This is a genomic window from Serratia sp. UGAL515B_01, from assembly GCF_033095805.1.
Taxonomy (GTDB): domain Bacteria; phylum Pseudomonadota; class Gammaproteobacteria; order Enterobacterales; family Enterobacteriaceae; genus Chania.
In genome coordinates this window covers 748,170-861,172 of sequence record NZ_CP109901.1, presented here as the reverse complement: position 1 = coordinate 861,172, position 113,003 = coordinate 748,170, and the positions used below count along the sequence as shown (strand labels likewise).

Sequence of the window (113,003 nt, the reverse complement as noted above, 5' to 3'; positions counted from 1 at the left end):
GTGATGTGTCGCGGTATTGAGAACACCTGTTTAGAAGCCTGTGAGCCTCATCCTTGAGGCAGCATAAACACTGTTCAAATCACTTAACAACCATTTGTCTGTGCGTGCAGCCCCTTCCCCCGAAGTAACCGTAGATAATCAGGAACGTAAACCGCGACCACGTTCAATCAAGTACCAGGCCAACCAATAAAACACAACAATGAACGCTATCAGTACCGCCATAGTGAATACCAACGGCACATCAGCAATTCCCAGGAAACCGAAGCGAAAACCACTAATCATGTAAACAATAGGGTTGAGCTTAGATACTGCCTGCCAGAATGGGGGTAACAGCGTTAACGAGTAAAACACACCGCCCAAGTAAGTCAGCGGCGTCAATACAAACGTCGGGACTAAGCTGATATCGTCAAAAGTAGTGGCAAAAACAGCGTTGATCAGCCCCCCCAACGAGAAGAGTATCGCCGTCAGCAGCAACGTTAATGCAATTACCCACCAGGCATGTACCTGCAGCGGAACAAAGAACAGTGAAATGACTGTAACCAACATCCCTACGCAAATACCGCGCGCAACTCCACCACCAACATAACCGGCAATAACAACATGGGTTGGCACCGGGGCCACCAACAGCTCTTCAATGTTGCGCTGGAACTTGGCACTGAAGAACGACGCCGCTACGTTTGCATAAGAATTAGTGATCACGGCCATCATGATCAGGCCAGGGACGATAAACTGCATGTAATCAAAGCCATGCATTTCACCAATACGTGAACCAATCAGGTTACCGAAAATGATGAAATACAGCGTCATGGTGATCACTGGTGGAACCAAAGTCTGGATCCAGATGCGTGCAAAACGGTTAATCTCTTTTGCCCAGATGCTCTTCAAGGCGACCCAATACAAATGCGTCATTCTTGTTCTCCATTGCCATTCACCAGATTGACGAACAACTCTTCCAACCGGTTTGCCTTGTTACGCATGCTCAATACCTGGATCCCTTGGGCACTCAGTTGCGTGAACAGACCATTAAGCCCTTGTTCACGCATAACTTCCACTTCCAGGGTAGAAGTATCAGTCAAACGGCTATGGTAACCATCAAGTTTTGGCAACGGACTTTTCGTTGCTAGATCCAGAATGAAGGTTTCCGACTTAAGCTTCGCCAGCAATCCCTTCATTGAAGTATTTTCTACCAGTTCACCATGTTGAATGATGCCTATATTGCGGCATAGCATTTCTGCTTCTTCCAGATAGTGCGTGGTCAGAATGATGGTAGTGCCCTGAGCATTTAACTCTTTGAGGAATCCCCACATCGAACGGCGCAGCTCGATATCTACCCCGGCTGTAGGTTCATCAAGGATCAGCAACTTGGGTTGATGCATCAGAGCACGGGCAATCATCAGGCGGCGTTTCATCCCACCAGAGAGCATACGCGCCCGCTCATTACGTTTCTCCCAGAGATCGAGCTGAGAAAGATATTGCTCCGCACGCACCTGTGCCTCGCGACGTTCAACACCATAATAGCCTGCTTGATTGACGACTATCTGCATCACGGTTTCAAACGGATTAAAGTTGAACTCCTGCGGCACAAGCCCAAGCTGGCGTTTGGCATTAACAATATCCTTGTCGATATCATAACCAAACACCCGTACGTTACCAGAGGTCTTGTTGACCAGAGAACTGATAATACCGATGGTGGTTGATTTACCCGCACCATTTGGCCCTAGCAAGGCATAAAAATCCCCCGCTTCAACGTTCAGATTGATCCCACGCAATGCCTTCACACCACCGGCATAGGTTTTGGTCAACTGCGCAATTTCCAGTGCATAATTCATAAATGACTGAGTACCTTGTGAAGATGTGTATGCTGCTGTGCTGGATAATGAGAAAAGTTTATCATCAGCAGTTTCCTTACGGCGTCGGATCAGTACGCAAAAATTTGTCTCATTGTTCTGATTTCCAAATTGCGACGCTTGCCATATATTACATTAACGCAATTCGTTCATTACAGGCCAATAACTTCCATGAAAGAAATCGAAAGGCTCATCGCCAACAATCAGAACTGGTCCGCCACTATTAAACAGGAAGATCCCGGCTTTTTTGAACGTTTGTCCCAGGCACAAAAGCCAAGATTCTTATGGATTGGTTGCTCCGATAGCCGCGTTCCGGCCGAGCGTTTGACGGGCCTGGAGCCGGGCGAACTGTTCGTACACCGCAACGTGGCAAATCTGGTGATCCATACCGATCTGAATTGTCTATCCGTGGTGCAATATGCTGTCGACGTGCTCGAGGTTGAACATATTATCATCTGCGGCCACCTAGGGTGTGGTGGTGTGGAAGCTGCTGTAGAAAACCCGGAACTTGGGCTGATAAACAACTGGCTGCTGCACATTCGCGATCTATGGTATAAGCACAGTTCACTACTCGGGGAGTTGGAACCTGAGCAACGCCTGGATGTGTTATGTGAAATCAACGTCATTGAACAGGTTTACAATCTGGGGCACTCCACCATTATGCAATCTGCCTGGAAGCGTGGCCAGAAAGTGATGGTCCATGGTTGGGTTTACGGCATCCAGGATGGCAGGTTGCGCGATCTAGAAGTCACCGCCACCAGCCGCGAAAGCCTGGAGATGGGCTACCGCAAAGCCATGGCCACACTACAGCAGGAAAAGGAATGATCTGCTGACCGCTGCTTATTGAGCCGATTAAATTTCACGCTTGAACCTGCGCTAAAGTGACCGCAGCTAGCGCTCACGTTCCATTTAGCACAGCCTCACTGCCTTTCGGGGTCCAACAAAATTGCCCCCCGAAAGCATCATTCGTCCAGCAACACCACTTGGCCAATGTAGGGCAAATGGCGATAACGCTGAGCATAATCGATACCATAGCCCACGATGAACTTGTCCGGGATCGTGAACCCGACATATTCAACCGGCACATCCACTTCACGGCGTTCGGGTTTGTCCAACAGCGTACAGATCGCCAGGGATTTAGGGCCACGTAATGCCAAGATTTCGCGTACCTTGTTCAAGGTGTTACCAGAATCGATGATATCTTCAACGATCAAAACATCTTTACCACGGATATCTTCATCCAGGTCTTTAAGGATTTTTACGTCACGAGTGCTGGACATACCGCTACCGTAACTGGATGCGGTCATAAAATCGACTTCGTGCGAGACTTCGATGGTACGGCACAGATCCGCCATAAACATGAAAGAACCACGTAACAGCCCGACCAGCACCATATCACTGCCGCTATCGCGGTAATCTTCAGTGATTTGGTGGCCAAGCTCAGCAATGCGGGTCTTAACTTCCTGCTCAGAAATCATTACTTCTACGATATGTTTCATAATTTATATATCTATATGATTTGTAAAAATTAAATACCACACCAAATGATGTGAACCATCTAAAGTTGATACACCGATTGATATACGGATTAACGCACAAATACGAATGCACCAGAACAGGCAAGAACAAGGAAGAGGATTGTACTCGCATCAAGAGCTGATTTCATCTTGCTCTAAAAATGTACAACTCCAAGTTCCGCAGGGGACAATCCCTCACTTTGCGGATGTTGATATTGCCCTTTACGTATCATGTGGAGCAATTCGATGCCAGCCAGGAGCGCCTGTGCCCGCCGGAACAATTTGAATCCCAGCATCAGGCGTATCCGACGTTTGATATTTCGATAATCCTGCTCAATCAGGTTATTCAGATACCTGTTCTGCCTGATAGTCATTGTGTCTTCTTCTGCTTTGTCGGCGTTGAGTGCGTTCAACGCTGCCGTGTTAGCACCACTTTTATCAATGGTCACTATCTCAGGTTCATGGTGGTGTCGAATGGCTTTGCGAAAGAAGCGTAATGCCGCTGCAATGACGCCCATAGGAGTTTTGGCTGGCGCAGTACTTGTTGTCGATGGCCTGAATGGCGTATCCAGAGAAATCATCAATCATTCATCGGTTGGCGAATCATCGGAAGGGATTTTCGCTGATGGAGCCATAGAAACCGCTAAGTTTCTGGGATTCAGTCCAGAATCTGGCTTAGCCGTTTATAATGCGACAACCTTAACGGCCTGTGTCTACAGTATTCTAGGGCTTGCAAGAAAACCAGGAGCTTGGAGACTTTTCCGTTGGATGCCGAAAGATTACTACCGTCAGGTGGATACGATGAGTCGCCCCAAACTGACGATGAAGATCGTTGGCTATGGATTAAAGGGTAAAGTTATTTTCGACCTTATTACGACGAATAATGCAACCCGTTAACTGCGGTTTTGTTTCCAAAATCGCCAGGACTTGTAACAGAGCACTGGCGGTTGGGCAAACATCATGATCGCTACGCCAAAAACGATTGCAACCCCACCGGGGGTGATCTTTATGGCTGAACTGAATAAAACCAGAAGCGACGCGAGTGCATCGCCACCAGCGAGGTGTATTGCTCAAAATCAAGACTGATAAATATTTAATCGGTGACGGTAAAGCCCAACATCATCCCCGTATCCTCATGTTCCAGCAGGTGGCAGTGAGCCATGTAAGGGTGCTCCGCACTTGCCAAGTGATCGAAACGAACCAAAACCTCACTGCGCCAGCCGTCAACCAGCACCGTATCTTTCCATCCTGCACGATGCGCTGCCGGTGGCTTGCCATTTTCTGAGAGAATGCGGAACTGGGTGCCGTGGATGTGGAACGGATGCAGCATCATGTCGCCTTCCCCTGATATGGTCCATTTCTCATATTTACCACGTTTGCTCTCAAACGCTGGCTGAGTCATATCGAAAGCTTTGCCGTTGATCATGTTGGCGTGGCTAAAATCAAATGACGGTTCCCCATGATCCATGCCTGCCATCTTACTGTGGTCCATCGTCGTCATGCTGTTGCTTGCGTCAACTTTACCGTGACCCATACTCATGCCCGCCATTGCCTGATGACCATAACGCTCCATCAATCCCTGCATGCCAAGCGTATCAAGTTTAGGGTCCATCATCAGTTGTAGCCAGCGCTCCTGAAGCCCGGCTAGTGAAGGTAACACCGGTAACTTCACCAGGCTGTCGGGCATTGATTTTACCCCCTGTGCCAGCGAAGGCTGAATGCGCAATACCGGCAACGGCCGATCGAAAGGTGTCAACGTCATCCCCATCTGCTTTACCGGCAAGGTGACAAGATCGAACGGTTTGCCATCTGAGGCATCAACTAAAACCTCAAAGCGTTCACCCATCAGTATCGGTAATTCAGTCAGCTTTACCGGCTCAGCAAGGAAACCGCCGTCACTGGCAATCACATACAGGGGACGGTTGTCACTGGCAGCCAAATTCAGCATCCGTGCGTTGCAGCCATTAAGCAAACGCAGACGCAACCAGCCACGTGGAGCAATGTGTTGTGGGTAGACTGCCCCATTGGTAAACATCCGATCACCAAACCAGCCGACGGCTGCGCTCACTACGTCTAGCTGGTATTCAATCTGCCCGTCTTCACCCAAACGTTTATCTTGCAGGATCACGGGAAAATCGTCGTTACCCCAGGTTTTAGGTAGCGGCAATTGAGTACTTTCCTCATCTTCCAGCAGCACTAATCCCCCTAACCCCATCATCACCTGGTGCCCCGTTTTGCCGTGTGTATGAGGATGGAACCAACAAGTGGCGGCAGGTTGATCGAGGGTTAAACTCACCATTCGGGTCGTTCCTGGCTGAATCAAGGCATGTGGACCACCATCAACATCACCGGGGATAGCCAAACCATGCCAATGCAGCGTACTGGCTTGAGGTAAATGATTACTGACCTCTACCGTCACCGATTTACCACGCTGTAAGCGCACTGCGGGGCCAAGTAAAGCACCGTTAATCCCCCAAGTACGGGTGGCTATGTTGGGAAACCAGTTCATCTCCCCTGTTTGCAACGCCAGTGCAATCTTACCTTGCGCATTGGGTTCTAAAATAGGTGGGATAGGTAAAGTAGGTTTCTCAACTGCCCAGACATTTTGGTTCCATAAGGGGAAAGCACTGGCTGCTCCCAGCACTGCGGTTAATTTAATAAAATCGCGGCGTAACATTGCTGACTCCCTCTCAGTGAGCGATAGTTTAATATAAGCAGCCTAATCCCTTACCTAAGGGGAAGGTCAAGCATTAACCCACACATAATAAAATTTGGTGTATTTACAAACAAATGTGGTAACGTCTGCAGATATTTAACGGGTCTATTTTATGATGAAAAAAACAACGTTGTTAATGCTACTGCTGACTATGCTGGGTTTTTCCAATACCAGCCTAGCCCTAAACGATTTAGAAGCGGAAGAGCTGGCCGATCTGACCGCAGTTTTTGTTTATCTAAAAAATGAGTGTGGCTACAAAGATTTGCCTAATGCGCAAATCAAACGCGCCATCGTATATTTCGCCCAACAGAACCGCTGGGATCTGAGTAACTATAATAACTTCAACATGAAGGCTCTGGGTGAAGACAGTTATCGCGATCTCAGCGGCATTGCAATTCCTACCTCCAATAAATGCAAATATTTGGCGCGTGACTCCCTAAACCTGCTTGCCTACGCTAATTGAGATCGCCAGTGTCGTTTCACATTCAATCAATTAGCAGCGCCTACTCTCCTACTTTTTTTCGTTGACTCTCTCACTGTAAAATCAGCAGAGTCAGCCGCTTTCGTCGAGGCCTTGTGCGAATAATACTGTCACTTCCGGCAGACAGGGCTTACGACGTTTCGCCATTTCTCATTGGCTGTTATACGGAGTAACACGCATATGACGCAGAAAGACATTTGGTATGAAACACTGCATAGCCATTTTGGCCAGTACTTCTCTGTTGAAAATGTCCTTTATCGCGAAAAGACAGAGCATCAGGATCTAATGATCTTCGAGAATCCGGTATTGGGCCGTGTGATGGCACTTGACGGTGTAGTACAAACCACCGAGCGCGATGAGTTTATATACCATGAAATGATGACCCACGTTCCTTTGTTGGCACACGGAAAAGCCAAAAAGGTACTGATCATTGGTGGCGGCGACGGTGGTATGCTCCGAGAAGTGAGCCAGCATAAGGGGGTTGAGCAAATCACCATGGTGGAAATCGATGCGGGTGTAGTGACGTTTTGCCGGCAGTATCTTCCCAACCACAATGCCGGTTCTTATGACGATCCACGTTTCGCACTGATCATCGATGATGGCGTCAACTTCGTTAATCAGACCAATGAAAAATTTGATGTGATTATTTCCGATTGTACCGACCCGATTGGCCCTGGCGAAAGCCTATTTACTTCAGCTTTCTATGAAGGTTGCGCACACTGTCTCAATGAAGGGGGCATCTTTGTGGCACAGAACGGCGTCTGTTTCCTGCAACAGGATGAAGCCGTCAACAGCCATACCAGACTAAGCCCATACTTTAATGACGTCAGCTTCTATCAGGCAGCGGTTCCAACCTACTACGGTGGCATTATGACGTTTGCTTGGGCAAGCCAGAATCCAGGGTTACGCCAGCTTGATATCACTACTTTGCAACAACGTTTCAATCAAAGTGACTTAATCTGCCGCTACTACAACCCGGCAATTCACACTGGCAGTTTTGCACTGCCTCAGTATTTACTCGACGCTCTATACTCGAAATAATTCGAATGACGCGATGGCTCAGCCAACACGTATGTAATTTGAAGTATGAACGTTTCACGCGAAGCGAGACAAAGGAGGTGAATCTAATTGCATAAGCTCAAACTGCACGGCTTCAATAACCTGACCAAAAGCCTGAGTTTTTGTATTTACGATATTTGTTACGCCAAAACCGCAGACGATCGCGACGGCTATATCGCCTACATTGACGAACAATACAATGCCAACCGCCTGACCGAGATCCTCAGTGAAACCTGTGCGATCATTGGCGCTAATATTCTTAATATTGCACGCCAGGACTACGATCCGCAGGGGGCAAGCGTCACCATTCTGGTGAGTGAAGAGCCTGTAGATCCTCAATATGTGGATACCTCGGAACACCCTGGCCCACTCCCCAAGACAGTAGTTGCACATCTGGATAAAAGCCACATCTGCGTGCATACCTACCCGGAAAGCCACCCAGGAGGCGGCCTATGTACCTTCAGGGCAGATATTGAAGTATCTACCTGTGGGGTGATTTCACCGCTGAAGGCGTTAAACTATCTGATCCATCAACTGGAATCAGACATCGTCACCATGGATTATCGCGTACGCGGTTTTACCCGCGACGTGAACGGGGTGAAGCATTACATCGATCATGAGATCAATTCGATTCAGAACTTTATGTCTGAGGATATGAAGGCGCTATATCACATGGTGGATGTAAACGTATACCAAGAGAATATTTTCCACACCAAGATGCTACTGAAGGACTTTGATCTGAAGCATTACCTGTTCAATGCCAAGCCAGAAGAACTCACTGCGGCAGAACGGCAAAGGATCACCGACCTATTGTGGAAAGAGATGCAGGAAATCTACTACGGGCGAAATATTCCACATCTGTAATATTACCTACTGGGCAACTTAAGTTGCCCAGTTCTAGGCAGAAGCAGATCACTGGGTAAATTTGCAAGTTGTTGTGACACGCAGCCTAAATAGGTGTTCTTAATACCGCGACACATTACGCTTCTGGCAGGTGGGAATGATGAGGAACACCGACACGCCGTTACTCCCTCACTGGGGGTTCGTATCGCGTATCCCTGCGCTCAACGGTAGGCTAACCCGCATCACTCACACCTGTTGCACTATAAGCTATTTAGTAGTTAAGCATAAAAGAACGATAAGCCTTCAGCACCGCGAGGAAGTCTTCTACTCCACAGAAAGAGAGACTTTCCTCGTCGTAATAATTCATCCCCTCTTCCATTTCGTCACCCTCAAACGACAGTTGATTAGCCCGAATCATCACTTCTTCACCATCCATCAGCAAGGTGTATTCGTGACCTTCCAGTTGCCACTGGCGTTCGCTGCCTTTGACCTCTGCGGCTCCTGCCTCAACACGATCCAGCAAATTAAAATCACATTTAAGTTCTTCGTTGATCCAATGGCCAATCGCCTCATGCCCCATCGAAAATTTGACCACCACTTGTCCGGTGACGTCACGCAAAAATTCGTAATCCATCGCATGCCCTCCTGAGCCGTTTTTATTAGTTTAAGCCTTAATTCACGACTATCTCAGTGAAAGCTCGCAAAGTTAGTCATTATATCCGAGCAAACCGAAGTCATTTGAATGACAACCCGTTAACTCTGCAATATAGCGCTCAGCTTCCCTGCTTGAATACAATACAAAAAAGGGAGCCCATAGGCTCCCGTAGTAATGACAATTCTGTGCTGAATTACACCGCAGTCTGGAAAATCACACCATCAGCCTTTTCGGTGTACTGACTCAGTTGGTCAAAGTTCAGGTAGCGGTAAGTATCCGTTGCCGTCTTGTCTACCTGTGCCATGTAAGTCTGGTATTCATCCGGCGTTGGCAAACGTCCCAACAGGGAGGCCACTGCGGCCAGTTCTGCAGAGGCCAGATAAACATTAGCCCCGTTACCCAGACGATTAGGGAAGTTACGCGTAGAGGTGGAAACCACCGTCGCGCCGTCAGCCACACGAGCCTGGTTACCCATGCACAGTGAACAACCTGGGATCTCGATACGCGCGCCACTCTTGCCGAAGATGCTGTAATAGCCCTCTTCGGTTAACTGAGCCGCATCCATCTTGGTAGGCGGTGCCACCCACAGACGAGTTGGTAATTGGCCTTTATGTTGATCCAACAGCTTGCCTGCGGCGCGGAAGTGACCAATGTTGGTCATGCAGGAACCGATAAATACTTCATCGATCTTGCTGTTAGCCACATCGGATAACAGACGTGCGTCATCTGGATCATTCGGTGCGCACAGAATTGGCTGCTTGATATCAGCCAGATCGATTTCGATCACCGCTGCATATTCCGCATCGGCGTCACCTTCCAACAGTTGTGGGTCGGCCAGCCATTTCTCCATTCCCTGAATGCGGCGTTCCAACGTGCGGCGATCGCCATAGCCTTCAGCGATCATCCACTTCAGTAGCACAATGTTAGAGTTCAGGTACTCTTCGATAGGCGCTTTATCAAGCTTGATGGTGCAACCAGCAGCTGAACGCTCGGCAGATGCATCCGCCAGTTCGAATGCTTGTTCAACCTTCAGCTCAGGCAGGCCTTCAATCTCCAGAATACGGCCGGAGAAGATGTTTTTCTTACCTTTCTTCTCAACGGTCAACAGCCCCTGTTGGATCGCGTAGTAAGGGATAGCGTGTACCAAGTCGCGCAGGGTGATACCCGGCTGCATTTTACCTTTAAAACGCACCAGCACCGATTCAGGCATGTCCAGTGGCATAACGCCAGTTGCCGCAGCAAAAGCTACCAGGCCCGAACCCGCTGGGAAGGAAATGCCGATGGGGAAGCGAGTATGGGAGTCGCCCCCTGTACCCACAGTGTCTGGTAGCAGCATACGGTTCAACCAGGAGTGGATAATTCCGTCCCCTGGCCGCAACGAAACACCACCACGATTCATAATAAAGTCAGGCAAGGTGTGGTGAGTGGTCACATCAACCGGCTTAGGATAGGCTGCAGTATGGCAAAACGACTGCATCACCAGATCGGCAGAAAAGCCGAGGCAGGCCAGATCTTTCAACTCGTCACGTGTCATCGGGCCAGTGGTATCCTGTGAACCGACGGAAGTCATCTTCGGCTCACAATATTCACCTGGGCGAACACCAGCAACGCCACAGGCACGGCCAACCATTTTCTGCGCCAGCGAGAAGCCTTTGTTGCTAGCCGCTACCGGCTTGGCAATGCGGAATACATCACTGTGCGGCAGATCGAGCGCTTCACGCGCCTTGGTCGTCAGGCCACGGCCAATGATCAGTGGAATACGGCCTCCCGCACGCACCTCATCCAACAGCACGTCGGTTTTCAGCTCGAAATTAGCCAACAATTCACCGGTGGCATGATTACGCACCTCACCTTTGTACGGGAAGATGTCAATCACGTCACCCATGTTCAGTTTGGAGACGTCAACTTCGATAGGCAAAGCACCCGCATCTTCCATGGTATTGAAGAAGATAGGTGCGATCTTACCGCCCAAAACCACACCACCAGCACGCTTGTTCGGTACGTAAGGGATGTCGTCCCCCATAAACCACAGCACCGAGTTAGTGGCAGATTTGCGCGAGGAGCCGGTACCAACAACGTCACCCACATAGGCCAGTGGGAAACCTTTCTTATTCAGTTGTTCAATTTGTTTGATCGGACCAACGGTACCCGGCTGATCGGGGGTAATGCCTTCACGCTCGTTTTTCAGCATTGCCAAGGCGTGCAATGGGATATCTGGACGAGACCAGGCATCCTGTGCTGGAGAAAGATCATCGGTATTGGTTTCACCGGTGACTTTAAATACGGTAACGGTGATCTTTTCAGCCAACTCTGGGCGAGAAAGATACCACTCGGCATCAGCCCAGGATTGCAGGATCTGCTTGGCGTAAGGGTTACCCGCTTTGGCTTTCTCTTCTACGTCATAGAAGTTGTCGAACATCAGCAGCGTATGGGAGAGCGCCTTAGCGGCTATCGGGGCCAGCCGGTCGTTATCCAGCCCATCAATCAGGGGATGAATGTTATAACCACCCTGCATAGTGCCGAGCAGTTCAATGGCTTTTTCAGGGGTTATCAGGGGGGAAGTGGCCTCGCCTTTGGCGATAGCTGCCAGAAAACCTGCTTTCACATAGGCGGCTTCGTCGACACCTGGGGGTACACGGTTAATCAGCAGGTCTAATAGGAATTCTTCTTCGCCTTTTGGCGGATTCTTTAATGATTCAACCAGCGCTGCCATTTGTGTCGCATCTAATGGCTTAGGGACAATGCCCTCTGCAGCACGCTCGGCTACGTGCTTACGGTATTCTTCTAGCACGACGTTCTCCTCGCTCTCATTATCATTTATTGTGCCTGGCGCTGTATATTCAAACCGGGTTAATACCCTGTGAACCTCAAGTTGTAGTCAAGCAACCTAGTTCGTTCATCCCTTGGAGTTTAACTCCGTATGTCAAATGGGATAGACGAGTGCGGTCAGCAACGCTACGGCTTGAAATACGGTGGGTCGAGCGCACGGCGATATTCATGCCATTGGTCCTGACGGGGCACTGCTGTCGATATCCTGGCCTGTAAGGTACAGTGCCCGGTTCCGCCCAGCCAGCATATCAGGATTTAGATCGGTTGTTAATTCGTTCACATAAAAGCAACATTAAATCTTTGCTGAATCGTTGACCGTAGCGTAATCGGCTACAAAGCAGAGTGCATAGGTAGGAGAGCATTACCGGTCATCGGCATATTCAACCAAATGAGCAAAACATAACATCCCTTCTTTTACAATGGTTATTGAGTGCGACAGGATAAATTTATAAGTAATGAGTAACGAAAAAGCCCCTTTATTTGAGGCTAGGAGTTAGGCGGTGTTTCCTAAATAAACGGAGAGCTAAAAAAAACGGCCCCTTTATCAGGAGCCGCTTATCAAACGTTCAAACCGCAGGAGTTACTTCTTTTTAGCTTTCGGATTTGGCAAATCAGTAATGCTACCTTCGTAGATTTCTGCTGCCAAGCCGACGGATTCATGCAACGTTGGGTGAGCATGGATAGTCAACGCGATATCTTCTGCGTCACATCCCATCTCGATAGCCAGGCCGATTTCACCCAGCAATTCCCCGCCGTTGGTACCGACAATGGCGCCACCGATGATACGATGCGTTTCTTTGTCGAAAATCAGCTTGGTCATGCCGTCCGCACAGTCGGAAGCGATAGCTCGGCCAGAAGCTGCCCACGGGAAAGTGGACGTTTCGTAGCTGATGCCTTTCTCTTTAGCTTCTTTCTCGGTCAACCCTACCCATGCCACTTCTGGTTCAGTGTAAGCAATCGATGGGATCACTTTCGGATCGAAGTAGTGTTTCATTCCGGCAATCACTTCAGCAGCAACGTGGCCTTCATGGACACCTTTATGTGCCAGCATCGGTTGACCAACAATGTCACCAATCGCGAAGATATGTGGCACATTGGTGCGCAACTGTTTATCGACATGGATAAAACCACGCTCGTCGACCTCAACACCCGCTTTACCGGCATCCAGCAATTTACCATTCGGCACACGGCCAATCGCCACCAGCACCGCGTCGTAACGTTGTGGTTCTGCTGGCGTTTTTTTGCCTTCCATCGTCACGTAAATACCATCTGCTCTGGCTTCTACCGCCGTGACTTTGGTTTCCAACATCAGATTGAAATGCTTACTGATACGTTTGGTGAAAACTTTGATTACATCTTTGTCAGCCGCTGGGATGACCTGATCGGCCATTTCAACCACGTCGATCTTAGAACCCAGTGCATGGTATACGGTGCCCATTTCCAGACCAATGATACCGCCGCCCATGACCAGCATGCGCTCTGGAACAGTTTTTAGTGCCAGTGCATCAGTAGAGTCCCACACGCGGGGATCTTCATGAGGAATAAAAGGCAGTTGGATTGGGCGGGAACCTGCAGCGATGATAGCATTGTCGAAATTGATAGTGGTTGCGCCACCCTCGCCTTCAACTACCATGGTATTAGTACCGGTGAATTTACCTAGGCCATTGACTACTTTGACTTTACGGCCTTTAGCCATACCGGCCAGACCACCGGTCAACTGATTGATAACTTTTTCTTTCCAGATACGCACTTTATCGATGTCGGTTTTCGGCTCACCGAAAACGATGCCGTGTTCAGCCAGCGCTTTAGCTTCTTCGATCACTTTAGCAACGTGCAACAGTGCTTTTGACGGGATACAACCCACGTTCAGACAAACGCCACCCAGAGTGGAATAGCGCTCTACCAGAACGGTTTCAAGACCTAAGTCAGCACAACGAAAAGCAGCAGAGTAACCTGCCGGGCCAGCCCCAATTACCACGACCTGAGTTTTTATTTCAGTACTCATCATGACCTCTTAATTGTTTGTCCGGCGGGTCAGACGTCATTTTTATTACTAATCAATCTTATAACGTCCTTCATCCACCGGGACGCATACACCGCGAGCAGTTTACAGAATTGTTAATAGCCTGCAAAGCATGTTCAGGTGACCTATGTCGCAACAATCCTGTCGAGCTATGCAACAACCCGACAAAACCGGTAGTAGGGATAGGTAGGGGCGCAACAAAAGCGCCCCCACACAGTTACATTACCAGACGACGGATGTCAGCCAGCATATTGTTGATAATGGTGATAAAGCGCGCACCATCAGCACCATCAATCACACGGTGATCAAATGAAAGCGACATTGGCATCATCAGACGCGGCGTGAACTCTTTGCCGTTCCACACCGGCTCCATAGACGACTTGGAGACGCCCAGAATGGCCACTTCAGGCGCGTTAACAATCGGAGCAAAGTGGGTTGTCCCGATACCACCCAGGCTAGAAATGGTGAAGCATCCCCCCTGCATTTCGCCTGCGGTCAGCTTGCCGTCACGCGCTTTTTTGGAGATAGCCATCAGCTCACGAGAAAGTTCAACGATGCCTTTCTTGTTCACATCTTTGAATACGGGAACGACCAGACCATTTGGCGTATCTACCGCAACACCGATGTTGATGTATTTTTTCAGCGTCAGCTTCTGGCCATCTTCGGACAGAGAACTGTTGAAACGTGGCATCTGCTCCAGAGCGGCTGCAACGGCTTTCATGATGAACACCACAGGGGTGAACTTCACATCCAGCTTACGTTTTTCGGCTTCTGTGTTCTGCTGCTTACGGAACGCTTCCAGATCGGTGATATCTGTTTTATCGAAGTGAGTCACGTGTGGGATCATCACCCAGTTACGGCTCAGGTTGGCACCAGAAATTTTCTGGATGCGCCCCAATTCAACTTCTTCGATCTCACCAAACTTGCTGAAGTCGACTTTCGGCCACGGCAACATGCCCGGCAGACCACCGCCGGTAGCCGCAGCAGGAGCCGCTTCTGCACGTTTAACCGCGTCTTTAACGTAAGCCTGAACGTCTTCGCGCAGGATACGGCCTTTACGACCGGTTCCTTTCACTTTTGCCAGGTTTACGCCGAACTCACGAGCCAAACGGCGGATCACCGGCGTCGCATGAATGTAAGCATCGTTCTCAGCAAACTCACTTTTAACTGCAGTTGCAGCTGGCGCGGCGGGAGGCGCTTCCTGCTTGGCCGCAGCCGGTGCAGACTCTGCTTTTTGGGCAGGTGCCGCGGCAGGAGCTGCCCCTTCAACTTCGAATACCATAATCAGAGAACCGGTTTTTACTTTATCACCGGTACTGATTTTGATTTCTTTCACGGTGCCCGCAAACGGCGCTGGCACTTCCATGGACGCCTTATCACCTTCCACGGTGATCAGTGACTGTTCAGCGGCAACTTTATCGCCCACTTTCACCATCACTTCGGTCACTTCAACTTCGTCGCCACCAATGTCCGGTACTTCAACATTTTTTGCCGCGCTGGCTGCAGGAGCAACCGCTACCGGCATTGCCGCAGCAACAGGTGCAGTAGGCGCTGCACCGGCTACGCCGAACACCATGATCAGTGAGCCGGTTTTCACCTTGTCACCGGTGGTGATTTTGATCTCTTTTACGATACCAGCGAACGGCGCAGGCACTTCCATGGAAGCTTTGTCTCCTTCCACGGTGATCAGAGACTGCTCAGCAGAAACGGTATCCCCTACTTTCACCAGGATCTCGGTCACTTCAACTTCGTCAGCCCCGATATCTGGTACCGCAACGTCTTTGGCCGCACTGGCCACTGCCGCTACAGGAGCAGCCGCAGGTTTTTCTTCTGCTTTAACGGCAGATGCAGTTGCTGCTGCACCTTCTGCCTCAAAAATCATGATCAGTTTGCCTGTCTCGGTTTTATCACCGACAGAAACTTTGATCTCTTTCACCACACCTGCCTGTGGGGAAGGAACTTCCATAGAAGCCTTGTCACCTTCTACGGTGATCAGCGATTGTTCAGCCGCAACCTTGTCGCCAACCTTGACCAGGATCTCGGTGATTTCAACTTCGTCTGCACCAATGTCCGGTACTTTGATTTCGATAGCCATTGTTCTTTACCTCTTATGCCAGACGCGGGTTGACTTTATCTGCATCGATATTGAATTTAGTAATAGCATCAGCCACTACTTTTTTATCGATTTCGCCACGTTTGGCCAATTCACCCAGAGCAGCAACCACCACGTAGGAAGCATCTACTTCGAAGTGGTGGCGCAGATTCTCACGGCTGTCGGAACGGCCAAAACCGTCGGTGCCAAGAACACGATAGTCACTGGCCGGGATGAAGCTACGGATCTGCTCAGCGAACAGCTTCATGTAGTCGGTAGAGGCTACGGCTGGCGCATCGCTCAACACTTGAGCAACATAAGGTACGCGCGGTTGTTCGGTAGGGTGCAGCATATTCCAGCGTTCGCAATCCTGGCCATCACGCGCCAGTTCAGTGAACGACGTTACGCTGTAGACATCCGAACCCACGCCGTAATCTTTGGCCAAAATCTGCGCTGCTTCACGCACATGGCGCAAGATCGCACCGGAGCCCAGTAACTGCACTTTACCTTTGCTACCTTCCAGAGTTTCCAGCTTGTAGATACCCTTACGGATCCCCTCTTCTGCCCCCTTCGGCATCGCTGGCATGTGGTAGTTTTCGTTCAGCGTAGTCAGGTAGTAGTAGACGTTTTCTTGCGCGTCACCATACATACGAACCAGACCGTCGTGCATGATCACGGCGACTTCATACGCGTAAGCGGGATCGTAAGAGATACAGTTAGGAATGGTCAGGGACTGAATATGGCTATGCCCATCTTCGTGCTGCAGACCTTCACCGTTCAGGGTAGTACGGCCAGAAGTTCCGCCGATCAGGAAGCCACGAGCCTGTTGGTCACCCGCTAACCAGCACAAGTCACCGATACGCTGGAACCCGAACATCGAGTAGTAGATATAGAACGGGATCATTGGCAGATCGTTGGTGCTGTAGGAAGTCGCTGCAGCCAGCCATGAAGATGCTGCCCCCAGTTCGTTGATACCTTCCTGCAGGATCTGTCCTTTCTCGTCTTCTTTATAGTACGCCACCTGCTCACGGTCCTGCGGGGTGTACTGTTGGCCGTTCGGGCTATAAATACCGATCTGACGGAACAGACCTTCCATCCCGAAGGTACGTGCTTCGTCGGCAATGATTGGCACCAGGCGATCTTTGATCGAAGGGTTCTTCAGCATCACGTTCAAGGCACGCACGAAGGCGATCGTGGTAGAGATTTCTTTGTTCTGCTCTTCCAACAGGGAACTGAAGTCTTCCAGAGCTGGCAACGCCAACTTCTCGGTAAACGCAGGCAAACGGGTTGGTAAATAACCGTTCAGTGCCTGGCGGCGCTCGTGCAGATACTTGTATTCCTCAGAATTTTTATCAAAGGTAATGAACGGCAGTTTTTCGATATCAGCATCAGCAACTGGCACGTTGAAACGATCGCGGAAGTGGCGAACACCTTCCATGTTCATTTTCTTCACCTGATGAGCGATATTTTTACCTTCCGCCGTTTCACCCATACCGTAACCTTTGATGGTGTGGGCCAGGATCACAGTCGCTTTGCCTTTGGTTTCCTGCGCTTTTTTCAATGCTGCGTAGATTTTCTTCGGATCGTGACCGCCACGGTTCAGTGACCAGATCTCGTCGTCGGTCATGTCTTTCACTAACGCTGCGGTTTCGGGGTAGCGGCCAAAGAAGTGCTCACGCACGTAGGCACCATCTTTAGACTTGAAGGTCTGATAGTCGCCGTCCAAGGTCTCACCCATCAGCTGGATCAGTTTACCGCTGGTGTCTTTACGCAGTAGTTCATCCCAACGCCCGCCCCAGATCACTTTCAACACCTGCCAGCCAGCACCCGCAAAGATACCTTCAAGCTCGTTGATGATCTTGCCATTACCGGTAACCGGGCCATCAAGGCGCTGCAGGTTACAGTTGATAACGAACACCAGGTTATCCAGCTTCTCACGGGTTGCGATGGTGATCGCCCCTTTGGATTCTGGCTCGTCCATTTCACCGTCACCCAGGAAAGCATAAACGGTCTGACCCGAGGTGTCTTTCAGGCCACGGTGCTCTAGATATTTCAGGAATTTAGCCTGATAAATAGCACTGATTGGCCCCAATCCCATAGAAACGGTCGGGAACTGCCAGAATTCCGGCATTAATTTAGGATGTGGGTAGGAAGACAGCCCCTTACCATGAACTTCCTGACGGAAGTTATTCATTTGTTCTTCGGTCAGGCGTCCTTCAAGGAACGCACGTGCATAGACGCCTGGAGAGATATGCCCCTGGAAGTAAACCAGATCGCCGCCATCTTTCTCATTGCGTGCACGGAAAAAGTGGTTAAAGCAGACTTCATAGAAGGTTGCGGAAGACTGGAAGGAAGCCATGTGCCCACCCAGATCCAGATCTTTCTGCGATGCTCGCAGGACGGTCATCACAGCGTTCCAGCGGATAGCTGAACGGATGCGGCCTTCGAGATCCAGATTACCTGGATATGCCGGTTCGTCTTCTACCGCAATGGTGTTGACGTAATGATTAGCCCCTACACCTGCCGCAACGCTAACGCCCCCTTTACGGGCTTCCCCCAGTACCTGTTCAATCAGAAACTGAGCGCGCTCAACACCCTCTTCACGGATGACCGATTCGATCGCCTGCAGCCAGTCGCGGGTTTCGATCGGATCCACGTCATTGTTTAAACGTTCTGACATGGTGGTATTCCTTATCTGTCTAATGGTTTGTTTGGAGCCTGTCTTCCCGTGTTCTGAAACAAAACACACAAAGACAGGCTCATCAGTTTAGTTGCAGCTGAATCGAGTACTTAACCAAGCACCCACAAGCTTTATCTCGACAGGCTGGTGTGCCCTGAAGAGAACCACTCTTAATCTTTGCGTTGCTGAAGACGCCGTAGCGATCTCTCGCGCCGGGTCTGTTCTCTGCTGAGATCCAGCAAAACTTCCTCGATAAACGCCAAATGGCGGTGCGAGGCTTCACGAGCCTTTTCAGGTTCGCGTGCCACTATCGCCTCAAAAATCCTGGCGCGATGGCTGCTCACTGTTGCCAACATCTCACGGCGCGAGTAGAGCAATTCAAAGTTTTGACGAACGTTCTGTTCCATCATCGGCCCCATACAGCGCAGCAGATGAAGTAATACAACGTTATGAGCAGCTTCGGTTACCGCGATTTGGTAGTTCATAACCGCATCAGCTTCAGCATCAAGATCGCCACTATCCTGGGCCTGTTGGATCACATGGTGACAATCACGGATGCGCATCAGATCTTCGTCAGTCCCCCGCAGTGCCGCATAATAGGCTGCAATTCCTTCAAGCGCATGACGGGTTTCAAGCAGGTCGAATTGTGATTCTGGATGATCGGCTAATAATTCGGCCAATGGGTCGCTAAAGCTCTGCCAGAGATGAGTTTGTACAAAGGTGCCACCACCCTGACGGCGCAGGAGTAACCCTTTACCTTCCAAGCGTTGGATAGCCTCTCTCAGAGAAGGGCGGGAAACATCAAATTGTTTCGCCAGTTCGCGTTCTGGTGGCAGTTTTTCGCCAGGACGAAGCGTGCCCTCAAGGATCAGATGTTCAAGCTGCTGCTCAATGACATCTGACAACTTGGGTTGGCGGATTTTGCTGTAGGCCATGAGTGATTTCTTCTCTGCGAGTTGCGCGGAGTCAATTGGTAATACCAATTTAAAAAAAGTGACCGTAAAGTAACAAAGTATTCACCTGCTGTCCATATAGGGCTCAACCGAAATAATCTAACTCGCACATTTTAACACTTCACAGCACAACCTGCTGAAAACGGGTCACGTAGTGCTGCTGCCAGTGGCGCTTTAGCGTGTCCTCTCCGGGTTAGGATCATAGGGTCTGTTACAGGATGAGGGCGCGGCGGACAGACAGACAGACAGACAGACGGGGGCCCTGCACAAGTCTAGGCTAGGAGCGAATCTTAGGCACTCGTGCAATAAAGCAGGTGCAAACTTTCTTGCTTACCATTATTCTTTTGCAAACGGTAGTGCGTTTTAAAAATTCACAACCAGTAATCTGTAAAAAAATAATAACATGCAACGTAGTTTTTAATTTACACCAGCAGATATCCTGCACAACAGAGGGTTTTATTGATGGATGGTCAGCAAAATGGCGACCAGCTGAAACGCGGTCTGAAAAACCGCCATATTCAGCTCATCGCCTTAGGCGGTGCAATTGGTACCGGGTTATTCCTTGGTATCGCTCAAACGATAAAAATGGCAGGTCCATCAGTCATACTAGGTTATGCAATTGGGGGATTTATTGCCTTCCTGATCATGCGTCAGTTGGGTGAAATGGTGGTAGAAGAGCCAGTAGCAGGTTCTTTCAGCCACTTTGCCTATAAATATTGGGGAGACTTCGCTGGTTTCGCATCAGGCTGGAACTACTGGGTGCTGTATGTATTGGTAGCCATGGCAGAACTGACCGCTGTCGGTATCTATATTCAGTATTGGTGGCCCGATATTCCTACCTGGGTCTCCGCCGCGGTGTTCTTCTTGGTGATTAATGCTATCAACCTGTCGAACGTAAAGGTATATGGCGAAATGGAGTTCTGGTTTGCCATCATCAAAGTGGTCGCCATCATCGGTATGATCCTTTTTGGCGGTTATTTGCTCTTCAGCGGCATGGGGGGCCCGGAAGCCACCATCACTAACCTATGGGCACAGGGCGGATTCTTCCCTAACGGCTTCACTGGGCTGGTGATGGCATTAGCCGTGATCATGTTTTCTTTTGGCGGACTTGAACTGGTAGGTATTACCGCCGCAGAGGCAGATAACCCGGGGAAAAGCATCCCCAAAGCGACCAATCAGGTAATCTACCGTATCCTGATTTTCTACATCGGCTCGTTGGCTGTCCTACTATCACTCTACCCGTGGGGCAAAGTGGTTGAGGGCGGTAGCCCATTCGTCTTGATCTTTCATGCACTGAACAGCAATCTGGTTGCGACAGTGCTGAATATTGTGGTGCTGACGGCGGCACTCTCGGTGTACAACAGTTGTGTATATTGCAACAGCCGCATGCTATACGGCTTGGCAAAACAGGGAAATGGCCCTAAAGCTCTACTGAAAGTAGATGGTCGTGGTGTACCGATTATTGCTATCGGCTTCTCTGCTTTGGCAACAGCACTGTGCGTCTTGATTAACTATCTGATCCCTGGACGGGCTTTTGAGCTGCTGATGGCGCTGGTGGTTTCAGCACTGGTGATCAACTGGGCGATGATTAGCCTAGCACACTTGAAATTCCGCGCGGCTAAAAACCGCGAAGGCGTACAGACAAAATTCAGGGCATTCTGGTATCCGTTCAGTAACTATCTTTGCTTGGCCTTCCTAGCCGGCATATTGGTGATCATGTACCTAACACCGGGTATCCAGATTTCGGTTCTGTTGATCCCCGTATGGATTGTCGTTCTTGCTGTTGGTTACTTTATCAAGCTGCGTAGTCGACGCGTATTAAACACAACCAACCGTTAGTCCTCCTTTCTTACAGCGACAGGCCAGCAATACGCGCATGGCCTGTCGCTGTTCTGTTATCACCAATGTAATGGTTCACAAAATCAGGACACCTTCGTAGCCTTTTTCCACTGCTCTTCGTATTCACAGGGTTCCCCTCAAGGAGCCCTGACTGCTGGCAAAGCCAGATATTAGCAATACCCAACCATTACGGTGTCTTACGTAATGCCTTCACCTGCTCAGCGGTGATATCCGCTGGCAATCCCCCCAAGTCACACGTAGGTAATTCACCAGATCGGCTATTTGCGCATCATCAAGATGATCGGCAAAGCCAGGCATACTTTGCATGCTTTCGTTGCCAGGGAATTGTTGCGCCGGTAGGCCATCCAGTACCGAAACGATCAGATTCCTGCCATCTGGCTGACGCAAGGTGGCATTATCGCGCATCGCCACCGCTATATGTGGTTTACCTGCACCATCACGTTCATGGCAGCCCGCACACTGATCAAGATAAGTGATACGCCCAGCCTCGTTGCCCTGCCCGATTTCGACAGCAACCGCCTGCGGTGGCTTATCCCCCATCAAGTAGGTAACTAAAGCCCGATTATCTTTCGGCGTCAGATGACGTGTACTGAGGCCCACCACCGTGTGCATCTCGCTGAAAGCGGAGCCCTGTGGCGCTAGCCCAGTGCTGAGGAAACGGCTGAGATCTTCTGGTGTCCAGCCGCGTTCTGCCAACCCTTGTGGCGTAATATCCGGCGCGCTAAAACGCCCTAGATTGCCACCCTGCATAGGCTTAGTGAGATCCATCTGCCCCAACCTGCCACGCGGCGTATGGCATTCACCACAGTGCCCAAGCACATCAGCAACGTAACGGCCACGATACCAATCAGCAGAAGAACCCTGTGAACTTACAGGTAGCGGATCGTTATTACGGAACAACATGTTCCATCCGATCAGTGACATACGCTGATTAAACGGGAATGGCATTTCATTCTCAGGTATCGCAACGTCTACCGCCGGGCGGGACATCAGATAAGCGTAAATAGCATCCGAATCTTCACGCGACATTCCCTTGTAAGAAGTGTAAGGCATTGCCGGGTATAAATGACGCCCTCCTGGTGCAATTCCTTGAGTCAACGCCAGAAAGAAATCGTCTTTGCTCCAGCGACCAATGCCGTGATCCGCTGACGGCGTGAGATTACTGCCATAAATGATGCCGAATGGAGTTTCTAGCGGGTAACCGCCGGCCAATGGCGCTCCGTCAGAGGCGGTATGGCAAGCTGCACAATCGGCAGCCTGAGCCAAATAGCGCCCGCGGGCGATCTGTTCACTGCTAGCTGTCACTTGCTGGATCGGGCCGTTGTAGCTACGGTTTTCCCGCCACCACAACACAGCGAACACAATGACTGCTACCAATACAATAAACTGTAAGAAAGGTTTTTTCATTGAGCCGTCTCCTTGAGCAAGCCCGGCGTTTTCAATACCACGTCACGCACCGCTTCATAGTAACGAACATAACCGGTACAGCGGCAAATATGGTTATCCAGCGCCTGCTCAATCGCTTCTTCCAACTGCTCACGTGGGATCGGCTCGCGCTTGAGCTTCTCAACAAACACGGTAGCCGCATTGACAAATCCCGGTGTGCAATAGCCACACTGGAAGCTGAAATGATCAAGGAACGACTGCTGGAGTGGTGAAAGCTCAACCACTTCGCCCTTATTATCCACTACCGCATGGCCTTCGATGGTACGCACTTGCTTGCCATTGAAAAAATGTGCGCCTGTAATACAGGTACGGATCTCTTCGCTGGTTCCGCTAGGATGGTCAAGAATAGCCACGCAGGCATGGCAAATCCCTTGTCCGCAACCGAGACGTGAACCGGTCAGATCGAGATATTCATGCAGAAAGTCGATCATCATCAGCCCTTCAGGTACTTCTATAGGGCCATGTTGCTTGCCATTAATAGTCAGACTTAGGGGACGGGTTTTAATGCTCATGGTAATACCTCAAGAATATTCTCAGCACGGACAGGCAAATCACGGAAACGATGGCCGGTAGCATGGGCAATAGCGTTAACCAACGCGGCTACCACAGGGATCATCACTACTTCAGCCATTCCTTTTGGCGGATCGGTTTCCGACAACGCGGGCAGAATCTCGCCGGTCTGCTTCCAGACCGCAACATCGCTGGCACGCGGTAAGTGGTAACGGTTGAAGTTCCAGGTTCCGTTACCCGGCCCGTCTTCGTACAGCGGTAAGTACTCATGCAATGCATGGCCAATCCCCATCGCTAAACCACCTTGCAACTGACCCGAAACCAACTCTGGTACGATCAGATTGCCACACTCCATGATCGAATGGTGATTCAATAGCTCAACCTTGCCAGTGGCAGTATGCACCGCCACTTCAACCAGCGTGCCAGCTGCGCTGTAGTAGGTCACTTCAGCGTTGTTACGCTGGGTTGGCGGGTAAAAAACCCGCTCGCGTGCCAGCGTTTTGAACTCACCGCTGCCATTGCGCACCGACAACCCGTCAATAGGTAAGCGTTCGCTTTGATTACTGAGCATGAACTCCGCTTCAGCCCACTGCCAACGGTTGAACACGTGCACTACTGCACCGGTGAGGCCCCCCATCTGGTAGGCTTTTTTCGCTAACATATCCAACGGCAATACCTGCATACCTGCCGCCGTCAAGCCCCCTTCTACCCAACGAGCCTCCTCTTTGCGCACCACTAGTGGGGCCGCCTGCCCGCCGCCTATACCGGATTGCCAGATAGCCAGCGCGGCTGGCCACACCCCGTGCTCGAACACCAATCGTGCGGCTTCACGCGTACTGTGCGAGAAATAGTAAGCCGAGTTACTGGCACTGGAAGGTGAACAGTAACTTGGCGTCCAATTGGGGTTAGTTTGCAGTTCATCCTGTTCTTCCTGCGACATCAGGTAAGGATCGCCACTGGTTACCATCGGTAACAGCGACCAATCAGTAACCGAAAAATGGGATTCATCTGCCGGTTTGCCCAACCATTGTGCGCACAAAACCGATTGTGACGTCGACATGCCAGTCCCCATCTCGGCACCACTATGATGCAGGGTAATATGCCCATCCTCACTCAGTTCTACCCGGGCAAAAGAGGTTTCAGCACCGGTACCAAAATCTTTTTGTACGCAACCAAAGCCAACACCATAGCGTTTCCCCGGATTTTGGCGTTCAAACTCCACCTTGCGTTCTGCGCGTTTGAGCCACATGTCGTGTTGTGCCGCTTTCACCAACACTTCATCGGCACGAATCGCTCCTGCGGGGATCGCCCCTTGCGTATTTTTCATGCCGGACTTGAGCACATTGCGCAGGCGCAGTTCTATCGGATCGAGCTTCAACTCTTCCGCAAGTTCATCGATCATCATTTCGGTAGCAGCCATACTTTGCAGGGTACCGTAACCACGCGCAGAGCCTGCATCAATAGCACGAGAAGCCAGTCCAACTGCGGAAAGATCGCTTTTTGGGAAATAGTAAATAGACTGGGCTGCCGTCGCTGCTACCATCACCACTGAAGGCGTAAAATTACTACGCCCACCACCGTCTGCCGTCATTGCCCCTTGAAACGCTTGTAACATCCCCGTCTGTTTGTTTACTGCGATGCAGTAGTCCATATCAAAAGCGTGGCGTTTGATAGATGTCTGGAATTGTTCGAAACGATCATTGGCAAGCCGCACTGGTAACCCGTCACCGTATAACGCAGCAACGGCACCGTAATATGGGAAGTTATAGTGATCTTTTGAGCCATAGCCAACGGTAAAACAAGGGTGGAGGATCAGCTGTTTTACCGGCAAATAGTGTTTAGCCAACATTGGCGGCATTTGCTCTGCCAATTCTTGCGGAGACTGGGTCGGTACCACCAAATGCAGAGTTTGGGTAACCGTGTCAAACCAGCCATTGGCATTATCTGGTTCCAAGGCTGCCGTATCACTTGATTGGGTGGTGTAACGGCGTGATAACACCAGCCAATCTTCTGGAGGCGTTTGGAGCTGTTCGGCGATCATACCAGCATAAAACATCCCTTCCTGATCCAATTTTCCGCCTTGACGTCCCTCTGGCCATACCGGCAGATGTCGTCTCATCGCCAATGGAAAGATCGGGCTATCCTTCAGGCTTGAAAAGCGATCGTCGTCTGAAGGTTTTTCCCCCCCGACGCGCACAAAACGGAAACTACCCCATGGATCGCGTTCTAATGGACCCGTTTCACGACCATATTTGATCACTTCGTCATGGAATTTGAGTTTGTCTTTCGCAAAGCGGAAACGGGCAAAATCATGATAAATCAGGATCGCCACAGCATGGCCAAGATAAGCCGGCGTTTTACCGGTTGGCAACAACATATCGTCGCCGTAAAACTCCGGAAAAGCCAGACCATCACGGTCCAGGTCTTCCGCCATCACTAAGCGATCTGGCTGGAGATCGTCACCAAGCAGGGAAAGATCGATACCAGTAAATAAACGATCTGCTTTCGTCGCTCGGAGGATAAAGGCATGTGCCTGCTTTTGTGGCCAATGTGGCATATCAACAGCACGGATGTCACGGGCAAACACTTTTTGCCCCATTACCTTGGCTCGACCATCAATACGGTATCGGATGCGTTTAGCATGCGCATCCCAATTTGGCGATTGCAGGATCTTATTCTCAAACAGCGCGGCGTAGGCACGGCTATAGAGTGGTGCGAGGTAAACAGACACCCCCGCAATCACGGCACTTTTGATAAAACGTCGCCGTGGCGAGTTGAAATTGCTCATTAAATGTCCTTGCTTTTTCATATACCATTAACGTTAAGTTCACGAGCAATCACGCCGTAACTCAAAAGAAAAGGTAAGTTGTTTTTTTCAGCAGTTTTGTTGCGCAAACGCGGCTAATCATGCTTGAGAGACTATAATCATATGCTTTTAACCTAAATTAGTTGAGTGTTAACATAGTATTTTCAAAAAAATACGCATAAAAAACACTTCCACACCGTTACGAAATTTACATTTTGCGTAAATGCGGGTAGCAAAGATGATGATAGGTATCGTGATTGTCGCTGCCGGGCGAAGTGAGCGTTTTATCAAGGCGGGGGGTAAAGGGAACAAACTCAATGCCATATTTAAAGGCAAAACAGTTTTTGAGCATACTCTATCTCAAGCCTTAGCCTCAGGATTAGCAGTGACGGTTGTCACACGACCAGAAAATCTCATGGTACAACGGGTTTGTTCACAGCATCAGGTTCAGGTGACCTTGTTAGCCAGTAACGGTCTCGGAGAGTCTATTTCTGCTGGCGTTTGCGCAACGGCAGATTGGGATGGTTGGCTGATCCATCTGGCAGATATGCCTTTCGTATCACCACAAATCTTTCTACAGGTCGCCGATGCCCTGCATCAGTACCCTATTGTGCGGCCGAGCTTCGAGCAACAACCCGGCCATCCGGTAGGCTTTTCGGCAGAATTTCGCAAACAGCTGTGTACCTTGCGCGGAGACAATGGCGCACGAGAACTGCTCAAACAGCGGCAGATTCACCTATTACACATTGTGGAGCAAAGCATCGTTCAGGATATCGACCTACCATCACAGTTAGCGAACAGCGAGTAAATTAATTCATGCAACACCTTGATATATCGGTAGTCAGACAAGCGATAAACTGGCTAGAACAACAGCAGGCAGTGTGGCTGTGTACCGTGCTGGACACCTACGGTTCATCTCCCCGCTCCCCGGGAGCACTGATGGTGGCAACCATCGACGGAAAGTATTGTGGTTCACTCTCTGGTGGCTGCGTGGAGGAGGATTTTCTGCGCCGTCTTGCCAAGGGTGACTATCAGGCAGCTAGCCAGGTCATCCGGTACGGCGCTGGTGGGCTGACTCCCGATGTTGCACTCCCCTGTGACGGCGTGTTGGATGTGCTGATAGAACACCTCCCCGTTGGGGATCACAGCACCAATTACATGCGTACTCTTGAAAGAGCGCTGACTGGGCACCATGCGCTGATCAAGCGTTTGACCTTACCCAATGCCTGTAACAATTTGACTACCGCTCACTTCGCCAGTACCACTCAGGTGATACGTGACCAGCAGGAAATCGTCTTGCATATCGCCGCAGCACCCAGGCTACTGGTTGCCGGGCTTTCTAGCGTTGCTCTATTTTGTGCCGATTTTGCCAACGCCCTTGGCTTCGAGGTGCTGGTCTGCGAAAACCGCCCAGAAGCGTTGGATAACTTTGCCAACCAGCTCAAACCCAACATCACTTTGGTGCGTCAGTTTCCGGCTAAATTCATTGAAGAAGATGGTTGCCACGCCAACACTGCGGTTGTCGCGCTAACCCACGATCCCCGTATGGATGATTTAACATTGATGGAGGCTATCTACACGCCAGCGTTTTACATTGGTGCAATGGGATCACAACGGAACAGCGAGCGCCGCCTTCAACGATTGCAACAGATTGCAGAATTCACTTCTCAGGATCTCGCGCGAATACATGCCCCCATCGGGCTAGCGCTCGGCAGTAAAACTCCAGCAGAGATTGCACTAGCCGTAATGGCCGATATTGTGCAACACAAAAATCAGAACCGAGAAGAACATCACGCATAAATTAGGCCGCCCGAATCGGACGGCCACTATTCAGTGTTACTTCACACAGCGTGTGCATTGTGATTGCTGGATCTTCTGGAAGAAGTCATTGCCTTTGTCATCCACCAGAATGAACGCAGGGAAATCTTCCACTTCAATTTTCCAAATCGCTTCCATACCCAATTCAGGATATTCCACACACTCCAGGCTCTTAATGCTTTGCTGTGCCAGCACCGCCGCCGGACCACCGATACTGCCCAAGTAGAAACCACCATGTTTGTGGCAAGCATCCGTTACCTGCTGACTGCGGTTACCCTTGGCCAGCATGATCATACTGCCACCGTGCGACTGCAACAAATCGACATAAGAGTCCATACGCCCTGCCGTGGTCGGCCCAAGGGAACCCGAAGCATAACCTTCAGGCGTTTTAGCTGGACCAGCGTAATAGATTGGATGGTCTTTCACGTATTGCGGTAAACCTTCGCCACGCTCCAGCCGCTCTTTCAACTTGGCGTGCGCAATATCACGCCCAACTATAATGGTGCCACTCAGGGAAAGTCGGGTTGAAACCGGGTATTGTGACAGTTGCTTTAAGATCTCTGACATCGGGCGGTTAAGATCCACCTTAACCGCCTCGCCTTCCCCAGCCTGACGCAGCTCCTGCGGAATATATTTACCAGGATTATGTTCCAGTTTTTCCAACCAGATGCCTTCGCGGTTGATCTTGCCTTTGATGTTACGATCGGCAGAACAGGAAACTCCCATGCCTACCGGGCAGGATGCACCATGGCGAGGTAAACGCACCACTCGAACATCATGCGCAAAGTATTTACCTCCAAACTGTGCACCCAGCCCCAGGTTCTGAGCCTCTTTCAGCAACTCTTGCTCCAATACCACATCGCGGAACGCCTGACCATGCTCGTTACCTTCGGTCGGCAGACCATCATAGTATTTGGTTGAAGCCAGCTTCACTGTTTTCAGGGTAGCCTCTGCAGAAGTCCCTCCGATAACAAAAGCAATATGGTACGGTGGGCAAGCGGCCGTCCCCAGAGTACGCATCTTGTCGACCAGGTAGTCTTTTAATTTACCCGGTGACAGCAGCGCTTTAGTCTCTTGATAAAGATAGGTTTTGTTGGCTGAACCCCCGCCTTTGGCAATACACAGGAATTTATACTCTTCACCATCAACGCTATACAGGTCGATCTGTGCAGGCAGGTTACTACCGGTGTTCACCTCTTTGTACATATCCAGCGCGGCGTTTTGCGAGTAGCGCAGGTTGTCTTCAATAAAGGTGTTGTACACGCCGCGAGACAGCGCTTCCTCGTCGCCACCACCGGTCCAGACACGCTGCCCCTTCTTGCCAACAATGATCGCAGTGCCAGTATCCTGGCAGGTTGGCAAAATACCCTTGGCGGCGATTTCTGAGTTACGCAAAAATTGCAGCGCAACGTACTTGTCGTTCTCGCTGGCTTCTGGATCGGCGAGAATATCAGCCACCTGCTGCTGGTGTGCGGGACGCAGCATAAATGAGGCGTCGTGAAAAGCATGCTGGGCGAGAAGGGTGAGGGCTTGCGGATCAACTTTGAGGATTTCCTGGCCTGCAAATTCGCTGACGGAAACATGGTCACGGCTTAGCAGGTAGTATTCAGTCTCATCTTTCTTCAGCGGGAACGGATCTTGATAATGGAACGGTTTATTCGACATTGATCTCTCACTTGCAACATCAGCTGCGTTAAATTCACACTTACTTAGCGTGCTCGGGGTACGCTGCGTCAAAAAAACTTCACACACCTTACGTACTTTCAAGTAACCGGTTATTGCGCTAAATCGCAAAATAACTGCATTTTATATAGAGACTTAACTCAGATGGCGTTTTTCTGGCCTCGCCCGTTAAAAACTGTGCTTTGGGCTCGTCTTGCACGGCTTATACTATAAATAATTCGAGTTGCATGTAGACGGCAAGCCTGTAACCAGGATAAAAGGCAAAACCAACGTACAGACAACCTGAAGTCTGACAGGTATATTATCCCGCAGTTAACACATTGATTACAATCCAGGTGACTCGACCGAGTTATCATTGTGGGAAAATAACCGCTCCGGTGGTGGGTTAATTTTCTTTTGCCAGCCGTTGCGCCGTTGCTTAAGCTAATGCCCATGAATAAAGTACGAATCCCCATAGCACTGCAACAGGCAGTAATGCGCTGCCTACGAGCCAAACTCTATTTGGCGCAACAACACTTTGCCCTCGAATTTCCAGAGCCAAAGATCGTCTACCAGCAACGCGGCACCAGCGCGGGCACGGCTTGGCTGCAAGCCTGGGAGATCCGCCTCAACCCGGTATTATTGATAGAGAATCAACAGCCGTTCATCGACGAGGTTGTACCACATGAGCTGGCTCACCTACTGGTATTCCGCCAGTTTGGTCGTGTGCCACCCCATGGCAACGAATGGCGCTGGATGATGGAGCACGTACTGCAAGTTTCAGCCAGCCGTACACATCAGTTTGAAATCAGCTCTGTACAGAGCAAAACCTTCCCTTATCGTTGTGCCTGCCAACAACATCACCTGACCGTGCGCCGCCATAACCGGGTACTGCGCGGCGAAAGTGAATACCGCTGCCGTCAATGTGGCGAAAAGTTGCATTTCCTCGCCAACGGAAACGACTAACCAAAAAGTTTCCTACTTCGCCCTGCGCTGCAACCGCCTGTAATAAAAATATTTTGATATTTGATACTGCCAGTAACTTCCACTACCCTGCGTGCTTTGCCAATTTCGAGTTTTTGGAATATGCATCGCAAAATTTTGTTAATTGCACTACTGACAGCCACTAACAGCGCTTTAGCGCAAGGCATCAATAATTTCTCACAGGCTAAGGCCGCTGCCGCCAAAATTAATCAGGATGCACCTGGCAGCTTTTACTGCGGCTGCAAGATCAACTGGCAGGGAAAAAAAGGGATACCTGACCTCAACAGCTGCGGTTATCAGGTACGCAAAAATGCCCAACGTGCCGCGCGTATTGAATGGGAGCATGTGGTCCCTGCCTGGCAGTTCGGTCATCAGCTACAGTGCTGGCAAGATGGCGGACGTAAGAACTGCAACAAAGATCCATTTTATCGGCAAATAGAAACCGATTTACACAACTTGCAACCTGCCATCGGCGAAGTAAACGGCGATCGCAATAACTTTATGTACAGCCAATGGCGTGGTGGGGAAGGCCAGTATGGACAATGCCCGATGAAAGTGGATTTCAAGAATAAGCAAGCTGAGCCCCCCGTTCAAGCACGAGGGACTATCGCCAGAACCTACTTCTACATACGCGATCGCTACCAGTTGAAGCTTTCACGCCAGCAAACACAGCTATTTGACGCCTGGGATCGACAGTATCCCGTCAGTAACTGGGAATGCCAACGAGAAGCACGCATCGCCGTGGTTCAAGGGAATCACAACCCTTATGTTCAACAAGCTTGTCAGCAGCGAAAGGGCTGACCTACTATGAATATTTAGCGCTGCCCACAGGCAGTACCGTCCCATCAAGCCAGGATTTGACAAACATTATGCGTATACCCCGCATTTACCATCCGGCCCCTTTAGATGCCAGTGCAGAAATCGCATTGAGCGAGGATGCAGCCAATCATGTTGGCCGAGTGCTTCGAATGAACGCCGGGCAGGCATTGCAACTGTTCGACGGCAGCAATCAGATCTTTGAGGCCGAAATCATTCAAGTGGATAAAAAAAGCGTGCACGTTCGCGTCGGCACCGGGCAATGGGAAGATCGCGAATCACCGCTCAATTTACATCTTGGTCAAGTGATCTCACGGGGCGAAAAGATGGAGTTTACCATCCAGAAATCCATTGAGTTGGGTGTTAATATCATCACCCCGCTGTTTTCAGAACGCTGTGGTGTCTCTCTTACCGGCGAACGGTTAGCGAAAAAATTACAGCAGTGGCAAAAAATAGCCATCGCTGCCTGTGAGCAATGTGGCCGCAACCGTATCCCGGAAATTCGCGAAGCAATGCCATTGGCAAGCTGGTGCGCAGAGCTGGACGACAGCCTGAAGTTGAACCTGCATCCGCGAGCTGAGCAAAGTATTAATACGTTACCGTTGCCCGTAAAACACGTGCGTTTACTGATCGGGCCAGAGGGAGGATTATCTGCCGATGAAATTGCGATGACCACAGGTTATGGATTTACTGATATCCTGTTAGGGCCACGCGTTTTGCGTACAGAAACCACCGCACTCACCGCAATTACCGCCCTGCAGGTACGTTTCGGCGATCTAGGCTAAGAACCAGTTTTACAGGTTCGTAAGGAGAAGAGATGATTAAGCTTGGCATTGTGATGGACCCTATCGCATCCATCAATATCAAGAAAGATACCAGTTTCGCCATGCTGCTCGAAGCGCAGCGCCGTGGCTGGGAACTGCACTATATGGAGATGAACGATCTCTATCTGCATGCCGGTGATGGCCGTGCCCGTACCCGCCTGTTGAGCGTGAAAGAAGATAAAGAGAGCTGGTACACTTTTGGCAGTGAGCAAGACTTGGCATTGCAGGATCTGGATGTGATCCTGATGCGTAAGGATCCACCGTTTGACACTGAATATATTTATACAACTTATATTCTGGAGCGTGCGGAAATTAAAGGTACGCTGGTGGTCAATAAGCCGCAAAGCTTGCGCGACTGTAACGAAAAGCTGTTCACCGCCTGGTTCCCAGAACTGACACCAGACACTCTGGTCAGCCGCAGCGCAGCACATATCCGCAAGTTCCACCAGCAGCACGGCGATATTATCCTCAAGCCACTGGATGGCATGGGTGGCGCTTCTATTTTCCGCGTGAAGCAAGACGACCCGAACCTTTCGGTAATTATCGAAACCCTGACTGAGCACGGTAGCCGTTTCTGTATGGCACAAAACTTCCTGCCTGCCATCAAGGAAGGCGATAAACGTATTCTGGTGGTGGATGGTGAACCCGTACCTTACTGTCTGGCGCGTATTCCAGCACAAGGAGAAACCCGGGGTAATCTGGCTGCCGGTGGCCGTGGTGAAGCTCGCCCATTGAGTGAAAGCGACTGGAAAATCGCCCGAGCTGTCGCCCCAACGCTAAAAGATAAAGGGTTGATTTTTGTTGGTCTGGACGTGATCGGCGATCGCCTTACTGAAATTAACGTCACCAGTCCAACCTGCGCCCGTGAAATTGAAGCCGCTTTTCCGGTATCGATCACGGGTATGCTAATGGATGCGATTGAAAAACGTCTGGCTGCGAAGTAAGCAGACGCGCCCCCTCTCCTGCGGGAGAGGGAATCGGATTTGACCTCCCTACCAATGATAGCCTTGTATAACAATATGAATTTACAGCATCACTTCCTTATTGCCATGCCTGGAATGGAAGATCCACGCTTCAAGCGTTCGGTGATTTATGTTTGCGAACATACTGAAGATGGCGCTATGGGGCTTGTGATCAATAAACCTGTGGAACATTTCAACGTTGAGACGGTGTTGAGCAAACTCAAAATCGAGCCTTCGCCACGTGACTTGTCCATCAAACTGGATAAACCGGTGTTTGGTGGAGGCCCATTAGCCGACGATCGCGGTTTTATTTTGCATACCCCCAGAAAAGGGTTTGCTTCCAGTATCCTGATATCAACAGACGTCATGATTACTACATCAAAAGACGTGCTTGAAACGCTCGGCACGCCGGAACAACCGGGAGATGTTCTGGTTGCGCTAGGCTACGCAGGCTGGGGGCCCGGTCAACTGGAACAAGAAGTTCTGGAAAACGCTTGGCTAACCACTGAAGCGGATACCCATATTCTATTCCATACTCCCATCGCCAACCGCTGGTATGAAGCAGCAAAACGTCTAGGCATTGATATTCGTAGCATTGCCAACCATGCAGGGCACGCCTGATGAGCAACCGTACTATTATCGCCTTCGACTTTGGCACTAAAAGCATCGGTGTTGCGATCGGTCAGGAGATTACCGGCACCGCACGCGCACTCGCAGCCTTTAAAGCTCAGGATGGCACACCTGACTGGCAAAAAATCGAACGCCTGTTAAAAGAGTGGCAGCCAGACCTGATTGTGGTCGGTCTGCCACTGAATATGGACGGCACCGAGCAACCGTTAACTGAACGGGCACGCAAGTTTGCTAACCGCATCCATGGTCGTTTTGGCGTACAGATTGCCTTGCATGATGAGCGTCTGAGCACGGTAGAAGCCCGCTCACATTTGTTTGACCGTGGCGGTTTCCGCGCGCTTGATAAAGGCAGCGTCGATTCGGCTTCTGCGGTGGTTATTCTGGAAAGTTGGTTCGAACAACATCCGAGCTAACCGCCCATGCCAAACGACTGATTAAAAGTGAAAACAAAAGTGGCCTATAATATTCCCTGCGCCACCCGCTGCCTCAACCCTTGCTCAAAAGTTTGCATGCCCGACTGTGCCCCCGTCTGCAATACGCTGGCCAACTGATGCGTTTTTCCTTCACGGATCATGCTACTCACCGCAGACGTTGCAGTAAGGACCTCGTAAATAGCGGTCCGCCCACCGCCAGGTTTACTCAACAATTTCTGTGCAACAACTGCCTGCAAACTGTTTGCCAACTGTGCTCGAATATAAGGTTTTTCTTCGGCTGGGAAAACATCCACCAGCCGCTCTACCGCCTGGGGTGCACTGCGAGTATGCAGAGTGGCCAATACCAGGTGGCCGGTTTCTGCAGCCGTTAGCGCAAGCCGAATGGTGGTGGTATCACGCAGTTCTCCCAACAGGATCACGTCAGGATCTTCGCGCAATGCGGCCCGAAGGGCCTCATCGAAACTGTGGGTGTCTCTTCCCAGCTCACGTTGCTGAATCAGTGAGTGCTGGCTGCGATGGATAAATTCGATCGGATCTTCCAGCGTAAGAATATGGCGGCGCTGGTGCTGATTAATAAAATCGATCATTGCTGCCAGCGTGGTAGATTTTCCGCTGCCGGTAGCTCCGGTCACCAATATCAAGCCATCTTCTCGCTGCACAAGCAACGGAATGATCTCTGGAGCAGCCAATTCGGCCAACGTTGGGCACTGGCTGGTGATCCTGCGCAACGCCACCGAGATGCCCGCGTTCTGCAAGAAGAAATTGGCGCGTAGGCGTACCCCTTGTGCCATTACCAACGCCAAATCGAGTTGTCCGACCTGTCGCAACTGCTGCAACATACTCTGAGTCAACAATGAACTGCACCATGTGGTCATCTGCTGCTGCGAGACGACTTCCCCTTGTTCCACGGCCAGAAGTTCACCATCAATACGTAGCATCGGTAAATATCCGGTACAAAGATGCAGATCGGAAGCATTATGCTTTACACTAAGCGCCACAAATTCATCGATATCCATTTCAATCTCCCAGGTTAGCCATGAACACTATTCAACAAAGCCTGCAGAATGTCAGGAGTCGTATTGATGCGGCAGCTCAAGGCTGCGAGCGACTTCCAGAAGAGGTGGTATTGCTTGCAGTCAGCAAAACCAAACCTGTGGAAGCTATCGCAGAAGCCATCGCGGCTGGTCAGCGCGCCTTCGGCGAAAATTATGTGCAGGAAGGGGTGGATAAGATCCAGTATTTTGCCCAACGGCCAGAAGGTGCCGATTTGGAATGGCACTTTATTGGTCCGCTGCAATCCAACAAAAGCAAACTGGTGGCAGAGCATTTTGCCTGGTGTCATACCATCGACCGCCTGCGTATTGCACAACGGTTGAACGAGCAGCGCCCGTCAGGGCTGCCGCCACTCAACGTACTTATCCAGATAAACATTAGTGATGAGCAGAGCAAATCTGGCATTGTATTGAGCGAACTACCGGCGCTGGCTACAGCCGTTGCCGCATTGCCCAATATTACTTTGCGTGGGTTGATGGCGATTCCGGCACCAGAAGATGATTATCAGCGCCAATTGGTGGTGTTCCGCAAGATGCATGATGCTTTTCTGGCGCTTAAACATTGCTCCCCACAAGTAGATACGCTTTCGATGGGTATGACGGACGATATGGTTGCCGCAATAGCCGCAGGCAGCACCATGGTGCGTATCGGCACCGCAATTTTTGGCGCCCGTGACTACACCCAGTAAAATTCGAGTTACAGTTTGAAAGACGCTGGGTATAGTCGCAGGCTGACGGGAACAACCGAACAACGGGGAATTTAATGCAACACCGTAAAATTACCTTTATTGGTGCCGGTAATATGGCACGCGCGATCATTGCCGGGCTGGTTGCCGGTGGCTATCCCGCAAAATCGATTAGCGTCTGTGCACCATCGTCAAACAACCGTGATGCACTGGCCGCTGACTATGGAATCATCAGCAGCGCAGACAACGTTGCCTGTGCGCAGGAAGCTGAGGTTGTGGTCCTGGCAGTAAAACCCCAGTTGATGGCACAAGTCTGTCAACCGCTGCACGAGCAAGTCGATTTTTCCGGCAAGCTGGTGTTGTCGGTCGCCGCCGGTATTTTGGTCAGCCGCTTCTACCAAATGCTGGGGGAAGGATTAAATATAGTGCGCATTATGCCCAATACGCCCTCGCTGGTCGGTAAAGGGATGAGTGGATTGTATGCACCTCCGCAGATCGCCCAGCAGGATCGCGATTACACCAGCGACCTGATGAGTTCAGTGGGTAAAGTGTGTTGGGTAGATGACGAGAACGGTATTAACGGGGTCATCGCCGCCGCAGGGAGCGCACCAGCCTATTTTTTCCTGTTTATGGACGCCATGCAACAGGAAGCCGAACGGATGGGCTTTAGCAGCCACACTGCGCGGGAACTGGTTCAGCAGGCGGCAATCGGCGCTTCGGCACTGGCCGCCGCGAACCCGGACATTTCGTTGATGACGCTACGTGAGCAGGTCACTTCTAAAGGGGGAACCACCGCAGAGGCGCTGCGCGTATTCCAAGAACGGCAACTGCCAGAAACCGTTGCTAAAGCGATGCAGGCTGCTGTTTCCCGTGCAGAGGAAATGGAAAAATCGTTTTAACAGTACTTTAAATAATTCGAGTTGTAGAACAGCGCCATAAAATGGCGAGGCACAAAGATAGGCCAACTAACACAGCAAACGTACGTGCAACTTGAAGTATGACGAGTACATACCTACAAATTTCAGATTGCCGCCAAACAGGCTTAAACGGATAACAAGAGTTAAGTAAAAGGATAACTCACATGCTAACACTGACTTTTCTAGTCAAAACCGTTGTTGATATCTATGTGATGGTGCTATTACTGCGCATTTGGATGCAATTGACACGTACCGACTTTTATAACCCATTCTCACAGTTTGTGGTGAAAATCACCCAGCCGATCATCGGCCCGTTACGCCGTATAATTCCTCCAATGGGTCCAGTAGACAGTGCCTCTTTGCTGTTAGCGTTCCTGCTGATGACCATCAAATATCCGCTGTTATTACTGATCCAAGGGGGAGCTATATCACTCAGCCCTTATAATCTGTTGTTTGGTCTGCTCTCACTGATCAAGTCTGCCGGTTACCTGATCTTCTGGGTGATGATCATCCGAGCATTAATGAGCTGGATCAGTCAGGGCCGCAGCCCTATTGATTACGTGATGTATCAGCTAACCGAGCCGTTGATGGCCCCTATACGCCGGGTGATCCCAGCTATGGGCGGCATTGATTTCTCCGGTATGGTGGTGATTCTGATCCTGTATCTGCTCAACTACCTAGGGATGGATCTGTTTGGCGAGCTTTGGTTCCTGCTGTGAGTGCAGTAACCCGGATGTTGGACGGACTGTCTGTCAGACTTTATATCCAGCCCAAGGCCAGCCGTGATCAGATTATTGGCCTACATGGCGACGAAATAAAAGTCGCCATCACCGCCCCACCGGTTGACGGCCAGGCCAATGCCCATCTGATCAAATATATCGCCAAACAGTTCAAAGTGGCGAAAAGCAATGTGGTCATCGAGAAAGGTCAACTGGGGCGGCATAAACAGTTACGTATCATTGATCCGCAGCAGATCCCTGCCGTAATCGCAGCACTTATTGAGTCATATCCAAGGTAATCATCATGCAAAAAGTCGTTCTTGCTACCGGGAATCCCGGAAAAGTGCGTGAACTCGCCGATCTGCTGGCCGATTTTGGCCTCGATGTGATCGCACAAACCGATCTCGGCGTAGATTCCGCCGAAGAAACCGGCCTAACGTTTATTGAAAACGCCATTCTTAAAGCACGCCATGCGGCGCAGATCACCGGCCTGCCAGCTATTGCCGACGATTCAGGTCTGGCTGTCGATGCTTTGGGTGGCGCACCGGGGATCTACTCGGCTCGCTATGCTGGTGCGGATGCCAGCGACCAGCAGAATCTGGAAAAATTGCTGGTTGCGCTGCAAGATGTGCCGCAAGGCAAGCGCAACGCACAATTCCATTGCGTCCTAGTCTATATGCGCCATGCGGAAGACCCTACCCCGCTGGTATTCCACGGCAGTTGGGCAGGAGAAATCGCCTTTGCGTCAGCGGGCAATGGAGGTTTTGGTTACGACCCAATCTTCTACGTACCGGAATTGAATTGCACCGCAGCGGAATTGACTCGGGATGAGAAAAGTGCGGTATCACACCGTGGCAAAGCATTGAAGCTGATGTTGGAAGCAATGCGTAATGCCAGTTAATACCCTACAACTGCCACCGCTCAGTCTTTATATACATATTCCCTGGTGTGTGCAGAAATGCCCATACTGCGATTTCAACTCGCATGCCTTAAAGGGGGAAGTGCCTCACCAGGAATATGTTGACCATCTGCTCGCGGATCTTGATGCCGATCTGCCGCTCACCAGTGGTCGCGAAGTCTGCACCATCTTTATCGGCGGAGGTACGCCAAGCCTGTTAAGTGCTGAAGCCATGCAGTCACTGCTGGATGGTGTTCGAGCACGTATTCGCGTCAGCGATGACGCGGAGATCACTATGGAGGCTAATCCTGGTACCGTAGAGGCAGACCGCTTCAGCGGCTACCAGCGTGCAGGGGTGAACCGTATCTCGATTGGCGTGCAGAGCTTTAGTTCGGAGAAGTTAACTCGTCTTGGGCGTATTCACGGCCCAGATGAAGCCAAGCGAGCGGCACATCTGGCAAAGGGTCTGGGCTTACGCAGTTTTAATCTTGATCTGATGCACGGCCTGCCGGATCAATCACTGGAAGAAGCTCTGGACGATCTGCGCCAAGCCATAGCCCTTAGTCCCCCTCACCTGTCGTGGTATCAGCTCACCATTGAGCCTAATACCTTGTTCAGTTCGCGCCCGCCGGCGTTACCCGACGATGACGCATTATGGGATATCTTCCAACAAGGGCATCAGCTGTTGAGCGCAGCCGGTTACCAGCAGTATGAAACCTCAGCCTACGCCAAACCGGGTTATCAGTGTCAGCACAACCTGAACTACTGGCGCTTTGGTGATTATCTGGGGATTGGTTGCGGTGCACACGGTAAACTGACCTTTACCGATGGCCGCATTCTGCGTACCGCCAAGACCAAACACCCACGCGGCTATATGCGTGGTGAATACCTTGATACACAACACGAAGTCGCGGCACAAGACCGGCCTTTCGAATTCTTTATGAACCGTTTTCGCTTGTTGGAAGCGGCTCCGCGTCACGAGTTCACCCATTATACCGGACTGGATGAAAGCGTGATCCGCGCACCGCTGGACGAAGCATTGGCCAAAGGATATCTGGCTGAGTCAGCAGAATATTGGCAGATCACCGAGAAGGGGAAACTGTTCCTCAACTCTCTTCTGGAATTGTTCTTGCCGGATGAATAAAAACGTGGCTCAGTTTATTGAGCCACGTTTCACAAATAGTTTGGCTTGCTTGAATAGAGGATCACTCAGCCCATCACCTTTCCGCCTTGATGAGAGGTTTTTGGGTCTGCAACACCACCACGGACAATTGAGATACACCACCTAGTTCAAGGCGTTGAGCAGCGCTTTACGTTGGGTTTCCAGTGCCGTGACACGGTTACATACATCGCGGCCAAAGTTCTTGAAGTCTTTCTCCTGACTCTTCCACTCACTCTGGATCGCCTGCTGCAACCCCCCCAGATTACCCATAATCGCCTGTAGTGGATTCCCATTGCTGTTGGCAGCCTGCTTTAAACCCATTTCATTCAGGCTGTCCTGAAGCACGCCCCCCATGGTTTGCTGCACGATATTACGACTATCCTTTTCGACCTTTGCGATCGCTTGGTGATGAAATACCAGACCATCGGTGCGATGCTCAATGACACGATTCATCTGCTGTTTGAGCTGATCGTTGAGTGTGCTCAAGCGGTTACGCACATTGCTGCTACTCCCTAGTTGCTTAACGATAACGTTGTCCAATGCAACCCGGGCCTTTTCAAGATGGTGTTGTGCACCCTGATCGATCCAGGGCAACTCTTTACGCAAGGCACTCTGATAACTAAACGCCTTCTGGCGTTGGGTATCATTCAAGTTCACCGACAGCCCGTTACGCGTCACATCCCCGTCGGGAGAAATCTGCAGCTTACCGCTGGCACCGTTCACCTGAACGGTATGCGGGCTGATTATCACATCGTCTTGGGGTCTCACGCTGCACTGATACTCGGCATGAGCCTGCGTAGCAGCCAACAGCAGTAAAGCTAACCCGGTTCTCTTTAACATAATTTCTCCTGACTCGCTTCCAGCAATAATCGCGATGAGGTTAAAAAATCGAACGGCTAATGCGCTGAGACAACAGCTCTAACACTGCAGTTCCCGCTAATGAGTTACCGGACGCATCAAGTTCAGGCGACCAGACAGCAATCGACAGTTCACCAGGAACAATAGCGATAATGCCACCGCCAACTCCAGATTTTCCCGGCATTCCTACGCGGTAAGCGAACTCACCAGCCCCATCATACATGCCACTGGTCATCATCAATGCGTTAATCTGGCGTGCTTGCAGCGGGCTGATAATAACCTCACCGTTAAGCGTTCGCCCCTGATTGGCCAGATAAACAAAGCTGCGTGCGAGTTCAACGCAACTCATGCGCAATGCACAATAATGAAAATAGGTTTGCAGCACGGTCAGAACATCATTGTCAAAATTACCAAAGGATTTCATCAAATAGGCGATAGCGGCATTTCGATCGGAGTGCTCAAACTCGGAGCGCGCAACGCGGGTGTCGTACAGCAGGTCATCCTCCCCCGCCAACTGGCGTACCACTTCCAACATACGCTGTTTTGGCGCACTGAGCCGAGTCTGCAACATATCGCACACTACCAGCGCTCCGGGATTGATAAACGGATTACGCGGTTTACCCTGTTCCATTTCCAACTGCAACAACGAGTTGAAAGGTAAACCGGAAGGCTCTTTCCCTACCCGTTGCCAGATCTCACTCTCCTGATAGCGAGTCAGTGCCAGAGTCAAGCTCAGCACTTTGGAGATAGACTGAATGGAGAAGCGCTGAGTAGCATCACCCGCCTGAAACAGGTTGCCATCCACGGTACAGATGGCAATTGCTAGACGATCGACCTCAACTTCCGCCAGCGCAGGAATATAATCTGCGATCTTGCCCTTCCCAACCAGTGGGCGCACCTGTTGAAGAATTTCCTCCAACAACGCGTTATCTAATGTTGTTATCACCGGGGTTCACTCCAGATAAAACAAAGGTGCCATTAAGGCACCCCAGACTGCTGACAAAGTCCATTATTAGGGGAAGCGTGGCGATGGGGTCGTAACGGCGTAAGCCGTCGGAGCGCCCCTCGGTGCGCTAGGTCCGGGTATCTCAGACTTGAAGGCGGCTTTGTCATCAATCTCAGATGCCATTAAGGCACCCTTCAACACTTACCCACGCACCCCATAGCGATCAGTCCCACCAGATATCGAACAGATTAGTAAGTTAATAAACGGGTGATTGTGTGCTATCACAGGCACAGAGCCCTTTATACTTAATTCATAGCTTGGTTTGTTCTGGTGTATTTAGCAACTAAATAGTGTATTTTCGCTTTGTCAGCACCCCACGGAGCACCCCATTCTTATGGTGACCCGGAAACCGACAAAGGGATCAAGATGGCCTACTATAGCATAGAAAAAAGACAGCGTGCCGATGGTACAACACGCTACCGCTGCACAGTTGGCGTTAAGCAAGGCGGTAAATACATTTACCGAGAAAGTAAAACATTCGGACGTCACCAGCTTGCGAAAACATGGGGAGCTAATAGGGTTACCCAAATAGAAACCGATGGGGTTCCAGGATCAACTGATAAGTCAAATAACATTACGGTCGGTGATTTGCTCAACAAATACATCAACGACCCAGCGCTAGGGGGTAAGGTTGGCAGGACAAAGGGTTATGTCCTCAACATGCTAATGGACTGCGATATAGCAAAAATTAAACTGCTTGATCTACAGGATCACCACATCATTGAACACTGCCGAGATCGTGCAGCGGCAGGTGCAGGGCCGGCAACAGTATCACAGGATTTAAGCTACCTTTCCGCAGTGCTTTCCAGCGCAAAACCTATTTACGGGATCGATTACACACGCAACCCCGCAAAAGACGCAAGGCCGTCAGCGTTAAGCATGGGATTAATTGGTAAGTCACAGCGCAGAAGCAGAAGACCTGCCAGTGAAGAACTAGAATTAATCTTCGCTGCACTTAGAGAAAGGTCTGCAAGCCGATACTCAACTATTCCCTATGAAGACATACTGAATTTCTCCATCCTTTCATGTATGCGAATTAGCGAGGTATGCCGCATTCGGTGGGATGACGTAGATAAAGAACAGAGGGCCGTTCTGGTTAGAGATCGTAAAGATCCAAGGAAAAAAGTAGGCAATCACATGATGGTGCCATTACTTGGTGAAGCCTGGGAAATCGTTCAACGACAACCAAAAAATAATGAACTGGTTTTCCCTTATAACTCAAAATCTGTAGGTTCTGGATTTTCACGTGTAAGAGATCGGCTAGGTATAAAGGACTTACGCTATCACGACATGCGCAGAGAGGCAGCTAGCAGGCTGTTTGAGGCAGGTTTCAGTATTGAGGAAGTCGCCCAGGTGACAGGTCACCGCAATCTTAATATTTTATGGCAGGTTTACACCGAACTTTATCCAAAATCGCTACATGAAAAATTCGACGCTTTGCAAAAATCCAAGTTGAACGCAGAATAATTTAACTGTATAAATAAACAGTATTCAACCAAGCGAGGATACTGCTATGCGCATCACTCTAAGCATAGATACAAAGAACCCTGCTTTTCCAAAAGATAGCCTTACCATTGTTCAGAACGAACTAAACAGACGAGTAAGCAAAAAACTACCTGGTGCTGAAGCTGTGGTGAAGTCTTCCTCCATTAGCGACCTCAAATGCGATGACATGAAAGAAGCTCAACAAAAAATAGCCAGGGCGTTAGTTGAAGAAATGTTCGAAGAAGCTGACCAGTGGCTGGTTACTGATATTTGGAGGCACTAACTATGCTGTACGTTGAAGTGACTATCGACAAGAAAAAGAAACTGCCTGCAGGTGTGGCTTCTGCTCTAGCTGTGGAACTGAACAAGCGGCTACAACGTAAATTCCCAGACGTCGAGGCTACCGTTCGACTTGCTGGCGGTGATGGCTTATCGGTACGCGGTAGTTCCACCGCTGACAGGGAAGTGATCGAGGGGATGCTACAGGAAACGTGGGAAAGTGCTGATGATTGGTTTCAAGTCTGACATACAACAACAGGTTCTGTTGCATTAAGATAATTTCGGTTAAAATGCTTTTTATTATGGTAATAAAAACGGAAAAGCCGTGTGTTCATGGTTAGGGAAATTGAATCGCCCATTTTTTGAGGCTCCTAACCATGAACGGGTACTTTTGTCTTGTACAATCTGTTAAAATTTCAACCATCGAAAATTGCACATGCTGAGCGCACAAGCGAGATCCCAACGGGATAATGCACACGGCATCACAAAAAAGCATGTTGCCTGTGCAAGCCTTAATGCGACACAGACCAATTGCACTCATAATATGAAACTTATACTTTTTATGACTTTAAAAGGAGTTAATAGAGGATGCGCAAGTGAAATTTCTATTAGTAATAATGATACCGCTTGCAACGGTTAGCTGTGGAGGAACATTTTTTCCTGAAAAACCAGAAGCATGGGAAAACGGACGATGCTATAAAAAAGCTAGCGATACTACTTGCAAACGGGTTACTGATACCATGGAAGATAACGATTGGGATTTTCTAAAGACTATAAAATAATGAAGTGGTCAACGAAAATTAGCCACGGCTTTAGAGTTTTCCCGATACAATCGCTCTGATTCATTAGGTGTTAATCCCCCATATACTGGTGGGGTCTAAGCTGTATTTTCCGCCACTTTGCATAGGCCCCCCAGACGGAAGTGGCGGTTTTTTCCCAAATGCAGTGCATAACAACAACCTCACCAGCCAACTTTACCGCCACATCCCACTGCACGTGGCGTTTTTTCATCTGAACCTAAACGGACGTCACGCAGCAGGAATCGGGCAGCGTTAATTATGTTTTCATTACTCCGGCGCTACTGGCCATTCGATGTCTGGTGCTTTTTCGATATCAACGCGACTTAGAGCCAGACGATACCTCTTCCAGTTGATTAACTCCTTTTTGTTAGCATCGGTTGCCACGCTTAGGTCTAAAGCGTCCTGCCGCCACGCGATTTCGTATGTTGCTATTGTAAATCGCTGTGTTTTTTCAGCAGCAGCAAAAGCCATGAGCTGGCCTTTTGACGGTGGAGGATTTGCGAGTATTTTTGCTTCCTCCTCGCTAATCTGAATCATGCCGGGTTTTATGTAGTCATCTTGGCTACCGTCTGCTGTATACGCATAAACAGCGTTCTGCTCGTCTTTGTAATATTTGTAGTCCATCAATAAAGCTCCAGAAGGGTGTAGTTAGAAGTGGCCAAAGGTTTATAGCTGTATGTTTGTCCGGGTGGAACGATAACGCTGATAAAACGATGCTCACCTGCAGTGTTTGAGCCGGCGGAAAATTCGATGCCCTGAACGACGATGCTTGACGCATAAAGGCCCAGGGGAACATTTCGGACGCACATTGCTACCATTATCGGTCTGCTGCTATTGTTAGAGTAACTCGAGCCTACAGCTCTTGATGCCGTTACATCATGCCAAAGCTGGTACAAACCAAGGCTTGCGTTTTGACCAAGTGCATCTGTGATAGCTTTTTGGCTCATTATCGCACTAGTGCTGGCTCCTGTTGCTTGAGAAAGCCCGGTGACTCTAGATGCGGGAACCGAGCCAGCCGTCATGACGCCAGCACCGTCGAATCCCCAGATCAAGCCAAAATCGACAGAGTAGGCACCAGAAATGTTGGAGTTATTAATCAGAAAACAAAGGTTTTTATTTGGATTAAAAACGTAAGACTCGATCTGTGAACTGGAAAAAATAGCGCTATCTGCGTAATTTCCTTTCGGCTGCTTTGTTGCCAGTGCATCGGTGATTGCTTTTTGACTCATGATTGCTGACGTGCTGGCACCGGTTGTTTGAGAGAGTGGACCAACAAGCACGTCAGTCAACCCAAGGTTTGTTCTAGCAGCGGCAACAGCATCAGTACCAGCAGCTTTTATCTCTGACAGGTTATTGCTAGACCGCAAAAATAACTTATTCAGCGCTGTCATAAGCTGGTTTTTTACCCCCTTGATCAGGGTCATTCCTGCGTTTTCAACAACCCCGGCGATCTCTTCCTGGACAGTATCAAAATAATCATCGTCAAGCTGAGTTGCTGGCACGCCTGTTTGCGGGTTACCACGTGTAAAGCCGTTCTTGCCTGCTCCAAATTTATCTTTTTGGGCAGTCGGTGTATCAATCCGATGCATAGTTACTCCGGGTAGTTAAAGGTTACATAAGTATGTGAGGGACAAAGCTTGTTGATTACACATTCCGCCACCGTATCACCCCACGCTTTCAGGCTTTCCGTGCAGGATGACATGCACGTCATGGTTGTAACTTGCGTTGTGTTTGGCATGTTGACTTGCCACCAGAAGCGCCATTCGTCCGAATAAAGAGAGTCCATACACGTTGATGTGCAGCGAAAAACATCGGTTTCGAACTGCGTGATCGTCGCGCCCTCATAGCCGAGGGCATACAACTGAGCGAGATAAAAATCCTTACTGATACCGCCCATAATGTTGATCTTGGCGTCCAGTCGCTGCTGCCGCTGCGCCAATGTCTGAGCGCCATCAGGGGCGCATGCATCAGGTAACCCGGTTAGTCGTTCGTAGCGGTCGATAAGCTCTTGAGTTGTGCGCGGATCTATCTCAATCATCAAGTCGTCGCCGCGTTGATGCACGCGATGTAGGGACGGAGCCAGCCCGAGCAACAACGGATCCTCTCCGTCCCATGCAGGGCCACGCGGGAGCAGATTCTTAAGTAAACTCTCGTAGTCCTCTAGCTCCATGTAACCTCCCCGACAACGGGCAATTCTGTTGAGGCAAGGACTACATCATCTGTCGGGCTTATCAGCGTGTGATTAAACTCACCGGTTGCAATGCTGATTGCCTCGGAAATGCGAGAATGCTCTAACGTTCCACCTGGCGTGCCATCGCGGAAAAACATGGCGCGTAACTCTGCCACCACGGCATAACGAACCGCGGGCGTATCCGGCGTGATGCGAATACGAAAGGGCACCACTTTAGCGATCGGCGGAAAGGTGTAGAGGCTTGAGCCTGCAACGGGTGCAAGCGGTAAAATATGCTCACGAACAGCATCAACCACCGTACCATCAGGGATCGGGTTTTCAAGGTTGCTATTGGCAACCATTACCCCCACAGTGCCTGCCCCCATCCAATGGCGATACGTCCATGCGCGAGTAACGCCGGGTACCTCTTTGGCCCACACGATGTAATCGCTATCGGCACCACCCTGGGGGGTGTAGTACCAACGCTCTATAATCCGTGCTCGCCACTCTTCGATAGGCTCAACGTCAGCGCCGCCATCGATGCCATCAGCAACGGCAGCGGACGGCAAGCCACTTACCGGCTGCGTCAGGATCATACTGATGCCGTCATCGGTATTACCTGCTATCCCGGTCGATGAACAGACCACTGGCGCAAGCAAGACGCCAGCAGCAGATGTAGCATCTGCCGTTGTGGTGTACTCCCGCAAATCATCACGTTGAATAACCATGCCAGCGGGTACCGTGATACCGTCCGTCACTCCCTCCCAGCGGACAAATCCAGAGGCCGCTGAAGGCGCTTTCCGAGGGCAGCGCTTCATGTTGCCGTGCCTTACCAGCCAATCTTCGTCACAAAGATCGGGTAGCAGATTACGCGCAAGATAGTCGATGTAACCGTACAGCGTATGAACTGCTGCTGCCTGCACGCGGCTGTACACTTCCGAGTCGGCACGGCGTAAGACGGCATCATTTTGAAATCGGTAATTGAGGTCGCTGCGGATTTGGGTGATTAACTGCGGAAGGGTTGGGCGGTTAAATCCGCTATCAGCCATCGGACGCACTCCATAAGTCGGTTAATGTGATCCGGTGATCTGCACCACCGGCACGGTATAGTGTTATCTCTGCCGTAATCGTGTCAGTACCGCTGCGCTGAACGTTGATCGCTGAGTCGGTGATCACCCCATCATCAAGCATCCAAGCCAGCGCCTGAGTGATATAGCCACGCGCTAACTCGATAGTTTTACTTGTGATCTTTTCACGCCGGAGCAAGTAAAGACGGGAGCCGATCCGGTCATTCTGCACGGTTGGATATGTGTCGCCCCACCACCCCATTGGGTGAACAGTGTCATCATCAGGGTCAGCACGACGCCAGGTAAATAAAGAGATAATGACAGAGCGCGTTAACGGATCGGTTGGAGCATGAACGGCCTGCTGCTTACCATTGACTATCAGGATCATGGTTGCCCCATCTTCTGTATCGGTACGCCGGTTATTGGGTCGCCGTGCGTGTGAGTATGTCCGTTGTATGTGACACGGATCGCTGCAACCGTGCCGGTTTTATCTCGAACATCCGCACCAGACTCAACATTGCCGGTGGCCACAATCTTGCCAGACGTCTCAACAAGTGGCGTGTTTAGTGTCACCTTCGTTTCGGCATTAACAATAAACTCCTTGGTCGTAATCTCGACCTGATTGCCGCGTTTAAGGATAATGCTGTCGCCTTCATCGCTGTAAATCGCCACCTCGCCGCTTTTCAGCCCTGCAATGCGATAACGGCGATCGGCAACAACAAGCACTACGCCATGCGAGTGATCGCCATCAGGAAACGCCGCAAAGACTTCTGCCCCAAGATGTGGCGAGCTGGTAAAACCGTAAGGCTCTAAGTGTTCGATGCTGTCCTTCGGTTCGTCGGCTATCATCTGGATCTGTAGCATCTGGCTTTTGCTGGTGCTGTCAGTGCGCCGCACAACACCGCGCACAATTAAATTTGACAAGCTGCGTTGTAAGCCGCTAAACAGTCTGCTCATCAGAAATCGTCCTCTTCATCGACTTTTTTACGCGCCGCTTTTTGATTAGGCGGCTTAGGAAGATAAGCATCAGGTGGCCCGATCCGTAACTGCGTTGTGGTGCCCTGTCCACTCTTGCTGTAGGTCACTTCCGCGATCAGCATGTCACGGTTAGTAAAACCGAGTACGGGATCGTAAACCGTCACAAGCTGGTTAGGCTCCCACAGCTTGCCGTTGCCTTGCCGCCAGCCCTGCACGGTATAGGTAACTTCGTCGGTTCTTGCCGCTCGGCGCAACATCTCAAACTGACTGCGCTCAATGACCGATCCGCCAGTAGCATTACCGGCTTGCTTGATCACCATAGGTCGGTAGCGACTCACACCACCATCGACGGTTTTAGCCCTGATCGCTGACGTGGTGACCTCACCAAAGTCATCATCATTACCAGCCCTTTGCCCAGCCACTTGATACTCGGAAAAGCGCTCTTTAATGCTCTGCTCGGTATCGCAGCTGATAATATTCTCACCAAGCACCAAGGCCGTGACACAATGAGAAGCACCCACAGGCCCGATGACCAACTCACCGGCTGGGTTGTCGTATGCCAACACTTGCTGCAGGCCCATCATCTTGTCGAGCACATCAATCACGGTTTCACCGTAATCCACCTGCAGGCCGACAACGGGGGTATTGTCTATGCCAGCATTCACCACCGACACGCCAAACGGCTTTGCCAATTGCTCGGCAATCTGCGTAAATGTCCGGCCCGTAAACTGCGTTGTCATGGCTGAACAGTCGATCAGGTCGGCGGTTTTACTGCGTCCAACGATGCCCACAGACACGCTGCGAGCGTCATACCGCACAGGGGTAGCATCGATGTAGCCGGTGATAACCAGATCGGTACCAATCAATACCGTGACGGGGTCACCCTTCTTAATTTTCGGCTGTAAATTGCCGACATCTTCTGAGCCTGGCCACTGGCGGGTTATCTCGATATTGAAGTCACGCGCCAAGCGTTCAATGCCTGCTGATATTGAAACAGACGTCCAGCCGCCCCACTCGCGACCCCCGACTCGCAATGTCACATTATTGTTTTCGTCGCTCATCGTACTGGCACCTTTAACGTTACAACCGGCACAAAGCCGGGGTGTATGATTGGATTGCGACCTAAAATATCGCGCTCTCGCCCTGACGAGTCGTACCAATCAGCAGCCAACACTAACGCGGGCAAAACATCGGTAGGCGTGAGCAATGCGGTTTTTTCTGTCTGTTCCAGACGCTGGCTAATGTCTCGGTTAACATCAGCACGAACAGTATTAAGTGCCAGAAAAAGCCTATCATCAGTGACACGTAACAGCTCATGATCGAGGGCGTTGTTAAGCGTGTCGCGGATCTCCGTCAATGTGTCGTAGCTTAATGGTGGTTCGGTCACTGCGCCGTCATCAAGGGATGTTACGGCTGGGTGTGTGAGCAGCGGCAATCTCACCGGCTGTGTGTCCGTGCCGGTTTCCGGGCGTTGCGGTAATCGTGCTTGCGTGATGGTATTGCCTGTCTGCGCAAGAAGTGGCTGGGGCAGGCTGGAAACACTACGAGCAGCTTCAGCTAATGCAGTTGTGCGCATAGCCTGAGCAATCGCGTTAGTCTGTGCGGTCTGAATTTGTGTGGTTTTACTGTCTGTTTTCCACACGCCTCGCGGGGCAAGATTGCGATCAACGGTAAAGCCGGTTAACCCCTTTATCTTGCTGATAACATCCCCGCTATTTCTGAATAGCGCATTACCCGAACGCCACATACGCTGCAGTCGGTTAGTAAAATCCATGCCCGAACTAGGGGGCATGAGCAGCACAGACATGTCACCGTCGAGCAATCGCCCGGCATCACCCATCGCTGAGTTCACACCATCGAGCGCTTTAATGGCGATCCCCGTCATGTCATGGGCATTTTCAAGCACGCCGTTTTGCAGAAAATCCGGCAAGCCATCTAGGCCAAAAGATTTACCGAAGGCGTCAGAAGCACTGTCAGTCATCGCATCGGTAGAAGAAATCAGCTTCTGTCCGGTTGCTACGCCCGATGTAGGAAAGGAAAGCTCACCGGCTTCGACGAATGCAAAACTGATCGTACACATCCGCCCATCTGATGAGCTATGACTAACAGTAACTTCACCATCGATGCATACGTTAAGCTCGCCGTACTGTGGATGTATCAGCTTACCGGGGCCACCCTGGTTAATCGCGGCAATGAGCTGATCGCGCTGTGCCTGATAATCATCACCGATCACATATGCCGATATTCTATCGCGGCGCGTGACTCGCCCCAGATCCTCGGAATAGGGTTTGTCGCGGTTGGGGTATTCGTGGGTTTGCGTTCTGCGGCCTACTGTGGCCTCGTCATCTTTCGTCTTAAAAGGTACGCCGCGAAAAGACGCGGGTAATAACTTGTCTTTCCAGCTCATGGTTACCACCAATAAAAAACCCACCGAAAGGTGGGTTATATTTTAAATATTACAATGGGTTAAAAAATTACCATTTCAGTGAATTATTGCTAGCTTTAATATTCTCGTCGTACATCATGTTTATCATGGCATAATTACACATATTAACTTCGCTGCTGCAGTAATCTTTAATAACGCGATCCATTACTTTCCTGTTTGTTGCTTTGGTAGCTAGTTTAAATGCGTTTAGATTTTCATCCTCCATCATACGCAGCATGGTATCTTGGCACATGTCTACAGTATCATTACAATAATCACGCTTAACTGTAGATTTGATATACTCTATCACTTCATTTTTTTGAGCCTCAGACCCATCAAAATCCATTGGGTTAATAAATTTAGCACTAACAGAAAACGCTAATAAAAAAAGTGATGCAGCTATTATTTTTTGCATGTCACAGTCCAGATGTATTATTAAAATGTTAAGATTTCCACATAAAACACCTACCTATTTGCAAACCGATTATAGCCAACATCTGTTGTTATGCCAAGATTAGGAGAGCCAGCCACGGCGCTCACAACATTCATTCCAGGCGGCGCGTTATCGAATTTAACGGTTATTTCACCATTAAGCTGCTGCCCTTTTCCTGCAAGGATTGATGCCTTATCTTCGGATCTAAATAAACTCTTGAGCTTAGAATAAACAACTGAGTCCTTATCTATTATTGAACCACCGGATTTTGCATGTTCGGCAATTAACTCAGCATCAGACTTTCCATTTCTTTCGCTTTCCCATTTATTTTTTCTGGCGTCTACATTTTTCTTTAAATCCATGAAAGGCTCATAGAGACTGATAAGAACTCCAATAGCCACAGACTTACCCGCGAAGGATAACAGCGTTTTTAGTGAGCGATTCAGAAGGATTAATACCGCGTTGCTTTTACCCATGCCAGAAATAAAAGACAAAGCAAAAGCCCCTGCCGCAAAAACAGCAACAGCCTGCATGATATTTTCCATTCCACCGAATAGCTCTACAATGGGTTTTATTTTATCCCATATCGCTTTAAATACCGGGCCGACTTTATCCCAATTGGCGACAATCAAACCACCAGCAGCAATCAGCACAGCAAGCAACCTGCCAAGCGGTGACATCTTTGTGACAAAACTCATAAAGGCAACGGCTTTGGTAACAGCTGTGACACTGACCGCTACTCCCATCAGATACACACCCAGCTTGAGTGTGGTTTTGATAAGCTCGGGGTTCTCTTTTATCAAGTTACGAATACTGACAAGGTAAGGTGTCAGTTTTTTTGTTCCACTAACGATTGTGGGAAGGAATAAATCACCGATAGATATTGCAGCCGCATTCACCTGCCCCTTAAGCAAGATAAGTGCATTAGCCGTTGTAGCTGCTCTAGATGCGTATTCCTTCTGCATTGAGCCATTGTATTGCTGGGCATCTGAAACTTTATTGAAGTTGACCTTCAAAAGATCAAGGTTAGTCAGTAATGGGGCAATAGCACCCAATGACTCCTTACCAAAAAGAGCCGTCATCACTGCCGCTTGCTTGGCTTTAGGTACCTTAGCCATCGACTCAAGAACCCTGATCATGGTACCTTTTGCATCTTTTTGCATGTCGGCGGCTAGAGTTTTGGGATTTATCTTTAACGCTTTGAGTGCTTTTTTCTGTGACGCTGTTGCAGCTCCGCCTGCTGTCAATGACAACATGAAATTCTTGATCCCTGTTGAGGCAATCTCTGACTCCACCCCCATACCGGCAATGGTTGCACCCATAGCCGCAATCTCCCCAGACGCCACGCCTGCAACTTCACCTAATGGCCCAATTCTAGTGACAATATCCGATATTTTCGCAGCATTGGCGGGGCCGGTATTGCCAAGATAGTTAACCTTATCAGCGAGCGTTATCACTTCATCTTGCGTCATTTTAAACGCCGTGCGCCACTGCGCCATCATCTGCCCTGATTGCTCTGCTGTCTGATCGAAGGCAATCCCCATTTTTACTGCACCTTCAGCAAACTTGAGCAGCTCGTCACGCGCAATACCCGCCTGACCACCAGCGGCAACAATTTCCCCGATCCCATTAGCAGCCATCGGTAGCTTTGTAGATAGATCCAGCACATCATCAGCCATCTTTTTAAATTGCTGATTACTATCAAAATCAACAACCTTTTTAACATCAGCCATCGTCGATTCAAAATCGATAGCTGATTTAATTGGCATCGCAAACGCCGCCGCAATGCCAGCGCCAACTACACCAGCGGAACTGATAACATCCTTGAACTCCCCCTTAAACTTACGCAGATCCTTCTGCATCGTCGTAAGTTGTGGCGATAGCTTGTTAACGCCGGTGATGATCGCCTTTAGTTGAAAGCTATCAGCCATTATTTATCTCCGAATTGATTCGCTCTGCCTGCTCTTCAAGCTCCACTATCTTGGAGAGCGGACAGGACATCAGCGTTAAAGGGTTAATGCGCCAGAAATAGGCAATGTTATAAACTCGAGTAGTAAAGTTTTTTACACTGCCGACGCCGTAAAAAAACTAACAATCGACATCGAGGCGGTCATGATGTCTTTCGGGGTCATTTGTTTTGCCGAGGAAGGCGGTATTCCTGCCAAGATCGGCAGGTAACGCAGCGTGGACTTGAGATCCATCTTAACTTCTCCGTCCTCCGTAATGGTGAACGGGATACCACAGGATGCCATTTCGTCATAAGTTGGCTCACGTAGCGTCAACTCTATGATCGGCTCACCCGAAACGGTGATTTCTCTGGTTAATGTGATTTTTGTCATTGATAGAACCCTTCTTCTGCGTGGAATTCGAGATCAGCCGTGCCTTCTTCAGCGTTGTGGTTTGCCTCGCCATTCAACCAGGCCTCAGAAAGGACGTAGACCTGACCATTGGCCAGCTCGGCGGTGATCGTCATTGAGTCGGACGAGACCAGCTTACTGATCGGGAAATCACCCGGCACCTTAAACGTGCCTTTGATATACGCCGCGCGGTGGGTTTCTTTGTAATGCACAGAACCATCCATACCCACCACATCTTCTTTTACCGCTGTATTCATAGGTACTTCTATGCCGCCGGTTAGCGACAATTGCTGACCGTCGATCTTGAAATAACAGGTACCCCCGATACGCTTGTTTCTGGCCATTAAACGGACTCCTCTTGGTACTGCAGGCGGAATTGATTAAGCAGAGCAAACACACGCAACTGATTGACGTAATCAGGTGGGAACAGCACATCAAGGCGGTTCGGGTCGTCCGCGTTGCGCTCCACGATCAAGTATTGAGCGAACAGATCGAAGTTTTCGACGATCGCGCTTCGCTCCAGTTGACGATAAACGGCAAGGATTTCACCACGGATCACGGATGGCGTAACAATGGCCTGACCTGGCCCGAATCGGGTACCGTCATTCGCCAATTTGTGCCGACCGTATTTACTGGTGATCACCGACTTCAAGCGGCGCAACACATAGGCGCTGGTGTGCAACGTTTCGCTATCCAGAAAGCTGTTATCGGCATTGCCGTAAGCATTCTTCTGATAAGTCGTGATGTCTCGCTGAATGCGCACCACGCCGCCCTCGCTGTATGCCGTGGCGATACCATGAGTTAACAGGGATTGCTGCTCGGTAAGAATGAAACGCTCACCCGCCGGGGCTGGCAGGGCACCATTCAGCAAACCGGTTTGCGTTGGTCTGGCTGGGTCGTTACGGATAAATACCGCATTACGAGCAGTGCGAGCCGCGACCAGCTCATCGGTGGAAATCTGTACGCCTGGCTCGTATCCGGCAATAGTCAGATGCGGATCGTTAAACGTGGAGCCGAACGCCACTAAATCAGACAACACCCCAATTTTTGCGGTGTAAACGTGACCATAAAGCTGACGTGACCACGACCAGCGCCCAGTGTCGTCGTTCATTTCCGTGCCAATTACGGACAGAGATGCAGAATCACTGAATGGGAAGCCGATAAAATCAAACATTTCATCGCCCATCGCGGCAATCGTCGCCGACAAATCAGGGGAACCCGCGCCACCCGCGATTGGCGAAATCGCCACATTCACCCCGGCTGGGTTTTGCTCACCTCCCACGGTGCCGCGATAGTTCATCACTACGGGGATGCCATTGCCGGTGAGTCCGTTATTTTTTGCCGTCAGCGTCACAACACCGTCGATCGCTTCAGCGGTAACCGGTAAATCAGGCAGCGCATTGATAGCTGCTGCAACAGTGGTACCAATGATCGCTGGCGTATCCAATGCTGTAACCATTGCCTGCACTCGCGTAGAGCCGATATAGATCGACAACGCGCCTGCTGCCTGAGCTGAACCGGTGATTGTCAACGTGCCGGTTGCTGGCGTTCCCGCCGGCTCTGGTGTAGCAATCACCCACAACTCACCAAACGGATCTACAGCACGATAGGCCGAAACCATTCGCGCAAGCTGGCTACCGCGCCCTGCGATCTGTCCAGCCAATCCGGCGCTCGGCATGATAACCAGCTTGTTAGGCTCGATGATGCTACCTGCCAATGCGTGAGCAATGAGTAACGCAGGGCCGCTATCTTGTATCGTGTTTGCCGCGCTGTTATCCATTTCGGCAGAAAACAGCGGTACCCTCAAATCATTTGGGATAGTGTTAAAATTCATTGTTTTTTAGCCTTTTGTTCGGGTTTCTGGACGGGCGTTGTGTCCTTCAGCACCACTTCACCGGAGACCAAACGACGATGCCAATAGATAGTGTCGGCAACGTTTCTGCCTTCTTTTGGCAAAAAGTCGCCCTTGACCGGATCAGGCACTGACCGGCCATTGCAGGGGATCACATACATAGGGATTACTCGTCTAGTGGGATTCTTAACTTGTGCTCGATATCGCCATCGGGCTTCATGAAATCAACATCAACCGCCACAAGCGCCAGCTCTTCAAGTTGCTGTAGGTCATCCCAATGTTGGGTATCCTCAGCAGCGATGTCGGTTTTGGCTGAGAAGTCGAACTGGTAGTAAAGGTGGGCACGATTCATATCCAGCAAATTACCGCCGTCATATTGAATGGGGTCGTAATCTTCAAGCTCCCAGCCAAGCAGAGCCTTCCACAGTTCAGCCCTAACATCATGAACAACGTCAAACGCTGCCGCCTGCCCACGCTGATCTTGCGTATTGTCCATGATAACAATTACTGCAAAGCCTTCTGTCAGCTCTTGCCAGTAGTCAGTTTGTGATTTCTGCTCACTGACGTTGTCATCAAGCGGGATAACCCAGGCAGATGGCAACTTCATTTTTGCAGTATCGGGAATGGGTTTATATTCTGCCGCACCAGAAATACGCCCCTCAAATGACGGGCAGCGCAACCGGAGAGCTGAAATAATCAATGACAGTTTCATTTTTTGACGGGCCTCACTGAGCTTTGAAGCGCCTCGAATAGCACGCGCTGAATCCATGCCTGCTTATTGAGTAACGCCTGCTCCATAAAGTTTTTTCTCGGGGCAATTTTCCACCCATCGCCCCCCGATGCCCCTTTTTTGTGGCTTTTTCCGCGCTTGGCACCTCTTCGGACGCCGTACCACAAGAAAGCAGGATAGAAATCACCCTCAATCAGCCGATTCCCTTTGCCGCCTTTCTGGTTCGGAGCAATTTTAGCCATGAAGCCTGGGCGGTTTGCGGTCGCTGTAGGAACGCGATAGCCAATGGATTTTGCCAGCCGCCCCGTTCTGAAGCCCGGCGCTTCCCCTGCCTTTGATATTGCCCTGCGAGCAACGAGGCGGCGAGATTCAGCCATCACCTTCTGCCCCACGGTTACAAATGCACGGCGCACCCTGGCTTTGTTGAATGTGATTTCTGGTGCTTTATCAAAATCGACGTGTAGATACAGGCCGCTGCTTGAGTTCTCAATTCCCACTATCGCCCCCTATCGCCTCAACGGTGCCCAACTCCTCAGCACTAATAACCAAAAAGCGCCGCTCGTCATTCAGATCTTTGGCACCTTTGATGCGGTAAACCATACCCTCGATCACGACTTCATCATCCGTGGTCACACCGCGTCGGTACCGGATAATGATTCGATGAGTGATCGCCGCGTCAACCTGCATCGAGTCAATGCGTACTGAATCCCCGACCGCTGCCAGCTTTGCCCAGGTGCTGAATGTGTTGTGGTATACTGTATCAACCCCCATATGCCCGGAGCCTGGCACATCTTCGCGCGTACGGAATTGCGCTCGGCGGTTAAGCTCGCCGGGTTCTGGCGCTCGATATGTTGCCGTGACCTCTGTCAATCGTCTTTTCATAGTGGGATAAATCGATAAGGACTAACTAGCCAATGAAAACCCATTGGCACCTCTGTCTGCTCAAAATCGGTGACAGTCTTTCGATTTTCGTAGTAATGGGAAGCCAGCAATAGCATCCCCATCTTTATGTCATCGGGTAGACGTAATCCACATGGATCATCTTGAGGTATTACCGCATCACAAGGATAAAGTGTCCGATTGATATAGGTTTCCGTACGCTTTTGTACCGCATTACCAATAAACTCAAGCAACTCATCCTCTTCGGTAAAATCAGAATCCAAGCGCAATTGAGCCTTGATTTCAGCAAGCGTTAAGATCATGACTCTCTCCAGTGCCCACCATTTGATGGGCATAAAAAAACCGCCGAAGCGGTGCAGGGAATACGTAAATAATGTTTATTTACCGGTCAGCGCCTTGATCGCTGATGCATCCTCCAGCACACAATCGAAACGATGGAAGGCAAGGAACGCGGTCTGATCGTACTCAGCAAAACGTTCAACCAGGCGTTTCAGCGTCATATAAGTGATGCGGCGCAGAATGAAGCGGTCGAAGTCACCACAGTAAATAAACTTTTTACCGGTTGCCATGCTATCGATCGCCTGGTCGATAACATACTGCATCCCCAGCACTGACGCTGGCGCCACACCGACAATATCCGGCAACCACAACGGGCGTTTATTACCGTCTACCAGTTCCGTGAGTGTTTTCAGTGTGGAATCGTTGAAGGCCAACCGGAATTTAGGCCCGTTACGGTAGGCTGGATCAATACTATGTTTAAGGGTATTCACATCCGTCCAATCCAGCGTGAGCGCCTTGGCCGCCACAGTGCCGGTAACACAGACCTCAAGCCCTTTGGGCTGTACTGGGGTACCTGCGCCGGTGCCTTTGACGATGTATTTTGCCTCACCGCGACCGATACGTTGAGCAATGCGTCCTGCCAGATAGGCTTCAATATCAACACCGCTATCCTGCAACAGTTCGTTAGATACGCGAATGATTTTAGAGCTGAGTTTTTTAGCCCCCAAAATCGCGGTACCGAATTCAACATCCTGCTCTGAGGCTGCGGTGTTCTCACCCAGCAACTCCCCTTCCTCCGCCGTACCGTCAGAGGTTGACCAGGTAATATCCTGCCCGTTGGATGAGTTTAGGATTTGCGCCACGCTGGCAATGCCACCGTAAGCTTTCATCGCATCAACGATTTTAGCCAGCATTTGGGTCGGGACGGTATAACCCCCTTTTTCATCAGGAGAAGTGCCCTGTGCGCGGAGTTCACGCACAGCAGCGCGTTCTTCAGCCGTCAGTTCGCCAAAGCCCTGGCGCAAGAATTTATCAAACGCTGCCGCACGTCGTTCCTGCTGTTGAAGCTCTGGATTTTTATTCAACTGTTGACGCTGTTCCTGCTCAGTGTCCTCTACAAAGGTCTGATCCAAGGCGCGAAGCTCCTCTTCACGAGCGATCTGCTCATCAATCTTGGTCAGCTCATCCTTGGCCTTGTTCCACTCGGTACGCTGCTCTTCCGTCCAGGCGTTATCCCCGATCTTGTCATTCAGAGCACGCATGTCGGTCGCGATGGTGTTACGTTTTTGCTTCAATTCGTGCAATTTCATGGTGGTTCCTTACGCGTTTAATAAAGTCAGCAGGCGCTCACGCGCCATTCGTTGGTTTACGGCATTAGCGATCGCGCCACTGTCACGCGCCTCCTGCCAGGCTTTCATGGATCTCACGGCTGAATCGGCTTCCTGATAGGCCGGATAGGTCACCGGGCTAACATCGAACAACCGCGAAATCTTGCTAATCTCTCGGATCACAACCCCTTGCTCATCCTGGTACCAATCCTCGCCATCGCGGGCGACACGGAAGGAAAAGGAGGACTGGTTGATGTCGCCACGCTGCATAGGGCTGATCACCAAATCACGGATAGTCTGGGTTTCTGGTGCCACAATGTTGTACTGCAGCCCCCGCGTATCAACGGATAACGACAACGTACCTGCCGAACTGCGACCAAGAATAAAATTAGGGTCATGATTGAATAGGCCGCGAACATCATCTTTCAGCACGTCATCAAAAGCGCCAGGCTTGATAATCTCGCGAAACCCCCAGATCACTTCTGATCGGCTATCGAATACCGAGCCATAACCGATAATGTGCGTAGGCTGGTTTTCTTCCTGTTGTGCACGTACTTCTCCGCCGTAACAGCGCGTTTCTCTGTCACTCATTGGGCTTTTCCTCTTTGTTTAAGTCTGTAATGTCACTGGCAGGATTAGCCGCATTGACGCTGACCAGCATTTCATCCAGTCCATCAACTGGGTTCATATCTTCAAATGCTCGAGCCTCGTTTCGACTCATCCAGCCATCTGTTATGGCGAAGTGATAGAATTGGGCGCGTTCCTGCGGGGTACCACGCAGTAAACCAGCCAGGTTAAACCGGACGTAATACCCTGCACTGCGCTCGGCGGCGGTAAATAAGCGGCGGTTAAGCTCCTGCTCCCAATTAACAATCCACGGCATGACCGTGTGGCGCACAAACTGAATGGATTGCTGAGTAATGTTGGAGAAGGTCGCCTTTTCCAAATCGTTAATCATGTGCGCAGGAACATTGAAGATCCCGGCAATTTGTGAGCGATTAAGCTTCATCAGGTCGATTAACTGAGCGTCCACCGGCGAAACCGTCAATGCCTGGTAATTCAAGTCAGCGGGCAACAGAAGGGTTTTGTTTTCCTGATTGCGCAACGCCTGCGCAGCCTTCTTCCACATCTCCTTCAGCCAAGCCCAGGATTCTTTATTTAGCTCGCCTTTTACCGACACAATCCCAGCGGGCCGCGCATTACCACCAAAAAAGTTACTGGTGTACTGCTGTCCGCTCATTCCCAACCCAATGGTTTCGGCTTGCTGCAAGATAGGACTTAAACCCATCTTTTGGTTATTGCCCAACGCCCGAATATGGATCATGTCATGGGGATTGATTGCAAAGCTGCCTTCTTCGTTGTACACACCATAGGTATAACGTCCGCCGGTATTCAGTAGCGTGGTTTCCCACGGCATGCAGGCTTCAAGCGCAGTGATTTCTCCCCGGCGAGAACGAACCACCTTTGTGTACCCGTTACCCCAACCTAGAACATGACGCTCTTTCAACTCCCTCCACTTGTAGCTGGTTTGCCATACGTTCGGCTCGTCATGAACCAGATAAAAGACGGGGTGATCACGCCCTTGCTCTACCTTGTCGCCGGATTTGCGCATTACATGTAACGGCATCTGCGCCAGAGTAGAAGACAGCACATAAATACAGGCGTAGACCGCCGTAAGCTTCATCGAGGTTTCAGGACTGACAAAGACATCCCCCGACCGAAACCCCAGATCAAGACTGTCACCTGTGATCGGATTGGCGGGATTTTCCAGCGATTCACTACGGAAAATGGCATCAAGTAGCACGTTGATTTCTCCTGGCCGCCGCCAGCGCAAACGCCAGCATTGAACCGCCACCAGCCATTAGCGCGATCGCGGTACCGAATTGCAGGTAAAGCCCTGCCACGAGCAAGCCGAAACCTGCCAACCCGCAAAGGTCGATAATGAGTGATTTCATAGCGTCAGTAGTTCTTCATCCGGATCGAGGTTGGAAAGGAAGTCACGAGGATCATTCAGCATGGCCCGACCAATGGCCATAATCAGGGCGACTGCGCCGTCAATTTTGCTTTCAGCCTGCTCCTTTATCGGCCTGACGACATCATCACTACCCGGCAAGAACTTGCCGATCACATTACTGAGACACCAGAGCATGATCGGATTGCCGTCATGATGAAAACGCCCAGACTCAATAGCGGCCTCCAGCTCTTTCATGGCGTCTGACATATTAGTGTAATTCTGAATGATGGTGATCGGGTTCATCCCCTCATCAGCGAGTTCGTGCGATATTGCCGTTGCACCAGATGGATCTATCGGGCTTTCCTCTACTGGATTAAGTCGATTTGCTGCTTTGGCTTCATCCATGATGTAGCGATAGTCAATTTCTGCGCCATCGGTGACAGATAACAACCCCATCTCCACCCACTTTTGAAAGCGTTCAGCCGTTCGTCTGTCCTCACTCTTTTCTACGCTATACACCGTGTCATAAGGCACCCAGAAACGCGGAGCCACGCTGTAGTAATGACGCCTGCCGTCAATTTCACGAGTAAACAAGCGCGGCATGCTGTTCATGTCGAGCTTGCGCGCAAGGTCGAACGCAAGTATGCAGGGCTGCCCCTCGAACATCTCAAGTGTCAGCGTGGTATCTTCACAACGCTTCAAGCTGATCAGGTTATAGAAAGCGTTACGCGCCGCTACCCAGACATTCAGATGCTTGGTTTTGAATGTGCCGGCATGCCTGGCATTGTTGATAGCACGCTGTTGCTGACTAAGCAGAAAATCCCGATAGACCGAAACCCCCATATTGGGATTGGCTTTCTCCAGTGCCGCTGGCTTCGTCCAGTCGTCGCCCTCGTCGATGGTGTAAATAATGCCAAACAACTCATCGTTAGGTACCGTGCCATTCAGCATTTCAATAACTTCGCGGCGCTTGTCGTAACACGGCCCTTCAATGTTGTAACCCGCTGTAGTGATCGCCCACATAAGCGGTTGCCGCCTGGCACCCATACCGGTAAGCATGGTGGTATACAGTGCATCAGTCGGATGCTCGTGATACTCGTCCACTATCGCCAAGCTAGGTGATGAACCATCGCCGGGGTTGCCGATCAACGGCTCAAAACGGGCGCCATCTTCAGGCCTGTTCAGGTTGGAAGCATTAACCTCTATCCCGAAAGCCTCCATCAGCATCGGCGTGCGCTTGCACATCAACCGGGCTGGTCGGAATACTTCCCACGCCTGCTTTTCAGTAGTGGCGCCAGAGTAAACCTCAGCACCAAATTCACCGTCACAGGTAAAGCCATAGAGAGCCACCCCGGCAGAAATGGCTGATTTACCGTTTTTGCGAGGGATCTCGGTGTAGACCTCACGAAATCGCCGCAACTTGGTACCTTTATGCACCCAACCAAACACTGCGCATACAATGAAAAGCTGCCAAGGCTCCAGGGTGATCGGCATACGTTTATAAGCCCACTCCCCTTTTGTATGGGGTAGGAGTTGAATAAACCGTGCCGCCTGCTCTGCCAGGTCACGATCAAACCGGTACCTGAACTTACGCGCTTTTTCTTCAGCCAGATCATCAAGGTGGCGCTGGCAGGCACTGATAACAAACTGGCACGCCACAATCTTTCCGCGCACCACGTCCCGCGCATACTGATTAGCCGCGTTAACGTTGGGGTATGATTTTCTTGTCATGACGTGATCAACTTAATGAAAGGGTTTGTGGATTTCTTTTGCCCAGCCATGCCAATCAGACGCTGCCGGCTGCCAGGGTCAAGGCCAAGCATGGCGCCGGTGCTACTCATCTCCGATTCCTGCTCTTTTTTGGCTGTCAGTTGTGGGTTTTTTATCGGCCCGCCAGTGGCACCGGTAACTACATTTCCCTCCCTGGCTATGCACTTCACCGCCCGGCGCCAGAACTCATACGCCACACACCATCGTTCGAGCACTGCCAGGTCGGTGATGCAAAGAATGCCCTGGCCGCAAAGCTCCTTCGTTGTCATCTGCCACATCACCGTAGCAAGGTGCAGCTCTTCTTCCTCGAACCATGCAGGCGGATCCACGCCTTTAATGGGTGTGAATACCGGCTCATCTTTGTTTAATGACCTTTTTCCGGGATTGCCGGCCAATTCCTTACGGGCGGTTGGCTTCGGACGCCGCCCGGATCGGCCTGCCGTTCCGGCCATAAGCGCTCCAGATTAAATTTCATTTTTCGCGGGTATAAAAATACGACGAGGCGGGCAGTACGGAAGGGTAAGGGCTGTAGAGATTTTACCCGCCCCCCCTGCATGTGATAATTCTTATCGTTTGAGCCTTTCCGTTGCCGTCTTGCGTCTGTGATGAGGCCAACACAAAGACCGAAGGTTGCTATCGTCATCACTTCCGCCATGTGCCTTGGGTATAACGTGGTCAACACACCTTGCTGCTGTCAGTATTTTTTCGTCCAGGCAGTCTTGGCACAGATACTTATCCCTCTTAAGCACACGAAGCCGCTTGATATCCCAGTCACTGCCATAGCCGCGTTGGTGCCTGGTCTGTCCTGGCTTGTAATTCTTCCAGCCTTCTCCTTTGTGTTCACTGCAAAAACCACTGTGATCGGTCGTTGTGTTTCGACAACCACGACAACGGCAGGCCTTTGGTGTGCGTGGTGTAGTGGATCAGTAATACCGGACACCTCAATAGCCTGTTAATTTAATGACAGCCAATTGAGGTAATTGATAATGACTCAACCTAAACAGACCAAACGCCGTTTTTCTCCTGAATTCAAACTGGAAGCTATTGAGCAGGTCGTTAAGTATCAGCGGTCAACCATCGAGGTTGCACGCGCTCTGGAGTTGGACCCCAGCCAATTGCGTAAATGGATACGCCAGCACAAAGAAGAAGTCAGCGGGGTGACGCCGGACAATCCTGCACTGACACCAGAGCAACGTGAAATCCAGTCGCTCAGAGCGCAGATTAAACGGCTAGAAATGGAAAAAGAAATACTAAAGCAGGCAGCCGTGTTGATGAGCGAGCTCCCCATCAAATCTTTGCGTTAATCACACGGCTGAAAACAAAATGGTCGGTGGTCGAATTGTGCCGCCTGCTCAAAGTAACGCGCAGTGTTTACTATGCCTCGCTGAATTCGCGGGTTGATGTAAAACGTCTGCAACTGCGTGCTCAGGTGCGGAAATTGCATCAACAGAGCCGGGGAGCAGCCGGCAGCAGAACACTGAGTCTGCTGATGCGTCAGTCGGGTTATAACGTGGGGCGCTGGCTGGCCCGCAGGCTGATGCAGGAATGTGGTCTGGCGAGTCGCCAACCCGGCAAGCCTCGTTACCGTGGTGAACGGGAGACGTCACTGGCATCGCCAGACTTACTGAAAAGGCAGTTTAAGCCGTCGGAGCCCAATCGTGTGTGGAGTGGAGATATCAGCTATATCAAAGTCAATGGTGGCTGGTGCTACCTGGCACTGGTGATTGACCTTTACTCCCGTCGGATAGTGGGCAGTGCCATATCGTCATCCCCGGATGCCGAGCTGGTGTGTCGAGCCCTGCGTAATGCACTGGAGACGCGACCAAAGGAAAAGAGGCTGCTGTTTCATTCGGATCAGGGAGGGCAGTACAGGAGTAAGAAATACAGGCAGTTACTGTGGAGGAACGGAGTGATGCAGAGTATGAGCCGCAGGGGTAACTGCCTGGATAACTCACCAATGGAAAGAGTGTTCCGAAGCCTGAAAAGTGAATGGCTGCCTGTCGGGGGTTATATGGATATCCATCATGCGGTACGAGATATCGGTGAATGGATACAAAGTTATTACAACACGGTACGCCCCCATCGGCACAATGGTGGATTACCGCCCTGTGAATACGAAGAGCAGTGGAAAAAGGCTACGAAGGTGTCCTGATTTTGTGATCCACTACATGGTGGCATGTATTACGCCTCAAAATAGAAAAGCCCCAGACTATGCCGAGGCTACTGTTAGAACCTTATGGTTCTGGCGTTGGTGAGCTGGTAGGCTCAGGCGTTGCTGGCTCAGGTGGCTTGCAGCAACACACTTTTATATTCACACAACCGTCCGCTGTCTCACTAATTGTGATTTTGGCATCCCCTACTGAAATTATCTTATCCATTATTTATCCCTTTATTTATGATGACGGTTCCCCGCCGTTTGATTAACGCCTCTATACATGAAGCATTATCGAGCACCCACGGATAGATGCTCTGTAATGCCATCAATCAAGCTGCAGAACGCCATGATCTTCTGAGCCTGAAAATGCAATCAGTCCGTTATATTCATCAACATTAGTGCCATCTTCGGCTTCAAACGCTGGAATGCTTGCGCGTGTAATCGTGTAAGTAGGCTGTCCTTCCTCTTCTGCGAAAATAGCCAACTCTTTAATCTGCTCTTTTGTCAGTACAATCTTGCTCATTCGTTTCTCCCGGCAGTTAGCTGCCATTTAATTAGCCCCTCAATACGAGAGGCGCATATATCCAGCTCAGTCTGTGCAACCTGCAACGCCATCACAGCATCGCCGAATGTTTCCCCGTTGAATGGTGTTTGTTCACACTGTTGTAGTAATACGGCTGGTGGGTACACGTAAATCAGTTGCGGGACTGGTGCGGGTGTTGGTTTATTTACGCAGGATGTTAATGACATCATCAGACATACGATGACGGTCGCAATCACTGGACTCAAGCGCACGGCGCAACGTTTTGTTTTCAGCATCGGCCTTTGTCCTCTTCTGCTGTTCAATCCCTAACTGCTCTTCTGTGACGCGGCGGTCAGCACTGGCAGCATCTTTCAATCCGGTAATGGTTGCATCACGGCTTTCGACCGCTGCCACCAGTGCTTTGTTTTCCTGCTCAACATATTTCAGTCGGCCGGACAGCGCCGCGCTATACCCTCCAAGGCAGATGGCCACCAGCAACAAGCTAATTAGCCAATACCTCATCATGCGGGATGCTCCTTATGCGGTAGCTGGAAGTGAGGCCCGTCCTTAAGTGTCTTCCAATCTCCGCCCCATTCAATAGGAACGTTCAATTCACTGCTGGCCTGCTTGAAAGCCGCCGCGATCTGCTCGTAGTATTTCCATTCCCAACTTATGTCCTTGCCGATGTATGCCACCACATCTATCGCATGACCTGTAATGTGTCGACTGTTCATTGTCTGGCTTTTACCATCACGAACAAGTTCGCGCTGTCGAGCCACTGAGCGCAGACCTTCAGTAATGCCAAAATCAACAGAGGATAATCCAAGAGCAAGACGCGCCATTTTCACCAAGTCAGCGTTTACACCAACCAGATTATTTTCACTGCGTTTACTAAATTTATAATCAGGCATGAGATCACCTTAGTGGCTTGGCAAAACGCATGACATTTCCGCGAGCAGCGAGAACAGCGGCGCAAAATGCCAGATTGATAAAAGTCTCTGACCAGTCCGCACAGTCGTATTCACCTGTCAAAATACGAATTGGTACCGATGCAGAGGCAATAATGAGGAAATAAGCACACCATGCAGCAAAGGGACGGTGTGCGCCTCCAGCTCTGCGAAAAGTCATCAATCTCAACGCAATCACAGAGCAAGCCAGTGCATTAACAATGAGGAAAATTTCATTGACCATCGCCACTGCCCCCTCGCAGTTTTTTAAACCACTGCCCCGGATTCTCTGACTGTTTGCTGATATACATGAACACGCGCACAGCAATAGCCGAAGCAACTACAGCCCCTAGGGGACGTTCTGCATGAATGACTTCCGGTGTCGCATAGTTGATAACATCCGTGACGAATCCCGCAGTTTGCCCCCCAATAAGAAATGAGGCGAGAAACGACAGTAGACGCTGCCAAATAGATAAATCAGACGCCGACAAGACATAAATGACTGCGCCAGAAAAGGCACCAATGATCACCCCCGTATCCCCACCAGCAAATAAACTTGCGATAGTGATACCGCCGATCATATAGGTCGCCGCGCTGGTACCTGTGGTTAGCGGTTCCGGCATTATTTTTCTCCTTTGTTCGTCGCTCGACGAACGCCGGGCGTTAGAAATGAAAAAGGCCCACCGAAGTGAGCCTTACCGAGTACCAGATTACATCTGGCTACATATTCCTGTCTCTGATATCGTCAAATCGCCAAAAGTGACATATCAAAACAGGAGATATCGTGGATAACAATTTTAGTATTGCTATGACACCCCTTCAGCTTGCTGCGGTCATGTCAGACGAAACCGTGAGTGAAAGCGCAGTCGGCAACCGGATCTGGGGTAGTGTTAACTTTCTAGGCGGTGTGCTTGAGCTAGCTGCTGCCACTTCTCTTTGTTTAGTACCGGAACCAACGGGGGTAACCAAGGCCGGTTGTATCATCGTTGGCGCTCATAGTATGGATACCATCAGGGCTTCAGCTTACCAAGTTTATACAGGACAGCAGACATCAACCATAATGTCCCAATTGGCTTCGGGTATTGCTAAAGATCTAGGCGCAAGCGATGACACTGCTGAACAAATCGGCATTGCAGTAGATGTTGTACTCCCCTTTTCTGTAGCAGGAGCAGCACGGGTCGCTTCTGTCAGGCTGGGGCAGGTCCGGCTGATGAGCCATGAAGCTGTCAAGGGTATTCATGGTGGTGGACATACATTGAAAAAACATGTCGGTAAGTCAGTTGAAGATTTAATCGATAAAATAGATAGGGGACTCAAATCCAGGACGTTGGATATTTCTGGTTTCTCCAGCTCCTTTCCATCGATTGAAGTAGCTGAAAAGGCTGTTAGTCAGACAATAAAAGCCAACAGAAATATAATTCGCTCATGGGCAAGAAGCACTCCAGCAGGTAGCCATGAAAGAATTCTCAAAATTGAATATTCTGCTCAAAATACTGTTGGCATAATAGTTAGTGCAGAAAGTAAAATGGTATCCGAAACTAACAAGGTCAGAGTTGTTTTATTGAAAGAAATATATAATAAAAAACCCTATTATGTTCTTACTGCCTATCCAATAAAATAATCAACATGAAAAAATACAAAACTATCAAAATGTTTTTAACAACATTTTTCGGAACTGATGCAGATGCATATGGTGAAACTTATAGTGAGATTGTCGACACTGCAACAGGATTAGTTACTGGTTTAAAAGACGATCTTAGTGATGAAGTTTGTGAATTTCTCCATGAGTACCCAGACAACGAATCAGCTACTTTATACCTTAACAAATTGACCGATGGGCAGATAGGAGATGTATCATTTTTGCATCCGTCACCTGTTGAGTTTCTTCAGTGGCTTTCATCCTATCTAAAGCAAAAACGTGACAATCATCACTCCTGATAATTCCATATGACCCACATAAAGGTGGGTCACTTTAAACCAATCCACCTTCCTGCATTCAAGTATCAGTATGCTTTTTTCAGTCTTCATATCTAATGCCTAACGATAATGCAAAAACCCCGCCATTGATGGCAGGGCTTCGATGGTAAGCTGTGTGGCGAAGTAACCACTCTTATCACACTACAACACTTTTTGCGTACGCGTTAATGAAATTTAATTGTTTTTTTTGTACTCTCATGGATACACAGCATACAAAGGAATAAATATGTCTATCTCTGCTTTCTCTTTTGAAGGTCTAATGATCGAACGTGTTATTGCTCACAAGATCTTACCTAAAACTGCCGACAAACAGATGACACCAGCTAAGCTTAGCAATAAGATTATTCACTTTAAGCAAGATGCAATGGATACGCTACAGCTCCGCATTACTGAAGCATTGGCCAACAAGTCACATGGTTTAGAAATGTCCATTCGTGACAGTGATGCTGAGAGCTTCTTTTCATTGGCTTCATCAATACTTCATTCGGATGAGCAAACATTCATTTCAGTTACGCAGCGCTTGGCTAATAAACTTACCTTTAGTCAGTTTAGTACGAATGCTCCAGGTGGTTTGCTGGCTGTTATTAGTGGTAGAGTTGGAGATGACGCGTTACCTTTCATCGCCGCAATTAAAGCAGAAACGCAGAATGGATTCAGAACAAATGAAACCAACGAGCAAATAACAATAGAATACATTGCAGAACTTTTACTAACACCCTCACAACGGTTTTATAAAATTGGCTTCCTCGCTCAAGTCGTATCAAGCAATACAGGTCCGTTGGTAGAAAACCATAGAGCATTCTTATTTGATCATTTAATGTCATCAACTGAAAGCAGTAAAGCCGCAGGGTATTTTCACTCGACATTCCTTGGCATGAGCATTGAGAAATCATCAAAAAAATTAACGCAGGATTTTTTTGAAAACACTAAGAAATTCATCAATACGGCTTTATTAGATGATGACTCAAAATTAGAGTTGCATGAAGCGTTAAGGAGTGAGTTACGTTCCAAGAAAGCAATAATAAGTACATCAGATTTTTCAAAAGAGCATTTACCGGAGGACCTTAAAGATAAGTACTTGGATTTCATGAAATTGAAAGATTTCCCTCAACATTCTATCTCCAAAGATATTGAATATATACAAGCAAAGTTGAAGAGAAGAAATAAATTAGTATTCAGCAGTGACGTGTGGGTCTCTGTACCACCGGATAAAATGAAAGACCTTGTCCAATTTGAAGAATCAGACGATAATAATTTTACTATATTGAAAATTAAAGGCAAACTGAAGAGCCAAGAATGATGGAACAAGATGAGTTTGAAAGGTATTTAATTGAAAACCAAGCAGCTTTTGCTGCTTGGGGTACCTTTATAAGCTCAAAAATCAATGAAAAAATCTCTCAAAAACTAGGTAAAGATGAAGCTCTTATGTTTTTGAAGGTTCTCGCAACCCCTAGAGTCAAAACAGTTTCCTCTGCGCTTGGGAAGGTAAGCAGGAAGGGTTATGAAGATCCGGTTAACCAAATGACTGATCTTGTTGGGGTTAGATTTGTCGTATTGCTTTCTAGCCATATTGAAGACGTTAGCTCAATGATTGAATCATCTTTAGAATGGAAAGCATCAATATCAAAAGATTATCTTTCTGAAATAGATAAAAATCCCAAACTCTTTGATTATCAATCAAAACATTATGAAGTTCGACCTATTAGTGATTTAATTTACGATGAGATTAAAATAAACAAAAATATTTGCTGTGAAGTTCAAATAAGAACTTTATTGCAACATGCCTATGCTGAGTTAGTTCACGATAGTGTTTACAAGCCAGTAGGAGAGGTTCCAAAAGCAGCCGAAAGACAAATAGCAAGAAGTATGGCACTTATGGAAACTACTGATGAATTATTCTGTAACACAATGGAAATTTTAACCAATGTAAATAAACTTAGAAATGACTTCCTTGCTGATCTACAGGGCTTATTTAAAGAAAAAATAGGGAATCACTACTTAAATTGCGATTTAAAAATAAACTATCTCTTATTAGATGAATTCAGGGACTATTATGACGAAGGCTCTATAAATAAAATATTAACCTTAATTAATAAAAAGAAATACATAATAACAAAAGTAAAGCAAAGATCTGAAACGAGGCATATATTCTCTCAGCCATGCATACTTTTCTTGTACTGGCTATCTACAACTATAAACACTGATACAATAAAATCACGATGGCCTTTGCCTGGAAGTTTTGACGACCTCGAGATTATATTGAGCGATACGGGGAACAGTACCGCCCATTAATATCTTATCTAGTTAATCGAAACTGAATTTCACATCCAACATTGCCAGACACCCACCAATAAACCCCTCTGCCGTCTGCATCTCCTTCCTAATTGTACCGTCTGAACACTTGCGCTTTTTGGCTATGTAGCGCAGCGATAATCCGTAAAAGTGGTGCAAAAGAACCAGATCATACTCGTCGGGCTTGTACTTTTTTAGTCTTGCAATACATCCATCAATCAACAAACCATCATCATCACAGCAAGATTGCTTGCCGCTAGAACTCGGCGGTAGTAGCCCTTTAAACCCAGCAGCGATTGGCGAGTAGTCAATACCACTGTCTTCACGCGCCCATGCCCCCCAGCGGGACAAAATATCGTACATGTCCCGCATCAGCCGCACTCCCCGACCAGGTTGAGAAGGATGGAATTAGTGAAATCACCACGGTCCATAAACCGGTCTTCTTCCAGAATCCACTTGCACACTTCAAGCGCTTCCGGTCTTGTTACAGGCTTTATTTTGGGTAGCAAGGTTTCAAGGTAATCCTCGCGATCAGTGATGTGACTACGCTCTCCACCTGCATATTCATAACCCAACTCTTTTTCTGCGCTATTTCGCATGGAGTAGAGCCAATCCCAATATTGGAATTCACGAACAACATCAGAAAGCGTTGAAGGTTCGGGAAGCTGTTTTACAAAGCCTTGAGAAATCGCTTTTTGCTGCTCATTAATTTCATTGCAACGTTCGCCCCACACACATTGTTCGGCTATTTCTTTTTCCGTCCATCCCCAATACGCACCATAAACATCATTCAACTCACCCGACAGCATGAGGTTTTCAGGTGGAGTGTTATCCAATGCCGCATCATAAGTACCAAACATGGCTCGTACCTTGCTGGCCTTATCAATGTTACGTTTTGCTCCATCGATATAGCCCTGCGGGTTATCCAGCGAGATTGTACCAAAGGCGATCTGGAATGGTTGGGCGCCCGATTTCATCAGATAGGCACTGTAACGTTCCTGCGCCTGCTTTGGGGTTATCTTCAACTTTTTCAGCGCATCCTCCGCCGCCTGCAGGTGTGATGGTTCATTTAGTTGGATAACCTCCAGTACCCACAAATACGCGTCTGTTTGTTTATGTCCAGTGATAACGCGCTGGGGTGGCAGCGGCTTGGTAGTGGCAAGTGCGGTTCCATACTTAGGCTCAGGGATTGTAAATAGTGCTTTGTGTTCTGAATTATCATTGCGCATTATGCAGCCACCTTTTTGTAGAAAACCAACTCGCGAACCTGATCACCATTGACCAGGAAATCATTAAAATCACCGCTATCGGGCCAGCGGACGCTGACAGATAACAAATCGTTTTTTGCTAACAGGTTTGCATGTGCACATTCAAAAGCTGCTGCCTGCCCGGTCGCTGAATGAAGATCCATATCAGCAAAAACAATCAGATGTTTAACCCCAGCAGGAACCCTAAATTTCTTCATGAACGTGCTGTTGATAGTTGCCCAGGTATTCACCCCATAAACCTGATAGCAAGAAAGAGCTGTTTCTATACCCTCGGCAATGCCCAAGGTGGAAGCAACAGGGAACATGCGGATAGCAACCGAACGAGCGTGGTCGAGGTAGTTTTGTTCCTGTAACGACTTAAGGCGCTTGGCGTCATCTATGTTCGCTTTCTTTTCGCCATCCAGTAACGTCTGATGCAGGTAGCAAAGTTCCCCTTTATCGTCTGTAGCCAATGAATACAGAGCTTGATAAACCTGCCCAGCATGCCGCTGGTGGTCATTAAACCGAACGGCTTCGGCGGGTAAGCGATTAATTCCGCGCTGGCGTAAATAATCAGCTGCTGTAGTTCCACGCAGGCCCACCAGCTTTGAAAATTTACTGATCACACGCTGCCGCTGCTTTGCTGCCGAACTACTAACCGGTATGGTCATGTGCCGATAGTTATTACCAAGGAGGCGATCCACTTCAGAACACAACTCAGCGAACGATTTACTTTGAGTCAGGTTAAGCAGCTTCATCCCGTCACCACTGCCGCATGTGCAAATCCATGTACCTGTTCCTTGGTGATCGTCTACACGAAATTTGCCTCGAGCACCGCAAACCGGGCACTCGCCTTTAAAGTGGTTCTTGCCTGTAATCGGCGGCAAACCAAAGTGTTCAAAAATTTCGGCCCATCGGCCTTTTGCAGCTTCTGATGTTTTAAGATTAGTTTTCACGATAGAACCTCAGATCAAAATTATCTTTTACATATTTTTCTCTGGCTATAATTGCTTCTTCAATTGATGAAAACCGACCAAGGTGCACTCGTTTTCCTTTGCAATTTGCTTGGGCAGTCCATTTTTTAGTTGTGGCATGCCAATAAACACCCTTCACTCCGCTGCTACTGTCTTTGCGTAACTTGGCATTTATCGCGTTCTGCTGTGGCGTGCACTCACGCAAGTTAACCCAACGATTGTCGTCTCTGACTCCATTTACGTGATCAACCCAATTAGGTATGTGTCCTGTCATATATAGCCATGCCAATCTGTGGGCTTTATATGACTTTCTCTTTATTAGGATGCTGATATAACCTTGCGTATTTTTTGTTCCTGCAACATTGCCACAATCAACACCCGCGCTAGGCTTTATCGCCCAAGTGAATAAGCCGCTCTCAGGGCAATATTTCAGAAGCCTTTTAACTTCCGATTGATTTATCACAACCGCTTTCTTCACACTGCTTTCCTCAAATGTTTACGCATTTCTTCAATATGATTTCTGGCATTAATCACTTTCACGGTATTCACAGAGGGGGTGTTGCATGACTGCGGAACCGAATGGGCGGATTTCTCGCGGCCTTTTGCAAATTTGATTAATTTGTGTTTGATGTAACTGCTGACCTCTGGCGTTATCTCCATAGGAAAATCACTCAGATTGTTCGGCCACTCGCCAAACTTGTCGCGGAAGGTATGGGAGCACCAGCCGTCACTAACGGGTTTTCCCATCGAGGCACGTTGCCGTTGATAAAACTTGATCTGACTCCACCAAGCTTGTTTATCGGAATGGGTGAACACTCGCTTACCTTTGCCGAGTTTTTTTAGTCCACGCTGTGTGTCGGTTTCCACGTCTTGCCCTGCAAGTGGCTTAAATCCACATTTAGGGCAGATGTATACGCCAGCAGGCTTCATGAAGTGGCATTCGCTACACTCTTTGGGTAATTTCTCCTGGCGCTCTTCAGCGGCGCGTGCTGCTGACTCCTTCATGCCGTCACATTTAGATGGCAATTCGTCGTATTCGATGGCATCAGGAAACCCAAGGCGATGAACGGTGCCGCTATGATCGAAGATAAGACACGATTCTTTACCTGGTGCGGTGCGTAATCCCCGCCCTAGCGCCTGTAACCAACGGATCTCGCTTTTAGTTGGACGGGCATAAATCACGCACCGAACATCACTGTCGAACCCGGCAACCAATACACCGACGCTAACAATGATTTTCGTTGCGCCCGTTTCGAAGCGGTGAATGATAAGTTGACGCTCCTCGTGCGGAGTTTCAGCTACCATCACCTCAGCATTGATCCCTGCTTTGTTGAACTGGAGCGTAACGAAATTGGCGTGAGCAACGTTCACGCAGAATGCCACCGTAGGCAGATCCCTGCCGTTCTGTAGCCAGTTATCAACAATGTCGCCAACGAGATCGGAACCGCACATGATTTCGGCCAGTTGGTTTTCGTTGTAGTCAGCACCGTAATCGGCAGAAGCTGAGGTTTTAACCCCTTTCAAATCTGGCTTGCTAGGGGCGTAAAACTCGTAATTACTCAGATCACCGCGCTGGATTAATTCGCTGATAGTTGTTGGCTTGATTAGTCGCTGGTAGTAATTCCCCAAAAATGGGGAGAACGGTGTGCCTGATAGACCGATCACCTTCACGCCTGATTCACGCACCAAGCGCTCAATCTCAATCAGTATTTGCTTTCTGCGTAAGTGGGCCTCATCGATAATCAACAGATCGATGTTGTCGGGAAAATCACGGCGGATCAGCGTGTCAGCGCTGGCGATCTGAATTTTCAATGACGGGTCATAACTTGGGTGCTTCTGCCAGATGAAACTAATCTCGTCCTCGGGAAGCCCATACTCAATAAAGCGCTGTGCAGTCTGGTTAATCAAAATTGTGTATGGAGCAATAAAAAGCACCCGCATACCCCGGCTCACATGCCCATCAGCAATGAAAGCCGCCATCCCGGTCTTACCGCTGCCCGTTGGTGCATAGACCATGAAAGAGTTAAACGACTTCCAATCACGGCGCAGCATGTTCAGTGCGCGTTCCTGTGCAAAGTTCGGTGTAATACTCAGCATTGTGCTACCTCCCACCAATTCACTTTTCCAAGGAAAACCCTCAACGGGGTTTTCGTTTTGCCCTGTGTATCAAATGACTAGTACAGTGGCTTTTTTAAGGGCTAACCCCTTAGATCGAGATCTACCTAACCTATGGAGTTGTCTGTTGGAAAAGGCGGCTATTCCTTCCCCTACTCCCATCTCCCCCCCTCCCCCTCTTCCCTCTCCCCCGTAAAATATGGGTTTGGATGGCTGGAGATATAAACATCTAGACATCTAAACCAAGCACCTTGAAGCCCGGTTATCCTCTGGAACGATTACTGCTTTCCTGCCAAGGGAGGTTCGGCGGTATACCCCTGTAAAGCTTTGCCGTGATTTTTCACGAACTTTCTCAATCGGGTATTAGCATCGTGCCTAGCCCTGTTCTCCTGCTTGAACGAAACAGGTTCTTCATCCCATGCGGCCTGATAAACATCCGCGTACAGCGCCACAATCTTGTGCCTGGCTGACGGGGTAAATTTTTGCAACTGCTCCTGAATCCATGCAGCATCTGCTGGGCAATACACCCGAGGCATGATGGTTGCGAGATAGTCAGGCTGACTCACAACAGGCTCCCCTGAGAGAGTTTTTTCTTACTAGACTTGCGCTCGGCTTTGCTGGTCTGCCCTTGCGCCCACACTCTGGCGCGGTAAAGGCAGTCGTCGTAAGCTGCACCTTTCTTGCTGGCCTGTGACATACACCGATAATGTTCAAGGCCACAGTCAGCCCCCCCCTTAGCAACCTGATCCGGGAAACCCTCTGCCACCAGCGCTGCTGTGATGTGCTTGTGAATGAATTCTTCGGGCGTCACGTCATACCCCCCTCGGAGGATTAACTGACCGTTTGTAAAGCTCCGGACGAAATGCCAACTCCCCTTTTGTTCTGTATGCGGCCTCTGCGGCGCGCCCTTTTGGAATGAGACGACCTGGCCTCCCTCTCCACTGGTAAACAGCTTCGCTTGTGATACCGAAAAACGCAGCGACCTTCTCAGCGCCACCGAAGTAGCCTTCAATGTCATCAGTTGTCATATGAACCTCAAAACTAAGTTTTATTAGATATTAATTGCAAAGTTATTTTTGGTCAATTAAAACTAAGATAACTTAGCTATCAATAAAAGTGGTGTTCAAATGGAAACGGTTGGTCAGCGTATAAGGGCCCTCAGGAGAGTTACTAAAACCTCCCAAAAAGAGTTGGGTAAATTTTGCGGGGTGAGTGATGTTGCAGTCGGTTATTGGGAGAAGGATGTTAACTCCCCTGGCGGAGAATCTCTTGCGAAGCTGGCAAAATTTTTCAATACATCAATAAATTACATTCTTTACGGCACGGAGTTTGAGGGCAGCCTCATAACAAAGATGCGTAAAGTTCCGGTTATTTCGTGGGTGCAGGCCGGGAGATTTACAGAAACCAATTCAGTAGAAGGGGATAACGATCTGTGGATAGAAACATCCCTCAAAACAGGTGATAATTCGTTCGCGTTAGTGGTGAAAGGGGATTCGATGACAAATCCACATGGCACACCAACTATACCAGAGGGGGCCATAGTGATCGTCGATCCCGATGTGGAGCCAGTGCACGGAAAAATTGTTGTTGCTAGAGTGGATGGCACTAACGAAGCCACCATAAAAAAATTAGTGATTGATGGATCTCAAAAATTTTTAGTCCCCTTAAATCCCCGCTATCCCAACATTTCTATAAACGGTAACTGCCTGATTATCGGCGTTGTTAAAGGCGTTCAGTACGAACTCTAACCCCTGATTGTTATTGCAAAAAACACCATACTAAGAAAAGTTTGGTGTTTCCTCTTGAAGAAAAAGCTAAGTTAAGTTAGATTTCAATCATCGGCCAACAATGGAGCCAGTGAGATGAAAACTAATAGCCAACCCACAAAGGTTTATCTATTTGCATCAGTTTTACGCAGTGACATGAAGTCACGCCCTTTCATGCAGCGTGTAAAAGCCACCAGCGAAAAAGAAGCTCGCCGCCAGTTAGCAAGTAATTATGTCTTGTCATTCGCTGGGGTTATTCCTGGGGATCGTAGATACGATAATTCCTTTCTGTCGCAAGCCTAGTTCTAATTTCGTGCAGCTCACTAAGGGTGCTGGCAATTGCGAGAGGAATGTAATCAACATGCCTGCCATTGAGGAAGGCGCTCAAATTTTTAGCAAGCGTTATATCCAGCGTTTCAGTACAGAAACGCCGTTGAGACTCGCTATAACCCAAAACGTAGATTTTTTCAATCAAGCTCACAGGAGGTTCCATGTATTTAGTTGAAAATGCCAAGATCGCTTTCCTTGATAAGGGCGATTTTCAAGATTCAGAAAAAACCACCAGCTTGAGTAAGCTTAAGCCAGAGATAAAGGCGCAAACCTTACCCGTCGATATACTCATCTGCGACGGAGAAATCGTCAAGAACAGATTTAGCGAGGTGCGCCATGTCTGAGGAAAACACACTGGAGCAGGTATCCGCAAAAGCCTGTCAGTTAGATTCTATCTTATCAACGGTATTACAGGGCCGACTTTTTGATATTAGTTCGGTTGATGCTGAGAACCTCATAGACCTTGCAGCTAGCCTTGCTGGTGAGGTGGGAGTATTTTTGCTTGAGTTAGCATCAAAGCAAGATAAGGCTTCCTTAGAAATCGGAAAGTCCGCCATTGATATTGAAAACGAACTTCGTCGAGCGGAGCACCTTCTTTCCGCCTCCGCTGAATTGCACGGTGGGAGTGATGATGAACGCGAAATATCTTTCGAACTACTTGATAAGGTTCTGTTCCGCCTGCGTGAGATAAAAGAAGCATACAGTAATGGAGGTATTCATGCGTGATATTTACTCTGTGCTTGTATCTAATGACTTTAGCAAGATATCTGACGACTCATTGGAGGAATATAAATGTATCTGCGGTGATACCAGTTTAGGTATTAATAATGCAATGCGGGTCATTGGAAACCTGTTATTAGAAATCGAGGGGAGTGAAGAGTATTCAAATGAAGATGCTAGGCGCGATCTATCTTTAGTTGGTGGAGTTCTCAGACACCTCCCTCGTCTATCTGAGGTGCTGGATCAAAACAGCAGATCAGCTGAGTTTGAATTAAAGATGCGTCGAATGGGGGGGGGCTGAATCATGAGCAAATCCCTATGCAATGCGATACATGCCATACCCAAGTTAAAAATAGAAATTCCGGTATTACCTGATTTTACAGGTCGGCTAACTATTAATCTGAAAAATGGAATACTCACGTGCTGGCAGCATCCTCGACCAGACGAATTTACAGCCACTATCGAAGTATTCATGGAACTGGCTAAGTCGGCAGGTTGGAAAGTAACTCCGAATGATAAGGTGTAAACATGAAAAATATGGCTGTTGTTTTCTGGCAAGATTTCGAAAATCTAACGAATGAATTGCAGAGATTAAGCAGCGAAAATCCTGAATTATGGAAAAGTGCAGAACTGTGCCTTTGGTTTGATTTATTTTATAAGAAATATAAATGTTTTAATTCTGACAACTTAGAAGGTTATTTATCAGGTTTGAAAGAAATAACAGAAAATTTAGAGACTGTGGTGGCGATTGCTTATTACGTTTCAAATAAAGAAAAGGCATTAACTTAAAAAAAGCATTAATTAAGTAAACCATTAATAGATTTTAATAACAGCCATCAGGCTGACGGATTCGCTCGGCCTGAATAAATAAAAAGGGTTATTAATTATGTCAGAGAAAATTAACCTAATCGAATTAAACCGCCGCCGCATAGCAGCAGCCTATTTAGATTTCTGCCAGCGTCATTACGGCGGGAAATGGGTCGATATTGTTGTATCGCAGCGTAAAGGGGTTCGCGTCGATATCACACAGCAAAGCATTGAGCGCTGCATGATTGCCCAAATCGAGGAGTCGTGCCGTGAAGAGTTTGGGCGAAAAGAAGGCGATAACCACATAACGAAACTTTATGGCGGGATGCTGTCGCGAAATCACTGTTTAACTTTCATTGGCTCTACCGTCATGGAAGAAATGATGAAAGCCGCTGTATCAGATGCGTTAGAGAACCCAGGGAAAACTCCCCTGCAGGTGGTGCACTGATGGCAACTAATAGCTCAACCGAGACAAGAACGCCTGCATACCTTGGCGCTTTGGATGCGTTAACAAAGATCGGGTACCTCGCTGAGGCTGCGATGGCTCTCACAGCAAACGAAAACGAAAGGGCCGTACAAAACGAACTGATTGGGATCATCTGCGATATCGCGCAAGGAGTAGACCATGCAACTAATTGATGCTCAATGCCGTACCGAGCAGGCAAGGCAAGTGCTCAACACATGGTTGGAGGCCTGCACTTCCCTCGAAGCTGATAAAGCGGAACAAAGCATGGTGTGCGCACTAATTACCATCTTGGATGGAGTGCCTGAATCAATTCGGGACCATATCAACAGTCAGCCAGTGGGAAAGCAGCATGAGCAAGTTTGAAGATATGACACCGGAACAGATCGTTGCACTTCTGGAAAGCACTGGTAAGCCCTACCCCAAGTGGATGTTGGATGCCAACCGGATGAAATCCAATGAAAAACTCACCGATGCAGAGGTGATGGAGTTTGCTGAATGCCACACCGAGCAATTGCGTACCAATGTAGCGCTCCAATACCTGATTAGTTGCAGAGAGCGCTTTGGTATCGGCCCGAATGGGCAGGAGGTTTTCGTACATGAAAATGTCTGCATGGAGATAAATCAAGACGTTATCGAAACGCTACTTAAACACCAAATTGAAACAGTGATGCTGGAAGAGCGTCCAGCGGAACGCTATGTAGCCGTTATGCAGTTTTATCAGGGAGACGAACTGAACCGCAAAGAAAAAGGCTCTACATGGATGCGTGACTTTATCGACAGCGTATTTATCGAAGGTGCCAAGGTAATGATCGAAGGCGAATTAACACCTGCCAAGCATCTGCATTAAGGGGAAAGAAGATGGCTAAAAAAACTGAACTGGTGGCTGTTGAGGCCAAAGATCTACAAATCATCGAGTATCGCGGTCAACGCGTGGCGACCACCGAGCAACTGGCAGCGGGGTATGGTACTGATGTCGAGAATATTAGACGCAACTTCAACCGCAATAAATCCCGCTTCGTTGAGGGTAAACATTACTTCCAAATCTCGGGTAATGAGCTTGAAAATTTGCGCATCTCTTTTAGTCCCGCACAAATTTCGAACAAAACGCGCAGCCTGACACTCTGGACGGAACGCGGCGCAGCCAACCACGCCAAGATGCTGGAAACCGATCAGGCATGGGAGTACTACAACGATCTGACCGAGTTCTACTTTACCCGGCGCGATGCTATTGCGGCACCTGTTGACGCCATGCAACTGCTGAATGATCCAGCCACGCTGCGTAACCTGCTACTGAACTTCTCTGGCGACAACGAGCGCCTAAAAGGTGAAAACCAGCAGTTAGTCAGCACTGTTGAGAGCTTAGAAAAGCATTTCACCAAAGGCATGACAATCCCGGCGTTCTGCAAATGCCTGAACGGCGTCAACATCAACAAAATGATGTGGTGGGCTTTTGAGCGTAATTGGGTTTTCAACGAACAGCGTGATCCAGAAAAAAGCGCTCGATGGCGTGTTGCTTCGTATGCTCGAGACACCTATTTGACCGAGGAGGAAACCGAGGTCAAGCCGCACGGCAAAGAGGCATTCACCAAGAAAACCCCGGTGCTGCTGGAGAAAGGTTGTCACCGCCTGTACGCACTTTACATGAAAGGCGAGCTGCCAATGAAGGCAACGTGGAATGGTGAGTATAGCCACGATAAAGCCGCCTATACGCCGGAGGAAAAGTAAGCATGAAAATCGACTACCAGGATCACGGGGTAACAGCCAGCATAACTATCAGCAGTACGGTGTTTGAGTTTCGTAAACATAACCGGGTGGTGGACACCACCCTATTCCTAACCAGTACAACAGCAAAACACACTGGCTTCTTTCTCATGAAAACGGTGATCAGTGGCAAGACGCCTGTTGTGATGCGAGCTTACAGAATTGCGCTGCAGGAGATGAAGAGATGAATATCACACTGAGCAACGGACGTATCGATTTAGAAAACTTAAATGGCATAGCCAATCATCTTCGCGCTTTGTCCATTACCAATAAAACGCTAGATAACTTGAAAGAGCAGCTTTCAGCCTCAGAAGATAAAAATAGCGACTGGTACCGCCGTACTACTGTAGCTCACAAGTCATGGTTTTGGATGCGCTGCCGTATCTGCGAGCGCCTGTCTATTCTGCGTCAAGAGGAAAAAGAGTTAAACAAAATGCGAGCGCGTTTTGAGGACGAAGAACTTCTTAAGTTACTGCGCAAAGAAGTAACTAAATCCGAGCTTCAGGTGATCCAAACCATCGCTAGAGCAAAGGCAACTCAGCGTCTAGAGATAATATTAAATGAAAGTTGCTCATCAGGAGAGGAAAGGTGAATACAATGTTTTTGCTGATGGCTGAGTTTGAAACCTCTGATATCCCTCTCGCTGCAATTGCGGAGAAATACTTAGGTATCTCGCCAGAACTGGCAAACAAACGAGCCAACGCAGGAAAGTTATCAATTCCAAGTTTTAGAGCAGCAGACTCCAATAAAGCCCCGCGCCTGGTGCATGTGAAAGATTTAGCTGACTATCTCGATCAGCGCAGAGCGGCAGCAAGAGAGGAATTCAGACAGGTGAATTCATAAATCGGCGCGGGGTGCTGGGTCACCAATAGCACCCCACAGCGATTTAACTTATTGAATAAATTACTTGATCAGTCCCACCAGATATCGAACAGATCGCTGACTTTCACTTCGTTCAGTTGGCGTGCTTCCAACCAGTTTCTAACAAGCTCACGATGCGCGTCGGTACAATGGCCGATTTTCTGCAAGCAAATCAGACCTTCCCACTGCAGATAACCGCTACCATCAAATGCCAGGCCGTTCGGTTCGATGACGCCATCGATAAACGCATCCAGAGTGCTATCGATATCTTCAACAGAGGTTCCTTCAGCAAAACGCCAGGCAACAGAGAAGCCTAACTCCTGAAACTCTTCAATATGCAATTTTTTACGTAAACGACGACTACGGTTCTTGGCCATTATATTATCCTGTTTGATTTTAATGGTATTTTTAAGTGAATTTATTAAAAACTTAATCTTAACTTACACTTTACAACCATCTAATTTTAATGACTTTCATATCTCAGCCAGTTTAGCAGTGACCGGTATATATACCTAGCCTTACTGATTTGAGGTTATCACTGCTAAAGAATCGAGATAACTACTTAGCCCCGTGCAACCGCATTTCATCAGGCACTGTTGCAGGCAGTATCCTGAATTAACCCATTTCCTCACTTACGGAGCTTAGAGGCCGAAAACCCTGTTTACCACGCGCACATCTCCGTGGGTGCCCGTAATAAAATGACGCGGCCTGCCCTTTGCACAACGCCCGCATGACCTCAATGCCTTTTATCGTAGCGTAAGCCGTCTTCATCGATTTGAATCCCAACACAGCGCTGATTATCCGCTTCAGTTTGCCATAGTCACATTCAATAACGTTGTTCCGGCATTTGATCTGCCGGTGCTCAACGTCAGGAGGGCATTTTCCTTCCCTTTTCAACAGCGATAAGGCACAACCATACGTCGGTGCCTTGTCCGTATTGATAAACCTTGGGATTTTCCAGCGCTTGACGTTGTTGAGGATTTTCCCGAGAAAACGATAAACAGCTTTGGTGTTACGACGTGGCGAGAGATAAAAGTCGATGGTGCAGCCCCTGCTGTCCACAGCCCGGTACACAGGTAGGCCTACATGCCGTTGACCCTCACGTAGGTTTCGTCGATATGCCACGGACTCCGGTCCGAGGGATTACGCCAGTACCACCGTAGCCGCTTTTCCAGTTCAGGTGTAAGCATTGAACCCAGCGGTAAATCGTGGTGTGAGCGACGTTGACACCACGTTCGGCCAGCATCTTCTGCAGATCATGGTAGCTGATGCCGTATTTACAATACCAGCGAACGGCTCAAAGGATGATCTCGCCCTGAAAATGTCGTCCATGGAAAGGGTTAATGTGCGGTGTCTTCCGCTAAAGTAGAGAAGAGCAGCTTACCACCCTCGACTATTTGCAACAGCGACATCATTACTCATTGTGCTTTCTGTCTTTTTGGCTACCAAGTTAGTAGGGAAACTCTAAATAATTCAAGTTGCAGGCAGGTGGCAAACTCGATAATCCCCAGAGACAAAAATAAGTCTATTGAGTACGAGTATTATTTTAAGTTGATATCAACTTATTAAAGACAAGTACATTAATTGTGTAACACCGTCTCTTTTTACCCTAACCTCAGAGACATAATAGTGAAACATCCTCAACGAATAAAATTCTGGTGCGAAAAAATCACTGACCGATATTAATATTTATCTAAAGAAATTACTTCAACTGATTGGAACAGCTATCAATAATAATATGATTCACTTCACATTATTTAACAATTAGCTTGCTGACAGAAAAACAAAGTGGTACTTGTAAATAAAATTACGCTATGTTAGCTAAAAAATTATTTAAGGTTAGAATATGAAAAATAGAATTTCTTAAACTTTGATGATACTACCGATACTTCTCTAATAAATAAGTGAATTTTGGGGTGCGACTTTAAATTTTTCACGACAACGTCAAAAAAACAGCAGAATCGCTGACATCTTGATCAACGATAAATTTCATGTGATTACATTATCTATAAACAGCATATTACTAGACACTCACACGGACAGACTATATGAGTAAAAAGATTATTGTTTTTGTTTATAATTCCAGCCCTCTATTGGGACGAAGCCCTCCATTTACAGGAGCAATATTCTCTTGGTTTAAAGAAGATAAATATTTAAAAGTGTTGAACAAAGATTTAATAGAAAAAAAATACAATTGGATTGCTAAACTAGATGATACAGAAGCCGATATAGATATAATAAAAAATTATGCTGACATGATTATCTGCTCTCCTGGATTACAGTATCAATTCTATACTGGTCAATTTGATAAAAGTAAGATTATCTATTTAACCACGTTAGAATACAGCTGTAATGATACTAAGCGAGTTATTGAAAAAGCAAATCCCCTTAGTTTTTAATTAACTTATTTAATAATGATCTTATTATAAATAAATCAGAAAAGTCACTACAAGAAATCAAAGATGAAATTCATTTATCGGATATTTCTGGTGGCTACAATCCTGCTCCTAGCATGGTATGGAGTACGATAATGGATGGGTTTAGACCCTGTTCATGGCCTGGTAATTTTTATGGTAACCCCGCTCCAGTTAGAAGCAGCGTCTGTACTAGCCGTTAATGTCTAAATAAAAACAGGCATAAAGAAAGCATGCACTTTATGCCTTTTATTATAACCGGAGTTAGGCCATGAGTAATGCATGTTTTTTTGATCCAATTTATATAAATGAACCAATGAAAGAAATAACAAAGCAGAGCACAATAACGTTCTATTAAATATCATTAACCTACTAAACGAAAATATATCCTTTATAAATTAAATCGATCCCAGGTTAAGTTTAAAATATGATTTTTCAAAAAATAATTACTTTGAGATAAAAAACGCATTATTAGACCTATATTCTAAAATTAACACTTTAGCACCAACGACTGCTTCTGCATTGATTATTTCCAAAAAATTAGGAGCGGTGCACTGAACGATGTATCAAAAGCATACAAGGAAGTTTTCACGAAATAATAGTGGTTGATACAGGCTCAACCGATAAAACTATTGAGATAATTAAAGGTATAAATGATGATAAAATACGATTATTTAATACATGTTGGAGCAATAACTTTTCTGATGCAAGAAATTTCGCAAAAAGCCTAGCAACAAAAAAGTGGATCATGTATATAGATGCTGATGAGTATTTTAGTGAAAATAAAAAAATCTTTTGAGAAAAATATTGAGTAAAAATAGAGATATTAGACATAAGGAATGAGATTATTATATGCCCGACGATTAAAGACCACAATGGTCATAGAAGCATCACGGTTAGACAATGCTTCGTGAAAAAATAGTGAAATAAATTATTATGGTACAGTTCATGAGGAGCCTAGAAAAAACAATGGCAATCTGCCTTATTATATATCTGTAAACTTAATAATTTTACATGACGGGTATAATTCTGATGTTATTAGTGACAAAAAAACCAGAAAAAAATAACCTTGTTAGAGAAAATGCTATTGGAGGAACCCGATAACTTACGGTGGTTATACTTTTACTGTCGTGACGGGCAAGGGTATTTGGATGATGAGTTAATACTCAACATAATAAAATCAAATCTCTACATTAATTATTTATCACCACCGACAGAAGATAACATTAAAAACAGTGAGTTTACATTTGCACTATTAAACATACAGGCTAAAATATACTTCAAGAAATGCGCATATAATGAGCCATTGGAAATCACAACACTTATGAGTATCATATACCCTAAAAATAGTAACTCAATCTATTATGAAAAAATGTTATCGATTATAGTAGAGAAGAAAAAAATGAGGGAACTACTTGATGAACTGATAGAGTTCAGAGCGTCAAACAGCAATCCACAATATGGAATGATACATAGCGCAGGTCATCACATAGACTCATTAATATCTATATTACTTTTCGAAAGTGGTTACTATAAAAAGGCATATGAATACTTTGAATTTTTAAGTGACGTTGGATTTGATAACCCTTTTTCTCATAATTATAAAAACTTAATCGACACTCTAACTAAATTATAAATCCTTTCAGCATCTAAAAGTGAAATGTAAGATACAAATAGATTAGAACAACAATAGAAAACACCCTCAAGGTCACATAATTAAACTATTATTTTAATTAGTAATTATTAATAATAATATGAAATGGTTTTCAGTGGGATTTGATGAGACATCAAGAAGCAACAAATCCCAATTACCTTAATGATAAATCAATAGAATAACTACACCATAGTTTTAACCACTAAAAATGTGATTAAAAACCATAGCCAGCTATTATTCCACTCTCTCAAACATGAGATCCCAAACACCATGTCCCAAACGCTGACCTCGTAACTCAAATTTTGTCAATGGACGTGAGTCTGGACGCGGCACGTAATCATTGCTTTCTGAAATATTACGATACCCAGCGGTGTTATTCATCACCTCAAGCATATGCTCTGCATAAGGCTGCCAGTCAGTAGCCATATGGAATACGCCACCCGTCTTCAATTTACGCAATACCAACTCAACAAATGGTGTCTGTACAATACGACGCTTGTTGTGGCGAGCTTTATGCCACGGGTCCGGGAAAAACAGCTGAACCATATCCAATGAAGCATCCGGGATCATATTCTGCAATACTTCAACCGCGTCATGGCACATCACCCGCAGGTTGCTCAGTTCCTTCTCATGGGCATCTGCCAGACAAGCTCCCACGCCAGGCGAATGAACCTCAATCCCTAGGAAGTTCTGCTGCGGATTATTACCCGCCATCGTAACCAACGAGGCTCCCATGCCAAAACCAATCTCCAACACGGTAGGTGCATCGCGCCCAAAAAGAGCGGCCAGATCGACAGGTTCAGCCTGATATTCCACTCCCATCACCGGCCAATAATTGTCCAGCGCATGTTGCTGGCCTTTGGTCAGCCGCCCCTGGCGGCGAACAAAACTGCGGATACGGCGCATTGCGCGACCGTTCTCATCGAATTCTGGAGATATGACGTCATTAATCATAATGCTTTCTGTCTGTTTGGATGCCAATTAGTAGGGATATTCTAAGTAACTCAAGCAGATGGAAAACCCGATAGTCTCCCGCTCCTTGAATAACTCAGTGCAGATAACCAACCCACGTGCCACTTGAAGTATGACGAGTAGAAACGCGCATTATGCAAAGATACCTTGTTTTAGCAAGCATTCATCACCGCACTTGTCTGAAACTTCCGGTTTACAGTATCAACACACTATGCTGCAATCGCGCACATTATTTTAATACCGAATGGCAAACACGTTCATGATGCAAGCGCAACAGTTCTCGGTCCAAGTGCTTGACTGGTACCAGCGCTACGGCCGCAAAACGCTGCCGTGGCAACTCGATAAAACGCCCTATCAAGTATGGCTCTCTGAGGTGATGCTGCAACAAACTCAGGTTGCCACCGTTATTCCTTATTTTCAGCGATTTATGGCCCGTTTTCCAAACGTACAGGCACTCGCCGAAGCACCGTTGGATGAAGTGTTGCATCTATGGACAGGGTTAGGATATTACGCCCGTGCCAGAAATCTGCATAAAGCGGCTCAGACTATTGTCGCACAGCATGGTGGAGAGTTCCCTACAACCTTTGAAGGGATCGTCGATCTTCCTGGTGTTGGCCGTTCAACCGCTGGTGCCATTCTCTCTTTAGCTCTCGGCAAGCACTATCCGATCCTGGATGGCAACGTCAAGCGCGTACTGGCTCGCTGCTATGCTGTCAGCGGTTGGCCAGGCAAAAAAGAGGTGGAAAACCGCCTATGGCAGATCAGCGAAGAAGTCACGCCAGCAAAAAACGTTGGCCAATTCAACCAGGCAATGATGGATCTGGGGGCGATGGTTTGCACTCGCAGCAAACCCAAGTGCGAGCTTTGTCCACTTAATACCGGATGCATTGCCAACGGTAACAGCAGTTGGGCCAGCTATCCAGGTAAAAAACCCAAGCAAATCCTGCCAGAAAAAACCGCCTACTTTTTAATGCTGCAACAGAGTAACAGCGTCTGGTTGGAACAACGCCCTGGCGTTGGCCTATGGGGTGGACTCTTCTGTTTTCCACAATTCAGTTCACAGGGAGATCTAGAGTTCTGGCTGCAACAGCAAGGCATGAAAGAACATCGACCTAACCAACTGACATCATTCCGTCATACTTTCAGCCATTTCCATCTGGATATTGTGCCAATGTGGCTAAACGTTGATAAAACTGGCAGTGTCATGGATGAGGGTGCCGGTCTCTGGTATAACTTAACGCAGCCGCCATCGGTCGGACTGGCAGCGCCAGTAGAACGGCTGTTACAACAGTTGGCAAAACAGTCTCGGCCGCAACAAGATTTATTTGGCAACCGCGCCATTGACGAGGAATTAGCATGAGCAGAACCATTTTTTGTACTTTCCTGCAGCGTGACGCAGATGGGCAGGACTTTCAGCTCTACCCGGGTGACATCGGTAAACGTATCTACAACGAGATCTCTAAGGAAGCCTGGGGAGAGTGGATGAAAAAACAGACAATGCTGATCAACGAGAAAAAGCTCAATATGATGAATATTGACGATCGCAAACTGCTGGAAGAGGAAATGACCAAGTTTCTGTTCGAAGGTCATGATATCCATATTGAAGGCTATACACCGCCGAGTGAGTAATGCTTTACGGGCCAGGCGCTGGCCCCATTTAACGACCTTGTCATTCTTCACGTATACGGCTTTATAAGATGAAGAAAATTTTAGCTCTGCTAGTGATCGCGCCATTGCTGGTGTCCTGCTCCAGCAATAATGAAGTCAACAACGAAGCTTATGCCAAAGACACCAACGCCTTTGACATTTTGATGGGCCAATTTGCTCATAACATAGAAAATATTTGGGGGCTGAGTGAAGTTCTTATCGCTGGGCCTAAAGACTACGTCAAATATACCGACCAATATCAAACCCGCAGCCATATCAATTTTGATACCGGTACCATCACCATCGAAACCATCGCAACAACCGACCCGGCAGCACATTTGCGCCAGGCAGTAATCAGCACCTTATTGATGGGGGATGATCCCGGTTCTATAGACCTTTATTCCGATAGCAATGACATCCAGATCAGTAAAGAACCTTTTCTGTATGGACAAGTGCTTGATAACAATGGCCAAGCAATCCGCTGGGAATGGCGTGCATCACACTTTGCCGACTATCTGGTGCAAAACAAACTGCAAAGACGCACCTCTGGCCTGCACGTGATCTATTCGGTAACCATTCAACTGGTCCCTAACCACCTTGATAAACGCGCTCACAAATATCTGCCGATGGTTCGCAAAGCCTCTGCGAAATACGGAATCGAAGAATCACTGATCCTGGCTATTATGCAGACCGAATCCAGCTTCAACCCCTATGCAGTAAGCAGTTCAAACGCTATGGGTTTGATGCAGGTTGTACAGAATACCGCAGGTAAGGATGTCTTCCAGATGAAAGGTAAATGGGGCACACCAAGCCGCAGCTATCTGTTCGATCCAGAGAATAATATCGACACCGGTACTGCCTATCTGTCGATCCTGCAGAACAACTACCTAGGGGGGATTCAGAACCCGACCTCGCGCCGGTATGCAGTGATAACAGCATACAACGGCGGCGCAGGGAGCGTACTGCGCGTATTCTCTAGCGAGAAGGCCCGTGCAGTTGAGATTATCAACAGCATGAAGCCGGGAGATATTTATCAAACGCTAACCACTAAACATCCGGCAAGTGAATCACGCCGCTATCTGGTTAAGGTTAATAACGCGCAAAAAAGTTATCGCAGAAATTAGGCTATACACCTTAATTGCCAGGGGTACTGTCTACCCCCCAAAGCCCATCATCAAGGTAGAGAATGGGCTTTGGGGACGCGATATGGAGGGATGAAGCTAGGGGACGATATTTACGTCGGCCAAAAGAAGCAATGCTTTATGGTGTATCAACCCCGTTTAGCCTAGATACATAATCTTTGCTTCGTCCAACCCGTTGATACTTTGAGCCACAGTATTATCCTATGATTCTCCTACGCTGCCAAACCAGCAGTAACTGTAATACTCTGATACTCATATGGAAGCCAACGTATTGTGCACCAACTGTTATGTGCTCAAACAGGGTGAAAAAAGGACATTTTGATTTAAAATAGAGCAATCGAACGGATTTGTGATGTAAACCGATTGACGGAACAAGAGCAAATACGGTTTAATGCGCCCCGTTGCCCGGATAGCTCAGTCGGTAGAGCAGGGGATTGAAAATCCCCGTGTCCTTGGTTCGATTCCGAGTCCGGGCACCACTTTCACTTATCCCCAAGTCTCCTAAATTCAAGTAAACTCCTTTAAAATCCTTGTTATACTCGACTCAATCACATCATGAACTCCACAGAAATCAACCAGCATCCACCTCAATCAAGTGCTCGCTGGGGGCCCATCTGGGGGCTCATCTTGTTCAACGTTATTTTGGGGCCCCCAAATGCCACTCAATGCCAGACAAGTCGAGACTGCCAAGCCGAAAGACAAGGAGTATAAACTCACTGATGAACGTGGGCTTTATCTACTCGTAAAACCGAATGGTTCCAAGTATTGGCGTCTCAAATACCGTATCGCCGGTAAAGAAAAGAAACTCGCTATCGGTGTCTATCCCGACTTCTCTCTTGCTGATGCTCGCCTTAAACGTGATGAAGCACGTAAATTGCTTGCAGATGGCCTCGACCCTAGCCAGCAGAAACAGTTAGAAAAAACAAGCCCAAAAAATCACCACTGAAAATACCTTCTATACCCTCGCCCTCGAATGGCATGCCTACAAAAGTAAATCCTGGTCTGAAGGATACGCTGAAAGCGTCATGGAGGCGCTAGGGAAGGATATCTTCCCGCACGTAGGCAAACGCCCTGTTGCCGAGATCAAACCGCTAGAAATGCTCGCAGTGCTGCGTCTCATCGAAAAACGCGGTGCCTTGGAGAAAATGCGCAAGGTACGCCAGTACTGTAATCAGATATTTCGTTACGCTATAGCCACCGGACGCGCCGAGATTAACCCTGCGGCAGAACTCACCAGTACACTGACCGCGCCCAAATCAGCACACTTTCCCCATTTCACTGCGGGAGAGCTGCCTGCGTTTTTAACCGCTTTGGAAGCTTATCATGGTAGCCCCCTCACCCGCTTGGCAACTCGGCTGCTTCTGTTAACTGGTGTTCGCACTATCGAACTCCGTGCTGCTGAGTGGAAGGAATTCGATTTTGAGCAACGTCTCTGGGAAGTCCCTGCCAAACGCATGAAGATGCGTCGAATTCATCTGGTTCCACTGTCGGAGCAGGTCGTCACTATCTTGCGAGAACTGCAAGCGATCACCGGCAGCTATCGGCTGGTCTTTCCTGGCCGTAATGACGTTAACAAGCCGATGAGTGAAGCCAGCGTCAACATGGTGCTAAAACGTATCGGTTATGATGGCAAAGCAACGGGTCATGGTTTCCGGCATACGTTGAGTACCATCCTGCATGAGAAAGGCTTTAACACCGCCTGGATTGAACTCCAGTTGGCGCATGCGGATAAGAACAGTATCCGGGGTACTTACAACCATGCGCAGTACCTGGATGACAGGCGTGAAATGATGCAGTGGTACGCCAACTATATCGATTCACTGACAGGCATCACTGACAAATAGACAAACGTAATTCCATAGAGAAGGCATCCGCTCATCAACGAGCGGGTGCCTTTTTGCTTTTTAACGTACTGAAAAAGGAGAATACAGGAATGACAACAATATGCCCGGAATGCGGTTCTGAACGTATCAGCGAGCGTCATATAGGTAGGACGACAGGAAGTATAGCCGGTGGCGTTGCAGGTGCACTCAGTGGTGCTGGCGCTGGGTTCTGTTGTCCTGATAGTAGGAACAGCAGCAGGGGCCGTCATTGGCACTGTGCTGGGAAGGTTTGTCGCTGGCGCTACAGCAGGTGCGGTTACAGGGGCTGCAATGGACGGGGTTCTGTTTGACCGGTTTATATGTAGGAACTGTGAGCATACCTTTGATTGACGTTGGGGAACTCAGCACGCGTCAGTGCTGAATTATTGCAGACTTATATCAATCAATACAGTCAGTTGGGATCTATCTCACAGAGCTACTCACTACTACCTCTTCTTTTGATTGATCTGTTGTGACGATCGTTAATAGACTTTTGATAGTATTTAACTGTCAAAATGTTTTTATTGATCGACATTATCGATGTATTTTACAGATCAGTTTCGCTAGTTCGATCGGTATTAACAATTTTACTCTCCTTTCTCTTCCTGAAATGATCACCAAATACAGACTGTTTGGCAGGTCACTACTTACAATGTCTTTTAGCCTTATTTAACTATTTATATCATAAGGTTAATTAATATTGAGGGGCATTTCTCTGACACAGGAATGGGCTTTAAGCAGCGAACAGTTGTGATAGACAAGTCCGTCCAGTCAAGAGAGGAAGTGAATGGTGGACAGAGTGAAAACTGATTGCCGTCCGATCTGGGATGCAGTGGGTATCCTCCTGTGGGATCAGAGAAATCTGTTCCGACAGGTTTAACGAGAGCGTCAACTATGAACCAAATAAGAAACCAGGAACTGGCAATTTTAAAAGGATTACTAATGAAATTTATTCAGGCAGAAAATATCTTCTTCAAAAAGGGATTTATCATTTCCATTCCCCTCATCGCAGTCATGCTTACAGGTTGTGATTCACCAGAGAAAAGACAGTTTATGACTGGTTGTAAAATAGCAACCCGCAATGGTTCTGTCTGTGCATGCACCTGGGAGAAAATGAGCGCTATATATCCACCAAAGTTTCTTAAAGCTATTGGGGATCAACAGGTTGCCCCTCCCTCTGATTTTCAGATAAATATGACAAACTCCATACAGCAGTGCATACGAGAGGAATAGACATGATTTACAAAAAGGAAAGAAATTTATTTTTAAATCAGAGAGTGAACATATGCTTCAGGTAGCAATAAAATACTTTTTTATCGCCTTTATCTTGTCTTTGATTATTGTATTGATTAATACCTTTTCAGCGACAGGGGAAATATATGGCTTCTGGCATGGAGTTAAAATTTTGTTCTGGCTGACTGCCGGACCTGGTACAGGTATGCTCATTGGTGGTTTTGTTCGGCAATGGTTAATGCCTGATGCAATATATACCCGTGAAGGTGCCGTCGGAATATTCAAAGCTAAACTATTCTGGTCTATTGGTCCTCAATCTATTGGGTGGTTAATAGGAGTATTAGCAGTTTCAGAAAGACTATATTAGTAATTCACCCCTTCTATCTGGCTTAAACCTAGAAATTTTTATGGAGGGGCATTAATCAACATCTAAAGTTAATTAAATATATATAGCATCGCAGTAATTTCTGCAAGTTTTTATCTATTTTATCCGTTTGGGAAAATAATAGCATGTTCTCTAGTGTTTTTCATGCAGATAAAAAGATGGCAATAAGTCATAACAGCAATACTACCTTCATTGGGTTATAAACATCCGGTGGAGATCCTTAAAGAACATAGAGCATGTCTCTATATATTACATTGTGCTTCAGTATTCAAATAAAAAATGAGGTTGTTTATGAGTAACTATGGAAAGGTTTTTTTGATGGCTAGTTTTTTTTAAGTGGAATAGCATATGCAGAAAATATGCCCGTTAAAGTAAATGTAGGGCAACGGTCTACTATGGTGGGTAAATATGAATCGGTGTACGTGTTGTTAACATTACCGGTATAGCTGATGGCATTACCGTGAACAACGTTACAGTCAATAGAGGGCAGTGTCGGAGCAGCTTGGCTAATCCCAAAAAGCCATACAATCTACCATTCGGAGCCACTCAATCCTATAACTATATGATATTTAATGGAATGAACAACGGTTATTATAACTGTGACGTTATTGAAATAGTCGTTAGTACAAACCAAGGGGATTTTACGTTTAAACCAAACTAAGGAATCATAGGGTTAATTAACTGTATCAACAGATTATTCATTGTGATAGGTATTGACATCATAATAAATGTCATACCTATTTCACTCAGGAGCTTAATTATGAAATTCACTAAAATTAGCATTGCTCTTTTTTATATATTATCTTTCAATGTAATGGCAGGGAATATTTGCTCTAACGAAAGCACCATTTTTTATGCCAAGACAGCTAATCAGAAGAAAGAAGTTAGCATCTGCGAAGGTTCAGAAACAGTAACTTACTTTTTCGCTAAAGCGGATAGAACTCAAGAAACCGGCGAACTTACATTAACCTTGGATAAATCAATGGTTCAGGCAGATAGAATGCATGGTGCAGGATATCATGTTGATGAAATCAGTATTCCGAATGGAGATGTTACCTATGCAATTTCTACGGGTAATGGTGCTGATGGCCAATTTTCTGATTTGACAGTCAACAAATCAGGTAAGCAAATTGCGTCTATCAAGCTTGATGAGAAGTCCATGATTAATAATATCGAAGAATACTGGATTAAAAATAATTAATTTTTACGTTTAACAAAAAAGGACTTTAAAACGGCGTGAGCAACTTGATTGCAAATAGCAATGATGGATTCCCAGATGGGTAGTTGACTGATATCACCGGCCTATACGGTCGGTGATTTTTTATATTTTTTGTTTTTGTGTGTAAAGTTTATTCGTTAATCAGTGCTTGTGCATTTCTTGATAAGGTAATATTAATAGCAGAATTATTTCGGACAGATTGGCGTGATCATCGAGCCACCCAGTATCAATGTGGCCATTCCATCCAGCTTTTTTTGTACTCTCCCACGTTGGCATAACTTGGTTTATCATCCGATAAAATCGTTCGCAATAATTACGCTCAGCGATATGTCAAAGCTCGTGCAAGATCACGTAATCAATGCACTCACGAGGTGCCTTAACCAGGCGTAGGTTCAACGTAATACGGCTATTAGTGGAGCAACTTCCCCATTGGATTTGCATGGTCAGAATGCGCAGTGGGGGACGTTCTTTTACCCATAGCGCTTGCTCTAACATGGCATCAAGTCGTTTGGCAAAAACTTCTTTTGCACGTGCTTTATCCCACACTGCGGAGTGCTTTAGGGTGTGTCCCGTAACTGTTTTTTGTACAGTTCAGCATTGTTATAATTGTGCAAAAAACACGCTTGAGCGATAAGAGACTCTCTAAAAATGCTCAATACTCAACCAAAAATCACATTTTGGAAATGATTCCTAAAGCACTTTTTAGTGTGTAGGGAGGTTAAGGGACACAGCCTAGCTCTCAAGCAGCGCGGAAAGCGTTTTTTCCATTTCGGCAATATTCTCTGCTTTCGGCAAAATCACCTCACGCTTAAAACTGCCGGTAGCCGCATAAATATTAAGCAGATCGCGTACCGATCTGGCTTCTGCTGCAATATGATTGCTGAGTTTCTCTGCCTCAGAGTAAGTAGGATTTTGTTGCAAAAATTTTGCAAAACAGATTCTGGAACCCAGGATCACGGAAAACACGTTCGCCATGCTCTCCACTCTAGTTTGGTTATTTTCCATTGTTGCGATATCTTCAAGGATTGTGAAGTTATCACTGCGGTTAATCCGACTGTTGGTAAAAAGCAAACCGGTAGCAGAGTCGTGGCCTCCTCTATTTTCAGCCGGCAGCTTTTCAAATGTCCGAAAAACTTTTTCTTTTGAGGCATTACAAATTTCGGAAAGATATTCACTGGTAAAGATAAACTTAGCTAGATGACCGGAGGACACATCATCAATCGCTTGCCACTCCCCGTTTTCCGCATCATATGAAAGTAGCGTAACAAAGTGATTGATATGTTTTTTATAATAGAATTCTGGACGATGTGGCACAAAAAAAACATCACAGGATACCAGAACAAAAGAATCTCTGTTAATAACCTCAACAAGTTGAGGAATAGCATCCTCAAATGAGCTATATTTTACTTCAGAATACTTTATCCCGATCATAGCATAATCCCTGACCATCAGACCGTCATAAATAAAATCGTAACGGGGTGTCTGCTTTAAAAATATCTGCTCTCTGATAATATCGGTACTAATTTGAGCATTGTAAAATAAGTTTGCAGTTTTACAGCCAACCGATTCTAAAGCAACAATGCCTTGCCTCTGAGAGCAATTAAGGAAATTCCTGTTGTAAACTTCGCGTTCATATTCAAACTCAGTCATTTCAACTCCTGATATTGTTAATTTTATTTTTTATTAAAAAACGACACATTATTATTGCCGGACAGGGTTATTCTTATCAAACCGAGATCAGCATTGCGTTTTCTGTTTTCGCACGATTACCAGTAGTAATCGAGCGGGTGTGGTTACTATTTTTATATTTTTCCAGCAGAGTATTCATTACTGCTGGGTGGCGTAAGGTCTGGAGCTTTCTTTTTTCTCATCCAGAAGTTAGCCAGTAAGATAGACAAACAGGTGGTGACGATTAACAGTGGCACCCAGAAAGAAGGCCAACCTTTAGTGAACATTTCAATGGTTAAAGCAATCGCCGGAATAAAGGGAGTAATAATGGAAACTCTTGGTGCACCCAGTTTTTGAACGGAATATTGTAAAGCAAATACCGGAATAACCACTGAGATAAATGCCAAGAGTAGCAATTTAGCCAGTATAAATGAATCCATCGTGGTAATACTAACCAGCTCTTTGGCACTAATTGCAGCAGTGATAACTAACAACAGGAAAAAACGGTTACACAGAATTTCCAGTGTGCTGGCACCATAGTCGTACAACTTCGCAGAGCGGAAAACATAAATACCCGCACTCAGTCCACCTGTGAAAGCCAGGAAAACCCCAAGTCTCAACTCATTGGCAGTGAAATTAAACACGCCGTCTGCATAATATAACCGGAAAATCACCAGAGCAGCTAGGTTAATGGCTATCAGGAATATCCCCAGAGCACGTTTACTGAACACTTTGACTTTACCTGCGATCAGTTCACACAATAGTACCCCAATTGGCAGCGATCCCTGAAATACCGCACACTCGATAGATGGTTCAATTTTATACAGTGAAAGAAAGGCAAACAACCAACTGGTCAGCGTCAATACATTTAAGATAAGCATTTCACCAAAAAAGACACGTGTTAATTTAAATACGTTACCGCCCGATCTTTTCTGTAAAAAAACGAACACGCAAAATGCCACGAATAACGAAAAAAAGGTAACAAAAAAACCGCTAATGTTCGTAAAAGAGAAAGAGATCCATACCGCAGAGAGTGCGGTACAGATGCAGTACATAAAAATAGAAAAAGGCGCAAGTAACTTTCCAGAATTCATATCAACACTCCCATCAATATCATCATAAAATGTGAATACAGCCACAGCCGTAAGTCAACGTTGCTCCTCAGCGCTACAGTCAACCGTTTTATCAGGTGCAATACGTGGTAACTGATAACGTCCTCCCATTCATCAGTCATTCAACGCGATCCGCCTTTAACTCCATGCTTAATACTCAGTTAGCCGATGAGCCGTGCGCGCCACGTCATCCGTTATGTCCCCAACGTCTTGCGTTCAGACGCATTCTGCTTAATTTTGCTAATCAAAAATTTATTCTGAAAAGCCGCAGGTAATATCAGTCGCCCCGTCAAATCACGATACTGACGCTGTAATTCAGAATCGTTTAGGATGGTCCCGAAGGTCGATTTTTGTCCCTGATCATCTTTCGCTATCAGCGAGTCAGCAATAATGCCGCGAGCGTGGAAAGGAAAATACTCATTAAACTGACGTTGGTAAGTCTGCAAAGCCAGTTGGGTATTGACGACGCCATGCTGTAGCGAGGCTTCCACCGACTGGGCCAGCATCGCAGCGGTTTGCAGCGCAAAACTGCATCCCACCCCGCTCATCGGATCAAGTGATTGCGCCGCATCGCCAATAAAAGCTACATCCTGGCAGACCGGCTGACGCGTCAGGTTTGGGTAATCCCGATACCCCATCACCTGAGTTTCAAAGGTCACATTATTCATGGCTGGCATTGCGGGAACGCCAGCAAAGAACTCCACCAGACTTGCCTTCACATCATGCTGTTGCCACTGCTGAGACGTTTCTTTGCTGATGTAAGCTGACAGCAACGTACGGCCATTAATTAATGGATATAGAAACGCCATACCGTTTTGATGGTGAGCAAACAGTGAACGGTTATCCGCTGGTGACTCAATGCCACTGCAATAAGCGAAAAAGGTGGCCCGATGGTTTTCATAGCTCTGCATCGGATTGTCCAGTAAACGTGCTAGCAGTGACATTCTACCGTCCGCCGCAATCAAGAACCGCCCTTCAATGCTAAACGTTTCCTCTGTCCTTTCTACCGTTAACTGCCAGCCCTGCGGCGAGCGCTGAACGTCCATGACCCGTTCCGCATAGCCGATTTCAACGCCACATTCATGCGCCTGTTGGCGCAGCGCCGGATCCAATACCGACCGTTCCAGATTGAGCGCGCACTGCTGGCTGTCGATGCCATAAAATCCTTCGGGATCAATAATACCTGCTGGGGTGATAAAGGTTGCCCGAGTACGCACGCTGTAGTCACGCTCAGCCAGATGCGCCATACCGAGCTGGCTTAACACCGGCACGGCTGAGGGCTGAATAAAGTGAGTACAAAGTTTTTTATAGGATGACGCTGACGGAAGCTTTTCAATCACCCTGACGCTCAACCCCAGTTTGCGTAACAAGATGCTGGAGGCAGCGCCACTGGCGCTGCCTCCGACAATAACCACATCGTAGATCATTGTGTGACTCCTACGTGGTGCAGGGCGTCTGCGCGCGTGGCTGACGGAATTGCCTCAGCATCGATTAAGCACGCTTCCATTGCCCGCTCCAGGATTACCAATCCCGACAGCAGCGTTTCTTCAGGAATGCTAAGGGCTGGCATAATCTTAATCACCTGATCGCGATCACCGGAACGTTCTACAATCAGCTGCTGCCCGAAGCAATGCTGGGTGATCTTCTGCGCCAGTTCAGGAGAATAGAGTTCAATACCGTAAAACAGGCCACGACCACGGGTCTGTTTGATAAAGCGGGGGAAACGCGCTTTTATCTCCTGCAGCCACTGCTGAACCACTTTCTCCTGACGAAAAACATGCTGACTTAACTGATCATCACTCCAGTAATTTTCCAGTGCCGCTTTGGCTGTAACAAAGGCCGAGGTATTGCCACGAAAGGTGCCGTTATCTTCACCGGGTTTCCACTGATCCCACTGAGGTTTAAACAGCAGCAGTGAGAAAGGCAGTCCGTAACCGCTCAGGGATTTTGACAGGCACACCATATCAGGTTGAATGCCAGCAAACTCAAAGCTGAAGAAATGGCCTGTGCGTCCGCATCCAGCTTGGATATCATCAATAATCAGCAAGATATCATGACGCTGCAGTAGTGTATGTAAACGTTGCAGCCAGGTTTTTGACGCCACATTAATGCCGCCTTCGCCCTGCACCGTTTCCAGAATAACCGCTGCTGGAATATCCATTCCCGAACTGTTATCAGTTAACAGTTTTTCGAAATAGGCGATAGTGTCCAGCCCCTCTAGATAGCCGTCATACGGTAGCCGGAATACATGAGAATCAATGGTGTTCTGCCGATTGTCACGATTACCGGTCAGCCCCAGCGCAGTACTGGACATTCCGTGGAAGCCATTGGTAAATGCCACCACATTGGTGCGGTTTGTCACCTTGCGTGCCAGCTTAATAGCTGATTCCACCACGCTGGTGCCAGTCGGCGAAGTAAACTGCATTTTGTAATCCAGTCCGCGCGGTTGCAGAATAATAGCGTTAAATGCCGTAATAAATTCAGCTTTGGCAACCGAATGCATATCCAACGCGGCCTGAATACCATCCGCCGCCAGATAAGCGATCAAGGCCTCTTTCAGGGCAGTCGGATTGTGGCCGTAATTCACCGATCCCGCACAGCTGAGAAAGTCCAGCCATGCGTTGTCATGCTGATCATAGAGATAGCATCCTGAAGCCCGTTGGAAGATCGCTGGGAAATTGCGGCAATAGCTTCTGGCTGAGGACTCATGATCAGAAAAAACATTAAGTGTATTGTTATTCTCTAGTGTAGTCATAGCAATTCCTCTGTAAATGTTCAGGCTAGGGCCGCTTTTTTGGTGAGTTGCTGATCCAGTGACTGTAAAATTTCCTGTGAACGTAGTGACAGCAGGCTGAAAGAACCGGCATCACCATAACCATGTGACGATTCACACAGCCCGTTCAGGAACAACGGAGGCAGTTGTTCCTGCGCACTAGCAGACTTTAGGCTGTAATCCCGCTCTAATTTGAGAAATCCACCGTCGTTATTTTTCGCCAGCAGAGGATAAAGGTCGGTCATTAGCGGCGGACAAAGTTCGTCGTTTTCGCCGTTACCGAAATTACGGAACCCAGTAGCCAACACTATGCAATCAATATTATCGAGTGTGAGTTGTTCACCCGTATTCATTTCCCTAATTTGCAATTGGCAATGGTTTTCGTCCTCGCTGTAATTCAGGATTTCCTGGCAGGACCAAATTTTCACTGGCGTTTTGCCCTGCAATTTATCTTCATACATGCCCACGTAGAGCTGATGAATAACGTCTTTATCAGCGGAAGAGTAGTTAGTGAAATGTAGATGCTGGTTAAGACGTTTTTTCCCGCTTTCAGAAGCATTGAAATAGTAGTCTACGAACTCAGGGAAATAGATATGATCACTGAACGGACTAGTATCCTTCAGGCGAAAACCATAACCTCGCTGAATATTAATAATTTCCGCATTCGGATAGTTTTGGCGTAAATGCAGAATTATCTCTACCGCACTCTGACTTCCCCCTACCACAGCAATCCGGTTCAGCGGTTTCTTTTCGTTTAACTGGTTAAGCGTCTTTAAATAACGAGTCAGATGGAAAACGCGATGTGGATTTGCTTTTTCAAAAACTGTTGGAATCATTGGTGTTCGACCTGGAGCCACCACCACTGAACGGGAGAAGTACACCTCATTTTTATCAGTTTCAATTCGATAATATTTTTCATTATTATGATTAACAAGGGTCAGTTTTTTGACACTGCGACCATAGGCAGTCTGATGAGTGAAGAAACTCGCAACCCATCGAACATATTCGGCAAACTCGCGACGCAAAGGGAATTCCAGCCCCAGATTAAGGTGCTCAAACAGCCTGTTATTTTCAAATAAGAAATTGGTAAAGGTATAGCGACTGCGTGGGTTACGCGGCGTCACTAAATCACGGCAGGGGTTATTCTGAATATCGCTTCCCGACAGCAGCATTTCCGGCTGCCATTCGGTTTTGGTGTTGCGTTCAAGAAACAGACAGCGACCTCTAAATTGTGCTTCTTCCATCGCAATGGCCAGTGCAATATTGGCAGGTCCGAAGCCGATGCCAATAAAATCATACAGGTTCTTATTAAACGCTTCATTATCAATGGATACAGACATTTCCTTTCCCCATGGATTCAAAATTTACTGCGTGATTTCTTCTGTATTGCCGACATAATCCCAGCGTGATATCAGATCGCCGTTAAACGTTAAAATTTCGAAAATTTTACTTCTGTATGCTTTGCCATTTTCACGATTGATATAGCTGGCAATAACTTCAAGGCATACAGTACCCCCCTGAGTAAGGAGAATTTTTTTATCCAACTGGTAATCAGACAACATATGATAACGCGGTGAAAGAAATGACAGTAACGCCTCTTTTCCGTGAATGACGTCCAGCTGATTATATTTCACCACCACATCATCTGTAAAACAGGAGGCGATTAATGTTATATCAAGCGTGCGAAATTTATCGCGCACCACAGATACACGGTCGTAATATTCTGAATGCATAATTTTTATCTGAACATATCAGCCAATAACTAAAATTTCATATGTATCCGTACTATTATTTAAATAATACGGATTTTCAGTCTATATCCGGATCCTCAGCAACCGCAGGAAACCGGTGTGCCTTCTTTCCCCTCGATACCCTCAGTGGAATAACCATCGCGTTTCCACCAGTCCAGACCTCCCAACAATTCTTTTACCTGAAAACCCAGCGTCATCAGTTTCATCGCGGTTTTGGTAGAAGCATTACAACCAATACCATCACAGTAACAGATATATATTTTTGTTTTATCTAACTTTTCAGTGTTATTAAAACAGATTTCTTTGTGAGGCTGGTTGATAGCTCCCGGAATATGTTCCCTCTGGTACACCTCTTTACTGCGTCCATCGACCACAACTACATTTTCGCTGTTCTTTAATGCCAGATACAGATCCCATGAGTCTGTTTCATAAGCCAATTTTTTTTGATAATAAGATAACTGTTCAATCGCTGACATAATAACCTCATTGTTTACAGGGGATTTTGTGCTCAATATCCAAGGCCGCAGCAATCTGTTCAACGGCTTGGCGGGAACTGGCGAGTTTGCCGGCATACAGACAAAAGTCATGGGGCAATGCCGGATGATGATAATGTTGCAATGATGCTCCAGCTTGGCGGGCAAGCGCGGCGAAAGCGAGTCCTTCATCAGTCAGCACATCATATCCGGTGGTGTGCAAAACCACGGGTGGCAGCTTGCTGAAAGCATAATCTGATGCTAGCGGGTCAAACTGCTGCTGACGACACCAGGGAAGCCAGTGTTCGGCAAACCAACGTAGTATGGCGGCATCCAACAGATAACCTTCGCCATAACGCCGGAAAGAATCAAAATTGTGATGGCTCGCCAGCGCCGGATACAACAGATGAATCTGGGAAAAAGCCTGACTGAACGCTGAACCAGCAAACCAAAGCGTTAATAGGCCGCCTACGCTATCTCCCATCAGACAGGGAGCGGCGTCAACATGGTTAAGCTCGGTAGATAGCTGCTGTTCCAGATGGCCGACGAGCTCGGCCATTGGTGTTTCCGGCGCTTTTGGATAATCAAATGCGCGGATCTCCCGTCCACTGATATGCGCCAGGGTGCTTAAAAAGGCGCTGAATACCTCGGTAGAGTAATAAACCAGTCCACCACCATGCAGATAAAAAATCGGCTCAGCACTGCGCAATTTTTCGGGGATAAAGCGGCGCACATGGCCGGTTACCTCTATTTTCCCACTCAGCGGGGCCGATACGTTCGCTATCCAGCGCGCCACACGCTGACGACCATAATCGGTTTCATGTTGTGCTCCCTTACCGAAAAACAGTCGCCGGGCAGCCAGCAGATTGGCAAAATCCGTTGCCAGCGGAACTGTATTAATATTCATATACTTACCTCTGGAGTCAGGACAATCTGCAGTCCACGATGCGTAGCCAGCCAGAGTGAAAAGCTGGCAGGGTGACTCTCATGCTGTGCGTCAAAATTCAGCGCCCCCAGCAGGGTTTGTGCAGGAAAATCAGGATACTGGCTGGCAACCTGCAAGGCCGCCATCGTTTCCCAAAAATAGCATCCAGGCGTACCCCCCAGCGTTGGTGCCAAGCAGAAACAAGCGTGGAAGCTTTTTCGCCTGTGGGTTGCGGGGCTATCGCCGCTACATAAATCTGTCTTGAACCTAAGTCGATACCTCTGGCCAGCAGTGCGGGCACCAGTTCTGCAGAAAACGCATCATCCGCCAAGATCAGACGAGCACCTTCAGGAGAGTCGTGTGCCCAGTTGGCTGCCCGCTCCAACGCATACGAGAAACTACCGGCAAAAAAGGTAGTCGCAGCTTGTTGAGGGTCTTCTGCCGGTTTTATCGAGGCACTCAGCTGGTGCGCCACGCTTTTACCGTGTACCGAGCCATCATGCTCAATGGCCACGGCATCCTGCCCATGAGACGTTAGTAGCGGTAATAACCAGATGACATAATCCTCATCGTTATCACATAAACGCCAGGTGGTAGGATACGTGGTCAGATGTTTCGCGGTTGCCGCCGGTAAAAACAGTGGCAAATTATGCTGCGCATACAGCGGTGCCGCCGCTTCTGCGGCAGCCGAGGCAAAGTGCCCGACAATAGCATCTGGTGACCAAGCCACTATCTGCCGGGCGACTTCAGCGGCTCTCTGGGCATCGGCATTATCATCGAACAGTTTCAGCGTGACCTGTGGTGGCAACAGAAGTTCTTGTGCCAGCTCAATGGCACGCAGCCAGGTGGTGGTGTGGACGGACTTGTTTTCGTCCATACAGGCGACGCATGCCAGTCTGATCATTGCAGATACTCGAGAATCTGTTGGCTGAACTGACGTGCCGCATCAGGAATATATTTCGCCCCGCGCCCTGAAAAACCGCAGAACAGCGCCAGGTGGCGTTCGGCAATCAGTCTGGTCTGTGGTAGGAAGTCAGCAGTGTAACCATCATATCCATCCCAGCCATGACTGAGCTGTAACGGGATGCCTGGCAGCATCTGCTGTGCTAACTGCAAATTGGCCGAGTGTGCACTAATGCTCTGTGGCAATGCAGTGGGCGCAGCGGCATCATGCTGTGGCGCGCCGCCAGCGAAAACAAAGGAAGTTGATCCCGGGCGCATATAGCTGCCGCTGTATTCGTCGATCAGACAGGTTTGTGGTGCCTGGGCGTCCGTGCTGTAGAGGGTACTCAGCGGGATTGAGCGGCTGAACAGCGGGATTTCGGGGATCAGTGTGCGACTGTAGGCTCCCGCTGCCACCACTGCCAGTCGGGCACTCAATACCTGGTGCTCAGTATGAACATTGACTCCGCTGCGTTGCGATTCAACACGGTTCGCTTGGACACCTTCCAGCAGTTCCGTCCCCTGCTCCCGCGCCTGATGCGCCAGTAATTGACAAGCCAGACGGGGGTTAACGTATCCCCCCTGCGATTCATAAAGAATGCCCGCCTTTGGCGGGATATTCAGTTCCGGCATCAGTTTTTGTGCCTGCTGGCGGGAAATTAACTCAATGGGATACTCTGACGAAGAAAACTCCCGCAGTAGCACCTGCGCGCCCGGAATATGCTCCTCTCTGAGCAGGTAGATCACCCCACACCGACGGAAGATTCCTGGCCAGCGCTGATTCAGCCGCTGCCATTCACGTACCCCACCTACGTTATATTGCATCAGTGTGGGGTTGGGATCGTACACCCTCACAATGCCTCGCGAGCGCGCACTGGCACCACCACTACCGGGCTCTGCTGACTCCAGTAGCAGTGTGCGCAGACCCGACTGACTGATATTTTCAGCCAGCGCACTGCCAGCAAGACCGGCTCCGATAATAATGATATCCCAGTGGTTCACCATTATTGCTCAGCCTTTTCTTCCTGTGCCAGATAAGCACGTGCTCCCGCCTGATTCCACCAGATGGTAAAGAAGTGGAAGGATTGGTCGCTGTTGTTACGCACATAGTGATGGCTACCACGCGGGATAAAGACCTGGTCGCCTTGGGTAAACGTATACTCTTTGCCATCGATCACCACCAGAGCCTGACCCTGGATACCTAAAAAGAGCTCATCTTCATCATCTGGCTGGTTGATATGTGGCAGTGTTTCGGTGAACGGGCGAACGATGCAATAACCGGAACCAATCGGCGTATTCACATTTTCCCAGGGAAAAGTGCGAATGCCGTCCAGACCATATTCGTAATGTAGCACCTGCTGTGAGAAAAACTTGATATTAGCCAGTGCGATATGATCAGGCTGGCTGTCGGCGCTGGCAGCACTGAACATTGCCGCTAGGCCACAGAGATCGCCAACAGTTTTCAGCCCGTCGATTTCACTAACAAAATTTTCCAGTTCAACCTGATAATCTGTCGCCATAGCCAGCAACACATTAATGGTGGTTAGGGAATCAATTCCTAATGTGTACAGCTCAGTCTGTTCCTGCAGTTGCACTTCCTGCGGAAACGTTACCGTTGCCCGGATAACCTTTTCTACACGCGTTAAATAAGCCTGATGACTCACGCATCACCTCGATTCATTGGAGTAAAGCTGCCGCCCTGACGGCGGATGAAATAACGTGACTGTTGCTGGCTCGCCGCGTCAACCAACTGATCTAACAATATTTTTTCGTCAGTTTTGCCATTGGCGCTTAAATTGACCTCTTCTGCCCAGCCCCATAACGTTGGCAACATATAACGCGGTAACTCCGCCGCCAGCGAGGTTTCAATATTGGTCAGCTTGCTGCTTTCTTCGCCAGTAATGACCATAGCGATATGATCTTTGCCATCCAGTTGCACTTTGCGGATCGCAACGCGCTGCACACCACTGTTGGCTAGACATTTCTGGCGAATCTCGCCGAGGTGAATACGACGACCAGCAATTTTGACTTCATCATCGCGGCGGCCTACGTATAAAATATTGCCGTCCGCCTGACGCAGACAAATATCACCGGAGCGGTAATAACGCACGCCCTGATGTTCGAAAATGACTTTTTCCGTTTCCTGTGGCTGTCCCAGATAACCCTTCATCACCAGATCACCACCAATGCACAGCTCACCAGCGATATCGGTACCCTGCTGGATTTCCTGGTTTTCATCGAGGATCAGGCAGGAAACGTTCTGCAGGGGAACACCTATTGGCCAGCTTATCGTGCGCTGCTCGTCAGGTTGTTCAATTTCATAACAGCAACAGACAATGGTGGTCTCTGTCGGGCCATAGGCATTAATCAGGCGAACTGCTGGCAGGTTCTGTTTCCATAAATTGATGATTTTAGGATCGCAAACTTCAGCTCCGGTCATCACCATTTCCAGCGCTGGGAAATTCTCTGCCTGAATTTGTTTGCCATTTTCGGTAATCAGTGAGAGCAGTGTAGAAACGGCAATAAGATGGGTGATCTTTTCTCGAATGATGATACTACGCATAATGGCACCAGCATGGACGCTGGTAAATTGCCAGACAAAAGCCCCCAGTGACAGCGGCAGTAACGTGTCTTCAATGGAAACATCAAAATGAAACGGCGACAGGCTGAATACTCGGGAATCAGGGGTAAATTGCAACCATTGATTATGCGCAGCAAAATAGGTTTTCAGGCTGTTGGCACTGATTTCAACCCCTTTGGGTTCACCCGTTGAGCCTGAGGTAAAAATGATATAAGCCGTATCATCAGGCGCATGTTGATATAGGGATAATATTCCTGCAGTTGGTGCAGGCTGCTGGCACACCGTGAGTAGCGCCTCGCTACTTAGCCAGATCCCAATGTTATCCAGAGGAGGGTGAGAAATAGCCAGCACGACTGGCGCATCCAGCCGAGCAAGCAGTTTGCGGATACGTGCATGCGGTAACTGGTCGTCAAGGGGAACATAGACCGCTCCCAGTTTCCAGCAGGCCGCCACGATCACAGGCATAATGGCGCATTTTTCTGCCAATACAGGGACGCAGGTCGTCGGTTTCACCCCATTCTGAGACAGCCATAGCGCCAGATTGGTCGCCATATCATCCAGCTGTGCAAAGGTATAACTCTGTTTACCGTCGCTGATAGCCAGTTTTTGCGGATTATGCGATCTGCCGAACGCAAACAATTCGCCCAGTTGGTAATCTTTGGTTTGCACGGCATCGGCTTGATAAGCCCAACGAGGTAATGTTGTCATCGTAATATCCTGTCTTTTTATTTTTCAGCAAAAACCATCACCATGGCATTACACATGCCACAGGCGACTCCCCTGACGCAGTGTAAAGCGGATCTTGGTGAGGCTAGCCGCACCGATATGCTGATAAAAGCCAATACCGAGCTGGTTATCTGGCGGCGTTTGCCACTGAATTTCCGCGCACTGTTGCTGTTCAGCAAAATCAATTAAGGTGTTCATTAACTGCCGTCCGATACCCTGCCCGCGTAAATCTGCGGTTAAGTACAGGCAATCCATATAGACAAACTGTGCCGCCGACCAGGTGGAATAATCGATGGTGACTGATAAATAGCCATGCAGATCGTCGTTATCATCAGCCACTACCCAGATAAACAATCGGGCTGGCTGGCTGAACAGTGCTATCTGTAAGCGCTGCTGCTGGCCATTATCGCTATAGCTCATCTTCTCGTATTCGGCATGTTCAGCACACAAGGTAACCAGTTGGTCAAGATCGTCAGATCTGACTGGTCGAATATTTAAACCCACCCGCTGTACCCCTTTTGCAAATAACGTTGGACATTCCCGTCTTCGAGTTTTTCAGTGGTCATCACTTGCTCTATCCAGAAGTTACGCTCATAGAACATCACGGCCAATTCCCAGACACAGGCGATAATTTTTGTGCTCTCTAATGACTGTAAACGGTTTTCATTGTCGATAGTAAATACGCGATGACGCAGCATATTAGCGTCGCACCAGGTACTGATCAGCAAATAGTCACCGTCATCAGCGGCGTGAATAATGGCAAAGCCGATATGATGATCTCCGGGAAAATTCGCTTCATCCAACCCCTGCACCAGCCACTGACGCTGAAGTTCAGGTTCAGGAACCGGAGTTTCTACCTGCTTTTCGCTGGTGAGGTAATACATTTTCAGTTGCGCTTGCCCGATGGCTTGCGTGCCGAGAAAACTCACCGCACGCTCCTGATAATTAAGCGGGTTCATGAAGTGCCTTCGCATACTGCACGTCGAAGGGGAGTACAGAGAGTATCGTGTTTGCCAAATCGGGACACAAAGGCAGAAACAGTTCGGCCAGGTTCTGCCAAGCTTCAGGCGCTACAGACAGGACATCATCCGACTGAATAAACTCGGAAAAATCCAGCACGGCCCGTGCCATACCGGCAATCGAAAATGCCTCAAGAGAAGCTGCTTGCTGCCAGTCCAAGCAGGCTGAGTGGCTGCGTAAACGCAGCCGCTGTTCTGTGGTCAGGGTGATACTGGAATCGATGACCTGTTCAGCCTGTGTGACCAGCGGCAGGAAGATTTGGTGATACCAGTGCTGAAACTGTTCGCGGCTGAAGTTACTGACTGCGGTTTCAGGCGCGGTTAACGCGCTGAACAGGCGGATGGCATCAGAGGGATATTGCCCTGTCAGATCTTTGATCCAGACAGCGTGACCGCGGCTGGTAGAGAAATCTTCGCCATCCAGTTTAAGAAAGCGGTTAGTGATAAAGGTGCCCGGACAAGGCCCAGTTTGATCGGCCAGCAGCAAACTGCTGTAACCAACCGCATGGCTATAGGAACAATCAAAACCAAGCAAATGAACCAGCTCAGTATCGGGTGCCCACCACTCCGCAAACTCACCACGTTCAGGATGCGTTGCCAGATAACTCTCAACGCAGCTTCTGTAACCAGACAGCCCCAGAAACCAGGTATGCAGAGGATAATTATCCAGTGCAGCAACCGGCAAACCAGCATCACCCGGGCGGGTCAACGACCACTGTTCACACTCGTTGCTCAGCACGTCGTCAAGATAACCTGTCAGACACGGGCGCATCGGACGCTGCTGTAAAGCGGCTTTGACCGCTGGATAATTCTGACCAATCTTCCAGATATGTTGTTTTACTTGCACTGGCTGCATCGCTCCCTGACAGGACATACAGGTCATTGCGGTAATCTTTTCAATATCAGGTACACGGGCACAATGTTCACACTGGCTGGTGTCTGACGAGGTTCCACACCAGTTACACTGGGTTCTACCAAAGCCTTCGTAACCATACAGATTGCAGGCTGCACAGTAAAAAGTCTTATGTTCCTTAAGTTCGGTCTGCCCGGCGATCAGCTTCGCATAGTGTTCGCCTGAATGCTGATAAGCTGGCGTATCTGCAGCCTGTACAAAGGTATCAAAACGGATATTAACCAGCTCCAGAGACAGTTGCATTGCCTGACGCATCAGGCGGGCATACGCAAAAGGCTGTCTGTGTAACGCCTTGGTTTTTCTGGGTAAATAGCTTTGATAATCATCGCTATATGTCACAAATAGCACATCGTGCCCCAGCTGTTTGAGTCGCCGTTGCATCACGTCAGCGGCCAGAAAAGGTCCAGATAGGTGTCCCAGATGGAGATCGCCATTTGGCGTCGGAGGGGTTGCCGTAACGATAAACTTTGCCATGTTTATTACTTTTTTATAAAAACATGAGGAAAATTAATCATATTAGAGATTACATTTCAAATGACAATTTTTCACAATTACACAACAAAAAATAACCAATTGATTACAATGCTTTTTTTAAAAAAACATAAATGAGTACTTATTTCTAAGATTAAAGAAAAAATAGTTAAATACTCCAAATATAAATTTTTATATATTTTTTTATTCTGGTTTTTTTATGAAGCACCCAAGCTAAACAATTTTTAATAGCTAAGTAAAATGCTCGGATCGAGTTGATACAAAGAGCAAAAGATACATTTTTATGACACAACACAACCTAAAAAAACACTGACGTTAACTGAAGGGGCTAGGTCGCTTTTCGCAGAAAAGATAAATCAGTATCATTTTAATATAGCCAAAAACCAGCCCTGGGAACATATCCCGGAATTCGGGTCGTGACGCAGATTTAGTGGTAATGGTTGACTGTCAGATACCCGCCGATGATCTTGTCGTGCATCTCTTCTGACTTTGAGAAACAAATGGTCTTGCGGGTAAGCCGCTTAAGATGGGTCCGCAAGTTCAGATTATGTCGCTCTATCCGCTGGGTATATTTCTTGCTGATAACATGGCTGGTTGAGGACAATAACGTCCGGTATACCGGCCAAGCATCGTTCATGTAGAAGGCGATGCTAAACTGGCCCAACAAAACAAGAAGACGCTGGAGTGTCAGAGCATTTCTCGGGCCAAATACGTGGGCGATGACGCGCTTTCGGATACGGTCATAGGCATAAAACAGCCAGCGCTGGTTGCCTTTACAGCGGACATACGACCACTGCTCATCGGCTTCACAGCAGATAACGACTTCTGCCCCTGGCTCAACGTTTTGCGCTACCTGATGCGGTGTAAGTTTTTTAGATGACGGAGAACGGTGTTGAGACTTATCCGCAGTACCCTTGCCGTATCGCGGCATCCGGAGCCGTTCATCGCCATATCAACAATGGTTTGATGGGTATCGGGTTTAGCCCCATTGTAGCGGTAGTGGAGCTGAAAGGTCTTAAGACACTGGTTACAGCGATAGAGTTGCGCCCCTGAACTGGAATGACCGTTTCGGATAACCCCCTGAGTTTCAGAGCAACGGGGACAAACCACATCAATCTTTGCCATCAATCATCCAAAGGGCAAAGAATACAACAACACTAAATCTGCGTCACGACCCCATTTTCTCTTAGAAGGTAAGTTCCATTGTAAACTGTAAAAATTGTCCTATTCTCACTATCATTATTAACGGTAAAAACAGCATTCTTATCTATACAGTTTTTATCCGTTTTCATATCATCGAAGCACAACCTGTCATATTCATCTTCTTTATATCCTTCAGGAAAATTCCAGAAAGTGATACTGAAATTACCATAAGATGCTAGCTTTGGAATGTTATACTTTGCTTTTAACATCTCTTTATTTTCCAGCCACCAGTTTATTTTCCCTTTATCAGTGATAGGAAAACCTATTACCAAAACATCACTAAAATGATGTCTCTGATGAACGGCGACAATTTCTACCGGACGTAGTGGCAGCCAGAGGAAACATCCTAATAAAACGCTACTGGTCAGTAATAGCATACAGAGGATTTTTTTACTTTTTGCTTTCATTGTGCCCCCCAGTAATTTCTACTGTTGCTTCCATATTGCTCATGAATGGTTTATAGCCAAATTGATTGGATCGCTGGAGTAAAAACTAGATACGGAATATATTATAATTTCTAAATTTTATAATATCTTTGTTATCCAGTCCGAAATGATCCTGAACATTGTAATGGACAACAGCTCGATATCGATCGTTATCAATCCGTAACGATTTTATAGTAATATGTGTTGCGTATGTATCATGTACTGTAATACCCAATCCGTTTATACAATCTTGCGGTCGGTCAAATTTTGGCAGTCTACCACCGAGGATAGTTTCTGTTATATCAATCGTTTTCTCTGCCGGATACAAATTATTTTTCCAATCGATATTGTCTGTTAATACCCTTTTTATTCTCAGTAATGAACTATTTTCTGAAGTATCACTAAGGATTTGCTCTTTCAGTGCCCTATTTAATAACATGTCCCTAAATGGTGCACCGTTACCGTTTTGCATATGGTTGATCATCTTCCCCATAACGCTCTGATACGGGCCATACATAGAGAAAATCTGCGATGCTTTGCGAAATTCATCAAAAAGAATATTGGCGCATTCCTGCCGTGTTATCTTCTGATTACTTTCCAAATTTGTTTCAGCCTCAAAGCCATAACTATAAGCCCTAGGTTTTAGCTGCTTGAACAACGTAAAGGTGTACGGGTCAACCTTGCTGGACACCTGATTCAGTTTAAGATCTGTTTTTAACTGCGTTGCGCTGAGATCACCGTACCGCATGTCATCGGCAGCGTAATCATCCATGCGCTTTTGCGTTCTGAATACCGTACAGGGAAAACGTAACGCTTGCGGGATGGGTTGAGAGGTTTCTGACACGGCACATTCCTTTCGTTGTCAACGGGTTCTATGAGGCTGAGTATCACCATAATTCAAGTCACAGGAAGGCGGAAAGCATGTGGATGCAACTTGAAGCGTAACGAGTATATATGGCTCTGTCGCATTAGTGACATGAAGTTGGCAAAAGTTGCGTTGTCGGTTATTTAGGCAGCCAGCAAGTAGAATTGTTTCGCGGGTGACAATCCCTCACTTTGCGGGTGTTGATATTGCCCTTTTCTTATCATGTTGAGTAGTTCGATCGTCTGGGCCCGTCGAAACGATTTGAATCCAAGCATCGGGCGTATTCGGCGTTTGATGTTGCGGTGATCTTGTTCAACAAGATTATTCAGATACTTGTTCTGCCTGACAGTCATGGTTTCTTCTTCTGGTTTGTCGGCGTTGAGTGTAGTCAGCGCGGCCGTGTTGGCACCACTTTTATCAATGGTCACTATCTCAGGTCCGCCGTGGTTTCGAATGGCCTTGCGAAAGAAGCGTAATGCCGCTGCAGCATCCCGTTTGGCGGCCAGCAGAAAGTCGACGGTCTGACCCGCAGTATCAACTGCTCGGTACAGATATTTCCACTGGCCTTTGATTTTTATGTAGGTTTCATCCATTCGCCACCGCCGACCTACTGTGCGCTTGTGTCGGCGAAAAGCCTTATCCAGCAGCGGTACCAGGCGGATAACCCAACGGTGAAGAGTTGAATGGTCAACGACAATACCGCGCTCTGCCATTATCTCTTCCAGGTTGCGTAAACTCAGTGAGTAAGCCAAATACCAGCGGACACACTGAGCAATAATATCAACGGGATAATGTATGCGACTGAAGGCATTTCGGATCAGAGACATGAGTAGGTAACGTCAAAAAACAGCATGTTACCGAACAACGCCTTAATGCGACAGAGCCTTTTTCCTGATCGCTCAATGCGAGATCGAGTCACGGCCAATACAAATTAGAAATCATATTTATTTATTTCATTCAATATATCATTCTTACCTTTGTATTTTTCTCTGAGTTGCTTTTGTAACTTTTTAGCTTTACTGCAAGTAACATTCACTTCTTTTTCTATTTCTAACTTTCTTTCTTCAGGAAGGGTTGAATCCCATTCTCCAGAGAGATATTGACAATCATCTGC

At 48.1% G+C, this 113,003-nt stretch carries 126 protein-coding genes, 1 tRNA gene and 7 pseudogenes (1 of these 134 only partly in view); 53 read left to right on the top strand and 81 right to left on the bottom strand.

Annotated elements, in window-relative coordinates; all coding sequences use genetic code 11:
• Window positions 1–138 precede the first annotated feature (138 nt).
• Together OK023_RS04150 and OK023_RS04145 are read right to left on the bottom strand one after the other, a co-directional pair.
• On the bottom strand, window positions 139–909 hold the full coding sequence (locus tag OK023_RS04150; protein ID WP_317695098.1) for an ABC transporter permease: 771 nt from the start codon (window positions 907–909) through the stop codon (window positions 139–141).
• A complete protein-coding gene (locus OK023_RS04145; protein ID WP_317695096.1) occupies window positions 906–1,829 on the bottom strand; it encodes an ABC transporter ATP-binding protein in 924 nt (307 codons plus the stop codon). Before OK023_RS04145 ends, OK023_RS04150 begins: the two co-directional genes overlap by 4 nt.
• Window positions 1,830–2,018: 189 nt before the next feature.
• Here OK023_RS04145 and can point away from each other — a divergent pair, with 189 nt between their 5' ends.
• Window positions 2,019–2,672, top strand: coding sequence for a carbonate dehydratase (gene can / locus OK023_RS04140; protein WP_317695094.1), 654 nt, complete (start codon window positions 2,019–2,021; stop codon window positions 2,670–2,672).
• A gap of 137 nt (window positions 2,673–2,809) precedes the next feature.
• Here the strand turns inward: can and hpt are convergent, their stop codons facing one another.
• Entirely contained in the window at window positions 2,810–3,346 is a 537-nt protein-coding gene (hpt, locus tag OK023_RS04135; protein ID WP_317695092.1) for a hypoxanthine phosphoribosyltransferase, read from the bottom strand.
• A 173-nt stretch (window positions 3,347–3,519) separates the two neighbouring features.
• Window positions 3,520–3,870, bottom strand: a pseudogene (locus tag OK023_RS04130) (DDE-type integrase/transposase/recombinase); the annotation flags it as partial.
• 1 nt (window position 3,871) lies between these two features.
• On the opposite strand from OK023_RS04130, the gene OK023_RS04125 reads away from it, so the two are divergent.
• Entirely contained in the window at window positions 3,872–4,261 is a 390-nt protein-coding gene (locus OK023_RS04125; RefSeq protein WP_317695090.1) for a DUF4225 domain-containing protein, read from the top strand.
• A 196-nt stretch (window positions 4,262–4,457) separates the two neighbouring features.
• On the opposite strand, the gene cueO is transcribed toward OK023_RS04125, so the two are convergent.
• Window positions 4,458–6,041 (bottom strand): multicopper oxidase CueO, encoded by a 1,584-nt coding sequence (gene cueO, locus OK023_RS04120; RefSeq protein WP_317695088.1) that lies wholly within the window; start codon window positions 6,039–6,041, stop codon window positions 4,458–4,460.
• Between the two features lie 154 nt (window positions 6,042–6,195).
• On the opposite strand from cueO, the gene OK023_RS04115 reads away from it, so the two are divergent.
• The 3 genes from OK023_RS04115 (at window position 6,196) to speD (ending at window position 8,484) form a co-directional block, all read left to right on the top strand.
• The gene (locus OK023_RS04115; RefSeq protein WP_317697475.1) at window positions 6,196–6,543 is read left to right on the top strand and encodes a YacC family pilotin-like protein; all 348 of its coding nucleotides are present in this window, start codon (window positions 6,196–6,198) and stop codon (window positions 6,541–6,543) included.
• A gap of 198 nt (window positions 6,544–6,741) precedes the next feature.
• Window positions 6,742–7,602: a polyamine aminopropyltransferase gene (speE, locus tag OK023_RS04110; protein WP_317695086.1), complete on the top strand. Its 861-nt coding sequence runs from the start codon at window positions 6,742–6,744 to the stop codon at window positions 7,600–7,602.
• A gap of 87 nt (window positions 7,603–7,689) precedes the next feature.
• Window positions 7,690–8,484, top strand: a complete 795-nt coding sequence (speD, locus tag OK023_RS04105) for an adenosylmethionine decarboxylase (RefSeq protein WP_317695084.1) — start codon at window positions 7,690–7,692, stop codon at window positions 8,482–8,484.
• A gap of 250 nt (window positions 8,485–8,734) precedes the next feature.
• Here the strand turns inward: speD and yacL are convergent, their stop codons facing one another.
• The 6 genes from yacL to pdhR form a co-directional block, all read right to left on the bottom strand.
• On the bottom strand, window positions 8,735–9,097 hold the full coding sequence (yacL, locus tag OK023_RS04100) for a protein YacL (RefSeq protein WP_317695082.1): 363 nt from the start codon (window positions 9,095–9,097) through the stop codon (window positions 8,735–8,737).
• Between the two features lie 214 nt (window positions 9,098–9,311).
• A complete protein-coding gene (gene acnB / locus OK023_RS04095) occupies window positions 9,312–11,909 on the bottom strand; it encodes a bifunctional aconitate hydratase 2/2-methylisocitrate dehydratase (RefSeq protein WP_317695080.1) in 2,598 nt (865 codons plus the stop codon).
• Between the two features lie 618 nt (window positions 11,910–12,527).
• A complete protein-coding gene (lpdA, locus tag OK023_RS04090) occupies window positions 12,528–13,952 on the bottom strand; it encodes a dihydrolipoyl dehydrogenase (protein ID WP_317695078.1) in 1,425 nt (474 codons plus the stop codon).
• Between the two features lie 235 nt (window positions 13,953–14,187).
• Window positions 14,188–16,065, bottom strand: coding sequence for a pyruvate dehydrogenase complex dihydrolipoyllysine-residue acetyltransferase (gene aceF / locus OK023_RS04085; RefSeq protein WP_317695075.1), 1,878 nt, complete (start codon window positions 16,063–16,065; stop codon window positions 14,188–14,190).
• Window positions 16,066–16,078: 13 nt separating this feature from the next.
• Window positions 16,079–18,742, bottom strand: a complete 2,664-nt coding sequence (aceE, locus tag OK023_RS04080) for a pyruvate dehydrogenase (acetyl-transferring), homodimeric type (RefSeq protein WP_317695072.1) — start codon at window positions 18,740–18,742, stop codon at window positions 16,079–16,081.
• 170 nt (window positions 18,743–18,912) lie between these two features.
• The gene (gene pdhR / locus OK023_RS04075) at window positions 18,913–19,677 is read right to left on the bottom strand and encodes a pyruvate dehydrogenase complex transcriptional repressor PdhR (RefSeq protein ID WP_317695070.1); all 765 of its coding nucleotides are present in this window, start codon (window positions 19,675–19,677) and stop codon (window positions 18,913–18,915) included.
• Between the two features lie 480 nt (window positions 19,678–20,157).
• Here pdhR and OK023_RS04070 point away from each other — a divergent pair, with 480 nt between their 5' ends.
• Window positions 20,158–21,534, top strand: coding sequence for an amino acid permease (locus OK023_RS04070; protein ID WP_317695068.1), 1,377 nt, complete (start codon window positions 20,158–20,160; stop codon window positions 21,532–21,534).
• 187 nt (window positions 21,535–21,721) lie between these two features.
• On the opposite strand, the pseudogene OK023_RS04065 reads toward OK023_RS04070, so the two are convergent.
• The 3 genes and pseudogenes from OK023_RS04065 to OK023_RS04055 all read right to left on the bottom strand — a co-directional run bounded on the left by OK023_RS04065 (window position 21,722) and on the right by OK023_RS04055 (window position 26,299).
• Window positions 21,722–22,962, bottom strand: a pseudogene (locus OK023_RS04065) (cytochrome c).
• Window positions 22,959–23,513, bottom strand: coding sequence for a (2Fe-2S)-binding protein (locus OK023_RS04060; RefSeq protein WP_317695066.1), 555 nt, complete (start codon window positions 23,511–23,513; stop codon window positions 22,959–22,961). Before OK023_RS04060 ends, OK023_RS04065 begins: the two are co-directional and overlap by 4 nt.
• Entirely contained in the window at window positions 23,510–26,299 is a 2,790-nt protein-coding gene (locus tag OK023_RS04055) for a xanthine dehydrogenase family protein molybdopterin-binding subunit (protein WP_317695064.1), read from the bottom strand. Before OK023_RS04055 ends, OK023_RS04060 begins: the two co-directional genes overlap by 4 nt.
• A 256-nt stretch (window positions 26,300–26,555) precedes the next feature.
• Between OK023_RS04055 and OK023_RS04050 the strand changes: the two genes are divergently transcribed.
• Together OK023_RS04050 and OK023_RS04045 are read left to right on the top strand one after the other, a co-directional pair.
• Complete coding sequence (locus OK023_RS04050; RefSeq protein WP_317695062.1) at window positions 26,556–27,125, top strand: nucleotidyltransferase family protein; 570 nt, start codon at window positions 26,556–26,558, stop codon at window positions 27,123–27,125.
• Window positions 27,126–27,133: 8 nt separating this feature from the next.
• Window positions 27,134–28,117, top strand: coding sequence for an XdhC family protein (locus tag OK023_RS04045; RefSeq protein ID WP_317695060.1), 984 nt, complete (start codon window positions 27,134–27,136; stop codon window positions 28,115–28,117).
• A gap of 36 nt (window positions 28,118–28,153) precedes the next feature.
• Here OK023_RS04045 and fumA read toward each other — a convergent pair whose 3' ends face one another.
• On the bottom strand, window positions 28,154–29,800 hold the full coding sequence (gene fumA, locus OK023_RS04040; RefSeq protein ID WP_317695058.1) for a class I fumarate hydratase FumA: 1,647 nt from the start codon (window positions 29,798–29,800) through the stop codon (window positions 28,154–28,156).
• Window positions 29,801–30,250: 450 nt separating this feature from the next.
• Here fumA and OK023_RS04035 point away from each other — a divergent pair, with 450 nt between their 5' ends.
• The 6 genes from OK023_RS04035 to ruvX all read left to right on the top strand — a co-directional run bounded on the left by OK023_RS04035 (window position 30,251) and on the right by ruvX (window position 34,426).
• A complete protein-coding gene (locus OK023_RS04035; protein ID WP_317695056.1) occupies window positions 30,251–30,763 on the top strand; it encodes a SprT family zinc-dependent metalloprotease in 513 nt (170 codons plus the stop codon).
• 120 nt (window positions 30,764–30,883) lie between these two features.
• Window positions 30,884–31,582 (top strand): deoxyribonuclease I, encoded by a 699-nt coding sequence (endA, locus tag OK023_RS04030; protein ID WP_317695054.1) that lies wholly within the window; start codon window positions 30,884–30,886, stop codon window positions 31,580–31,582.
• A gap of 68 nt (window positions 31,583–31,650) precedes the next feature.
• Window positions 31,651–32,382 (top strand): 16S rRNA (uracil(1498)-N(3))-methyltransferase, encoded by a 732-nt coding sequence (rsmE, locus tag OK023_RS04025; protein WP_317695052.1) that lies wholly within the window; start codon window positions 31,651–31,653, stop codon window positions 32,380–32,382.
• A gap of 32 nt (window positions 32,383–32,414) precedes the next feature.
• Window positions 32,415–33,365, top strand: coding sequence for a glutathione synthase (gshB, locus tag OK023_RS04020; RefSeq protein ID WP_317695050.1), 951 nt, complete (start codon window positions 32,415–32,417; stop codon window positions 33,363–33,365).
• A gap of 75 nt (window positions 33,366–33,440) precedes the next feature.
• The gene (locus OK023_RS04015; RefSeq protein ID WP_317697474.1) at window positions 33,441–34,004 is read left to right on the top strand and encodes a YqgE/AlgH family protein; all 564 of its coding nucleotides are present in this window, start codon (window positions 33,441–33,443) and stop codon (window positions 34,002–34,004) included.
• Entirely contained in the window at window positions 34,004–34,426 is a 423-nt protein-coding gene (gene ruvX / locus OK023_RS04010) for a Holliday junction resolvase RuvX (protein WP_317695048.1), read from the top strand. The genes OK023_RS04015 and ruvX overlap by 1 nt, the downstream gene beginning before the upstream one ends.
• 44 nt (window positions 34,427–34,470) lie before the next feature.
• Here the strand turns inward: ruvX and OK023_RS04005 are convergent, their stop codons facing one another.
• Window positions 34,471–35,463, bottom strand: coding sequence for a type IV pilus twitching motility protein PilT (locus OK023_RS04005; RefSeq protein ID WP_317695046.1), 993 nt, complete (start codon window positions 35,461–35,463; stop codon window positions 34,471–34,473).
• Window positions 35,464–35,483: 20 nt separating this feature from the next.
• On the opposite strand from OK023_RS04005, the gene OK023_RS04000 reads away from it, so the two are divergent.
• The 6 genes from OK023_RS04000 (at window position 35,484) to hemW (ending at window position 39,863) form a co-directional block, all read left to right on the top strand.
• Window positions 35,484–36,188 (top strand): YggS family pyridoxal phosphate-dependent enzyme, encoded by a 705-nt coding sequence (locus tag OK023_RS04000; protein WP_317695044.1) that lies wholly within the window; start codon window positions 35,484–35,486, stop codon window positions 36,186–36,188.
• Window positions 36,189–36,262: 74 nt separating this feature from the next.
• Window positions 36,263–37,084 carry a pyrroline-5-carboxylate reductase gene (gene proC, locus OK023_RS03995; protein WP_317695042.1) on the top strand — a complete coding sequence of 274 codons (822 nt, stop codon included), beginning with the start codon at window positions 36,263–36,265 and terminating at the stop codon, window positions 37,082–37,084.
• Between the two features lie 182 nt (window positions 37,085–37,266).
• A complete protein-coding gene (locus OK023_RS03990; RefSeq protein ID WP_317695040.1) occupies window positions 37,267–37,821 on the top strand; it encodes a YggT family protein in 555 nt (184 codons plus the stop codon).
• Complete coding sequence (yggU, locus tag OK023_RS03985; protein ID WP_317695038.1) at window positions 37,818–38,120, top strand: DUF167 family protein YggU; 303 nt, start codon at window positions 37,818–37,820, stop codon at window positions 38,118–38,120. Before OK023_RS03990 ends, yggU begins: the two co-directional genes overlap by 4 nt.
• A 5-nt stretch (window positions 38,121–38,125) precedes the next feature.
• On the top strand, window positions 38,126–38,722 hold the full coding sequence (locus OK023_RS03980) for an XTP/dITP diphosphatase (RefSeq protein ID WP_317695036.1): 597 nt from the start codon (window positions 38,126–38,128) through the stop codon (window positions 38,720–38,722).
• A complete protein-coding gene (hemW, locus tag OK023_RS03975; protein WP_317695034.1) occupies window positions 38,712–39,863 on the top strand; it encodes a radical SAM family heme chaperone HemW in 1,152 nt (383 codons plus the stop codon). The genes OK023_RS03980 and hemW overlap by 11 nt, the downstream gene beginning before the upstream one ends.
• 141 nt (window positions 39,864–40,004) lie before the next feature.
• On the opposite strand, the gene OK023_RS03970 is transcribed toward hemW, so the two are convergent.
• A complete protein-coding gene (locus OK023_RS03970) occupies window positions 40,005–40,721 on the bottom strand; it encodes a DUF2884 domain-containing protein (protein WP_317695032.1) in 717 nt (238 codons plus the stop codon).
• A gap of 40 nt (window positions 40,722–40,761) precedes the next feature.
• Window positions 40,762–41,685, bottom strand: a complete 924-nt coding sequence (gene glsB / locus OK023_RS03965; protein WP_317695030.1) for a glutaminase B — start codon at window positions 41,683–41,685, stop codon at window positions 40,762–40,764.
• Window positions 41,686–42,111: 426 nt separating this feature from the next.
• Here glsB and OK023_RS03960 point away from each other — a divergent pair, with 426 nt between their 5' ends.
• The 4 genes from OK023_RS03960 (at window position 42,112) to OK023_RS03945 (ending at window position 44,291) form a co-directional block, all read left to right on the top strand.
• Window positions 42,112–43,212: a site-specific integrase gene (locus OK023_RS03960; protein WP_317695028.1), complete on the top strand. Its 1,101-nt coding sequence runs from the start codon at window positions 42,112–42,114 to the stop codon at window positions 43,210–43,212.
• Window positions 43,213–43,258: 46 nt separating this feature from the next.
• Window positions 43,259–43,513, top strand: a complete 255-nt coding sequence (locus OK023_RS03955; protein WP_317695026.1) for a DinI-like family protein — start codon at window positions 43,259–43,261, stop codon at window positions 43,511–43,513.
• Between the two features lie 2 nt (window positions 43,514–43,515).
• Window positions 43,516–43,755: a DinI-like family protein gene (locus OK023_RS03950; protein ID WP_317695024.1), complete on the top strand. Its 240-nt coding sequence runs from the start codon at window positions 43,516–43,518 to the stop codon at window positions 43,753–43,755.
• Window positions 43,756–44,105: 350 nt separating this feature from the next.
• On the top strand, window positions 44,106–44,291 hold the full coding sequence (locus OK023_RS03945) for a hypothetical protein (RefSeq protein ID WP_317695022.1): 186 nt from the start codon (window positions 44,106–44,108) through the stop codon (window positions 44,289–44,291).
• A 285-nt stretch (window positions 44,292–44,576) separates the two neighbouring features.
• Here the strand turns inward: OK023_RS03945 and OK023_RS03940 are convergent, their stop codons facing one another.
• The 25 genes and pseudogenes from OK023_RS03940 to OK023_RS03820 all read right to left on the bottom strand — a co-directional run.
• The gene (locus OK023_RS03940) at window positions 44,577–44,933 is read right to left on the bottom strand and encodes a tail fiber assembly protein (RefSeq protein WP_317695020.1); all 357 of its coding nucleotides are present in this window, start codon (window positions 44,931–44,933) and stop codon (window positions 44,577–44,579) included.
• Window positions 44,933–45,898, bottom strand: a complete 966-nt coding sequence (locus OK023_RS19150) for a hypothetical protein (RefSeq protein ID WP_411569386.1) — start codon at window positions 45,896–45,898, stop codon at window positions 44,933–44,935. Before OK023_RS19150 ends, OK023_RS03940 begins: the two co-directional genes overlap by 1 nt.
• Before the next feature lie 2 nt (window positions 45,899–45,900).
• Window positions 45,901–46,479 carry a YmfQ family protein gene (locus OK023_RS03930; RefSeq protein ID WP_317695018.1) on the bottom strand — a complete coding sequence of 193 codons (579 nt, stop codon included), beginning with the start codon at window positions 46,477–46,479 and terminating at the stop codon, window positions 45,901–45,903.
• Window positions 46,470–47,528: a baseplate J/gp47 family protein gene (locus tag OK023_RS03925; RefSeq protein ID WP_317695016.1), complete on the bottom strand. Its 1,059-nt coding sequence runs from the start codon at window positions 47,526–47,528 to the stop codon at window positions 46,470–46,472. Before OK023_RS03925 ends, OK023_RS03930 begins: the two co-directional genes overlap by 10 nt.
• Complete coding sequence (locus OK023_RS03920; protein ID WP_317695014.1) at window positions 47,521–47,934, bottom strand: phage GP46 family protein; 414 nt, start codon at window positions 47,932–47,934, stop codon at window positions 47,521–47,523. Before OK023_RS03920 ends, OK023_RS03925 begins: the two co-directional genes overlap by 8 nt.
• Window positions 47,931–48,503 carry a phage baseplate assembly protein V gene (locus OK023_RS03915; protein ID WP_317695012.1) on the bottom strand — a complete coding sequence of 191 codons (573 nt, stop codon included), beginning with the start codon at window positions 48,501–48,503 and terminating at the stop codon, window positions 47,931–47,933. The genes OK023_RS03920 and OK023_RS03915 overlap by 4 nt, the downstream gene beginning before the upstream one ends.
• Window positions 48,503–49,585 carry a phage baseplate assembly protein gene (locus OK023_RS03910; protein WP_317695010.1) on the bottom strand — a complete coding sequence of 361 codons (1,083 nt, stop codon included), beginning with the start codon at window positions 49,583–49,585 and terminating at the stop codon, window positions 48,503–48,505. Before OK023_RS03910 ends, OK023_RS03915 begins: the two co-directional genes overlap by 1 nt.
• Window positions 49,582–50,931: a DNA circularization N-terminal domain-containing protein gene (locus OK023_RS03905; protein ID WP_317695008.1), complete on the bottom strand. Its 1,350-nt coding sequence runs from the start codon at window positions 50,929–50,931 to the stop codon at window positions 49,582–49,584. Before OK023_RS03905 ends, OK023_RS03910 begins: the two co-directional genes overlap by 4 nt.
• Before the next feature lie 67 nt (window positions 50,932–50,998).
• Window positions 50,999–51,364 carry a hypothetical protein gene (locus OK023_RS03900; protein WP_317695006.1) on the bottom strand — a complete coding sequence of 122 codons (366 nt, stop codon included), beginning with the start codon at window positions 51,362–51,364 and terminating at the stop codon, window positions 50,999–51,001.
• Window positions 51,365–51,414: 50 nt separating this feature from the next.
• Complete coding sequence (locus tag OK023_RS03895) at window positions 51,415–53,313, bottom strand: phage tail tape measure protein (RefSeq protein WP_317695004.1); 1,899 nt, start codon at window positions 53,311–53,313, stop codon at window positions 51,415–51,417.
• A gap of 132 nt (window positions 53,314–53,445) precedes the next feature.
• Window positions 53,446–53,721, bottom strand: a complete 276-nt coding sequence (locus OK023_RS03890) for a phage tail assembly protein (RefSeq protein ID WP_317695002.1) — start codon at window positions 53,719–53,721, stop codon at window positions 53,446–53,448.
• Window positions 53,718–54,083, bottom strand: a complete 366-nt coding sequence (locus tag OK023_RS03885) for a phage tail tube protein (protein WP_317695000.1) — start codon at window positions 54,081–54,083, stop codon at window positions 53,718–53,720. Before OK023_RS03885 ends, OK023_RS03890 begins: the two co-directional genes overlap by 4 nt.
• Window positions 54,083–55,573 carry a phage tail sheath subtilisin-like domain-containing protein gene (locus tag OK023_RS03880; protein ID WP_317694998.1) on the bottom strand — a complete coding sequence of 497 codons (1,491 nt, stop codon included), beginning with the start codon at window positions 55,571–55,573 and terminating at the stop codon, window positions 54,083–54,085. Before OK023_RS03880 ends, OK023_RS03885 begins: the two co-directional genes overlap by 1 nt.
• Entirely contained in the window at window positions 55,570–55,752 is a 183-nt protein-coding gene (locus OK023_RS03875; protein WP_317694996.1) for a DUF2635 domain-containing protein, read from the bottom strand. The genes OK023_RS03880 and OK023_RS03875 overlap by 4 nt, the downstream gene beginning before the upstream one ends.
• 5 nt (window positions 55,753–55,757) lie before the next feature.
• A complete protein-coding gene (locus tag OK023_RS03870; protein ID WP_317697472.1) occupies window positions 55,758–56,303 on the bottom strand; it encodes a hypothetical protein in 546 nt (181 codons plus the stop codon).
• Entirely contained in the window at window positions 56,300–56,818 is a 519-nt protein-coding gene (locus tag OK023_RS03865; protein ID WP_317694994.1) for a hypothetical protein, read from the bottom strand. Before OK023_RS03865 ends, OK023_RS03870 begins: the two co-directional genes overlap by 4 nt.
• Window positions 56,808–57,203 carry a phage head closure protein gene (locus OK023_RS03860; protein WP_317694992.1) on the bottom strand — a complete coding sequence of 132 codons (396 nt, stop codon included), beginning with the start codon at window positions 57,201–57,203 and terminating at the stop codon, window positions 56,808–56,810. The genes OK023_RS03865 and OK023_RS03860 overlap by 11 nt, the downstream gene beginning before the upstream one ends.
• Window positions 57,200–57,523, bottom strand: a complete 324-nt coding sequence (locus OK023_RS03855; protein ID WP_317694990.1) for a head-tail connector protein — start codon at window positions 57,521–57,523, stop codon at window positions 57,200–57,202. Before OK023_RS03855 ends, OK023_RS03860 begins: the two co-directional genes overlap by 4 nt.
• Window positions 57,524–57,598: 75 nt before the next feature.
• Window positions 57,599–58,810, bottom strand: coding sequence for a phage major capsid protein (locus tag OK023_RS03850; RefSeq protein ID WP_317694988.1), 1,212 nt, complete (start codon window positions 58,808–58,810; stop codon window positions 57,599–57,601).
• A gap of 9 nt (window positions 58,811–58,819) precedes the next feature.
• Window positions 58,820–59,419, bottom strand: coding sequence for an HK97 family phage prohead protease (locus tag OK023_RS03845; RefSeq protein WP_317694986.1), 600 nt, complete (start codon window positions 59,417–59,419; stop codon window positions 58,820–58,822).
• Window positions 59,412–60,632, bottom strand: a complete 1,221-nt coding sequence (locus tag OK023_RS03840; protein ID WP_317694984.1) for a phage portal protein — start codon at window positions 60,630–60,632, stop codon at window positions 59,412–59,414. The genes OK023_RS03845 and OK023_RS03840 overlap by 8 nt, the downstream gene beginning before the upstream one ends.
• Window positions 60,622–60,783 carry a hypothetical protein gene (locus OK023_RS03835; RefSeq protein ID WP_317694982.1) on the bottom strand — a complete coding sequence of 54 codons (162 nt, stop codon included), beginning with the start codon at window positions 60,781–60,783 and terminating at the stop codon, window positions 60,622–60,624. The genes OK023_RS03840 and OK023_RS03835 overlap by 11 nt, the downstream gene beginning before the upstream one ends.
• On the bottom strand, window positions 60,780–62,513 hold the full coding sequence (locus OK023_RS03830; protein WP_317694980.1) for a terminase large subunit: 1,734 nt from the start codon (window positions 62,511–62,513) through the stop codon (window positions 60,780–60,782). Before OK023_RS03830 ends, OK023_RS03835 begins: the two co-directional genes overlap by 4 nt.
• Window positions 62,510–63,004: a phage terminase small subunit P27 family gene (locus OK023_RS03825; RefSeq protein WP_317694978.1), complete on the bottom strand. Its 495-nt coding sequence runs from the start codon at window positions 63,002–63,004 to the stop codon at window positions 62,510–62,512. Before OK023_RS03825 ends, OK023_RS03830 begins: the two co-directional genes overlap by 4 nt.
• A gap of 114 nt (window positions 63,005–63,118) precedes the next feature.
• Window positions 63,119–63,466: pseudogene (locus OK023_RS03820) on the bottom strand (HNH endonuclease); the annotation flags it as partial.
• Between the two features lie 72 nt (window positions 63,467–63,538).
• Between OK023_RS03820 and OK023_RS03815 the strand changes: the two are divergent.
• A protein-coding gene (locus OK023_RS03815) for an IS3 family transposase (RefSeq protein WP_317692555.1) occupies window positions 63,539–64,704 on the top strand; the annotation gives its coding sequence in 2 pieces (ribosomal slippage) (window positions 63,539–63,803 and window positions 63,803–64,704; 1,167 coding nt in all).
• A 328-nt stretch (window positions 64,705–65,032) separates the two neighbouring features.
• Here the strand turns inward: OK023_RS03815 and OK023_RS03810 are convergent.
• The 5 genes from OK023_RS03810 to OK023_RS03790 form a co-directional block, all read right to left on the bottom strand.
• Entirely contained in the window at window positions 65,033–65,230 is a 198-nt protein-coding gene (locus OK023_RS03810) for a hypothetical protein (protein WP_317694976.1), read from the bottom strand.
• 201 nt (window positions 65,231–65,431) lie between these two features.
• Window positions 65,432–65,755, bottom strand: a complete 324-nt coding sequence (locus OK023_RS03805) for a DUF2570 family protein (protein WP_317694974.1) — start codon at window positions 65,753–65,755, stop codon at window positions 65,432–65,434.
• Window positions 65,752–66,141 (bottom strand): M15 family metallopeptidase, encoded by a 390-nt coding sequence (locus OK023_RS03800; protein ID WP_317694972.1) that lies wholly within the window; start codon window positions 66,139–66,141, stop codon window positions 65,752–65,754. Before OK023_RS03800 ends, OK023_RS03805 begins: the two co-directional genes overlap by 4 nt.
• A 4-nt stretch (window positions 66,142–66,145) precedes the next feature.
• Window positions 66,146–66,421: a phage holin family protein gene (locus OK023_RS03795; protein WP_317694970.1), complete on the bottom strand. Its 276-nt coding sequence runs from the start codon at window positions 66,419–66,421 to the stop codon at window positions 66,146–66,148.
• Complete coding sequence (locus OK023_RS03790) at window positions 66,411–66,800, bottom strand: putative holin (protein WP_317694969.1); 390 nt, start codon at window positions 66,798–66,800, stop codon at window positions 66,411–66,413. The genes OK023_RS03795 and OK023_RS03790 overlap by 11 nt, the downstream gene beginning before the upstream one ends.
• A 161-nt stretch (window positions 66,801–66,961) precedes the next feature.
• Between OK023_RS03790 and OK023_RS03785 the strand changes: the two genes are divergently transcribed.
• The 4 genes from OK023_RS03785 (at window position 66,962) to OK023_RS03770 (ending at window position 70,446) form a co-directional block, all read left to right on the top strand.
• Window positions 66,962–67,798 (top strand): RNase A-like domain-containing protein, encoded by an 837-nt coding sequence (locus OK023_RS03785; RefSeq protein ID WP_317694967.1) that lies wholly within the window; start codon window positions 66,962–66,964, stop codon window positions 67,796–67,798.
• A gap of 5 nt (window positions 67,799–67,803) precedes the next feature.
• Complete coding sequence (locus tag OK023_RS03780; protein ID WP_317694965.1) at window positions 67,804–68,115, top strand: hypothetical protein; 312 nt, start codon at window positions 67,804–67,806, stop codon at window positions 68,113–68,115.
• Window positions 68,116–68,380: 265 nt separating this feature from the next.
• Window positions 68,381–69,454 (top strand): nucleoid-associated protein, encoded by a 1,074-nt coding sequence (locus tag OK023_RS03775; RefSeq protein ID WP_317694962.1) that lies wholly within the window; start codon window positions 68,381–68,383, stop codon window positions 69,452–69,454.
• Window positions 69,451–70,446 (top strand): RelA/SpoT domain-containing protein, encoded by a 996-nt coding sequence (locus tag OK023_RS03770; protein ID WP_317694960.1) that lies wholly within the window; start codon window positions 69,451–69,453, stop codon window positions 70,444–70,446. The genes OK023_RS03775 and OK023_RS03770 overlap by 4 nt, the downstream gene beginning before the upstream one ends.
• 12 nt (window positions 70,447–70,458) lie before the next feature.
• On the opposite strand, the gene OK023_RS03765 is transcribed toward OK023_RS03770, so the two are convergent.
• From OK023_RS03765 to OK023_RS03730, 8 genes are all read right to left on the bottom strand, one after another.
• On the bottom strand, window positions 70,459–70,818 hold the full coding sequence (locus OK023_RS03765) for an antiterminator Q family protein (protein ID WP_317694958.1): 360 nt from the start codon (window positions 70,816–70,818) through the stop codon (window positions 70,459–70,461).
• Window positions 70,818–71,675, bottom strand: a complete 858-nt coding sequence (locus tag OK023_RS03760) for a helix-turn-helix domain-containing protein (protein WP_317694956.1) — start codon at window positions 71,673–71,675, stop codon at window positions 70,818–70,820. Before OK023_RS03760 ends, OK023_RS03765 begins: the two co-directional genes overlap by 1 nt.
• On the bottom strand, window positions 71,675–72,649 hold the full coding sequence (locus tag OK023_RS03755) for a toprim domain-containing protein (protein ID WP_411569385.1): 975 nt from the start codon (window positions 72,647–72,649) through the stop codon (window positions 71,675–71,677). The genes OK023_RS03760 and OK023_RS03755 overlap by 1 nt, the downstream gene beginning before the upstream one ends.
• The gene (locus OK023_RS03750) at window positions 72,639–73,145 is read right to left on the bottom strand and encodes an HNH endonuclease signature motif containing protein (protein WP_317694954.1); all 507 of its coding nucleotides are present in this window, start codon (window positions 73,143–73,145) and stop codon (window positions 72,639–72,641) included. The genes OK023_RS03755 and OK023_RS03750 overlap by 11 nt, the downstream gene beginning before the upstream one ends.
• Window positions 73,142–74,764 (bottom strand): DEAD/DEAH box helicase, encoded by a 1,623-nt coding sequence (locus OK023_RS03745; RefSeq protein ID WP_317694952.1) that lies wholly within the window; start codon window positions 74,762–74,764, stop codon window positions 73,142–73,144. Before OK023_RS03745 ends, OK023_RS03750 begins: the two co-directional genes overlap by 4 nt.
• Window positions 74,765–75,060: 296 nt before the next feature.
• Window positions 75,061–75,318 (bottom strand): hypothetical protein, encoded by a 258-nt coding sequence (locus OK023_RS03740; RefSeq protein WP_317697468.1) that lies wholly within the window; start codon window positions 75,316–75,318, stop codon window positions 75,061–75,063.
• Window positions 75,319–75,344: 26 nt separating this feature from the next.
• The gene (locus OK023_RS03735) at window positions 75,345–75,593 is read right to left on the bottom strand and encodes a hypothetical protein (protein ID WP_317694950.1); all 249 of its coding nucleotides are present in this window, start codon (window positions 75,591–75,593) and stop codon (window positions 75,345–75,347) included.
• 1 nt (window position 75,594) lies between these two features.
• Entirely contained in the window at window positions 75,595–75,810 is a 216-nt protein-coding gene (locus tag OK023_RS03730; RefSeq protein WP_317694948.1) for a Cro/CI family transcriptional regulator, read from the bottom strand.
• A 99-nt stretch (window positions 75,811–75,909) separates the two neighbouring features.
• Here OK023_RS03730 and OK023_RS03725 point away from each other — a divergent pair, with 99 nt between their 5' ends.
• Entirely contained in the window at window positions 75,910–76,530 is a 621-nt protein-coding gene (locus OK023_RS03725) for a LexA family transcriptional regulator (RefSeq protein WP_317694944.1), read from the top strand.
• A 114-nt stretch (window positions 76,531–76,644) separates the two neighbouring features.
• Window positions 76,645–76,851, top strand: coding sequence for a host cell division inhibitor Icd-like protein (locus OK023_RS03720; RefSeq protein WP_317694939.1), 207 nt, complete (start codon window positions 76,645–76,647; stop codon window positions 76,849–76,851).
• On the opposite strand, the gene OK023_RS03715 is transcribed toward OK023_RS03720, so the two are convergent.
• The gene (locus OK023_RS03715; protein ID WP_317694936.1) at window positions 76,802–77,029 is read right to left on the bottom strand and encodes a hypothetical protein; all 228 of its coding nucleotides are present in this window, start codon (window positions 77,027–77,029) and stop codon (window positions 76,802–76,804) included. The two genes, OK023_RS03720 and OK023_RS03715, sit on opposite strands and share 50 nt — an antisense overlap.
• A gap of 10 nt (window positions 77,030–77,039) precedes the next feature.
• Here OK023_RS03715 and OK023_RS03710 point away from each other — a divergent pair, with 10 nt between their 5' ends.
• From OK023_RS03710 to OK023_RS03660, 11 genes are all read left to right on the top strand, one after another.
• Window positions 77,040–77,222, top strand: a complete 183-nt coding sequence (locus OK023_RS03710; protein WP_317694933.1) for a hypothetical protein — start codon at window positions 77,040–77,042, stop codon at window positions 77,220–77,222.
• The gene (locus tag OK023_RS03705) at window positions 77,215–77,604 is read left to right on the top strand and encodes a hypothetical protein (RefSeq protein ID WP_317694929.1); all 390 of its coding nucleotides are present in this window, start codon (window positions 77,215–77,217) and stop codon (window positions 77,602–77,604) included. The genes OK023_RS03710 and OK023_RS03705 overlap by 8 nt, the downstream gene beginning before the upstream one ends.
• Complete coding sequence (locus OK023_RS03700; protein WP_317694927.1) at window positions 77,597–77,899, top strand: hypothetical protein; 303 nt, start codon at window positions 77,597–77,599, stop codon at window positions 77,897–77,899. The genes OK023_RS03705 and OK023_RS03700 overlap by 8 nt, the downstream gene beginning before the upstream one ends.
• Before the next feature lie 227 nt (window positions 77,900–78,126).
• Window positions 78,127–78,387 (top strand): hypothetical protein, encoded by a 261-nt coding sequence (locus tag OK023_RS03695; protein ID WP_317694925.1) that lies wholly within the window; start codon window positions 78,127–78,129, stop codon window positions 78,385–78,387.
• Window positions 78,388–78,484: 97 nt separating this feature from the next.
• Entirely contained in the window at window positions 78,485–78,853 is a 369-nt protein-coding gene (locus tag OK023_RS03690) for a hypothetical protein (RefSeq protein ID WP_317694923.1), read from the top strand.
• Between the two features lie 177 nt (window positions 78,854–79,030).
• Entirely contained in the window at window positions 79,031–79,234 is a 204-nt protein-coding gene (locus tag OK023_RS03685; RefSeq protein WP_317694921.1) for a hypothetical protein, read from the top strand.
• Window positions 79,221–79,718: a hypothetical protein gene (locus tag OK023_RS03680; RefSeq protein WP_317694919.1), complete on the top strand. Its 498-nt coding sequence runs from the start codon at window positions 79,221–79,223 to the stop codon at window positions 79,716–79,718. Before OK023_RS03685 ends, OK023_RS03680 begins: the two co-directional genes overlap by 14 nt.
• Before the next feature lie 11 nt (window positions 79,719–79,729).
• Window positions 79,730–80,596, top strand: coding sequence for an ORF6N domain-containing protein (locus OK023_RS03675; protein WP_317694917.1), 867 nt, complete (start codon window positions 79,730–79,732; stop codon window positions 80,594–80,596).
• 2 nt (window positions 80,597–80,598) lie between these two features.
• Window positions 80,599–80,820 (top strand): hypothetical protein, encoded by a 222-nt coding sequence (locus OK023_RS03670; protein WP_317694913.1) that lies wholly within the window; start codon window positions 80,599–80,601, stop codon window positions 80,818–80,820.
• Window positions 80,817–81,224 (top strand): hypothetical protein, encoded by a 408-nt coding sequence (locus OK023_RS03665; protein WP_317694911.1) that lies wholly within the window; start codon window positions 80,817–80,819, stop codon window positions 81,222–81,224. The genes OK023_RS03670 and OK023_RS03665 overlap by 4 nt, the downstream gene beginning before the upstream one ends.
• A 5-nt stretch (window positions 81,225–81,229) precedes the next feature.
• Window positions 81,230–81,475: a pyocin activator PrtN family protein gene (locus OK023_RS03660; protein ID WP_317697466.1), complete on the top strand. Its 246-nt coding sequence runs from the start codon at window positions 81,230–81,232 to the stop codon at window positions 81,473–81,475.
• Window positions 81,476–81,543: 68 nt separating this feature from the next.
• Here OK023_RS03660 and OK023_RS03655 read toward each other — a convergent pair whose 3' ends face one another.
• Complete coding sequence (locus OK023_RS03655) at window positions 81,544–81,870, bottom strand: YggL family protein (RefSeq protein ID WP_317694909.1); 327 nt, start codon at window positions 81,868–81,870, stop codon at window positions 81,544–81,546.
• Window positions 81,871–82,134: 264 nt separating this feature from the next.
• Window positions 82,135–82,838 (bottom strand): annotated as a pseudogene (locus OK023_RS03650) (IS6 family transposase).
• A 703-nt stretch (window positions 82,839–83,541) separates the two neighbouring features.
• Between OK023_RS03650 and OK023_RS03645 the strand changes: the two are divergent.
• From OK023_RS03645 to OK023_RS03640, 3 genes are all read left to right on the top strand, one after another.
• Entirely contained in the window at window positions 83,542–83,892 is a 351-nt protein-coding gene (locus OK023_RS03645) for a hypothetical protein (RefSeq protein WP_317694907.1), read from the top strand.
• Between the two features lie 580 nt (window positions 83,893–84,472).
• The gene (locus OK023_RS19145; RefSeq protein ID WP_411569405.1) at window positions 84,473–84,706 is read left to right on the top strand and encodes a glycosyltransferase; all 234 of its coding nucleotides are present in this window, start codon (window positions 84,473–84,475) and stop codon (window positions 84,704–84,706) included.
• Window positions 84,707–85,054: 348 nt separating this feature from the next.
• Entirely contained in the window at window positions 85,055–85,543 is a 489-nt protein-coding gene (locus tag OK023_RS03640) for a hypothetical protein (protein WP_317694905.1), read from the top strand.
• Window positions 85,544–85,795: 252 nt separating this feature from the next.
• Here the strand turns inward: OK023_RS03640 and trmB are convergent, their stop codons facing one another.
• Window positions 85,796–86,515 (bottom strand): tRNA (guanosine(46)-N7)-methyltransferase TrmB, encoded by a 720-nt coding sequence (gene trmB / locus OK023_RS03635; RefSeq protein WP_317694903.1) that lies wholly within the window; start codon window positions 86,513–86,515, stop codon window positions 85,796–85,798.
• 277 nt (window positions 86,516–86,792) lie between these two features.
• On the opposite strand from trmB, the gene mutY reads away from it, so the two are divergent.
• From mutY to OK023_RS03595, 8 genes and pseudogenes are all read left to right on the top strand, one after another.
• Complete coding sequence (gene mutY / locus OK023_RS03630; protein WP_317694901.1) at window positions 86,793–87,893, top strand: A/G-specific adenine glycosylase; 1,101 nt, start codon at window positions 86,793–86,795, stop codon at window positions 87,891–87,893.
• Window positions 87,890–88,162: an oxidative damage protection protein gene (locus OK023_RS03625; RefSeq protein WP_317694899.1), complete on the top strand. Its 273-nt coding sequence runs from the start codon at window positions 87,890–87,892 to the stop codon at window positions 88,160–88,162. The genes mutY and OK023_RS03625 overlap by 4 nt, the downstream gene beginning before the upstream one ends.
• Window positions 88,163–88,230: 68 nt before the next feature.
• Window positions 88,231–89,304, top strand: coding sequence for a membrane-bound lytic murein transglycosylase MltC (mltC, locus tag OK023_RS03620; RefSeq protein ID WP_317694893.1), 1,074 nt, complete (start codon window positions 88,231–88,233; stop codon window positions 89,302–89,304).
• 421 nt (window positions 89,305–89,725) lie between these two features.
• Window positions 89,726–89,801, top strand: a tRNA-Phe gene (locus OK023_RS03615).
• A gap of 176 nt (window positions 89,802–89,977) precedes the next feature.
• A pseudogene (locus tag OK023_RS03610) lies at window positions 89,978–91,166 on the top strand (tyrosine-type recombinase/integrase).
• A 912-nt stretch (window positions 91,167–92,078) separates the two neighbouring features.
• Window positions 92,079–92,417, top strand: a complete 339-nt coding sequence (locus OK023_RS03605) for a hypothetical protein (protein WP_317694889.1) — start codon at window positions 92,079–92,081, stop codon at window positions 92,415–92,417.
• A gap of 52 nt (window positions 92,418–92,469) precedes the next feature.
• Window positions 92,470–92,784 carry a hypothetical protein gene (locus tag OK023_RS03600; protein ID WP_317694887.1) on the top strand — a complete coding sequence of 105 codons (315 nt, stop codon included), beginning with the start codon at window positions 92,470–92,472 and terminating at the stop codon, window positions 92,782–92,784.
• A gap of 778 nt (window positions 92,785–93,562) precedes the next feature.
• On the top strand, window positions 93,563–94,003 hold the full coding sequence (locus tag OK023_RS03595; protein ID WP_317694885.1) for a hypothetical protein: 441 nt from the start codon (window positions 93,563–93,565) through the stop codon (window positions 94,001–94,003).
• A gap of 348 nt (window positions 94,004–94,351) precedes the next feature.
• Here OK023_RS03595 and OK023_RS03590 read toward each other — a convergent pair whose 3' ends face one another.
• The 21 genes and pseudogenes from OK023_RS03590 to OK023_RS03490 all read right to left on the bottom strand — a co-directional run.
• Window positions 94,352–94,567: a M48 family metallopeptidase gene (locus OK023_RS03590; protein WP_317694883.1), complete on the bottom strand. Its 216-nt coding sequence runs from the start codon at window positions 94,565–94,567 to the stop codon at window positions 94,352–94,354.
• 186 nt (window positions 94,568–94,753) lie between these two features.
• A complete protein-coding gene (locus tag OK023_RS03585; protein WP_317694881.1) occupies window positions 94,754–95,671 on the bottom strand; it encodes a hypothetical protein in 918 nt (305 codons plus the stop codon).
• 152 nt (window positions 95,672–95,823) lie between these two features.
• The gene (locus tag OK023_RS03580) at window positions 95,824–96,570 is read right to left on the bottom strand and encodes an EamA family transporter (protein ID WP_317694879.1); all 747 of its coding nucleotides are present in this window, start codon (window positions 96,568–96,570) and stop codon (window positions 95,824–95,826) included.
• A 425-nt stretch (window positions 96,571–96,995) separates the two neighbouring features.
• The gene (locus OK023_RS03575; RefSeq protein ID WP_317694877.1) at window positions 96,996–98,228 is read right to left on the bottom strand and encodes an NAD(P)/FAD-dependent oxidoreductase; all 1,233 of its coding nucleotides are present in this window, start codon (window positions 98,226–98,228) and stop codon (window positions 96,996–96,998) included.
• Window positions 98,225–99,556, bottom strand: coding sequence for a diaminobutyrate--2-oxoglutarate transaminase (ectB, locus tag OK023_RS03570; RefSeq protein WP_317694875.1), 1,332 nt, complete (start codon window positions 99,554–99,556; stop codon window positions 98,225–98,227). Before ectB ends, OK023_RS03575 begins: the two co-directional genes overlap by 4 nt.
• Before the next feature lie 20 nt (window positions 99,557–99,576).
• Complete coding sequence (locus tag OK023_RS03565; protein WP_317694873.1) at window positions 99,577–100,914, bottom strand: SidA/IucD/PvdA family monooxygenase; 1,338 nt, start codon at window positions 100,912–100,914, stop codon at window positions 99,577–99,579.
• A 24-nt stretch (window positions 100,915–100,938) separates the two neighbouring features.
• The gene (locus OK023_RS03560) at window positions 100,939–101,307 is read right to left on the bottom strand and encodes a nuclear transport factor 2 family protein (protein ID WP_317694871.1); all 369 of its coding nucleotides are present in this window, start codon (window positions 101,305–101,307) and stop codon (window positions 100,939–100,941) included.
• 95 nt (window positions 101,308–101,402) lie between these two features.
• Complete coding sequence (locus OK023_RS03555) at window positions 101,403–101,801, bottom strand: rhodanese-like domain-containing protein (protein ID WP_317694869.1); 399 nt, start codon at window positions 101,799–101,801, stop codon at window positions 101,403–101,405.
• Window positions 101,802–101,808: 7 nt separating this feature from the next.
• Window positions 101,809–102,705: an alpha/beta hydrolase gene (locus OK023_RS03550; RefSeq protein ID WP_317694867.1), complete on the bottom strand. Its 897-nt coding sequence runs from the start codon at window positions 102,703–102,705 to the stop codon at window positions 101,809–101,811.
• Window positions 102,702–103,600 (bottom strand): annotated as a pseudogene (locus tag OK023_RS03545) (ABC transporter substrate-binding protein). The gene OK023_RS03550 and the pseudogene OK023_RS03545 overlap by 4 nt, the downstream one beginning before the upstream one ends.
• A gap of 23 nt (window positions 103,601–103,623) precedes the next feature.
• Complete coding sequence (locus tag OK023_RS03540; RefSeq protein WP_317694865.1) at window positions 103,624–104,670, bottom strand: FAD-dependent oxidoreductase; 1,047 nt, start codon at window positions 104,668–104,670, stop codon at window positions 103,624–103,626.
• Window positions 104,670–105,329 carry a cupin domain-containing protein gene (locus OK023_RS03535; protein WP_317694863.1) on the bottom strand — a complete coding sequence of 220 codons (660 nt, stop codon included), beginning with the start codon at window positions 105,327–105,329 and terminating at the stop codon, window positions 104,670–104,672. Before OK023_RS03535 ends, OK023_RS03540 begins: the two co-directional genes overlap by 1 nt.
• The gene (locus OK023_RS03530) at window positions 105,326–106,954 is read right to left on the bottom strand and encodes an amino acid adenylation domain-containing protein (protein ID WP_317694861.1); all 1,629 of its coding nucleotides are present in this window, start codon (window positions 106,952–106,954) and stop codon (window positions 105,326–105,328) included. The genes OK023_RS03535 and OK023_RS03530 overlap by 4 nt, the downstream gene beginning before the upstream one ends.
• A gap of 48 nt (window positions 106,955–107,002) precedes the next feature.
• A complete protein-coding gene (locus OK023_RS03525) occupies window positions 107,003–107,476 on the bottom strand; it encodes a GNAT family N-acetyltransferase (protein ID WP_317694859.1) in 474 nt (157 codons plus the stop codon).
• A complete protein-coding gene (locus OK023_RS03520) occupies window positions 107,467–107,931 on the bottom strand; it encodes a hypothetical protein (protein WP_317694857.1) in 465 nt (154 codons plus the stop codon). Before OK023_RS03520 ends, OK023_RS03525 begins: the two co-directional genes overlap by 10 nt.
• On the bottom strand, window positions 107,918–109,378 hold the full coding sequence (locus OK023_RS03515) for a methionine--tRNA ligase (protein ID WP_317694855.1): 1,461 nt from the start codon (window positions 109,376–109,378) through the stop codon (window positions 107,918–107,920). The genes OK023_RS03520 and OK023_RS03515 overlap by 14 nt, the downstream gene beginning before the upstream one ends.
• A 445-nt stretch (window positions 109,379–109,823) precedes the next feature.
• Window positions 109,824–110,521, bottom strand: a protein-coding gene (locus tag OK023_RS03510; protein ID WP_317694853.1) for an IS1 family transposase whose coding sequence is annotated in 2 segments (ribosomal slippage) — window positions 109,824–110,263 and window positions 110,263–110,521 — 699 coding nt in all. Because the reading frame shifts where the segments join, the coding sequence is not laid out codon by codon here.
• Between the two features lie 32 nt (window positions 110,522–110,553).
• The gene (locus OK023_RS03505) at window positions 110,554–111,006 is read right to left on the bottom strand and encodes a DUF943 family protein (protein WP_317694851.1); all 453 of its coding nucleotides are present in this window, start codon (window positions 111,004–111,006) and stop codon (window positions 110,554–110,556) included.
• Window positions 110,990–111,868, bottom strand: a pseudogene (locus OK023_RS03500) (YPO3983 family protein). Before OK023_RS03500 ends, OK023_RS03505 begins: the two are co-directional and overlap by 17 nt.
• Window positions 111,869–112,032: 164 nt before the next feature.
• A complete protein-coding gene (locus OK023_RS03495) occupies window positions 112,033–112,716 on the bottom strand; it encodes an IS6 family transposase (protein WP_317694849.1) in 684 nt (227 codons plus the stop codon).
• Window positions 112,717–112,820: 104 nt separating this feature from the next.
• Window positions 112,821–113,003 carry the 3' portion of a hypothetical protein gene (locus OK023_RS03490; RefSeq protein WP_317694847.1) on the bottom strand. 153 nt of this gene lie beyond the right edge of the window, so the window shows 183 of its 336 coding nt (coding positions 154–336); its start codon lies beyond the right edge, outside the window — the gene reads right to left on this strand; its stop codon occupies window positions 112,821–112,823.

What these genes read in the sequence shown, in the direction of transcription:
- rsmE (WP_317695052.1), top strand. Translation starts at nt 31,651, where the DNA reads ATGCGTATACCCCGCATTTACCATCCGGCCCCTTTAGATGCCAGTGCA.
- OK023_RS03990 (WP_317695040.1), top strand. Translation starts at nt 37,267, where the DNA reads ATGCTAACACTGACTTTTCTAGTCAAAACCGTTGTTGATATCTATGTG.
- speE (WP_317695086.1), top strand. Translation starts at nt 6,742, where the DNA reads ATGACGCAGAAAGACATTTGGTATGAAACACTGCATAGCCATTTTGGC.
- OK023_RS03540 (WP_317694865.1), bottom strand. Translation starts at nt 104,670, where the DNA reads ATGGTGAACCACTGGGATATCATTATTATCGGAGCCGGTCTTGCTGGC.
- pdhR (WP_317695070.1), bottom strand. Translation starts at nt 19,677, where the DNA reads ATGGCCTACAGCAAAATCCGCCAACCCAAGTTGTCAGATGTCATTGAG.
- OK023_RS03980 (WP_317695036.1), top strand. Translation starts at nt 38,126, where the DNA reads ATGCAAAAAGTCGTTCTTGCTACCGGGAATCCCGGAAAAGTGCGTGAA.
- OK023_RS03930 (WP_317695018.1), bottom strand. Translation starts at nt 46,479, where the DNA reads ATGGAGCTAGAGGACTACGAGAGTTTACTTAAGAATCTGCTCCCGCGT.
- ectB (WP_317694875.1), bottom strand. Translation starts at nt 99,556, where the DNA reads ATGACTACACTAGAGAATAACAATACACTTAATGTTTTTTCTGATCAT.
- OK023_RS03845 (WP_317694986.1), bottom strand. Translation starts at nt 59,419, where the DNA reads ATGAGTGACAGAGAAACGCGCTGTTACGGCGGAGAAGTACGTGCACAA.
- OK023_RS03760 (WP_317694956.1), bottom strand. Translation starts at nt 71,675, where the DNA reads ATGCGCAATGATAATTCAGAACACAAAGCACTATTTACAATCCCTGAG.
- OK023_RS03495 (WP_317694849.1), bottom strand. Translation starts at nt 112,716, where the DNA reads ATGTCTCTGATCCGAAATGCCTTCAGTCGCATACATTATCCCGTTGAT.
- fumA (WP_317695058.1), bottom strand. Translation starts at nt 29,800, where the DNA reads ATGTCGAATAAACCGTTCCATTATCAAGATCCGTTCCCGCTGAAGAAA.
- OK023_RS03680 (WP_317694919.1), top strand. Translation starts at nt 79,221, where the DNA reads ATGAGCAAGTTTGAAGATATGACACCGGAACAGATCGTTGCACTTCTG.
- OK023_RS03770 (WP_317694960.1), top strand. Translation starts at nt 69,451, where the DNA reads ATGATGGAACAAGATGAGTTTGAAAGGTATTTAATTGAAAACCAAGCA.
- trmB (WP_317694903.1), bottom strand. Translation starts at nt 86,515, where the DNA reads ATGATTAATGACGTCATATCTCCAGAATTCGATGAGAACGGTCGCGCA.
- OK023_RS03560 (WP_317694871.1), bottom strand. Translation starts at nt 101,307, where the DNA reads ATGCATTCAGAATATTACGACCGTGTATCTGTGGTGCGCGATAAATTT.
- OK023_RS03860 (WP_317694992.1), bottom strand. Translation starts at nt 57,203, where the DNA reads ATGAAAAGACGATTGACAGAGGTCACGGCAACATATCGAGCGCCAGAA.
- can (WP_317695094.1), top strand. Translation starts at nt 2,019, where the DNA reads ATGAAAGAAATCGAAAGGCTCATCGCCAACAATCAGAACTGGTCCGCC.
- OK023_RS03605 (WP_317694889.1), top strand. Translation starts at nt 92,079, where the DNA reads ATGAACCAAATAAGAAACCAGGAACTGGCAATTTTAAAAGGATTACTA.
- OK023_RS03565 (WP_317694873.1), bottom strand. Translation starts at nt 100,914, where the DNA reads ATGTCTGTATCCATTGATAATGAAGCGTTTAATAAGAACCTGTATGAT.
- OK023_RS03580 (WP_317694879.1), bottom strand. Translation starts at nt 96,570, where the DNA reads ATGCTTATCTTAAATGTATTGACGCTGACCAGTTGGTTGTTTGCCTTT.
- OK023_RS03665 (WP_317694911.1), top strand. Translation starts at nt 80,817, where the DNA reads ATGAATATCACACTGAGCAACGGACGTATCGATTTAGAAAACTTAAAT.
- OK023_RS04125 (WP_317695090.1), top strand. Translation starts at nt 3,872, where the DNA reads ATGACGCCCATAGGAGTTTTGGCTGGCGCAGTACTTGTTGTCGATGGC.
- OK023_RS03520 (WP_317694857.1), bottom strand. Translation starts at nt 107,931, where the DNA reads ATGAACCCGCTTAATTATCAGGAGCGTGCGGTGAGTTTTCTCGGCACG.
- OK023_RS03775 (WP_317694962.1), top strand. Translation starts at nt 68,381, where the DNA reads ATGTCTATCTCTGCTTTCTCTTTTGAAGGTCTAATGATCGAACGTGTT.
- OK023_RS04045 (WP_317695060.1), top strand. Translation starts at nt 27,134, where the DNA reads ATGCAACACCTTGATATATCGGTAGTCAGACAAGCGATAAACTGGCTA.
- OK023_RS03920 (WP_317695014.1), bottom strand. Translation starts at nt 47,934, where the DNA reads ATGATCCTGATAGTCAATGGTAAGCAGCAGGCCGTTCATGCTCCAACC.
- OK023_RS04000 (WP_317695044.1), top strand. Translation starts at nt 35,484, where the DNA reads ATGAACACTATTCAACAAAGCCTGCAGAATGTCAGGAGTCGTATTGAT.
- OK023_RS03805 (WP_317694974.1), bottom strand. Translation starts at nt 65,755, where the DNA reads ATGATGAGGTATTGGCTAATTAGCTTGTTGCTGGTGGCCATCTGCCTT.
- OK023_RS03850 (WP_317694988.1), bottom strand. Translation starts at nt 58,810, where the DNA reads ATGAAATTGCACGAATTGAAGCAAAAACGTAACACCATCGCGACCGAC.
- OK023_RS03705 (WP_317694929.1), top strand. Translation starts at nt 77,215, where the DNA reads ATGTCTGAGGAAAACACACTGGAGCAGGTATCCGCAAAAGCCTGTCAG.
- OK023_RS03905 (WP_317695008.1), bottom strand. Translation starts at nt 50,931, where the DNA reads ATGAGCTGGAAAGACAAGTTATTACCCGCGTCTTTTCGCGGCGTACCT.
- OK023_RS04115 (WP_317697475.1), top strand. Translation starts at nt 6,196, where the DNA reads ATGAAAAAAACAACGTTGTTAATGCTACTGCTGACTATGCTGGGTTTT.
- OK023_RS03710 (WP_317694933.1), top strand. Translation starts at nt 77,040, where the DNA reads ATGTATTTAGTTGAAAATGCCAAGATCGCTTTCCTTGATAAGGGCGAT.
- OK023_RS04005 (WP_317695046.1), bottom strand. Translation starts at nt 35,463, where the DNA reads ATGGATATCGATGAATTTGTGGCGCTTAGTGTAAAGCATAATGCTTCC.
- OK023_RS03955 (WP_317695026.1), top strand. Translation starts at nt 43,259, where the DNA reads ATGCGCATCACTCTAAGCATAGATACAAAGAACCCTGCTTTTCCAAAA.
- OK023_RS03505 (WP_317694851.1), bottom strand. Translation starts at nt 111,006, where the DNA reads ATGAAAGCAAAAAGTAAAAAAATCCTCTGTATGCTATTACTGACCAGT.
- OK023_RS03655 (WP_317694909.1), bottom strand. Translation starts at nt 81,870, where the DNA reads ATGGCCAAGAACCGTAGTCGTCGTTTACGTAAAAAATTGCATATTGAA.
- OK023_RS03550 (WP_317694867.1), bottom strand. Translation starts at nt 102,705, where the DNA reads ATGAATATTAATACAGTTCCGCTGGCAACGGATTTTGCCAATCTGCTG.
- OK023_RS03800 (WP_317694972.1), bottom strand. Translation starts at nt 66,141, where the DNA reads ATGCCTGATTATAAATTTAGTAAACGCAGTGAAAATAATCTGGTTGGT.
- OK023_RS03795 (WP_317694970.1), bottom strand. Translation starts at nt 66,421, where the DNA reads ATGGTCAATGAAATTTTCCTCATTGTTAATGCACTGGCTTGCTCTGTG.
- OK023_RS03830 (WP_317694980.1), bottom strand. Translation starts at nt 62,513, where the DNA reads ATGACAAGAAAATCATACCCCAACGTTAACGCGGCTAATCAGTATGCG.
- OK023_RS03880 (WP_317694998.1), bottom strand. Translation starts at nt 55,573, where the DNA reads ATGAATTTTAACACTATCCCAAATGATTTGAGGGTACCGCTGTTTTCT.
- gshB (WP_317695050.1), top strand. Translation starts at nt 32,415, where the DNA reads ATGATTAAGCTTGGCATTGTGATGGACCCTATCGCATCCATCAATATC.
- OK023_RS03890 (WP_317695002.1), bottom strand. Translation starts at nt 53,721, where the DNA reads ATGACAAAAATCACATTAACCAGAGAAATCACCGTTTCGGGTGAGCCG.
- OK023_RS03720 (WP_317694939.1), top strand. Translation starts at nt 76,645, where the DNA reads ATGAAAACTAATAGCCAACCCACAAAGGTTTATCTATTTGCATCAGTT.
- OK023_RS03690 (WP_317694923.1), top strand. Translation starts at nt 78,485, where the DNA reads ATGTCAGAGAAAATTAACCTAATCGAATTAAACCGCCGCCGCATAGCA.
- OK023_RS03835 (WP_317694982.1), bottom strand. Translation starts at nt 60,783, where the DNA reads ATGAAATCACTCATTATCGACCTTTGCGGGTTGGCAGGTTTCGGCTTG.
- OK023_RS04070 (WP_317695068.1), top strand. Translation starts at nt 20,158, where the DNA reads ATGGATGGTCAGCAAAATGGCGACCAGCTGAAACGCGGTCTGAAAAAC.
- OK023_RS03575 (WP_317694877.1), bottom strand. Translation starts at nt 98,228, where the DNA reads ATGATCTACGATGTGGTTATTGTCGGAGGCAGCGCCAGTGGCGCTGCC.
- OK023_RS03825 (WP_317694978.1), bottom strand. Translation starts at nt 63,004, where the DNA reads ATGGCCGGAACGGCAGGCCGATCCGGGCGGCGTCCGAAGCCAACCGCC.
- OK023_RS03745 (WP_317694952.1), bottom strand. Translation starts at nt 74,764, where the DNA reads ATGCTGAGTATTACACCGAACTTTGCACAGGAACGCGCACTGAACATG.
- OK023_RS04060 (WP_317695066.1), bottom strand. Translation starts at nt 23,513, where the DNA reads ATGAGCATTAAAACCCGTCCCCTAAGTCTGACTATTAATGGCAAGCAA.
- OK023_RS03740 (WP_317697468.1), bottom strand. Translation starts at nt 75,318, where the DNA reads ATGCCTCGGGTGTATTGCCCAGCAGATGCTGCATGGATTCAGGAGCAG.
- OK023_RS03600 (WP_317694887.1), top strand. Translation starts at nt 92,470, where the DNA reads ATGCTTCAGGTAGCAATAAAATACTTTTTTATCGCCTTTATCTTGTCT.
- hpt (WP_317695092.1), bottom strand. Translation starts at nt 3,346, where the DNA reads ATGAAACATATCGTAGAAGTAATGATTTCTGAGCAGGAAGTTAAGACC.
- OK023_RS03940 (WP_317695020.1), bottom strand. Translation starts at nt 44,933, where the DNA reads ATGGACTACAAATATTACAAAGACGAGCAGAACGCTGTTTATGCGTAT.
- OK023_RS03855 (WP_317694990.1), bottom strand. Translation starts at nt 57,523, where the DNA reads ATGATCTTAACGCTTGCTGAAATCAAGGCTCAATTGCGCTTGGATTCT.
- OK023_RS03515 (WP_317694855.1), bottom strand. Translation starts at nt 109,378, where the DNA reads ATGGCAAAGTTTATCGTTACGGCAACCCCTCCGACGCCAAATGGCGAT.
- OK023_RS03895 (WP_317695004.1), bottom strand. Translation starts at nt 53,313, where the DNA reads ATGGCTGATAGCTTTCAACTAAAGGCGATCATCACCGGCGTTAACAAG.
- OK023_RS03625 (WP_317694899.1), top strand. Translation starts at nt 87,890, where the DNA reads ATGAGCAGAACCATTTTTTGTACTTTCCTGCAGCGTGACGCAGATGGG.
- OK023_RS03900 (WP_317695006.1), bottom strand. Translation starts at nt 51,364, where the DNA reads ATGCAAAAAATAATAGCTGCATCACTTTTTTTATTAGCGTTTTCTGTT.
- OK023_RS03875 (WP_317694996.1), bottom strand. Translation starts at nt 55,752, where the DNA reads ATGTATGTGATCCCCTGCAATGGCCGGTCAGTGCCTGATCCGGTCAAG.
- OK023_RS03730 (WP_317694948.1), bottom strand. Translation starts at nt 75,810, where the DNA reads ATGACAACTGATGACATTGAAGGCTACTTCGGTGGCGCTGAGAAGGTC.
- OK023_RS03885 (WP_317695000.1), bottom strand. Translation starts at nt 54,083, where the DNA reads ATGGCCAGAAACAAGCGTATCGGGGGTACCTGTTATTTCAAGATCGAC.
- OK023_RS03925 (WP_317695016.1), bottom strand. Translation starts at nt 47,528, where the DNA reads ATGGCTGATAGCGGATTTAACCGCCCAACCCTTCCGCAGTTAATCACC.
- OK023_RS03670 (WP_317694913.1), top strand. Translation starts at nt 80,599, where the DNA reads ATGAAAATCGACTACCAGGATCACGGGGTAACAGCCAGCATAACTATC.
- OK023_RS04015 (WP_317697474.1), top strand. Translation starts at nt 33,441, where the DNA reads ATGAATTTACAGCATCACTTCCTTATTGCCATGCCTGGAATGGAAGAT.
- mltC (WP_317694893.1), top strand. Translation starts at nt 88,231, where the DNA reads ATGAAGAAAATTTTAGCTCTGCTAGTGATCGCGCCATTGCTGGTGTCC.
- cueO (WP_317695088.1), bottom strand. Translation starts at nt 6,041, where the DNA reads ATGTTACGCCGCGATTTTATTAAATTAACCGCAGTGCTGGGAGCAGCC.
- mutY (WP_317694901.1), top strand. Translation starts at nt 86,793, where the DNA reads ATGATGCAAGCGCAACAGTTCTCGGTCCAAGTGCTTGACTGGTACCAG.
- OK023_RS03765 (WP_317694958.1), bottom strand. Translation starts at nt 70,818, where the DNA reads ATGCGGGACATGTACGATATTTTGTCCCGCTGGGGGGCATGGGCGCGT.
- OK023_RS03810 (WP_317694976.1), bottom strand. Translation starts at nt 65,230, where the DNA reads ATGAGCAAGATTGTACTGACAAAAGAGCAGATTAAAGAGTTGGCTATT.
- OK023_RS03790 (WP_317694969.1), bottom strand. Translation starts at nt 66,800, where the DNA reads ATGCCGGAACCGCTAACCACAGGTACCAGCGCGGCGACCTATATGATC.
- OK023_RS03675 (WP_317694917.1), top strand. Translation starts at nt 79,730, where the DNA reads ATGGCTAAAAAAACTGAACTGGTGGCTGTTGAGGCCAAAGATCTACAA.
- OK023_RS04035 (WP_317695056.1), top strand. Translation starts at nt 30,251, where the DNA reads ATGAATAAAGTACGAATCCCCATAGCACTGCAACAGGCAGTAATGCGC.
- aceF (WP_317695075.1), bottom strand. Translation starts at nt 16,065, where the DNA reads ATGGCTATCGAAATCAAAGTACCGGACATTGGTGCAGACGAAGTTGAA.
- aceE (WP_317695072.1), bottom strand. Translation starts at nt 18,742, where the DNA reads ATGTCAGAACGTTTAAACAATGACGTGGATCCGATCGAAACCCGCGAC.
- OK023_RS03645 (WP_317694907.1), top strand. Translation starts at nt 83,542, where the DNA reads ATGAGTAAAAAGATTATTGTTTTTGTTTATAATTCCAGCCCTCTATTG.
- ruvX (WP_317695048.1), top strand. Translation starts at nt 34,004, where the DNA reads ATGAGCAACCGTACTATTATCGCCTTCGACTTTGGCACTAAAAGCATC.
- OK023_RS03725 (WP_317694944.1), top strand. Translation starts at nt 75,910, where the DNA reads ATGGAAACGGTTGGTCAGCGTATAAGGGCCCTCAGGAGAGTTACTAAA.
- OK023_RS03595 (WP_317694885.1), top strand. Translation starts at nt 93,563, where the DNA reads ATGAAATTCACTAAAATTAGCATTGCTCTTTTTTATATATTATCTTTC.
- lpdA (WP_317695078.1), bottom strand. Translation starts at nt 13,952, where the DNA reads ATGAGTACTGAAATAAAAACTCAGGTCGTGGTAATTGGGGCTGGCCCG.
- OK023_RS03695 (WP_317694925.1), top strand. Translation starts at nt 78,127, where the DNA reads ATGAAAAATATGGCTGTTGTTTTCTGGCAAGATTTCGAAAATCTAACG.
- OK023_RS03950 (WP_317695024.1), top strand. Translation starts at nt 43,516, where the DNA reads ATGCTGTACGTTGAAGTGACTATCGACAAGAAAAAGAAACTGCCTGCA.
- OK023_RS03555 (WP_317694869.1), bottom strand. Translation starts at nt 101,801, where the DNA reads ATGTCAGCGATTGAACAGTTATCTTATTATCAAAAAAAATTGGCTTAT.
- proC (WP_317695042.1), top strand. Translation starts at nt 36,263, where the DNA reads ATGCAACACCGTAAAATTACCTTTATTGGTGCCGGTAATATGGCACGC.
- OK023_RS03970 (WP_317695032.1), bottom strand. Translation starts at nt 40,721, where the DNA reads ATGTTAAAGAGAACCGGGTTAGCTTTACTGCTGTTGGCTGCTACGCAG.
- OK023_RS19150 (WP_411569386.1), bottom strand. Translation starts at nt 45,898, where the DNA reads ATGCATCGGATTGATACACCGACTGCCCAAAAAGATAAATTTGGAGCA.
- hemW (WP_317695034.1), top strand. Translation starts at nt 38,712, where the DNA reads ATGCCAGTTAATACCCTACAACTGCCACCGCTCAGTCTTTATATACAT.
- OK023_RS04150 (WP_317695098.1), bottom strand. Translation starts at nt 909, where the DNA reads ATGACGCATTTGTATTGGGTCGCCTTGAAGAGCATCTGGGCAAAAGAG.
- OK023_RS03585 (WP_317694881.1), bottom strand. Translation starts at nt 95,671, where the DNA reads ATGACTGAGTTTGAATATGAACGCGAAGTTTACAACAGGAATTTCCTT.
- OK023_RS04145 (WP_317695096.1), bottom strand. Translation starts at nt 1,829, where the DNA reads ATGAATTATGCACTGGAAATTGCGCAGTTGACCAAAACCTATGCCGGT.
- OK023_RS03780 (WP_317694965.1), top strand. Translation starts at nt 67,804, where the DNA reads ATGAAAAAATACAAAACTATCAAAATGTTTTTAACAACATTTTTCGGA.
- OK023_RS03530 (WP_317694861.1), bottom strand. Translation starts at nt 106,954, where the DNA reads ATGACAACATTACCTCGTTGGGCTTATCAAGCCGATGCCGTGCAAACC.
- OK023_RS03685 (WP_317694921.1), top strand. Translation starts at nt 79,031, where the DNA reads ATGCAACTAATTGATGCTCAATGCCGTACCGAGCAGGCAAGGCAAGTG.
- OK023_RS03910 (WP_317695010.1), bottom strand. Translation starts at nt 49,585, where the DNA reads ATGAGCGACGAAAACAATAATGTGACATTGCGAGTCGGGGGTCGCGAG.
- OK023_RS03660 (WP_317697466.1), top strand. Translation starts at nt 81,230, where the DNA reads ATGTTTTTGCTGATGGCTGAGTTTGAAACCTCTGATATCCCTCTCGCT.
- yacL (WP_317695082.1), bottom strand. Translation starts at nt 9,097, where the DNA reads ATGGATTACGAATTTTTGCGTGACGTCACCGGACAAGTGGTGGTCAAA.
- OK023_RS04055 (WP_317695064.1), bottom strand. Translation starts at nt 26,299, where the DNA reads ATGAGCAATTTCAACTCGCCACGGCGACGTTTTATCAAAAGTGCCGTG.
- endA (WP_317695054.1), top strand. Translation starts at nt 30,884, where the DNA reads ATGCATCGCAAAATTTTGTTAATTGCACTACTGACAGCCACTAACAGC.
- OK023_RS03700 (WP_317694927.1), top strand. Translation starts at nt 77,597, where the DNA reads ATGCGTGATATTTACTCTGTGCTTGTATCTAATGACTTTAGCAAGATA.
- OK023_RS03870 (WP_317697472.1), bottom strand. Translation starts at nt 56,303, where the DNA reads ATGAAACTGTCATTGATTATTTCAGCTCTCCGGTTGCGCTGCCCGTCA.
- OK023_RS03960 (WP_317695028.1), top strand. Translation starts at nt 42,112, where the DNA reads ATGGCCTACTATAGCATAGAAAAAAGACAGCGTGCCGATGGTACAACA.
- OK023_RS04050 (WP_317695062.1), top strand. Translation starts at nt 26,556, where the DNA reads ATGATGATAGGTATCGTGATTGTCGCTGCCGGGCGAAGTGAGCGTTTT.
- OK023_RS03915 (WP_317695012.1), bottom strand. Translation starts at nt 48,503, where the DNA reads ATGAGCAGACTGTTTAGCGGCTTACAACGCAGCTTGTCAAATTTAATT.